The 115,343-nt window shown below is 35.0% G+C and carries 77 protein-coding genes and 2 tRNA genes (2 of these 79 cut by a window edge); 39 read left to right on the forward strand and 40 right to left on the reverse strand.

Annotation, left to right across the window (positions count from 1 at the left end):
* A protein-coding gene (locus BLR17_RS00485; RefSeq protein ID WP_066328615.1) for a BamG family beta-barrel-assembly machinery protein crosses the window boundary here: on the reverse strand, positions 1 to 47 show its 5' end (the start). Its footprint begins 1,204 nt before the window's first position; 47 of the gene's 1,251 nt are visible here — the first part of the coding sequence; the start codon lies at positions 45 to 47; its stop codon lies off the left edge, out of view.
* Positions 40 to 774: a type III pantothenate kinase gene (locus BLR17_RS00490; protein ID WP_066328614.1), complete on the reverse strand. Its 735-nt coding sequence runs from the start codon at positions 772 to 774 to the stop codon at positions 40 to 42. Before BLR17_RS00490 ends, BLR17_RS00485 begins: the two co-directional genes overlap by 8 nt.
* 99 nt (positions 775 to 873) lie before the next feature.
* Between BLR17_RS00490 and BLR17_RS00495 the strand changes: the two genes are divergently transcribed.
* Positions 874 to 946 (forward strand) — tRNA-Phe (locus BLR17_RS00495).
* Positions 947 to 1,084: 138 nt separating this feature from the next.
* Here the strand turns inward: BLR17_RS00495 and BLR17_RS00500 are convergent.
* From BLR17_RS00500 to BLR17_RS00525, 6 genes are all read right to left on the reverse strand, one after another.
* The gene (locus BLR17_RS00500) at positions 1,085 to 3,457 is read right to left on the reverse strand and encodes a glycoside hydrolase family 127 protein (RefSeq protein WP_066328612.1); all 2,373 of its coding nucleotides are present in this window, start codon (positions 3,455 to 3,457) and stop codon (positions 1,085 to 1,087) included.
* Between the two features lie 59 nt (positions 3,458 to 3,516).
* A complete protein-coding gene (locus tag BLR17_RS00505; protein ID WP_245683096.1) occupies positions 3,517 to 6,123 on the reverse strand; it encodes an alpha-L-arabinofuranosidase C-terminal domain-containing protein in 2,607 nt (868 codons plus the stop codon).
* Positions 6,124 to 6,267: 144 nt separating this feature from the next.
* Positions 6,268 to 7,953, reverse strand: a complete 1,686-nt coding sequence (locus BLR17_RS00510; RefSeq protein ID WP_066328608.1) for a RagB/SusD family nutrient uptake outer membrane protein — start codon at positions 7,951 to 7,953, stop codon at positions 6,268 to 6,270.
* A 27-nt stretch (positions 7,954 to 7,980) separates the two neighbouring features.
* Positions 7,981 to 11,265 carry a TonB-dependent receptor gene (locus BLR17_RS00515; protein ID WP_245683097.1) on the reverse strand — a complete coding sequence of 1,095 codons (3,285 nt, stop codon included), beginning with the start codon at positions 11,263 to 11,265 and terminating at the stop codon, positions 7,981 to 7,983.
* A 136-nt stretch (positions 11,266 to 11,401) separates the two neighbouring features.
* Positions 11,402 to 12,508 (reverse strand): FecR family protein, encoded by a 1,107-nt coding sequence (locus BLR17_RS00520; RefSeq protein WP_066328607.1) that lies wholly within the window; start codon positions 12,506 to 12,508, stop codon positions 11,402 to 11,404.
* 78 nt (positions 12,509 to 12,586) lie between these two features.
* On the reverse strand, positions 12,587 to 13,195 hold the full coding sequence (locus BLR17_RS00525; protein WP_139068379.1) for an RNA polymerase sigma factor: 609 nt from the start codon (positions 13,193 to 13,195) through the stop codon (positions 12,587 to 12,589).
* Between the two features lie 343 nt (positions 13,196 to 13,538).
* Between BLR17_RS00525 and BLR17_RS00530 the strand changes: the two genes are divergently transcribed.
* The 12 genes from BLR17_RS00530 to BLR17_RS00585 all read left to right on the forward strand — a co-directional run bounded on the left by BLR17_RS00530 (position 13,539) and on the right by BLR17_RS00585 (position 25,697).
* Positions 13,539 to 13,958, forward strand: a complete 420-nt coding sequence (locus BLR17_RS00530) for a transposase-like zinc-binding domain-containing protein (protein WP_066328602.1) — start codon at positions 13,539 to 13,541, stop codon at positions 13,956 to 13,958.
* Between the two features lie 105 nt (positions 13,959 to 14,063).
* The gene (locus tag BLR17_RS00535; RefSeq protein WP_066328601.1) at positions 14,064 to 14,624 is read left to right on the forward strand and encodes an acetate uptake transporter; all 561 of its coding nucleotides are present in this window, start codon (positions 14,064 to 14,066) and stop codon (positions 14,622 to 14,624) included.
* Between the two features lie 52 nt (positions 14,625 to 14,676).
* Positions 14,677 to 14,871 (forward strand): hypothetical protein, encoded by a 195-nt coding sequence (locus BLR17_RS00540; protein ID WP_074517099.1) that lies wholly within the window; start codon positions 14,677 to 14,679, stop codon positions 14,869 to 14,871.
* Complete coding sequence (locus tag BLR17_RS00545; protein ID WP_066328600.1) at positions 14,864 to 17,566, forward strand: ATP-binding protein; 2,703 nt, start codon at positions 14,864 to 14,866, stop codon at positions 17,564 to 17,566. Before BLR17_RS00540 ends, BLR17_RS00545 begins: the two co-directional genes overlap by 8 nt.
* Entirely contained in the window at positions 17,563 to 17,925 is a 363-nt protein-coding gene (locus tag BLR17_RS00550; protein ID WP_066328599.1) for a response regulator transcription factor, read from the forward strand. The genes BLR17_RS00545 and BLR17_RS00550 overlap by 4 nt, the downstream gene beginning before the upstream one ends.
* A gap of 24 nt (positions 17,926 to 17,949) precedes the next feature.
* A complete protein-coding gene (gene acs / locus BLR17_RS00555; protein ID WP_066328597.1) occupies positions 17,950 to 19,857 on the forward strand; it encodes an acetate--CoA ligase in 1,908 nt (635 codons plus the stop codon).
* Positions 19,858 to 20,080: 223 nt separating this feature from the next.
* The gene (locus BLR17_RS00560; protein ID WP_066328595.1) at positions 20,081 to 21,886 is read left to right on the forward strand and encodes a glycoside hydrolase family 13 protein; all 1,806 of its coding nucleotides are present in this window, start codon (positions 20,081 to 20,083) and stop codon (positions 21,884 to 21,886) included.
* 164 nt (positions 21,887 to 22,050) lie between these two features.
* On the forward strand, positions 22,051 to 22,743 hold the full coding sequence (locus BLR17_RS00565; protein WP_066328593.1) for a glycerophosphodiester phosphodiesterase: 693 nt from the start codon (positions 22,051 to 22,053) through the stop codon (positions 22,741 to 22,743).
* 30 nt (positions 22,744 to 22,773) lie between these two features.
* Entirely contained in the window at positions 22,774 to 23,181 is a 408-nt protein-coding gene (locus BLR17_RS00570; RefSeq protein WP_066328592.1) for a GxxExxY protein, read from the forward strand.
* Between the two features lie 118 nt (positions 23,182 to 23,299).
* Positions 23,300 to 24,514 (forward strand): BaiN/RdsA family NAD(P)/FAD-dependent oxidoreductase, encoded by a 1,215-nt coding sequence (locus BLR17_RS00575; RefSeq protein ID WP_066328591.1) that lies wholly within the window; start codon positions 23,300 to 23,302, stop codon positions 24,512 to 24,514.
* A gap of 75 nt (positions 24,515 to 24,589) precedes the next feature.
* Complete coding sequence (locus BLR17_RS00580; protein ID WP_066328590.1) at positions 24,590 to 25,336, forward strand: hypothetical protein; 747 nt, start codon at positions 24,590 to 24,592, stop codon at positions 25,334 to 25,336.
* A gap of 7 nt (positions 25,337 to 25,343) precedes the next feature.
* Complete coding sequence (locus tag BLR17_RS00585) at positions 25,344 to 25,697, forward strand: iron chaperone (RefSeq protein WP_066328589.1); 354 nt, start codon at positions 25,344 to 25,346, stop codon at positions 25,695 to 25,697.
* Positions 25,698 to 25,729: 32 nt separating this feature from the next.
* On the opposite strand, the gene BLR17_RS00590 is transcribed toward BLR17_RS00585, so the two are convergent.
* Positions 25,730 to 26,206, reverse strand: coding sequence for a TspO/MBR family protein (locus tag BLR17_RS00590; RefSeq protein WP_066328588.1), 477 nt, complete (start codon positions 26,204 to 26,206; stop codon positions 25,730 to 25,732).
* A gap of 103 nt (positions 26,207 to 26,309) precedes the next feature.
* Here BLR17_RS00590 and BLR17_RS00595 point away from each other — a divergent pair, with 103 nt between their 5' ends.
* From BLR17_RS00595 to BLR17_RS00610, 4 genes are all read left to right on the forward strand, one after another.
* Positions 26,310 to 27,395, forward strand: coding sequence for a diphosphomevalonate decarboxylase (locus BLR17_RS00595; protein ID WP_066328586.1), 1,086 nt, complete (start codon positions 26,310 to 26,312; stop codon positions 27,393 to 27,395).
* Between the two features lie 53 nt (positions 27,396 to 27,448).
* The gene (locus tag BLR17_RS00600) at positions 27,449 to 28,387 is read left to right on the forward strand and encodes a mevalonate kinase family protein (protein ID WP_066328584.1); all 939 of its coding nucleotides are present in this window, start codon (positions 27,449 to 27,451) and stop codon (positions 28,385 to 28,387) included.
* 37 nt (positions 28,388 to 28,424) lie between these two features.
* Entirely contained in the window at positions 28,425 to 29,381 is a 957-nt protein-coding gene (locus tag BLR17_RS00605) for a geranylgeranylglycerol-phosphate geranylgeranyltransferase (protein ID WP_066328583.1), read from the forward strand.
* 107 nt (positions 29,382 to 29,488) lie between these two features.
* Positions 29,489 to 30,397 carry a pseudouridine synthase gene (locus BLR17_RS00610; protein ID WP_066328582.1) on the forward strand — a complete coding sequence of 303 codons (909 nt, stop codon included), beginning with the start codon at positions 29,489 to 29,491 and terminating at the stop codon, positions 30,395 to 30,397.
* A gap of 136 nt (positions 30,398 to 30,533) precedes the next feature.
* Here BLR17_RS00610 and BLR17_RS00615 read toward each other — a convergent pair whose 3' ends face one another.
* Genes BLR17_RS00615 through BLR17_RS00645 form a run of 7 tightly spaced genes read right to left on the reverse strand, consistent with a single transcriptional unit; the run spans position 30,534 to position 45,781 of the window.
* On the reverse strand, positions 30,534 to 32,288 hold the full coding sequence (locus BLR17_RS00615; RefSeq protein WP_245683098.1) for a RagB/SusD family nutrient uptake outer membrane protein: 1,755 nt from the start codon (positions 32,286 to 32,288) through the stop codon (positions 30,534 to 30,536).
* Between the two features lie 28 nt (positions 32,289 to 32,316).
* Positions 32,317 to 35,502, reverse strand: coding sequence for a SusC/RagA family TonB-linked outer membrane protein (locus BLR17_RS00620; protein ID WP_066328581.1), 3,186 nt, complete (start codon positions 35,500 to 35,502; stop codon positions 32,317 to 32,319).
* 20 nt (positions 35,503 to 35,522) lie between these two features.
* Positions 35,523 to 36,989, reverse strand: coding sequence for a fasciclin domain-containing protein (locus tag BLR17_RS00625; protein ID WP_066328580.1), 1,467 nt, complete (start codon positions 36,987 to 36,989; stop codon positions 35,523 to 35,525).
* Positions 36,990 to 37,012: 23 nt separating this feature from the next.
* Positions 37,013 to 38,731, reverse strand: coding sequence for a fasciclin domain-containing protein (locus BLR17_RS00630; protein WP_066328579.1), 1,719 nt, complete (start codon positions 38,729 to 38,731; stop codon positions 37,013 to 37,015).
* A 15-nt stretch (positions 38,732 to 38,746) separates the two neighbouring features.
* Positions 38,747 to 40,252, reverse strand: a complete 1,506-nt coding sequence (locus BLR17_RS00635) for a RagB/SusD family nutrient uptake outer membrane protein (protein WP_066328578.1) — start codon at positions 40,250 to 40,252, stop codon at positions 38,747 to 38,749.
* Between the two features lie 17 nt (positions 40,253 to 40,269).
* On the reverse strand, positions 40,270 to 43,554 hold the full coding sequence (locus BLR17_RS00640) for a SusC/RagA family TonB-linked outer membrane protein (protein WP_066328576.1): 3,285 nt from the start codon (positions 43,552 to 43,554) through the stop codon (positions 40,270 to 40,272).
* Position 43,555: 1 nt separating this feature from the next.
* On the reverse strand, positions 43,556 to 45,781 hold the full coding sequence (locus BLR17_RS00645; protein WP_066328575.1) for a fasciclin domain-containing protein: 2,226 nt from the start codon (positions 45,779 to 45,781) through the stop codon (positions 43,556 to 43,558).
* 609 nt (positions 45,782 to 46,390) lie between these two features.
* Here BLR17_RS00645 and BLR17_RS00650 point away from each other — a divergent pair.
* The 12 genes from BLR17_RS00650 to BLR17_RS00705 all read left to right on the forward strand — a co-directional run bounded on the left by BLR17_RS00650 (position 46,391) and on the right by BLR17_RS00705 (position 65,290).
* Positions 46,391 to 47,128: an SDR family NAD(P)-dependent oxidoreductase gene (locus tag BLR17_RS00650; RefSeq protein WP_066328574.1), complete on the forward strand. Its 738-nt coding sequence runs from the start codon at positions 46,391 to 46,393 to the stop codon at positions 47,126 to 47,128.
* A 213-nt stretch (positions 47,129 to 47,341) separates the two neighbouring features.
* A complete protein-coding gene (locus tag BLR17_RS00655) occupies positions 47,342 to 48,340 on the forward strand; it encodes a GntR family transcriptional regulator (RefSeq protein WP_174544389.1) in 999 nt (332 codons plus the stop codon).
* Positions 48,341 to 48,612: 272 nt separating this feature from the next.
* A complete protein-coding gene (locus BLR17_RS00660; RefSeq protein WP_066328572.1) occupies positions 48,613 to 49,707 on the forward strand; it encodes a PKD domain-containing protein in 1,095 nt (364 codons plus the stop codon).
* A gap of 40 nt (positions 49,708 to 49,747) precedes the next feature.
* Positions 49,748 to 51,115 carry a glycoside hydrolase family 88/105 protein gene (locus BLR17_RS00665; protein ID WP_066328571.1) on the forward strand — a complete coding sequence of 456 codons (1,368 nt, stop codon included), beginning with the start codon at positions 49,748 to 49,750 and terminating at the stop codon, positions 51,113 to 51,115.
* Between the two features lie 22 nt (positions 51,116 to 51,137).
* Positions 51,138 to 52,496 carry a sulfatase family protein gene (locus BLR17_RS00670; RefSeq protein WP_066328570.1) on the forward strand — a complete coding sequence of 453 codons (1,359 nt, stop codon included), beginning with the start codon at positions 51,138 to 51,140 and terminating at the stop codon, positions 52,494 to 52,496.
* A gap of 153 nt (positions 52,497 to 52,649) precedes the next feature.
* On the forward strand, positions 52,650 to 54,116 hold the full coding sequence (locus BLR17_RS00675; protein ID WP_066328568.1) for a glycoside hydrolase family 28 protein: 1,467 nt from the start codon (positions 52,650 to 52,652) through the stop codon (positions 54,114 to 54,116).
* Between the two features lie 112 nt (positions 54,117 to 54,228).
* On the forward strand, positions 54,229 to 57,858 hold the full coding sequence (locus BLR17_RS00680; protein WP_066328567.1) for a DUF4450 domain-containing protein: 3,630 nt from the start codon (positions 54,229 to 54,231) through the stop codon (positions 57,856 to 57,858).
* 1 nt (position 57,859) lies between these two features.
* Entirely contained in the window at positions 57,860 to 58,939 is a 1,080-nt protein-coding gene (locus BLR17_RS00685) for a glycoside hydrolase family protein (protein WP_066328566.1), read from the forward strand.
* A gap of 4 nt (positions 58,940 to 58,943) precedes the next feature.
* Positions 58,944 to 61,073 (forward strand): hypothetical protein, encoded by a 2,130-nt coding sequence (locus BLR17_RS00690; protein ID WP_066328742.1) that lies wholly within the window; start codon positions 58,944 to 58,946, stop codon positions 61,071 to 61,073.
* A 343-nt stretch (positions 61,074 to 61,416) separates the two neighbouring features.
* Positions 61,417 to 63,276 (forward strand): rhamnogalacturonan lyase, encoded by a 1,860-nt coding sequence (locus BLR17_RS00695; protein ID WP_066328565.1) that lies wholly within the window; start codon positions 61,417 to 61,419, stop codon positions 63,274 to 63,276.
* Positions 63,277 to 63,491: 215 nt separating this feature from the next.
* Positions 63,492 to 64,472, forward strand: a complete 981-nt coding sequence (locus BLR17_RS00700) for a hypothetical protein (RefSeq protein WP_139068378.1) — start codon at positions 63,492 to 63,494, stop codon at positions 64,470 to 64,472.
* Positions 64,473 to 64,537: 65 nt separating this feature from the next.
* Positions 64,538 to 65,290, forward strand: coding sequence for a TRADD-N-associated membrane domain-containing protein (locus BLR17_RS00705; protein WP_066328563.1), 753 nt, complete (start codon positions 64,538 to 64,540; stop codon positions 65,288 to 65,290).
* Positions 65,291 to 65,539: 249 nt separating this feature from the next.
* Here the strand turns inward: BLR17_RS00705 and BLR17_RS00710 are convergent, their stop codons facing one another.
* Entirely contained in the window at positions 65,540 to 66,517 is a 978-nt protein-coding gene (locus tag BLR17_RS00710; protein WP_066328562.1) for a pectinesterase family protein, read from the reverse strand.
* 181 nt (positions 66,518 to 66,698) lie between these two features.
* Between BLR17_RS00710 and BLR17_RS00715 the strand changes: the two genes are divergently transcribed.
* Positions 66,699 to 69,155: a glycosyl hydrolase 115 family protein gene (locus BLR17_RS00715; protein WP_066328558.1), complete on the forward strand. Its 2,457-nt coding sequence runs from the start codon at positions 66,699 to 66,701 to the stop codon at positions 69,153 to 69,155.
* 174 nt (positions 69,156 to 69,329) lie between these two features.
* Here BLR17_RS00715 and BLR17_RS00720 read toward each other — a convergent pair whose 3' ends face one another.
* Genes BLR17_RS00720 through BLR17_RS00730 form a run of 3 tightly spaced genes read right to left on the reverse strand, consistent with a single transcriptional unit; the run spans position 69,330 to position 75,166 of the window.
* Positions 69,330 to 70,871: a rhamnogalacturonan acetylesterase gene (locus BLR17_RS00720; protein WP_083189463.1), complete on the reverse strand. Its 1,542-nt coding sequence runs from the start codon at positions 70,869 to 70,871 to the stop codon at positions 69,330 to 69,332.
* Between the two features lie 51 nt (positions 70,872 to 70,922).
* On the reverse strand, positions 70,923 to 73,787 hold the full coding sequence (locus BLR17_RS00725; protein WP_066328557.1) for a glycoside hydrolase family 2 TIM barrel-domain containing protein: 2,865 nt from the start codon (positions 73,785 to 73,787) through the stop codon (positions 70,923 to 70,925).
* A gap of 20 nt (positions 73,788 to 73,807) precedes the next feature.
* On the reverse strand, positions 73,808 to 75,166 hold the full coding sequence (locus BLR17_RS00730; protein ID WP_083189460.1) for a rhamnogalacturonan acetylesterase: 1,359 nt from the start codon (positions 75,164 to 75,166) through the stop codon (positions 73,808 to 73,810).
* Positions 75,167 to 75,710: 544 nt separating this feature from the next.
* Here BLR17_RS00730 and BLR17_RS00735 point away from each other — a divergent pair.
* Both BLR17_RS00735 and BLR17_RS00740 read left to right on the forward strand, forming a co-directional pair.
* Positions 75,711 to 78,794 carry a SusC/RagA family TonB-linked outer membrane protein gene (locus BLR17_RS00735; RefSeq protein ID WP_066328556.1) on the forward strand — a complete coding sequence of 1,028 codons (3,084 nt, stop codon included), beginning with the start codon at positions 75,711 to 75,713 and terminating at the stop codon, positions 78,792 to 78,794.
* Between the two features lie 20 nt (positions 78,795 to 78,814).
* Positions 78,815 to 80,761 (forward strand): RagB/SusD family nutrient uptake outer membrane protein, encoded by a 1,947-nt coding sequence (locus tag BLR17_RS00740; protein ID WP_066328554.1) that lies wholly within the window; start codon positions 78,815 to 78,817, stop codon positions 80,759 to 80,761.
* Between the two features lie 155 nt (positions 80,762 to 80,916).
* Here BLR17_RS00740 and BLR17_RS00745 read toward each other — a convergent pair whose 3' ends face one another.
* The 6 genes from BLR17_RS00745 to BLR17_RS00770 all read right to left on the reverse strand — a co-directional run bounded on the left by BLR17_RS00745 (position 80,917) and on the right by BLR17_RS00770 (position 91,593).
* Complete coding sequence (locus BLR17_RS00745) at positions 80,917 to 81,969, reverse strand: GntR family transcriptional regulator (RefSeq protein WP_066328738.1); 1,053 nt, start codon at positions 81,967 to 81,969, stop codon at positions 80,917 to 80,919.
* 276 nt (positions 81,970 to 82,245) lie between these two features.
* Entirely contained in the window at positions 82,246 to 82,938 is a 693-nt protein-coding gene (locus tag BLR17_RS00750; protein ID WP_066328552.1) for a glycoside hydrolase family 78 protein, read from the reverse strand.
* Positions 82,939 to 82,942: 4 nt separating this feature from the next.
* Positions 82,943 to 86,830, reverse strand: a complete 3,888-nt coding sequence (locus tag BLR17_RS00755) for a thrombospondin type 3 repeat-containing protein (RefSeq protein ID WP_074517101.1) — start codon at positions 86,828 to 86,830, stop codon at positions 82,943 to 82,945.
* A 337-nt stretch (positions 86,831 to 87,167) separates the two neighbouring features.
* The gene (locus BLR17_RS00760) at positions 87,168 to 88,919 is read right to left on the reverse strand and encodes a prolyl oligopeptidase family serine peptidase (protein WP_074517103.1); all 1,752 of its coding nucleotides are present in this window, start codon (positions 88,917 to 88,919) and stop codon (positions 87,168 to 87,170) included.
* 120 nt (positions 88,920 to 89,039) lie between these two features.
* Positions 89,040 to 90,371 (reverse strand): right-handed parallel beta-helix repeat-containing protein, encoded by a 1,332-nt coding sequence (locus BLR17_RS00765; RefSeq protein WP_066328549.1) that lies wholly within the window; start codon positions 90,369 to 90,371, stop codon positions 89,040 to 89,042.
* Positions 90,372 to 90,468: 97 nt separating this feature from the next.
* Positions 90,469 to 91,593, reverse strand: a complete 1,125-nt coding sequence (locus BLR17_RS00770; protein ID WP_066328465.1) for a glycoside hydrolase family 88/105 protein — start codon at positions 91,591 to 91,593, stop codon at positions 90,469 to 90,471.
* Between the two features lie 304 nt (positions 91,594 to 91,897).
* Between BLR17_RS00770 and BLR17_RS00775 the strand changes: the two genes are divergently transcribed.
* Positions 91,898 to 93,475: a glycoside hydrolase family 28 protein gene (locus BLR17_RS00775; RefSeq protein WP_066328548.1), complete on the forward strand. Its 1,578-nt coding sequence runs from the start codon at positions 91,898 to 91,900 to the stop codon at positions 93,473 to 93,475.
* Positions 93,476 to 93,561: 86 nt separating this feature from the next.
* Here the strand turns inward: BLR17_RS00775 and BLR17_RS00780 are convergent, their stop codons facing one another.
* Together BLR17_RS00780 and BLR17_RS00785 are read right to left on the reverse strand one after the other, a co-directional pair.
* Positions 93,562 to 96,300 carry a glycosyl hydrolase gene (locus BLR17_RS00780; protein WP_066328463.1) on the reverse strand — a complete coding sequence of 913 codons (2,739 nt, stop codon included), beginning with the start codon at positions 96,298 to 96,300 and terminating at the stop codon, positions 93,562 to 93,564.
* A gap of 279 nt (positions 96,301 to 96,579) precedes the next feature.
* Positions 96,580 to 96,661 (reverse strand) — tRNA-Leu (locus tag BLR17_RS00785).
* A 114-nt stretch (positions 96,662 to 96,775) separates the two neighbouring features.
* On the opposite strand from BLR17_RS00785, the gene BLR17_RS00790 reads away from it, so the two are divergent.
* The 3 genes from BLR17_RS00790 (at position 96,776) to BLR17_RS00800 (ending at position 100,251) form a co-directional block, all read left to right on the forward strand.
* On the forward strand, positions 96,776 to 98,164 hold the full coding sequence (locus BLR17_RS00790; protein ID WP_066328461.1) for a dipeptidase: 1,389 nt from the start codon (positions 96,776 to 96,778) through the stop codon (positions 98,162 to 98,164).
* Positions 98,165 to 98,389: 225 nt separating this feature from the next.
* Complete coding sequence (locus tag BLR17_RS00795) at positions 98,390 to 98,761, forward strand: BlaI/MecI/CopY family transcriptional regulator (RefSeq protein ID WP_066328460.1); 372 nt, start codon at positions 98,390 to 98,392, stop codon at positions 98,759 to 98,761.
* Positions 98,758 to 100,251 (forward strand): M56 family metallopeptidase, encoded by a 1,494-nt coding sequence (locus BLR17_RS00800; RefSeq protein WP_066328455.1) that lies wholly within the window; start codon positions 98,758 to 98,760, stop codon positions 100,249 to 100,251. Before BLR17_RS00795 ends, BLR17_RS00800 begins: the two co-directional genes overlap by 4 nt.
* Positions 100,252 to 100,318: 67 nt before the next feature.
* Here BLR17_RS00800 and BLR17_RS00805 read toward each other — a convergent pair whose 3' ends face one another.
* Positions 100,319 to 101,677 carry a saccharopine dehydrogenase family protein gene (locus BLR17_RS00805; RefSeq protein ID WP_066328453.1) on the reverse strand — a complete coding sequence of 453 codons (1,359 nt, stop codon included), beginning with the start codon at positions 101,675 to 101,677 and terminating at the stop codon, positions 100,319 to 100,321.
* Positions 101,678 to 102,016: 339 nt separating this feature from the next.
* On the opposite strand from BLR17_RS00805, the gene BLR17_RS00810 reads away from it, so the two are divergent.
* The 3 genes from BLR17_RS00810 (at position 102,017) to BLR17_RS00820 (ending at position 105,330) form a co-directional block, all read left to right on the forward strand.
* Complete coding sequence (locus tag BLR17_RS00810; RefSeq protein WP_066328451.1) at positions 102,017 to 102,409, forward strand: DUF423 domain-containing protein; 393 nt, start codon at positions 102,017 to 102,019, stop codon at positions 102,407 to 102,409.
* 75 nt (positions 102,410 to 102,484) lie between these two features.
* On the forward strand, positions 102,485 to 104,074 hold the full coding sequence (pckA, locus tag BLR17_RS00815; protein WP_066328449.1) for a phosphoenolpyruvate carboxykinase (ATP): 1,590 nt from the start codon (positions 102,485 to 102,487) through the stop codon (positions 104,072 to 104,074).
* 155 nt (positions 104,075 to 104,229) lie between these two features.
* On the forward strand, positions 104,230 to 105,330 hold the full coding sequence (locus BLR17_RS00820) for a DUF4407 domain-containing protein (protein ID WP_066328448.1): 1,101 nt from the start codon (positions 104,230 to 104,232) through the stop codon (positions 105,328 to 105,330).
* A 145-nt stretch (positions 105,331 to 105,475) separates the two neighbouring features.
* Here BLR17_RS00820 and BLR17_RS00825 read toward each other — a convergent pair whose 3' ends face one another.
* From BLR17_RS00825 to BLR17_RS00875, 11 genes are all read right to left on the reverse strand, one after another.
* On the reverse strand, positions 105,476 to 106,270 hold the full coding sequence (locus BLR17_RS00825) for a hypothetical protein (protein ID WP_066328447.1): 795 nt from the start codon (positions 106,268 to 106,270) through the stop codon (positions 105,476 to 105,478).
* Positions 106,271 to 106,582: 312 nt separating this feature from the next.
* Positions 106,583 to 107,260: a PH domain-containing protein gene (locus BLR17_RS00830; RefSeq protein WP_066328446.1), complete on the reverse strand. Its 678-nt coding sequence runs from the start codon at positions 107,258 to 107,260 to the stop codon at positions 106,583 to 106,585.
* Between the two features lie 182 nt (positions 107,261 to 107,442).
* On the reverse strand, positions 107,443 to 109,014 hold the full coding sequence (locus tag BLR17_RS00835) for a sodium:solute symporter family protein (RefSeq protein ID WP_066328445.1): 1,572 nt from the start codon (positions 109,012 to 109,014) through the stop codon (positions 107,443 to 107,445).
* Positions 109,015 to 109,025: 11 nt separating this feature from the next.
* Positions 109,026 to 110,177, reverse strand: coding sequence for a four-carbon acid sugar kinase family protein (locus BLR17_RS00840; protein WP_066328443.1), 1,152 nt, complete (start codon positions 110,175 to 110,177; stop codon positions 109,026 to 109,028).
* A gap of 9 nt (positions 110,178 to 110,186) precedes the next feature.
* Positions 110,187 to 111,227, reverse strand: coding sequence for a 4-hydroxythreonine-4-phosphate dehydrogenase PdxA (gene pdxA, locus BLR17_RS00845; protein WP_066328442.1), 1,041 nt, complete (start codon positions 111,225 to 111,227; stop codon positions 110,187 to 110,189).
* Entirely contained in the window at positions 111,227 to 112,156 is a 930-nt protein-coding gene (locus tag BLR17_RS00850) for a dihydrodipicolinate synthase family protein (RefSeq protein ID WP_066328440.1), read from the reverse strand. The genes pdxA and BLR17_RS00850 overlap by 1 nt, the downstream gene beginning before the upstream one ends.
* An 11-nt stretch (positions 112,157 to 112,167) precedes the next feature.
* On the reverse strand, positions 112,168 to 113,310 hold the full coding sequence (locus BLR17_RS00855) for an iron-containing alcohol dehydrogenase (protein ID WP_066328438.1): 1,143 nt from the start codon (positions 113,308 to 113,310) through the stop codon (positions 112,168 to 112,170).
* Positions 113,311 to 113,413: 103 nt separating this feature from the next.
* On the reverse strand, positions 113,414 to 114,421 hold the full coding sequence (locus BLR17_RS00860; protein ID WP_066328436.1) for a LacI family DNA-binding transcriptional regulator: 1,008 nt from the start codon (positions 114,419 to 114,421) through the stop codon (positions 113,414 to 113,416).
* Between the two features lie 135 nt (positions 114,422 to 114,556).
* Entirely contained in the window at positions 114,557 to 114,925 is a 369-nt protein-coding gene (locus BLR17_RS00865) for an MmcQ/YjbR family DNA-binding protein (RefSeq protein ID WP_066328434.1), read from the reverse strand.
* Positions 114,922 to 115,323: a GNAT family N-acetyltransferase gene (locus BLR17_RS00870; RefSeq protein ID WP_066328432.1), complete on the reverse strand. Its 402-nt coding sequence runs from the start codon at positions 115,321 to 115,323 to the stop codon at positions 114,922 to 114,924. Before BLR17_RS00870 ends, BLR17_RS00865 begins: the two co-directional genes overlap by 4 nt.
* A protein-coding gene (locus BLR17_RS00875; protein WP_066328546.1) for a cyclase family protein crosses the window boundary here: on the reverse strand, positions 115,320 to 115,343 show its end. Its footprint extends 726 nt past the window's final position; only the last 24 of its 750 coding nucleotides appear in the window; its start codon lies off the right edge, out of view; the stop codon is at positions 115,320 to 115,322. The genes BLR17_RS00870 and BLR17_RS00875 overlap by 4 nt, the downstream gene beginning before the upstream one ends.

A 115,343-nucleotide genomic window follows, 5' to 3' on the forward strand; every position in this document is an offset into this window, starting at 1 on the left:
ACTAACGAAAAAAGTAAACAAAGGCTTGATATAATTTTTCTAATCATTGTTGATTTTATATTGATAAGTTTGATTCAAACTCTCCAAAAGGAAATTTGAATTGGCAAATATGGTATTTTTTAATCGTTTAGCCAAAAAATCTGCATCGCCACCCGTTAAAATTATGATAATATTTTTACAAGCTGCCTTATATTCATCTATAAAACCGTCAATCTCATAGACCAATCCGTTAACCACTCCTGAATGAATCGACTGAACCGTTGATTTCCCCACATAAGATTCGGAACTTTCCAAAGTCAACAACGGAAGTTTAGCCGTAAACTGATGCAAGGATTCGTATCGCAATCGCAATCCGGGCGCAATGGCCCCTCCCTGATACACATTGTTTTCATCGACAAAATCATAGGTAACACAGGTTCCAGCATCAATTACCAATCGATTCTGATTAGGATACAACAAAGTCGCTCCCGCAGCAAGCACCATTCTGTCGATTCCTAAAGTTTTTGGAGTGCCATAATTATTGCTGAATGGAAAAATATCTTCATGAGAAACAAAATGCACTGTAACTTCTGTTTCGAATGCCAAAAAAGATTGCCTCTCAACATCTCCCACCGAAGAAACTACCAAATGGCTTATCGTTTCAAACTTTTCTAAAATATTTTCTATACATTTCCCAAGCTCTGTTTTATCAAAAACAAAGCCCTCTACACAGGTATCACCCTCAAAAACAGCAGCTTTAATTCGGGTATTCCCCACATCAACAGTTAATATCATATTTTAGCTTTTGGTTTAGCGAAGATACAAATAGATTTTTTCTTAAAATTGTTTTGCATATATTAAAAATGGTTCTATATTTGCACCCGCAACAAGCACGGTACCTTAGCTCAGATGGTAGAGCAATGGACTGAAAATCCATGTGTCCCTGGTTCGATCCCTGGAGGTACCACAAAACCCGAATAGTGATATTCGGGTTTTTTGTTTTTATAGGTTTTTGAAAAAAAAATACAATCACAAAAACAAAAAACCTCCCGTTTCCAGGAGGCTTCTTCACTACAAATTAAAAATTAAAAAAATTCATTTTAGATTACTTCATCAAACGTACTTCATAAATACCCGTAATTGATGAATTCGGTTTTGCCTGGAATTTTACTTCCAGCAATTTTGGATTTAACTTTAAAATTTCAGCAGGAATTGCAATCATTTTATCAATAAACTGATTGCCTTCTTTTCCATCCATTGCAATCGAAGCAACTAAAACAGCATTTACATAAACATCAAAATTTCTATTTTTATCCGAACCGAAATAAGTGATTCTTAAATTGCGCGTTTCCCCTTTTGGGTTTTTCAATTCGTAACTAAAAAATCCTGTTCCGTTTCGGTAATGACGCTCTTTATAAATTCCTGTATCGGTTTTCTCTCCTTTAAAGTTATGATCATTTTCCGGTTGCTGTTCGCCGGCAGTAATCATATCTACAGTCTGAGCTTCCAATTTCATTTTAGCATCTTCTCTTTCTTTTATTGCCGCCTGCAATTCAGGTAATTTCTCTTTTGTGGTATATGGCCAGTACAACATGTATCGGGCATCGTGGATTTCGAAAAAAGGAATCAGTTTCAAATTTTTAAACTTATCCTGATAAGTAATATCCGAAATGGAGTAACTAAAAGGCTGATTTTTCACTTCTTTTAGAGACTGTGCCAAATCAGTAGTATTTGAAACTAACATAGGTGCGTCTTCGATTGGATAAATAGGTCCGCTTGCAATATGTCCCATTCGGCTTCCATCGGCTTTCAATCCTGTTAAATCCGTTGTATCTGTAACGGCCGCTAAAACAATTGGCCCATGCAAAAATGAAACCCAAGCCGATTTATCCGGAAGTTGTTCCGCGGCATTATGCATTGGCAAAATAACCGAAATTACATCTCCTGATTTCCATTTTCGATTAATGGCAACATAAGAATTCGCATCTTTTTCAAATGCCACTTCCTGACCGTTCACCTTAATTTTTAATTCTCCATTCGTCACCCACGAAGGATATCTGAACTTAACTGCGAACTTTTGAGCTTTTTTCAAATCCAATGTAAAAACAGATTGTTCTTCGAAAGGGAACTTCGTATTTTGCGTTAGCTTCAATCCTTTTTCTTTCCATTCTAAAGTGGAAGGAATAAAAAGATTCACATACAAACTAGCCGCATCGTGAGCATAAATCATTTCGCCGTATTTCCCGTGATTTTCTAAACCGGACCCCACACAACACCAAAAAGATTCCTGCGGCTCTGAATACACACGGTAATGACGCGGACGAATTGGCGTAAAATACACAAATCCGCCATCAGGATGCTGCGATGACAAGATATGATTGTAAGTGGTGCGCTCGTAATAATCCATATATTTTGCATCCGGATGCGCCAAAAACAAATGCTTAGACAATTTAAGCATATTATAACTGTTGCAGGTTTCAGGTCCCTCTCTGGATTCCAGCATTGACGAAAAATCATTCGAAGGATTAAAATGTTCTCTAACACTATTCCCTCCAATAGAAATCGTTCTATGATCAACAACCGTATTCCAAAAAAAGTTAGCCGCATCTGCCCATTTTGCATCTCCGCCTACTTCCGCAACACGCATAAAACCGATTACTTTTGGAATTTGTGTATTGGCATGAATGCCATTTAATTTATCTTCGTTTTGCAACAACGGATTCAAAATAGTCTTGTGGGAGAACTTTTCGGCCAAAGCCAAATATTTTTTATCTCCCGTAATAGCAGCTACATCGGCAAAAACTTCATTCATTCCACCATGCTCACTTTTTAACATTGTTTGGATTTGCTCATCAGAAAGATTTGCTGTCAATTTCAAACACCAATCAGATAATTGGACCAGCATTCTTTTAGCCTTTTCATTTCCGGTTAATTTATAAGCATCTACAAGTCCGGCATAAATTTTATGGACATTATACCAAGGCACCCATTTTCCGTTTAATGAAAAACTCCCTGCATCGATCTTGCCTTTTGCAATATCAGCCCATAATGCTTTACTCCCGGGAACCCCACCTATATATCCGTCTCCATTTTTTAATTGGCATTTTTCTAAATTATCCAACATATAATCGAGACGCTTTTTTATTTGTTGGTTGCCCGTTGCGGCGTACATCTCCGACAAAGCCGAAAGATAATGTCCACCAATATGGCCATCTAAACCTGTATTTTCCCAATTGCCGTAATTCTCCTTTAATGGCTTGATTCCGGCTTCCTTTAAATAGGGAGCCAACAATCTGTCAGCATCCAGTGATAAAATGTATTTCATATCCGTTTGTTGCGCCTTTTGAAAAGGGCTATCCAACAAACGAACAGACGACAACGGAAAACTTTGTAATTGCCCCTGTTGCCCATAAGTAGCAGCACTCAGCGTAAGTAAAACAACCGACCACAGATTGTTTTTTACATTTTTTAATATCATAATTTTTTGTTTTTGGTTGGGTTAAAGAAAAACAAACTCCTCCTTGATTTGTTTCTAAATTATTTTTTGGTTTTTATTCGAATAAGCGAAAATGAATAAGCCGGTAATTCCGAAGAAAATGCCTCGCTTACAGCAATTGTATCCTTTTTTGGTAATGCTGCTTTACTGTCAGGTGCTCCGGTCAAAACAATACGACTTGCTTGTGAAGCAGTAACTCCTAAATTTTTCAAGTCTAATTGTGTATTTACTGCAACTGGAAGCATATTGACTAATTTCAAGATTAAATCATTGCTTTGGCTGTCGCGTACAACCGAAACCCCGATGCGTTTTCGAACCGATTCATTAGCGTCAGAAAGCTTAATTTCATTTGGCAAATAAACATCTCCTGCATTGTTTCCGTGCATTTTTTGAACCTGATAACCCACTGTAGGTTTCACTTCCGCATTATTGAAATAAATAATATCCGGATTCCATTGCGTGTGTCCTTCCTTAGCCAACATTGGTGCAATAGACGCCATACTTACCACATCGCCGTTGCGCTCAACAGATGTTAAATATAAGGCTTCCGCCAAAGCGGTTTCGATATTATTAGGACGTCCCGGTAAAAAAGCAGCGTATTCCCCGAGATATACTTTTGATTTGGAACGATCGTATTTATCATAAAAATCCTGATTATTGATGAACCAACCCACCGATTCATAATAATGTTCGTCCACCATTGGGATATTCAGCTTATCGGCAATTGCCCAGCCTTCATTATAATCGGTTCCTTCATAAAACGGGCCAACAGTTCCAATAACAGTAATTTCAGGATGTTTTTCTTTTACCGCATTAAAAATCATTGTAAAACGTTCTTCAAAAATATCGGTAATCAAATCCTCATTTCCTATGCCAATATATTTCAAATTAAATGGTTTTGGATGACCTGCTTCGGCTCTTTTCTTACCCCATTTGGTATTCACATCACCATTAGCATATTCGATTAAATCCAAAATATCCTGAACATATTCATCCATGTCAGACATTGGGATTCCGCCTTGTTGTCCTGCTCCGCCTGTTCCTGAATTCTGACAGGGAACTCCCGCAGAAACTACCGGCAAAGGTGCTGCCCCCATATCTTCACAAAACTGAAAATACTCAAAATACCCTAATCCCATCGACTGATGATAGCCCCAAAGATTGCGTTGGCCTTTTCTGGATTCCAATGGTCCGATGGTATTTTTCCAATGGTAAATATTTCCTAAACCATCTCCATGAGCCACGCAGCCACCCGGAAAACGCATGAATTTTGGCTTAATATCAGCAATAGTCTGAGCTAAATCGGCACGAAGACCATTTTTACGCCCTTTGAATGTTTTTTGCGGAAACAGCGAAATCATATCTAAAGCAACAGTTCCAACACTTTGAGGTATAATTTCTAATTTGGCATCACTTACTGTTTTTGCCGCCACTAAAACAGTCGTGTATTTTTTCCAATTGGCACTATTCGAATTGATAGTCGTTTCAGCATATTTTTCGCCATTTTTACCCGTTAAACGAATGAGTAGTTTTGTATTAGCTGCAGCCAAATTTCGAGCAAACAATGAAAAATCATATTTCTCTCCGGCTTTCAAAGCAATACCATCAAAACCTTCATTGCTGAGACCTTTTCCGATTTCAGTTGTTTTCAAAACCGCATAATGCTTATTGTTTTCGTGAATTGGCAAAAGCGAATCAATAGTAAATGTATTTTGGTTTCCTGCTACACTCCATGATTTCGTGCTATTCCATGATTTATCACGACCTTCTTTATCGCTCAAAGCGTATTCAAAATCACGATTCTGAATCAACTCGGCATACAATCCGCCATCGGCAGCATAATTAATGTCTTCAAAAAATACTCCGGTAAGCATATTGCTTATTTTTTTGCTTTGAGCAGCATTTACCGTAATCGAAGCATTAACATTTTTAAGATTCGCAAAACGGGTATTATCGGTTTTTGAAGTTTCTCCATTCAACTGGTTTTTATAACTCACCAATTGTTCGGCTTTGATTAAATTATTCACCAGCTCCCAGGACACCTGAAAAACGGTCCCTTTTTGAGCTATACCTTCAACAGCAATTGTTTCTCTCAAATCAGTACGCTCCGATTCCTGAATTGTTTTTGTAACCGAATAATTCACAAAATCACTTGTGGTTACGGCATGCAAACCGTTTTTAGAACTCATCCATGACACTGAAAAAACCCCATTATTTTGAGAAAGAATTGGCTTCAAGCAATTATTGTCCTTCATAACCGCAGGATACGATTGACGTCCCCAAGTGATTAAATCTTTAGAAGCGGCATGAGCAAAAGTGCCGTCTTTATCATTCAGACTCCATACACAATGCCACATTCCGTCAGCAGCTTTAAAAAGATAAGGCGCTATCATCTTTTTTTGCGAACCCCATCTTCCATAATCAGAAAGTAAAAAATTATAATTCTGCCCTATCGCATTCCAATTTTTCTTATCGACACTCCAGGCAAATTGCAATCCCGTTCTGCCCAATAAATTCTCGGGCGTATATGCAAATAAATATACTGAACCCGGATGGGCTGACTTGCTATTGTTTTTTGCATAAGTGGGTAAGACCATTACAAAACTCATCACAAATGCAACAATATGCAGTTTCATTCTATTCTTCATTGGTTTTATTCTTTATAAAATTTTGGTTGGAATTAACAAATGTAAAAAAAACATTTATTAATTCAGGTTATAAATAAAAAAACCTTCTTGAAACTTAAGTTCCAAGAAGGCATCTATTAAAAAATATATTATTTGATAGTCCTGTTAATTAGTATATCCAGGATTTTGTTCCAACACCGCATCTTTATTCAGTTGTATTTCACTTAGTGGAATTGGTAAAAGCATATGAAAACTTTGTAAACCATTAGTAGTCTCAATTGCCCCACCTGCAAGTGGCGCTGTTCCATTTAATGTAGTAGCACGGGCTAACAATGTACCTGTTCTAACTAGTGTCATTCTGCGATTCTCTTCCCCTAATAACTCTCTAACCCTTTCATCCAAAATAAAATTTAAAGTAATATCAGCAGCAGTTATAAGACTAGCATTAGCTCTTGCTCTAAGTTTATTTATATCGTTAGCTGCACCTAAAAGATTATTTCTTTTAAAACGTGCTTCAGCTCTTAACAAATAAGTTTCACCTAAACGCATAATAATAAAATCTTTCCATGTACCATAACCAAATTCATCCTTAGGATCTAAATAGCCCCACTTTGTAGTATAAGGAACATATTTATAAATAGTATCTGCCTTAAATATTTTTAACTGACTGTTATCTGCCAAAGTAAAAGTAATATCTTGCCCGTAAGGTACTGGTTTACCGTAAACAGTACTATATTTTGCATCAGGATTATTAAAGTAATGTTTACGATGAATTGAATATTTAGAATTACGTATATCCGTTCCTGTTCCTTTATAAAGATTATAAACAACCCAATTATTCAATCTAACTCTACCTATTCCTCGTCCTCCTAATGTATCAGCTACTTTCATACCCGGCAAATCATGATAAGAACCTTGCCATACTCTACGTTGTTGAGGATTTCCTGTACTTCCATTAGCTACAGCACTTGGATTTTCCTGTTCTAAAACCCAAATTGCCTCAGTATTCCCCTGTTTTCTTCTTTGATTTCCAGAAAAGAACATATCAGAAAAAGCATCTCCCGGAAGGGCTTTTTTTACCCCATATCTATTGGTAATCAAACTAAATTTCCCACTGTTAATTATAGCATCACATTGAGCTTCAGCCAAATCAGGTTTATTAACACGTAAATAATATTCAGCTAATAATTGCTGAGCCATTGCTTTGTTAGCTCTTGCTTTAAAAGTCAAAGCATCTATATCTTGAAGTTTATCAGCTGCAAAAAGTAAATCTTCTTCAATTAATTTATTAACATCATCTAAAGATGCTCTGACAAAATCTGTTTTTGCCCCCAATAATGGCTCTTTTACTAATGGCACTCCTCCATATAAAGTTGCTAACATATTATAGCAATAAGCTCTAAAAAAACGAGCTTCACCATTAAATCGATCTAACTCTAGTTGTGTCACCCCTACAGTAGCACCACTTTCAGCCGATTTAATAATAATATTAGCATTATTAATAATTTTATACAGAGAGGTCCATAATTTACTTGACGCCCCATCCGTCGATTTAAGTTGTGAATAATCAAAGTAAGGTCGAGCCATACCATTAGACCTTCCTGCAGGAGCCCAAAGAATGTCAGTTCCAAGCTGAAACATCCCTATAAAAGTTTGATCCTGATCAGTGGTATACAAAGTACTTAAACTATTGTACAATCCAATTTCTGATGCATCAAATCCAAGTTTATCATTTAAAGATTCTGGTGCAAAGGAATTCAAAACCTTTTCGTCCAAGAAAGAATCACTACATGCCGTAGTTAACATACACAAGCCAATGATACTTGTTAAAAATTTAATATATTTTTTCATCTTATTATATTTTAAATTAAACAGGAGTTAAAGTGATAAATTAATACCAAATGAAAATGTTCTTACGACTGGATAGTTATTAGTCCAATCTCCTGATCCTCTTGAAGAATAATTCATTTCAGGATCCCAACCATACCAATTTGTAAACGTATATAAATTTCTACCTGTAACATAAATTGTTAGACTCTCTAATCCTGCTTTATTAATTAATTCATGCGGAAATTGATAACTCAATCTTACATCTTTAATTCTTACATAACTATAATCTTCATAAAAATTAAAACCTCTGTAATTTTTATAAGCAGAAAGAGAAGGCCATTTATTATCCATATTTTCTGGAGTCCAATATTTGTATGTAGCCGGTAAATTTCTTCTTCCGGCCTCATCCGCATAAGTCAAATCTCTATTACTTCTTAAACCTCCTTGAGATGTTTCTAGAAAGATACTAAGATTAAAATTCTTATAACTAAACGTATTTATAAGACCTCCACTCCATTTAGGATCTGTTTGTCCAAGTATAACACGGTCATTACTGTCAATTTTACCGTCTCCATTTTGATCTTTAAATTTAATATCTCCAGGTTTTGCCAATGGATCAGAAGTCGAAGCATCTTCACCTGTTTGCCATATTCCTATTTTTTCATAATCGTAGGCTACATGAAGCGGCTTACCTATAAACCAATTATTACCCATATCATCTTTCCCATCACCATATAAATCCAAAATCTTATTCTTATATTTTGAGAAATTAACATCGGTTTTCCATGTAAAATCTTTAGTACGTATATTAACCGTATTTAACGATATCTCAAGACCTTTGTTCTCCATCGAACCCAAATTTGCCCATACATTAGTATATCCTGAAATAGCAGGAATACTTCTTCTTAGCAAAATATCTTTAGTCTTAGATTTATATACTTCAACTGTACCTCCTATTCTATTTTTTAATACAGAAAAATCCAGTCCTATATTGTTAGATGTTGTTTTCTCCCAATTTAAATTGGCATTTCCTAAATTATTGAATAAAACCCCTGTTAAAGCAGCTCCATCAAATGGATATTTTACAGCCGTTGCAGTAGTAGCTGTCTGATTCACACCAATAGCCTGATTACCAGTCTTACCGCTTGAAAATCTCAATTTCAGATTATCAACAACATTTACATCTTTTAAGAATGATTCATTTTTAATATTCCAGGCAAGCGCCAATGATGGAAAAACACCATATTTATTAGTGTTAGATCCAAATGCTGAATAACCATCTCTTCTGGCTGTAAGTGTCAACAAATAACGGCTATCAAAAGAATAATTAATCCTACCCATCTGAGAAGCTAAAGCAGAACCATAACCATTTGACCAGGTTGATTTAGTAGCACCCGCACTTAAATTATTATAAGACAATCCATCATTTAAAAAACCAACTGACTGAGCCTCTGACATAAAATAATCTTGCTTCTGTGCACTATATAATCCTGTAAAATCTACATGATGTTTTCCAAAGTCTTTATTATAATTCAAAATATTTTCTACAACCCAGTTTGAAGTTTCTGTATTTGAAGTATAAGCTGTTCCATTTTGATCATTAGCCGCTCTACCTGTATAACTTGCATAACGATCTAAATTGTATGTATAAGAAGCATTAAGGCGATAACTTAATCCTTGAATTATTTTCACCTCAGCATAACTTGACCCGGTTAAATTTCTACCTCTGCTCAATCTGTCAGTTGTAAGTCCTAAAAGCGGATTAGAATATAATAGCTCTGGAGCCATAGGATAAATTAAATAATTCCCATTTACATCTTTAGGAACAGAATATGGACTCATAGCCGTGGCAAAAAGAAAATTAGCACGACCTCCATCATAATTATTATCAGAAAAGAATGCCGAAGTTCCAATTTTTAAAAAATCATTTATTTGAGAATCAATATTAATTCTGAAATTAGTTTTTTGAAACTGATAGCCTTTCACAACTCCATCCTGTTTTAATTTAGAACCAGAAATAAAATACTGAAATTTATCAGTACCACTGGAAATACTCAAATTATGCTCATTAATTAAGCCTGATTGTGTGGCTTCTTTAAGCCAATTCGTAGTAATCCCAGCATCAAAATTCGCTACTTCCGATGAATTAGGCAGGACTGCTGTTTGAGGAAGATTATTTGCCTTTAAAAAATCAGCGTATTTTTGGACATAGGCATCTGGACTTGCAGGTTTTAAGGGACGCGAAATATCTTCAGCTGCTACATATCCACTGTATTTAATGACTGGTTTTCCATTTGAATTACCTCTTTTACTTGTAATTAAAATCACACCATTACTCCCTCGTGTTCCATAAATTGCAACAGCGGATGCATCTTTAAGCACCTCTATAGATTTTATATCATTGGGATTAATATCGTTAGTCGTTCCAAAAAAAGGAATTCCGTCTAAAACTATCAAAGGACTGGTATTCGCATTTATCGAATTGACACCTCTAACCTGTATAGAAGCTGTACTCCCAGGAACAGACGAACCTTGAGTAATTTTTAAACCAGCCGCTGTACCTTGTACTGCTTGTAACACGTTTGTTACAGGCAAATTTTCTAATCTATCTTTGGGAACTGAAACTACTGCCCCTGTTATATCTGACCTTTTTTGAGTTCCATACCCAACTACCACTACCTCATTAAGAGCTTGAGATGATTCCTTTAAAGTGATTTTAAAATCAGTTTTGTTTCCAATTGGGACTTCAACTGAATCAAAACCTATATAAGAAACCACTAAAACTGTGGCTGTATTATCTACTCTAATACTAAACTTTCCATCCATATCTGTTGAAGCACTTATAGTAGTACCCTTTACAAGGACACTTGCCCCAGGAAGAGCAACCCCCTTATTATCAACAATTACCCCTGTAAGTGTTTTTTGTTGTTGCTCGCTTATAGAAATAGCAGTAGCTTCTTCTGATTTTGGATTCTCTTTTTGCAAAATAATCTGGTTACTAACTAGCGAGTAAGTGATATTAAGAGGTTTTAACACTCTTGAAAGTACTGCTGACAAAACTTCATTAGTAGCCTGAACACTTACTTTCTGACCCAAAGGAACCATTCTCGAATTATAGGAAAACTTCACATCGGCCGATTTACCCAATTCGTTTAAAGCCTTATTTAGGCCCATATCAGTTATGGAAATAGTTACTTTGGTATCTAGTTTTCCCTGACCATTTATGCTATTTGCCAGGGTCACACTTGAAAAAACTAAAGCTAATACAAATTGGTACAATGTCATCTTCATGAGTCGGATTAGTAATCGTTGTTTTACTACGGTTTTTTTCATAATTTTGGTTTGTTTTTGATTAATACTATTTTGAGGGTATTTAAGAAACACTTCAAAACCACTTTGCAGAGTGAGATTGAAATATTTAGGCGTCGACAATGTTGCAGCATTGCGACGCTTTTTTTATTTTATGGCATTATTGATAATTACATCCTTTGGAGCTAATGATTATTTGATTTCCATTCATCGTATAAGCAGTATTATCACCAATAGATTTGCAAATAATTTTAAGCTTTTCGGGCAAAGGTTGATCACTTAAAGAAGTGGTCAAATAACATTTTTCTAATGTCTTAACCGGAAAATCAACCTCAACCGAATACGCCTGCTCAATGGTTTTAAATATCTGAGCTACGGGTATATCCGTAAACTCAAAGCTAAGCTGTTCAATACTTTTCACAGAACTACTTATAGATTTATCCAAAGTAATATCAGTAATCTTATCAAAAGTTTGATTTTTACGAACAAAACGAAGTGCCTGATTAGGCAGTAAAACAATTTTTTTCTGATTTGCTTTTTCTGAATTGACTTCCACCTTGCCTGTTCGAACCAAAACCTCAACATCCGATTGATTTTGATATGCTTTTATTCTAAAACTAGTTCCAACTACCTTAGTGACAATTTCATTAGCATGAACAAAAAATGGTTTTTTGGGGTTTTTACTAATTTCGAAAAAAGCTTCTCCTGACAAATACACATTTCTTTCATTTCCGGTAAAAACTTTGGGATAACTTAACTTACTCTTAGGCTGTAACAACACCGAACTACCGTCGGATAAAGTCACTATTTGTGGTTTATTGGAATTGTTAATTTGCTCTAACAAACCATCCGCATCAGGATTACTAACTATTTCATCATAAACAGAATAATGTTTTTCAGCAAAAAAATTATTATATGCATACAATGACAACAAGCCAAAAACTAAGATTACAGCAACTCTTCTAACCCAGCTAGTATTCCAAAGTTGAATTACTTTTTGCTCCATTTTATTACCCTGTTCTTTTTGCTCGATTTTCATCCAGGTAGCCTGCAATGCTGTATTAATTTGCTCCTGAGACAAATTATCTTCCGGCACATTCATTGCTAACAGCCACAAACGGGCTTCTTCAACTAATTTGGCTCTTTTAGGATGTTCCAAAGTCCATTCTTCCCAGCCATCCAAATCTTTTTGGGTCTTCATCCACAATCGGAATGATTCGTCTGCCAAAAAATCTTCTACTTCTTTATATTGATTACGTGCTTTCATTTTTTAAAGTGTTTATGCATTCATAAAGGACAACCAATATGTTACATACTCATTATTTTTCCTGTTTTTTTTCAAAGATTAAATCCAATTCATCAATAACATCATGAGTAATGTTAAATCTCCTTTCCATTCTTTACGAATATTCAATAAGCCACGATGCAACAAATTGTTTGCCGATTGATAATTCACATTTAAAATCACAGCAATTTCATCCACACTTAAACTATTGTGATATCTTAAATACAAAGCCTCTTTTTGTCTGGAAGGCAATACATTTAAAACTTTATTTAACTGCATTACCTTTCCGGCAGTTAACTCATCAGAAACCAACCGATGTTCCACTGAAAAATCAAATAAAAACTCAATTGCATCTACCGACTTTGATTTATTAAAAACCCTGTCGCGTTGTTGCAAACGAACAATACGTTTACGAACAGATGACAGCAAATAAGCCTTTACCACTACTGTACTACTAAGGCTATTTCTATATACCCAGATATCTGTAAAAACATCCTGAACACAGTCCTGAACTTTTTCAGAAAACGGTAAAAAAGTATTTCCATATTGCAGCAAACAACCATAATACCTTTTAAACAGAATTGAAAATGCCTGTTCATCACCTGCCTTCAATTCGGCCCAAAGCTCATTATCATCAAGAATATCTTTATTTAAAATTTGATTTTTCAAATTCATATATTTTAATTCACATTACTTATTTAAGGATATTACCTTCTCAATCTTTTAAAAAGAAGAGTTGTTATATAAAATAACAACTCCTACATACCAAACTAACATGACTAACCAAATCACATTTACGAAAAGTTATTTTACACATAAAGGACCGTTTTTTTATTACATACTCATTAAATTATACTTTTTTTTTCACTTTGAATAAAAAAACAAAATCACAATCTGTTTTACTCATTTTCAAAAGCAATTATCTTACTCATTTAATTCTCAAAAAAAGATTTTCCAAAAATAAGCCAATACATATTTGCTAATTTAATATATTTATGCAAAATTTATATACATGGAAGACACTAACTGCCCTAAATGTCAAAATAATAAAATAGTTAAAAGCGGTATAATAAATAACAAACAAAGGTATTTATGTAAAAACTGCAATTACTTTTTTACAGTAAATAAAATTGGAAAAAAAATTGACGACTACTATGTCACTAAGGCTCTTCAACTTTATCTTGAAGGATTGAGCTATAGAGAAATTGAACGTATTATTGGTGTTTCGCACGTAAGCATTAGCAATTGGATAAAATCTTTCAACATCAAAAAACCAACCAATTCTAATTACCATCCTACTTATAAAATATTAAACCACTTAGAACTAATAGAATACATACGAAACAAAGAAACACTTTCAGGTGCCGGAATGATTATAACAGAACTTGGCGACAAATTTATGGCTATTAAATGGGAACGGTTTAAAAAATAACTATACTATTTACAACTATATATAACTTATTTTTTTTTCCAAATAAAAAAACTGAATTTGGCATTCTATTAAACCAAAATCAACCTTAAATTTATTTAAACCTTTATGGAACAATTATTAAAAGACACTACTGCCAACCCGGCTCCTTTGGGACTTTTTGGCTTTGGTATGACAACTATGCTATTAAACATCCACAATGCAGGATTCTTCGAATTGAATGCCATGATTATGGGAATGGGAATATTTTTCGGAGGAACACAACAAGTTATTGCCGGAATTATGGAATGGAAAAAAGGAAATGGGTTTGCCATGGCAGCTTTTACTTCATATGGCTTCTTTTGGATATCACTTGTTACATTATGGCTGCTTCCTTTAATTGGAGTTACAAAACCTGACGCTGCTTCAATGGGATGTTATTTAGGAATATGGGGATTATTTACCCTTGCTTTTTTTATAGGGACATTAAACGGTAACACTATTGGAAAACTTATCTTTGGTTCACTGGTAATTTTGTTTGCGCTATTATCAGTTGCCAGTTTTACAGGAAGCGAACAAATTCACACCATTGCAGGTTACGAAGGAATTCTATGTGGATTTTTTGCTTTTTACGAAGCAGCCGCAATTGTAATCAATGAAAAATTAGGTAGACAAGTTTTACCTTTATAAAAACAACATGCAATAGCCTTATTAATTTAAGGCTATTGTATTTTTTATTTCAATGAAAAAGAGACATGAACAAAAGTTGATTATCCTTTCAATGCTGATGATTTTAGCATTGAACTTGCCTCTTATTCTCTTATTCGATAGTTCGAAACCCTTATTTGGTTTTCCTGTCACCTACATCTACATCTTTTCAGCCTGGTTATTTTCAATTGCCACAACCTACTTAATTGTAAAAAAATATTATGAGTAGTCTGGGGCTGTTATTAATTTTAGCCATCTATGTGGTAATGCTTTTTTACATTGCCCATTGGTCAGAAAAAAGAAGCCATTCTAAATGGACTAACAACCCTTATATTTATTCCTTTTCGCTGGCTGTTTATTGTACTGCCTGGACTTATTACGGAAGTATCGGTTTAGCTGCTCAAACAGGTTTGGATTATTTACCTATCTATCTGGGGCCAATAATCATCATTCCTACCTGGATTATTATTCTTAAAAGAATTATTCGAATTTCCAGAATCAACAAGATAACCAGTATTGCCGATTTTATTTCGTTGCGTTATGGAAACAGCCGGTCACTGGGAGCCTTAGTTACTTTGATTGCTATTTTCGGGATTGTACCCTACATTGCCTTACAACTAAAATCCATATCCGATACTTTTCACGTTGTAACCAAAACCCATGCAACTTCTAACATTTTTACTGATAACACCACTTATATCTGTATTGCCTTAGCCTTATTTGCTTCTTATTACGGTAATAAATATGTGGATGCTTCCGAAAAAAGACGCGGAATTGTAACTGCTATCGCCATTGAATCGATTCTAAAATTAGTATTCTTTTTAATCATTGGGATCTACGTAACTTATTTTGTTTTTGATGGTTTTGAAGACATTTACACCAAAGCATCGGTCTTAGAAAATTTTGATAAAAAAAACACCATTGGCGGTTTACCTAACGGACTCAACTGGTTTTTTCTGTGTCTCATTTCTATGTGCGCCATCTTTATTTTACCAAGACAGTTTCACACAGCCATTGTCGAAAACAATCAGGAAAAACACGTTCGGACTGCCATTTGGTTGCTCCCACTCTATTTATTACTTTTTAACATTTTTGTTTTTCCCATAGCCTGGGGAGGAAACATTCTTTTTGAAAATAGAGGACTTAATTCCGACACTTACTCGCTATTGATTCCGCAGCATTTCGACAATAACTTCATTACTACAATTGTATTTCTTGGAGGATTTTCGGCAGCCATTTCTATGATTATCGTTTCCTCAATCACATTGGCAACCATGCTCAGCAACAACCTTTTAATTCCTTATGGTTTTATTGGTTCATTAAAAAACACCTCACAGGAAAAAAACATTAAACGTATTGTTCTGAGTCGAAAAATTGGGATTTTCTCTTTAATTATTTTAGCCTATATCATCTACCGAATTTTTGTTTTAGACTACACTTTAGTTTCCATCGGATTAGTTTCTTTTGTAATCATCGCTCAATTAGCTCCTGCTTTTTTCGGAGGTTTATTCTGGCGAAGAGGCTCTAAAAAAGGAGCTATAACAGGAATTATAGCCGGATTTTTAGTTTGTTTTTATACTTTATTGATTCCTTACGCACTTGGAACTACTAACTCCGCAAGTACTTTTGTACAGGAAGGACCTTGGGGCATAGCACTGCTGAAACCTTTCCAACTTTTTGGATTAGATTATTTAGAACCAATTCCGCAGGCAGTTTTTTGGAGCCTGTTAGTCAATCTACTCAGCTATATGGCAGTTTCGGTAAGTTTTAGCGGAAACTACAGAGAACGCAATTATGCCGAAATGTTTGTCGATATAGACAAATACATCACCAATCACGAGAATGCTTATGTATGGAAAGGGACGGCGAATATTTCGGACATTCAAAAAATATTAGAGCGTTTTCTGGGGATTGAAAGAACCCAACGCGCCATGACCATTTTTAAGCTGAAATACAATATCGATAAAGACAACGAGATTGCCGATGCGCGTTTTATCAAATTTGCCGAAAACTTACTGACAGGACATATTGGTACGGCTTCCGCCAAAATAGTTATTTCCAGTGTAGCCAAAGAAGACAAAATAAGCCTTCCTGAAGTTTTGCGAATTCTGGAAGAATCCAAAGAAAACATCATTATCAATAAAAAACTGACGGAAAGTTCGAATGAATTAAAAACCTTATCCGAACAACTTCAACTGGCCAATCAGGAACTCATTAACAAAGACATTCAAAAAGACGAATTTCTGGACACGGTAACCCATGAATTAAGAACACCCATAACAGCAATACGGGCCGCTACCGAAATCCTGCATGACGACGAAAATATTCCTGCCGAAGTACGCCAAAAATTTCTGCAAAATATCATGTCCGAATCTGACCGTTTGAACCGTTTGATTGACAAACTTTTAGATTTAGAAAAATTCGAAACAGGAAAGCAAAAAATTTACCTTTCCAGAAACAACATTTGTCAAACTATAAACAATACCTTAGAATCCTTACAGCAATTAATCATCAATAAAAAAATCCATCTCGAATACAACGATCAACTACTCGAAATTAAAGCATTTTATGATGAAGAACGCATTATTCAGGTATTGCATAATTTATTTTCAAATGCAATTAAATTCTGTCCGGATACTGATGGCAAAATTAAAATCAACATAAATGAAAACACTAATTTCATCGCTGTAAGTATTCACAACAATGGAAAAGAAATTAACCCGGAAGATCTGGAAGCTGTTTTTGACAAATTCTATCAATCCCGAAATCAAAACATAAAAAAACCCATAGGAAGTGGCTTAGGACTAGCTATTTGCAAAAAAATAATCGAACACCATAAAGGAAAAATATGGGCAGAAAGTTCAAAAAGTAATGGAACAACCATTACTTTTACATTGCCCAATTACAATACATCTGAAAAATGAAAAAAATATTAATTGTAGATGACGAACCCAATATTGTAATGTCGCTGGAATACACTTTCAAAAAAAACAATTTTGAAGTATTCATAGCCCGCGATGGGCAGGAAGCATTAGACACTTTACAAAAACAGCACCCGGATATCATCATACTTGATGTCATGATGCCTATGGTAGATGGCTACAGCACCTTGGAACAAATCAAGAAAAACCCGGAATTAGAAAATTGTAAAGTTGTTTTTCTTTCAGCAAAAAACAAAGAACAAGATATTGAAAAAGGAATTGCATTAGGAGCCAACCTTTATATAACCAAACCATTTTCGTTGAAAAAATTAGTCGAACAAGTACAAGAATTAATAAACTAACAAAACTAAATATAAACAAAAATCATGAGTCGTTACAAGATAAGTAATTTCGAAGAGTACTTCAAAGAATACAAAAAATCGATTAAAGACCCTAAGAAATTTTGGGACAAAATTGCCTCTGAAAATTTTACCTGGTATCAGGAATGGGACAAAGTTGTTGATTTTAATATGGCTGAAGCTGAAATCAAATGGTTTGTAGATGCTAAAGTTAACATCACAAAAAACTGTATTGATCGTCATTTGGCTAAAAAGGGAGATAAAACAGCCATCATTTTCGAACCAAACAATCCGGACGAAGCTTCACAATCATTCACTTACAACGAATTGCACCAAAAAGTAAGTAAAATGGCAAATGTGTTATTAAGCCAGGGTATCCAAAAAGGTGACCGTGTTTGTATTTATTTACCAATGATTCCTGAACTGGCCATTGCAACACTTGCCTGCGCCCGCATTGGAGCCATTCACTCAGTGGTTTTTGCCGGGTTTTCAGCATCAGCAGTTGCAGCCCGAATCAACGATAGCGAATGTAAAATGGTTATCACATCTGACGGAGGTTACCGCGGAAATAAAACAATTGACTTAAAAGGAATTGTTGACGAAGCATTAGTAAACTGTCCATCGGTAGAAAAAGTATTAGTTGCTAAAAGAACCAATACGGATGTTCAAATGAAAGAAGGACGTGACCAATGGCTGGCTCCTCTTGTAGAAAAAGCTTCCGACAACAATGCTGCAGAAATTATGGATGCCGAAGATCCATTGTTCATCCTTTACACTTCGGGGTCAACAGGAAAACCTAAAGGAATGGTACACACCACAGCAGGTTATATGGTTTATACCGCTTATACTTTCCAAAACGTATTTAACTACGAAGAAAATGATGTTTTTTGGTGTACTGCCGATATTGGTTGGATTACCGGACATTCTTATATTTTATACGGACCATTATTAAACGGAGCAACTACAGTTATTTTCGAGGGCGTTCCTTCTTATCCTGATTTCAGTCGTTTTTGGGAAGTAATAGAAAAACATAAAGTAAACCAATTCTATACCGCACCTACAGCCATCAGAGCTTTAGCTAAAGAAAGTTTAGATTATGTTCAAAAATATCCTTTGAGTTCTTTGAAAGTAATTGGTTCAGTAGGAGAACCTATCAACGAAGAAGCTTGGCACTGGTATAACGACCACGTAGGCGGAAAACGTTGTCCTGTTGTGGATACCTGGTGGCAAACCGAAACGGGAGGAATTCTTATTTCGCCAATTCCTTTTATTACACCAACAAAACCAACTTATGCCACCTTACCGCTTCCGGGAATTCAGGCTGTATTGATGGATGAAAAACGAAACGAGATTGAAGACAATCAGGTAGTAGGAAGTTTGTGTATTAAATTCCCTTGGCCTGGAATTGCCAGAACCATTTGGGGCGATCACAAACGCTATAAAGAAACGTATTTCTCTACTTTCCCAGGAAAATATTTCAGTGGAGACGGTGCTTTGCGTGATGAAGTAGGTTATTACAGAATTACAGGTCGTGTGGATGATGTAATTATTGTTTCTGGACATAATTTAGGAACAGCTCCTATTGAAGATGCCATCAACGAACATCCGGCAGTTGCTGAAAGTGCCATTGTAGGTTTCCCTCATGACATCAAAGGAAATGCTTTGTATGGTTTTGTAATCCTGAAAGAAACTGGGGAAAAACGCGACAAAGCAAACCTTGCAAAAGAAATCAACCAACATATTGCAGATCACATTGGACCTATTGCCAAATTAGATAAGATTCAATTTGTATCCGGATTACCAAAAACACGCTCCGGAAAAATCATGCGTCGTATACTTCGTAAGATTGCCGAAGGCGATTTTTCAAATTTTGGTGACACCACAACCCTGTTAAACCCGGAAATTGTGGACGAAATTAAAAATGGAAAAATCTAATTTCAGAATAAAAATTTCGGAATAAAAACAAAAGCTGCTCTTTTCAACGGAGCAGCTTTTATTTTTTAAACCACTATTCTAAACCTTATTTCCTTTCAAAATAGTTATTTTTGCTACATTAGTTAGTAAAACATTTACACAGATAATCCAATTATTCGTGAAATAGCAAATTCATTTACAACCTAAATCCGGGTTTTCACACAACTGTTTAATTATCTATTTTATGAAAAATGAATTGAATCCGTTAATACAAAGAATAGAACCTCCTTTTTGGTATTCAGGAATGCACAATCCCGAACTTCAAATTCTTTTTTATGGAAAAAACATTGGAGAATATGAAATTACAATTGAAAACAGTACTGCTATAACCAATATAAAACGAACTGAAAACCCCAATTTTATCTTTGTAACCATTGACACTCAAAACATAAATACAAACGAAATTGATTTTACGTTCCAACAAAAAAACAAAAAACCTTTTACCCAAAAATACGAACTCAGAAAACGACGTAAAGATTCGGCTTTACGCAAAAGTTTTGACGCCTCTGATTGTATTTACCTCTTAATGCCTGATCGTTTTGCCAATGGAAATCCAAACAACCAAAACGACAGCAACACCTCCGAAAAATACAACCGGGATTTACCCGGAGGACGTCATGGCGGGGACATTGAAGGCATCATACAAAATCTGGATTATATAAAATCTCTTGGTGTTACAGCCATTTGGAGTACTCCGCTTTGCGAAGACAACGAAACAGAATTCTCTTACCATGGCTACGCCCAATCGGATGTGTACAAAATTGATCCTCGTTTTGGAACCAATGAAGATTATATTCGTCTGGTTGAAAAAGCACACCAACTCGGACTTAAAATCATTATGGATTATGTAACGAATCATTGGGGAATTGAACATTGGATGGTAAAAGATTCACCAACAAACGACTGGATTCATCGCTTTGAAAATTACACCGAAACGAACCACAAAAGAAGCACAGTTAGTGATATCAATGCTTCAAAAATTGACAGAACCATTTGTCTCAACGGTTGGTTTGTTCCCACAATGCCTGACTTAAACATTAGCAATCCTCTAGTTTTTAACTATCTTCGTCAAAATGCCATTTGGTGGATAGAATATGCTAATCTGGACGGTTTTAGAGTAGACACTTACAACTACTCCGAACCGGAATACATTGCTAAATGGACAAAAGCTATTACTGACGAATACCCGAATTTCAACCTTGTTGGCGAAATTACTATGCGTAACCAAAGCTTACTTTCGTATTGGCAAAAAGACAGTGCCATCGCTAAAATCCAAAACTTCAATTCTAATTTACCTAGCGTAATGGATTTTGCTTTATCAGATGCTTTACAAATGGTTTTTAACGAAGACGATGACACTTGGGATCAGGGAATAACCAAAATTTACGATTTACTTTCTAAAGATTTTCTGTTTCCAAACATCAACAACTTATTAATTTTTGGAGAAAATCACGACACCCGACGATTGAATCACATTTACAATAACGACATTAGAAAATACAAAATGGCAATGATTATGCTGGCTACTTTGCGTGGAATTCCACAATTGTATTATGGTTCTGAAATTGGTATGGCGGGAGATCAAAACTTAGGCGATGCCGATATCCGAAGGGATTTTCCAGGTGGCTGGGAAAATGACGAAAATAATGCGTTCCATCCTGAAACCCGCTCTGAATGTCAAAAAGTCTATTTTGATTTTACTTCCAAATTATTCCACTGGCGAAAAACAAACGAAGCGGTACATTTTGGCAAAACCACTCATTACATTCCAGAAAACAATGTCTATGTTTATTTTAGGTACAATTCAAATAAAAGTGTCATGGTAATTATTAATAACAATCCTGAAAATCAAAATATCGACACGAAACGATTTCAGGAAAACATCAAGAATTATACAACCGGGAAGGAAGTTATAACAAACACAAAGTTTGATTTATCAAAAACTATTTCTATCGAAGGAAAATCAGGATTGATTTTAGAATTAGAATAGACTTTTCAACACAAAGTTTTTCAATTTTACCGCAAAATTCGCAAAGTTTTACACAAGGAGTGCTGAGCTTCTTAGAAAAAACTTTGTGTTTCTCTGCGTAACTTTGCGAGTCTTTGTGAGAATAAAACCCAAAACTTTGCGAACTTTGTAGTTAAAAAAACTCCATGCTCAAAATAGGTCATCGTGGCGCCAGAGGATACGCAGCAGAAAACACCCTGAGTAGTTTCGAAAAAGCAATCGATTTAAAAGTTGACGGCATTGAACTTGATGTACATTTAAGTGCCGATGGCGAACTCATGGTTATTCACGATGAAACTATTGACAGAACCACCAATGGCAAAGGTTTAGTAAACTCTTTTACAAAAGCTGAATTGCAGAATTTCAGTATTGAAGACAATAATAAAATCCCGACTCTTTCATCAGTTTTTGATTTGGTTGATCGTCGTTGTTTTATAAATATTGAGCTTAAAAGTTTTGAAACTGCCGCTAAAGTAGTTGCTTTAATCGAAAAATATATCCGTGAAAAACATTGGAAATACACTGATTTCATCGTTTCCAGTTTCGATTGGGATGCCTTAGAAGAAGTTAATTTTGTCAATCCTGAAATTCCAATTGCAGTATTGACCGAAACAGATTTAGATAAGGCATTGGCTTTCGCCAAAATAATTCAGGCAAAAGCTATCAATCCCGATTTTCAATTACTAAACATTGAAAACACTAAAAAACTACAGGAAAACGGTTTTGAAGTTTATCCATGGACTGTCAACGAAACTGCCGACATAAAAAAAATGCAATCCTTTAACGTAAACGGAATCATCTCCGATTTTCCAGATAAAATTTCCTTTTCAAACCATTAAGAACATTAAGTTCATTAAAAAATTCCATTTATGACTAAAAAAGAAATAACTCAGTTATCTTATGAAATTATTGGATATGCTATAAAAGTACATAAGAAACTAGGCCCTGGTTTATTGGAAAAAATATATGAGGAATGCTTAAAATATGAACTGGAAAAAAACGGACACAATGTGAAACAGCAAATTAATGTAGAAATCGATTATTATGATTTAGAATTATCAAATCCACTACGATTGGATTTATTAGTAAATGATTGTATTATAGTCGAATTAAAAACAGTTGAAAAGTTTCACCCAATAGACGAAGCCAAACTGTTAACCTATATGAAACTACTAAGTGTCCCACAAGGATTGCTCATTAATTTTAACACCACCAACATAACAAAATCTTACAAACCATTAATAAATGAATATTTTTCTAAACTCGCAGACGACTAAAAATATTCTTAATGTTTTAAAACAATATTCAAATAGAGCTTAATTTTCTTAACTCTCTTAATGGTTTAAACAAAAAAAGTAAACAACTAATATTTCTTAACTCCCTTAATGGTTTAAAATGAATCAAAATTTTGACATAATAATTGTTGGCGGTGGCGCAGCAGGATTTTTCACAGCCATTAACATTGTCGAAAAAAATCCGAAACTTAAAGTAGCTATCCTGGAACGCGGTGCCGAAGTTTTACAAAAAGTTCGTATTTCAGGTGGTGGGCGCTGCAATGTTACTCATGCCTGTTTTGAACCTAACGAACTGGTTAAATTTTATCCTCGTGGTGAAAAAGAATTACGAGGTCCTTTTCATCAGTTTTGTTCCGGTGATACGATAGAATGGTTTGAAAAACACGGAGTAGAATTGAAAATCGAAGAAGATGGGCGCATGTTTCCTGTTTCGAATTCTTCGCAAACCATTATTGATTGTTTCCTGAAAGCCACTCAAAAACTAGGGATTACAGTCCTGACCGGACAAAGTGTACAATCTATTTTCAAAAGAGATAATTTGTGGAAAGTGGAAACTCAAAATGAGAATTACCTTGTCGAAAAACTAATTCTTGCCACGGGCAGCAACCCTAAAATATGGGAAATGCTCCAACAACAGGGACACGCTATTGTAAGTCCCGTACCTTCGCTGTTTACTTTCAATATCAAAGATTCCAGGATTAAGGAATTACCAGGTGTTTCAGCTTTAGCTACGGTAAAAGTAAAAGATACCAAACTGACTTCAAGTGGTCCTTTATTGATTACGCACTGGGGAATGAGCGGTCCGGCAATTTTGAAATTATCAGCTTGGGGAGCGCGCATTTTACATGATAAAAATTATCAGTTCAGCATTTTTGTCAATTGGCTCAATGACATTGACACTAATGATGCCGCACAACTATTGAAAGAGCTGAAACAGGAACACGCAAAAAAAACAGTTTCTAAAAAATCACCTTTCGAATTAACAAACCGACTTTGGGAAAGCTTAGTTTTAGCCTCCGGTATTACTGCCGAAACCAAATGGGCGGATTTATCCAAAACACAACTGCAAAATTTAGCCAGCCAGTTGACAAACGCCAGTTTTCAGGTCAATGGTAAAAGCACTTTTAAAGAAGAATTTGTCACCGCCGGCGGCATCGATTTAAAAGAAATCAATTTCAAAACCATGGAAAGCAAACTGCATGAAAACCTTTTTTTCGCAGGAGAAATTGTAAATATCGATGCAATTACCGGAGGTTTTAATTTTCAAAATGCCTGGACAAGCGGATTTATTGTAGCAAATGCTATTTCACATTAATTAACATAATTTTACCTTTAAGCTTAAAGTACCTAAAGAAAAAATACTCTAGCTTTACTTACAAATTCCACCTCCATGAAATCGAAACTCCCGTTGCTTTTGTTAACTTGTATCACACAGTTTACTTATTCTCAAACGCATAAATTATTAAGAGGAAAAGTAATGTCGGAGCATTTTTTATTACAAAATGTGGATGTGATTAATAAAAACACTGAAACGGCTACCAAAACCAATGAAAAAGGAGAATTTATCCTTGCGGCAAATGTAAATGACAGTATTCTTTTTTACGACAAAGATTATCCTTTAAAAGGAATCAAACTAAGTTCAGAAGATTTAGAAACGAATAACATTATCATTTCTATTGACAAAAAACCAGAAGAGCTAAAAGAAGTTGTCATTCGCAAAGTAAATATCGATTGGAAATTTGATAAAAAATGGGAGCAAATAAAAAGAGATGAAGCTGCCGTTTACAGACAATCCAAACAATTGAAAAATCCCGGAGTTTATGACGGTACAATTACAAACGGAATAGATTTTGTCAAAATAGGAAAAATGCTTTTTGGAGATCTTTTCAAAGGAAAAAAAATAAAAGCCGACAATCCTGAAGCATTCAAAGAAATGATAACTACCAATTTTGATGAAAATTTCTTTACTGAAACCTTACAATTAAAGAAAACAGAAATCGATTCTTTTCTCACGTTTTGCAATTTCGACCCTGAGTCTAAAAAAATCCTGCAGGATAAAAATTCCAACTCGCTTATTTTAATGAATTATTTGTATGAAAAAAGCATAGAATTCAAGAAAATTAACCCCTCAGAATAAAGCTGTAATGAAAAATGTAAATCAATATATCGATACACTTCCGGTTGAAATTCAAAAAATTGCTCAGGAAATAAGACGTATCATTAAAAATGAAGCCCCCGATTGTATCGAGAGTATCTCTTATGGAATGCCTGCCTATAAAACATTTGGGAAACCGTTAGTTTACTTTGCTGTTTATAAAAATCATATTGGTTTGTATGCTACCCCTTCCGGGCATGAGCAATTTTCGAATGAACTATCAAAATACAAACAAGGTAAAGGTTCTGTTCAATTTCCTCTGCACTCCCCTATTCCTTTCGACTTAATTCAAAAAATAGTAGCTTTTAGAGTAAAAGAAAACAACGATAAATTCAAAAAATAAGAATTCGTTTTTTTTGAGATTGTTATTGATTTTTATCTGTTCAGCCACCAAACACTTGCATTTAAAACAGCTGCGAAAGCTACCCAAATCAAATAAGGCATCAATAAATATCCTGTTACTTTATTAATTTTAGTAAACTGAAAATAGGTTTCGTAAATCATCAGCCACAAAAGAATAATCTCTAAACCAGCCAACATCGGATTGTGTAAACCAAAAAACAAATAGGACCAAATTGCATTCAAGACCAATTGAATCACAAAAAACACCAAGGCTTTTTTAACAGCTCCTTTATCAAAACTAAAACGATCCCAAACCAAGCCTGCTGCCACTCCCATCATGATGTACAATAGGGTCCAAACAGGAGCAAAAACCCAATTAGGTGGATTAAAACTTGGCTTCACCAATGTTGGATACCAATCTAAAATAGCAGATCGAGTTTCTATTCCTGAAAAATAGCCCACAGCCAGACATATAGCAACTGTAACAATTATTTTAGTAATCTTATTCATAATTATATTTTTTTTCAAAAATAATAAACTTTACACCGATTCGACAAATAAAGCGATCAACCTATAATCCAAAAAAAGTATCTTTGCGCAAATTTTATCATTCATGTTTACAGCAAACGATTTTATTCCAAGCCAATATTCTCAAACAATAGAAAACGGTCACTTTCAATGGAGCGTGCCCAGCAATATCGCTTTGGTGAAATATTGGGGAAAAAAAGACAATCAGATTCCGGCTAATCCTTCGGTGAGTTTTACGCTAAATAACTGTAAAACAATTACCAAACTGTCTTTCGATAAAAAACAGAATACTGGAAATTTTTCATTCGACTTGCTTTTTGAAGGAAAACCAAAAGAAGATTTCAAGCCAAAAATCCAGAAATTCTTTGAGCGAATTGAAATCTATTTGCCTTTTCTGAAAGAGTATCATTTTACAATTGATACCGAGAATACTTTTCCGCACAGCTCCGGAATTGCTTCTTCTGCCTCAGGAATGGCGGCATTGGCAATGAACCTGATGAGTTTGGAAAAAGCCTTAAATCCTGTAATGTCTGAGGATTATTTTTATCAAAAAGCATCACTTTTAGCCCGATTAGGTTCAGGAAGTGCTTGCCGAAGCGTAAAAGGTCAAATGGTAGTTTGGGGCAACCAGACAAATATTAAAGGAAGTTCGGATTTATTTGGTGTGGAATTTCCGTATGCTGTTCACGAAAATTTCAAAAATTATCAGGATACAATTTTGCTAGTTGACAAAGGCGAAAAACAGGTTTCGAGTACTGTAGGACATGATTTAATGCACAACCATCCTTTTGCCGAAAGGCGATTTGCACAAGCACACGAAAATCTGGACGAACTAATTAGCATTTTCGAAAACGGAAATTTGGAAGAATTCATTAAAATAGTCGAAAGCGAAGCCTTGACTCTGCATGCCATGATGATGACATCCATGCCGTATTATATACTAATGAAACCAAACACTTTGGAAATTATAAATACCATTTGGAAATTCAGAAATGAGACTCAAATCCCTGTTTGTTTCACACTTGATGCCGGTGCAAATGTGCATGTTTTATATCCAAATAAAGACAAAGAAAAAATATTGCAATTTATTAAAGACGAATTAGTTGACTTTTGTCAAAATGGGCAGTACCTTTGTGACGAAATTGGAAACGGAGCTATTCAAATAAAATAATTAGTATTATATTTACTTAACGTATCTATTTCATTCTAAACTCTTAATTACAAATGAAAGGACCTTTATTTTACTCAAAAATATTACTCTTTGGAGAATACGGAATTATCCGTGATTCTAAAGGTTTATCTATTCCTTATAATTTCTATAACGGAGCTTTGAAAAAAAGCGAAAGTCCTTCATCCGAAGCCATAGCTTCTAATGCGAGTTTGAAACGTTTTGCTGATTATTTGCAAACTTTAGAAAACGAAAAAACAAACTTGGTTTCTTTTGATTTACAATCTCTAAAAAACGATATTGAAACCGGAATGTATTTTGATTCCAGCATTCCGCAAGGTTATGGTGTAGGAAGCAGTGGTGCACTAGTTGCTGCCATCTACGATAAATATGCTCAAAACAAAATCACTGTTTTAGAAAATTTAACCCGTGAAAAACTATTAGAGTTAAAAAATATATTTTCTCAAATGGAAAGCTTTTTCCACGGAAAAAGTTCAGGACTGGATCCATTAAACAGTTATTTGAGTATTCCAATTCTGATTAATTCCAAAGACCACATTGAGGCTACAGGAATCCCATCACAAAGTTTTGACGGAAAAGCTGCTGTTTTTCTTTTAGATTCGGGAATTATTGGGGAAACTGCACCGATGATTAATATTTTCATGGAAAACCTTAAAGACAAAGGTTTCCGTGCCATGTTAAAAAATCAGTTTGTAAAATACACTGATGCATGCGTAGAAAATTTCCTTGGTGGCGATATGAAATCTTTATTTTCAAACACCAAAAAACTTTCCCGAGTAGTTCTAAATCATTTCAAACCAATGATTCCAGAACAGTTTCATGAAATTTGGCAAAAAGGAATTGAAACTAACGATTACTATTTAAAACTTTGCGGATCAGGTGGTGGCGGTTACATTTTGGGCTTCACTGAAGATTTAGAACGTGCTAAAACTTCGTTAAAAGACTACAAACTGGAAGTAGTTTACCAATTTTAAAGCTATATTTATTGGGCAACCATTATAACTGTCTAAAATGTTTAGTAGAAAACACAAACTTTTAGCGTTAAAAATCATCAGTTTGTTCTCTGTAGTTAGAGGTTATAACATTCCTATAATTATTTTAGCGCAATATTTATCGGCTATATTTATATTGGCACCTGAGATTAGAGCTTTAGATATTTTATTAGATTCACATCTCTTTTTAATAGTTTTTGCCTCTTCTCTAAGCATTGCTTCGGGCTATATTATTAATAATTTTTACGACAGTAAAAAGGATTTAATCAATCGCCCTACTAAATCCATGCTGGATCGTCTGGTGAGCCAAAGCACTAAACTTAAAGTTTATTTCACCTTAAACTTCATAGCAACAATTATTGCCTGGTTTATTTCCTGGCGTGCTTTATTATTTTTTTCCGTTTATATTTTTCTGATTTGGTATTACTCCCATAAAATTAAAAGATATCCACTGATAGGAAATCTAATGGCTTCTTTAATGGCTGTACTTCCTTTTTTTGCAATATTATTGTATTACTACACCAAGTTACCCTTATACGAAATAGAGAACTATAAAAGTCAATTTATGGTCATTTTTGCGCACGCCACATTTCTATTTTTATTATTACTTATCAGAGAAATGATTAAAGATTTAGAAAACATAAAAGGAGACATTGCCGACAATTACCAAACCATTCCTGTTCTTTATGGAGAAAAGACTTCTAAAAAAATAATTAGCATCCTAACTTGTCTAACGCTGTTCCCCATTTATATATTAATCGAAATTTACGATGTGGGGTATATGGATATTTATTTTTATTCCAGCCTTATTATTCTTATTTTCTGCACGATGTATTTATGGAAATCAAATACTAAAACCCAATTTCTTTTACTCCATAATGTGCTGAAATTTTTAATAGTATCGGGTGTCTTTTGCATTATACTAATAGACCCAAGTGTTTTATGGCATGGTAAAAAATTACTGTTTACATTTTAAAATCAAATCACAAAAGGCAATTATCTAAAACTACTTAATTGATAATAATTCGCTTTTATCAATTAGCAATCATATAAATACTATCTTTGCACAAATTATTAAATATTATGAATAATAAGGAAGGCAATAACAAAAGAGGCAGTTCAAGACCTAACAGATCAAGACCAAACTCTAACAAGCCAAAAGCTGCTTTGCCAAAAAGAGCACAAGGACCTAAAAAATCAAAATTTAGTACTAATAACACTGATGAAGCTGCTCAAAAAACAGGAAAAAAACCAAATCCGGTTGCTAAAAGACCTAAAGCAAAAGACGAAATCCGTTTAAACAAATACATCTCAAATTCAGGTGTTTGCTCACGTCGAGACGCTGATATCTACATCCAGTCAGGAAATGTAAAAGTCAATGGTGTTGCTGTAACCGAGATGGGATACTTAGTAAAACCAGGAGATACAGTAAACTTTGACGGAGTAACATTAACTCCTGAGAAAAAAGTATATATCTTATTGAACAAACCTAAAAACTTCACTACTGCACTAGATGAAGGACAGGAATATCGTAATGTATTAGAATTAGTCAAAGGTTCTACTACAGCTAAGATTGCCCCTGTGGGACGTATGGATAAAAACACCACCGGACTTTTATTGTTCACTAATGATACCGATATGATTAGAAAATTCACACTTCCTAATCAGAAATCATCTAAAATCTATCAGGTTTCTTTAGATAAAAACTTAAAATTCGAAGATCTGGAAAAAATAAACAAAGGCTTAGTCATTGATGGTCATCGTGTTTATGTGGAAGAAGTAAGTTATATAGAAGGAGAGGCAAAAAGTGAAGTAGGACTTAAATTAAAAACAGCCAACGTTAAGGTAGTTCGTTCTGTTTTTGAACATTTTGATTACGATGTTTTAAAAATTGACCGTGTTGCTTTTGCAGGATTAACCAAAAAGAATTTACCGCGAGGTAACTGGCGATTACTTACTGAACAGGAAATCATCAATTTAAAAAACGCTTAGTTTTAAAAGACAATCAAATACTAAAAGCCGCTTCAGAAATTCAATCCCTGAAGCGGCTCTTTTTTGTCCAAAAAAAAGCCGTTCCAAAAAACTAGAACGACTTTTTTAACTACAAAAACTATTATTACTATAGGAATTACCAATTAAAAGGCAAATACCAGTTATTTGGATTTAATAATTTAGCACGAACTTCCGTTGCATGAGGATTACCTTCTTTGCTCAACTTATCATAAATTTTATTAGCTAAGAAAGAAGGATCATTTCTGCGTCTGGCAATACGCACTAAATCTTCCCAACGGTTTCCTTCGTAAGCTAATTCCAGAGCAGCTTCATCAATTAAACTATTTTCAATAGAAATCAAACTATCAGAGGCAGCAATATTTGTTATAGGTCTTAGCCTTGCTCTTCCACGAATTCCTGTATTACGATGCCATGGTGCTCTAAAGTTTGGATGATCTCCCTGGCGGGCATCAAAATCATAAGGAAAAGGTAGTTTAGTTTGCATTGCATTAGTCACATCATCTGTACTTACATTTAAGCCTCCTCTATTATATTCAGTCTGAATACCATTATTTAAAAGTGCAATGGCAATACGGTGTTTATTATCCCTATTTGCAGCTTCAGCATAACGTAAATGCAATTTAGTTGCACGATATAAAAACCAATCTCCATCTGTTTTAAACTGATTTCCGGCTGCCTCATATTTATAAATATATTTCATAATAACAGGATCACCTCCAACTATGTTATAAGTAAATTTTGGACCACGTGCATCATATGGATAACCAAATGTTTGTGTATTAGAGTTCCAACGATCAATTGCACTTTGTGATGGTTTAGCCAAATAACTACCTGAAGTTTTTGAGAAAAAGCTAATAAAAGGATTAGCCGGAGCAAAATCACTATCAAAAGGTAATGACCAAATCCATTCAGAATCCCATAATACATCTCGATCTCTTCCAAAAATAGAACGCCAACCTTTGGTATTACTATTTACTAAAGTAGTTGCATCTTGCTCAAAATTTCTTAAATACCCAACTGCTAGGTCATCATTTGTAATAACTTCAGCATATTTAACTTTATAATAATTTAAAGCATCACCTCCAGGGGTGGGTGTAGTTTCCATTACATTTTTATAATGAGAAGCGGCCGACAAATAATTCCCTTTCCATAATTCTAAATCCCCTAACAAACATTCTTTATTGATAAAGAATTTCAAAGTACTGTATCCGTCTACAGTAATTCTTAGACTACTTTGAGAATCATACAAATCTTTATAAGTCAAGCCTTCCGTAAATGTTACTAATTTATCCAAAAGTTGATCAAAAGGCAATCGAGGATATTTATTAATATTTTTCACATCTTCAAGAGTTTCAATAGGACCAGTGATGTATGGAACAGTCCCGTATTGAATTCCTAACTGCAAGTAAATCCAAGTACGAATACAAGCTATATCTGCATAACGCTGATCGTATTCTGATTGTTTGAATCGCTTTTTAGCCAACATAATATCAAAATTAGCCAAAGCGTTATTACAATTTTGAATCACCTCATAAAACTCTTTAGGATTAATATACGGGTTTTCAGCAGACACGTTTTGTTCCGAAAGCTGTTGTAAATAAGGATCCGAATTACGAGTCGTTGTCATCAAATCGGCACGCATCTCATTAAGAATCACATACTTTTTAGCAAGTCCCATAAATTTACCATAAACCCCTATAACAGCAGCATCAGCATCATAAACATTGCGATACATTTGCTCTCCTGTAAGTTTATCTTCTGGCTGCACATCCAGATAGTCCTGACATGAACCAAGACTTAGTACCAAAACCATTCCTGTTACAATGGAAAGAATACTTTTTGTTGTTTTTGTTTTTATTGTTGTTATCATCTGTATATTATTTCTGTAGTGTAAACAATTAAAGTCCTAAACGCAATCCTAACTGAAAAGTCTTGAACTGTGGAGCCAAACCAATATCAGTTCCCTGACCAAATATTGATGAAGTCGCACTAAATTCAGGATCATAACCAAGATATTTAGTAAACGTAAACAAGTTATTAGCACTTGCATAAAGCTTAATATACTTGATATAATTTATATCATTTACTTTAAAATCATAGCCTAAAACAACTGTTTTTAATCTTAAATAAGAACCGTCTTCAATCCATCTACTTGAAAACTCAGCATTCCCCATTGGATCACCCCAAACTGCTTTTGGAATATCTGTTTGTTGTCCTTCAGCTATCCAACGATTAGCTACTGCAGCACTTTGATTTTCGTAACCGCTCATTTTTTCTAAGTTGTAACGCAATCCATTATAAATATCATTCCCTATTGAGAAATTGAACAACCCTTGAAGACTAAAACGTTTGTAAGTAAAATTTGCTGAAAAACTACCCACTACATCAGGATTTGGATTTCCAATTACAACACGGTCACTATTATCAATCACATGATCATTGTTGGTATCTACATATCTCATATCTCCAGCTGTAAAAGGAATTAAATCCCCATTTGTTAAGCGTCTATTCAATCCGGCTGTAGTTGCTTCGGCAGTTGTACTAAAAACTCCATTAGCTTTTAAACCATAAAATAAATTAGCCTCTTTTCCAACTGAAGTTAAATAAGTTGCCCCGGCAAATTGAGTATAAATATCCCCATTCGGTAAGCCTTGCACTTCATTTTTATAACGACTCAAATTTAAACCTAAATCAAAGGTAAAATCATTAGAATTAACAACACGGGCTTTTAAAGCCAATTCTGCTCCCAAAGTTCTCATAGCTCCACTATTAGAAGCTACATAATCAAATCCCGTTAAATTACTGATTGACTCATAAACAATCATATTTCTGGTTCTATTATTATAAAAATCAACAGAAGCACTAACACGCTCGTTAAATAAACCTAAATCAGCACCTACATTAAATTTCTTAACAGTTTCCCATTGCAAATTAGGATTACCGATGTTGCCGGTAACCAAACCTTGCATCCCTAATAAATTTTGAGAAATATAATATTTCTGAGCCGTAAAATTACCTATATCGTCATTCCCACTATATCCATAAGTAGCTCTAAGCTTTAAATAATCAACATTTTTAAGGTTTTTCATAAAACCTTCAGAAGAAACTAACCATGCTCCCGTTAAAGAACTCATTAATGCATATTTATTAGAACCATCTAATTTGTCTCCAAATCTACTTGATCCATCTACTGCATAACTTGTAGTTAAGAAATATTTATTTCTATAATTATAATCGGCATTTGCATAGATATTTAACCAATTCCATTCTCCTAAAGCACCACCTACCTGACGCAATAAGTTAGATCCGGCTCCCACACTTGTAAAATCATCTGTAGAAGAATTATAACCTAAACCTAAGTCGCTTTCTGACTTATTACTTTGAGTTCTTAAACCAAAACGAACATCAACATTATGATCATTATTCAAATGCTTAGTGTAGTTAGCATAGGTATCCGTAAATATACTATTATAAATTTGTACCTCACTACCTGAACGGTTTTTCGCAATTGCTGTAGGTAGCACAAGATCTGCAACTCCCATATCCGGGATAAAGAATGTCTCTCTTTCTTTATTTAATGTTAATCCTAAGATTGTGTTTAAATCCCAGGATTTACTTAATGCATAATTAAATTTTAAATTCCCGAAGAAACGGTAGTTTTTATTTAACCCGAAACCATTATCTAAAATCGCATTAGGGTTACTTACATTGAAATAATCGACATCTGCTAAGTTAGGAGATACTTCGCCTGCATCATTAACATCATGACTGGTAAGGAATGGAGCTTTAGTTAGTGCTAAATAAAGAGGACTTGTTTTATAAGCATAACCCTGATCCCATTGTGAGTCAACATTATTAATAAAAGATAAATTAGCATCTACAGATAGTTTCTCTGTTAATCTTAAAGCGGCATTTAAACGTGTACTGTATCTCTTTGTTTGAGTTTGATCCACTATACCTTTACTATCTAAATAACCAACAGACAAACCAAATTTAGCGATATCATCACCTCCTCTAACTTTAAGAAAATAATTTTGATTCACACTTGATTTAAATATCTGATCCTGCCAATTGGTATTATTATGATATTTGTAATAACCTGAAACATCAGGATTATCATTCATGTAAGGTAGAGCCGCAATTTGTGATTGTGTTAAACCACGAGAAGCCTCTAATTGAGATAAATGTGTACGATAAGCATCAGAACCTAATAAAGGTAATTGATCAGGAGCCTGATTTACACCCCCATACATTGTAAAATCAATCTTTGTAGATAATTCTGTTGGACGGATAGTAGTAATTTTAATTACACCATTAGCACCTTTAGTTCCATAAAGCGACGTACCATCTTTGATAACAGTTACATCTTCGATATCTTTAACATCTATATTACTTAATGGAGATGAAACATTGTTTTGAACAATACCCGAACCATAATCTTCATCATCATAAATCATCCCATCAACTATAATCAATGGCTTATTAGTAGCATATAACGAGTTAAATCCACGCAAAGTTAAATAGGTACCGGAAGAAGGAGTCCCGGAATTTCTAATTGCCGTCAAACCAGCTACTCTTCCCTGAAGAAAACTTCCTACAGATTGATTAACAGGATTAGACCATTGATCTTTACCAAAATTTACAACAGTGGAGGCGTTAGTATTGTCATATTGCATTTTATCCCCTGCAGCCATGTCTGCAATTTCATAATTTTGAGAATAATTAGCCTCATTTAAGAAAATTTCTATACCTGAATCTTTCTTTTTTACTGCATATACCTTTGTTTGAAAATCCTGACCACTTATTTTAAGTACCGCATCTAAATGAGGTACTTTAATTTTAAAAGAACCATCATCATTAGTAATAGCTGCAGAAAAACCATCAACAGTAACATTTATACCAGAAAGAGGTTTTTTTGTTTGTGCACTCTTAACAACTCCTTGAACAGATATTGAGTTTTTCTTTATTGTAGTTACAATTGTTTTTTTGGTTGCATCATGAGCCTCCTGAGCAAATAATGGCATATATAATTCCCCGGCAAAGAATATACTCACAACACAGGTTAGTTTTATAATTTTTAGCATAACTAATTTTTTATAGAATATTATGGTTTAACTTGAGGGACAAATTTCAAATAGTCAAGTGTTAGTTCACTAGTACTCGTTGTACCAGCAATAAGAGAAATCAAATCGATATTTCCCGAATTTGTCAATGTAACATCTCCAAGATATATTTCATCAAAAACATTAGGTTGTACATTTACATAACCAAAATCTTTTATGACATTAACCAAAACACCACTAGTATTATAATTCCCCCCTACTCGTAATTTTTGAGAAATAGCAGCACTTCTGTTATTATAAGCCCTCCAATACACCTTAAAAGTTGTACTAAACATATCTTTTGCATTATAATTTAAGGTAAAAAGAGTTACCCCTGGACTTGAAACAAACACATCATTAAAAAACACTCCTGCAGGATCTATCCTATCTCTGTACAAAATATAGGTTCTCCTATCTGAAGGTAAGAAGCTGCTTAGTTTCTCTCCTTCAATTTTTGTAGTAACCAAACGTTTTTGAAGTGGCACATCCACTTTTTTCATGATATATACAATTCCATTACTTAGATGGATTGGTTGTCCCACTATTTGTGTTTTATCTACGGGAACTTCAACACCAAATCGGGACGTTAAAGTAGCAGGCAATTCATCAATTTCATATTTTTTAGGAAAAGCCATATCTCTTGCTGTAAAATAACTTGAATAGATTGCTGTTGAATCTACAGTAACACTATTCGATGGTTTAATCAAATAAGGTTTTACTTTAGTTACCTCACTATTATAACCCGCATCTTCCATTAAAAACAAAGTATAAGAATTCTTTTCATTGTTTAAATTATATACATTTTTCAAATAAGAATTGGTCAACGAATCTGCCAGATAGCCAGCCCCAATAGATTCTGATAAAGTTTTCCCTGCTACATCAGAAGTATAAATACTAAAAGCTTTTAAACTTAACAAATAATGACTCATAGCAGAATTCCCATCTTGAGATTTCACATATTCCCAAATATTTAACTTTGGCGTTAATGCTTTGTCAATAATATGAAAAACACCATTTTTAGCATAATGATCAGCACTCACAATAGTTGCATCATCAATCATAGTACTACCCTTAAAAGTTAAGTACTTTGTACCAAACATTCTTATTTGTGTATTCTCTTCTTTTCTTATTGAAGAAAATGTAGTTAATGTAATATGATTTCGGATGAATTTATTTAAAGCATCTGAATCATTCAAAATTTCAGCACTCACCTGTGCCATAGCCTCATTTGTAGGAACAAAAACAGTGTATGATTTAGAATCAGCCAAAACTTTGTCATAACCTGCCTGCACTAATAATTGAGCAAACTGAGATACTTCAGGAGTATTTGCGATAGCTTCTGACAGATTTACTTTAAGATTAGCATCTCCATTGTCTATACGATCATCCCAAGGATTAGAACAAGAGATTATTGCCAGTATTAAAACACTAGCAAATAATCTTTTATATTTATTTTTTAATGATATCATTTGTTGTTAATTAAGTTTCTATTTTATTGATAAACTAAAGTCCCTCTACCCGCAGTAAATTTTGGCCATAATTGGTTCATTTCTACAGGACGAAACTCTGCAATATCAAACCAAGATTGTGCTCCAAAATTCCCTTGACTTTGTAAAGTTAGGGTATGTCTGGCTGTAGTTGGAACATCTACAACCCCTACCAAACGACAGTTTACCCTGTTTGACCATGGAGTAGCATAACGTTTGTAACCTTGCGATTCTAAAACTGTTTCCGGTGTTCCGGCAGTATCTGTATTACCACCTTCCATTAAATTAATTTGTCTAGGCAACTCTACACCGTCAAAAAATACCTTAACGTTACCAAGTTTAGTTCCTTGTTGTCTATAAGAAATCCAAATTTTATATTTTCCTTTAATAATAACCGGAGTGGTAAACTTAACATTCTGAGCATTTGCATCTCTAAAACGGAAAATTTCACAAACATCAGCGTTCCAACAGCCCGCAATACCACTAGTAATAGAGGTTCCATCAGCTGCTTTATTATAAGCTAAATAAGCACTTGCATCACTTGCTTTAGCATCCCAAGTTACATCAATACCTGCATCACCAATAAAAAGGGTTTGGTATCCTCCCGCAGGTTTTCTCCAAATAGAAGTTAATCTTCTAAATTCAGCTATATCAGTAAACTCAAAATAAACTGGTGCAGGCAAACGTTTTTTAATAGCAAAATTACCATCAACATAATGCAATACTCCATTTGAAGCAGTAATATCACTTGAGCCTCTGTTTACTTCAACCCCTTTCTCCAATATCCCATTAAATGTATCTTCATTTAACAAAATTTTCTCACCATCAAGTTTTGTACTAATTACTTCAAGAGGAGCCTTAGTTACCAATGCAGGGCTTACTGAAATATCAGCCAAATATTGTAATCTAGGTAAAATACGATAAGCAACAAATAAATTTAAACTGTCTTTTGGATCCAAAGGATTATGTAAATGACTATAACGCGCTTTTAATTGATCCAGATTATCAAATCCTGCTTTATGAAATACATCGTTAGTTTGAGCAAGTACCGTCAAATAATCATTAATATTTGTTGAGTTTGCCGGTATTGGCTGATTTAATATAGAAAACCATCCTGTCGCTTTTAAAGTCTCAGTAAATAATGAAAGGTTAGGATTAGCTTCTATAGTTTGAGCTAAAGTTTTATCGGCTATGCGTAATACTTTAGAAATAACATGAATAACTCCGTTACCTACTTCAAGATTAGAAGCTACAATACTGGCTGTTTTATTAACAGTTACACTTGAAACACCATCAACATTTGTAGCACCAGTAATTAAATATTGTCCATACATACTTGGAGTAGCAATTTTCCCATCAGTAAAAGAAGTCGTTTCAATTTTCTGATCCAGAATATGCAATTTGGCAATATTTTGTAAATCTGCCAGAGGTACTTGATTTAATGAAGTAGCTCCAATATCATTTAAATATTCTTTTACTGCATCATTAGTTGGAACAAAAATAGTATACGTTCCATAGGTATTCATAAAAGAAGCATAATTCGTAATATCAAGGATTTCTACAAACATTGAATAATCTGGATTTGCTCTTAGATAATCCGTAATATTCAATGTTTCATCTGTTGTTTCTTTTATTTTTTGTTGAGAACAATTTTGAAACACTAAAGTTATCAAAAACAATAAAGTAAGTCTCAACAGGGCCGGCAATCTTAGTAATCTTTTCATGACTTATATTTTTTATTATTTATAAAATGGGTTTTGTACTAAAGCTTTATTAGTATAAAGCACAAAAGTGTTAATAGGTAAATAGTGACTATTTGGATCTTTTAATTTGGCTTTGATAGATTGCTGTTGCTGTGGTGGAGCAGATGTAATAGCCGCATCTAATAAGATATCCAATCTTTCATAATTATTTCTTCGGGCAATACGAAGAATATCAAACCATCGTTTGCCCTCAAATGCAAATTCTCTACCGCGTTCTCTTAAAATATAACTAATAATTCCGGCAGTATCCTCAGAACCAACGTCTTCAACAGTAAGAGAAATTGCTTTTCTAGCAAGTCTTATTTCTTTAATAATATCAATTGCAGCTTGTCCTTGTTGCAACAATGCTGAAGCTTCTGCCTTCATCAATAATACATCTGCATAACGATAAACAAACCAGTGCGTATCTGAACTCTGTAAAGCTTTAATACTAGTATTATCAAAACCTACAAACTTATGAATCAGGTTCGTACCTGTAATAATTGAAGCCTGTTCACCACGTATATCTCTATTTGAAGGATTGGCTGTATCAACACCGAAGAAATCTTCCAATGCATCAGAAGATGCTATAAATTGAGGTCTTTGGTAAAATATACTATAAAATGGAGGCAGATTTTCAGTAGTATATTGAAATTCAAAAATACTTTCTGAAGAATTCCCTTTAGCATAAACAGTATTAAACCATGAATTACCTGACACATTAGAAATTAAACCAAATCTTCCAGAATCGATAATTTTATTAGTACAATCAAGAGCTTCCTGATATTTATCTGTCCACAAATAAACATCAGCTAACATGGCATTAATAGCATACGTGGTAATACGACCTTTATTAGATGCATTATTCCCATAATCTTCTACACTGTATTCCTCGGCTAATTTTAAATCTTTAATTACCTGTGCAAAAATTTCAGATTGAGTACTGGTAGGAATTTGAAAATTATCCTTATCACTTAATGTTGCTGTCAATTTTAAAGGAACATCTTTAAAAGTTCTTGCTAATGTAAAATACAAATAAGCTCTGATAGCCAATGCTTCCGAAAGGTAATTATTTAACTGTGTTTGAGTCAAAGTCGGATCAAGTCCTTTAACTGCTGGAGCCAAATCAATCACCGTGTTACAGTAATTAATTGTTCTGTAAAATGCTGACCAGTCAGTTATTCCGTTAGCAGCAATGATATTAGTATTCATAATATCTCTTTGCTCATCAGTAACATTTCCTCCTGCACCTAACATATCACCTCTCAATTCACCATACATAAATAAATATTCTGTCATATTAAAATCATCAGAAACACCTGGAGGCGAATTTAACATCGATGAATAAATCCCTATCACCGCCGCTTGAATATCTTCTTTGGTTTTCCAGAATTCAGCACGTACAATTCCGTCTTGTGGTTTTAAATCTAAATAATTATCGCACGAACTTGCCGAAACAAAAAGTATAAAGATTGCTAATATTGTTTTTATTTTAGTTTGCATAAATCAAATATTTTTTATTAAAAACGGGTTGAAAGACCAAATGTAAAACGCTTCGTAGGAGGTGTAGCAGCATTATCTATTGCTATACCAAAAGGACCGGAACTCATATTAACCTCTGGATCTTGTCCTCTATACTTTGTGAAAGTATATAAATTATCAGCTGTAACATACATTCTAACATCTTCTAAATTTAATTTCTTCAATAAATTTTTCCCAAGGTTGTAACTAAAAGTTACTGAACGAAGACGTAAGAAAGATGCATCTTCAACATAACGATCAGAACCCAACCAGTTATAACCAGCGCCATAAATAGCTCTCGGCATATTAGTAACATCACCAGGATTGCGCCATCTTGCTAAAACTGCTGTACTTTGATTATTATAATTATACATATTAGTTGTATTCATATCTGTACCGTTAATAATGTCATAGTTCAAACGGTAGTTAAAAAACAATAAGATTTTGTATTGGTTATTAAATGTTATTGTTGGTCCAAAACCTCCGGTTAATTTAGGATTAGAGTTACCTAAGTAAACTACGTCTCGCTTATCAATATTTCCGTCATGGTTAATATCTTCATAAATAGCATCTCCAGGCTGGAAAGTATAATCTGTAACAGGGTAATTGAAACGCATAAATACTTCCTGACCGTTTGGACCAATAATCACATTACCCGCAGCATCTCTTGCCTTTGTAGCTTCAAGATCTGTATAAACTCCTTTAAAACGGTACCCGTAGAATGAACCAAATGGATTATCCGCCTGTAAGAAACGTTTGAATTGTCCGTTTTTATCCGTATTACCAAATTCACTTGGATAGTATTCTGAAATTTCTTTAATCATATTTTGATTTGAGGCAATATTTAAATTGAATTCTACTCTCCATTTTTTTGATTTATATGGTGTAGTATAAAGTCCAATCTCCCAACCTTGGTTTTGCATCGTTCCAACATTTTGATCAGAAATAGTTGAGTAACCCGAAACAGAACTTATATCAAGATTTGGAAAAAGTAAATCCTTTGTTGTATTACGGTAAATCTCTGCATCTAACATTACACGTTTATTAAACATTTGCAGGTTGAAACCTAAATTAGTTCCAACTAAAGTCTCCCAACGTAAATTAGCCAACTCCATATTAGATGGAAAAACCCCATTAAGTCCCAGATATTGAGTACTAAAGTTACTATAAATATTAAAATAACGATAATCATAACGTGGAGCTCTTCCTGATTGACCATAACTCAATCTAATACTCAAATCATCAATAAAATCTGCTTCTTTCATAAATGGTTCTCCAGAAACTCTCCAACGTGTAGAGATTGAAGGGAATAACCCGTATCTATTATTAGCTGCGAACTTTGAATTACCGTCACCTCGTAAACCAACATTGATAATATAACGATCTAACAAGCTATATTGAGCACTTAATAAGGCACCAACACTTCTTGACTGTGTATTACTAGTATATAAAGCCAATTCCGAATTTTGTGTTCTGGATGGATTAGATGGATCCGTAAACAAAGACGAAGCTGTGTTTGAAGTCATAGCTTGATGAGAAGTATAACGAGAATCATTTGATTGTAATGATAAAAGCACTTGTAAATCCTGATCTTTACCAATTTTTGGTGTGTAAATAAAATTGGTTTTAGAAATAATACTTGATGCATCAACATCAGAATCTCCAGCTCTATTAACAACTGTTTCTGTAAATGGACGTCCTGTAGCGCTTTGTGGTAAGAAAGACTTTGCTTTAGTACTATTATAGTCAAATTGTAAATCAAAAGTAGAAATTAATTTATTTGGAATTATATCTACTTTTAAGTTAAAGTGCGGAACAATACGGTCACCGGTTTGATCATTCATAGCATATTCTGCCATGGCAACAGGGTTATAAGTTCCAGAATATGTTCCTTGAATATTTGTTATTGGTGTAAAATAATTTGGTGTTAAATTACCCATTTCATCATATTCATAAATACTCATATTTGGCATTTTGGTATAAGCCACTCCTCTTAAACGATCGTAGCTATCACTAGTACCATTTACATAATTACGCTGAGTATTAGTGTGCGTATACGAAATATCTGTCTTGAAACGGATACGATTAGATACAACATAATCTAAATTTAATCTCGCATTTAACCTATCTAAACCAGTTCCAACGGTAACCCCTCTTTGTTTATAATAACCTACAGAACTAAAATATCTCGCTTTTTCACCCCCTCCTTGTAAAGAAAGGTTATGATCACCGGTCAAACCTACTTGTGTAATTGCGTCTACCCAATTAGTGTTTTGACCATAATTTTTATAATAATATACTTCTTGAGGGTCATATTGAAATTCCTTTACAGTCAAAGTATTCAAAGGAATTCCATTTCTGTTCATAACTTCTTCTGGAATCAATTGTGAATATTGGTCTCCACTTAACATAGGAATAGTTGGAGGTAATTTAGAATAAGTACCTTTGAATGTATAAGTAATTTTTGGAGCACCTACAGTACCACGTTTAGTAGTAATTAACAATACACCACTTGCCGCACGTGAACCCCAAACAGCAGTTGCAGCAGCATCTTTCAAAATTGTAATCGTTTCAATATCTGAAGGTGCAATATTTAATAAGGCTGCATAACCCTGAGTATCAGCAGAACCAAAATTAAAATCTTCAGGAATTGAAGTCTCATATGGCATACCATCTACTACTACTAACGGATCTGATGAACCAGAAATAGACGAAGTACCACGAATACGAATTTGCATTCCTGCTCCCGGGTCTCCACTGCTTGCTGTAATATCAACTCCAGGTAAACGACCTTGCAAAGCTTCGTCAATTGAAGCAGCCTGTGTATTTTCAAGTTCAGCAGCATTAATAGAAACCGCACTAGTAGTTCGGTTACGGTCTGCAATGTTCATCAAACCGTTGTCAGACATTTTTTGCGACTTAACCTCGACTACATTTAAGGATTCAACAGTAGAAACTATAGCAATTTTTAAACTTTGTTTTCCATTAATAGGTACAACTTTAGTTTTATAACCAATTGTTGAAATAACTAATTTATTATTTGGGTTTTTGACACGAATTGCAAAATTCCCATCAAAATCGGTCACTACTCCACCTACAGTACGATTTTCTGAATCCTGTTCTGCAACAGTTGCACCAGGAACAGTTTGATTATCAGCCGCATCAATTACCTGCCCTCGAACTAATGTTGTAGTATTAGACTGTTGTGCCAAAACAGGTAAAGCTACCAGTACAATTAAGGCAAAAGTAAAACTGCGAAATATTTTTATAATTTGTTGTCTCATTTTATTGCTGCGTAAATTTTAGATAATTATCTACTAAATGGATTAAGGATCGATCTGCCAGGTTATTACTCTGAGCTTTAATATAGTTAGCCGTTCTATAATTAAGATCTTTAAAAGACAATGTTCCTGGAGTACTCTCTACAGTTATATACGTTTTTTCACCAAAACTGTCCTTTCTCAGCGTTTCAAATTGCCCTGTTGTTAAACCATCATCAGAAGCTGTTTTATTTACCAAAATATGGAAAGCAATAAAATCTTTAACTTTTTCAATGTCTGATTCTAATGTAGGAGCAGTTGACGCTGGCAAAATACCATCAGTAACCGCCTGTGCCATAGCAGTATTATTAGGAACAATAAAAGTATAAGAAGTTCCTAAAACAACACCTTGAATTTCTCCAGTTGCAGCATTATATATTCTTGAATTTTTTAAATAATTATAGAAAGTAGAAAATTGAGAACCTACAGCCTCGCCTAAAGCTTTAATTTTATAACCTTGTGGCTGCGGAGAATACAGTAGTAAATTATCCACATAATAAGTTGTTCCATTTTGTTGAACATCCTTACCTGTTATATTAACAGCATTACCATAATATTCATTTCCTGCAGCATAAACCTTATTATTACTCCATTTAATATATTCACCTGGTAAATCATAATCACCAGAACGAATTATACCTGAAGTAGTTGCTATATTATCTAACTCTCCATGAGGAGTATAAACAATACTATTATAAAGTATACGATACAAAGCACTTCTGGCAGGCCCACCACTTACAGTCACATTAGTAACAGGATTAGTATAAACCCATTGTGTATAATTGGCATCATATCTAAAACCCATTGACAATATTAAATTATCCGAAGGCAAGAACAACACATACTTATTTTTTATATTGCTTATCATTTCTTTAATACCAGAACCATCATTAAACAATCTTGTTGCTAATGAATAATTTGGATCTAAATAAGCGGAAGTATAAACACTATAGAACAAATTAGATTTCTGCACTTTGTTTACACCATAAAAGAAACCATTACTTAATACTTTCTTCTCAATTACGTCTGTATTGAAATCAAATCTTAAATCTTCACCTAAAGCATTATCAAAACTTGATGCTTTTGAAGGCCAAACTGCATTTTTAACCATATGAGCATTTACAAGATCTTGAAATACATATTTTGGAAGTTTGTCTATCGATGCATAATGTTTTAGTAAAACATCACGTTTAAATTCATCAAATTTGGTATTTTCCGGAACAAGTAAAGTATAAGCGTCCGATTGTCCGTCATTGTCTGTTTCTTTTAAATAATTTTCATTATTAGGAGCAAAAGATAAACCAGAATCATAAGTCTTTACATAAACATTATCTGACTTACCAGTATAATTAAAATAAGTATTTGTAGCAGCTTGATTAAAATTATAACTAACCAAATTATTTTCCACAACATTACGGAAACTACTATACTTACTTCCAGTCCCTTTAGCGCTATCTTCTTCTAAATACTGATCAATATTAACTAAAGGCACGTTTACTTTATCTACTTCATGTATAATTCCATTTTCAGCAATGATATCAGCTTCCGTTACTTTAGAATCTAAAATATTAAAATCTGAATACGTAGCATTTGGGTAGAAATAATTAAAATCGAAAGAACTTAAACCTTTAGCTTCAAAATATTCTTTAGTAAAATAACTTATATACTTATTATTATTGTCTCCTGAAATATAATTATTGGCTCCATTTCTGTTAGAGCCTACAATTACTTTTGGCTGTCCATTGATTGTTTTATTTAAAAAACCATCATAATAAGCAGTTCTTCTACGAAATGCATTATCTACTTCCCATCCTTTTGAACCTTGATAATCCGAAAGCTGATCTTCTCTAAAAGCATTGTAAACTAAAGCGTATCTTACAATTTTAGCAGCCGTAGCATCATCAATCTTACTCACATCAGATATTGAATTGTCTTGAAAATATTTTTCAAATGCAGCATCATTAGGAGCAAACATAGTCCAGTATCCTGCTTTACTCAAAATATCTTTGTATCCTGCCTTTTGGATTAAAGCAGTGAAATTTTTAAAATTTCCCCTTGCATCCAACTGTTGGTAAATTGGATCTTCTAGGTAATCCGGACGTCCGTAATATTCATCAAACACGTCTCGACTACAACTGGCAAATAAGGCCAGAAGAGGCAGAAGTAATAAATAGTTAAATTTTCTCTTCATTATTTGGTTAGCTTATAAAGTGGTGAATAAATTATTTGTGTTTTTTTTAACTCTTTTTTGTCAATATTTAACTTTTCAAATTTATATGTTCAACCTAAGACATCTATCCTGCACTATCCTGTTTTTTATATATACATTAAAAAAATAGAAATTAAATACACATATTACAATCTATTAACAACTATTTTAAACTTAAAAAAATTACTGTATTTATTAGGAATGACTACTTTATTCTATCCTTTTAAAAAAAGGACACATACATATATATTAAATTAACACATATTTTAAAGCCGTAAAGAAAAAACACCTTAAGTAGTAGAATTGTAACACTTTAAACCCCAAATACAAATCCTAAAAGACTCTTATTAAGAATTTAATTACTAATTAAATGGTATATTTTATTAATCAGAAAGACAAAAACCGATTCAAATAAAAAAAACGTATTAAATTTACATTTTTTTTACAACAAATTTTAAAATCAGAACTTAAAACAGCTTTTATAATAAAATCCAATTACAACCATCTGTTTAAGAAAAACTACCAAGAAACACATATACTCACTACTTATATAAAATTATTTTTTCAATCATATCTCCTCAAAAAATTATCATGAATATTAAAACAGCAATAGTAACAGGCGGAAACTCAGGTTTAGGTTTTGCAACAGCAAAAAAATTATGCGACAACGGTATTAAAACCTATATTATAGGAAGAACTAAGGATAAAACAGAAGCCGCCTGCAAAGAAATTGGCCCTTATGCCATTCCTGTTATTTTTGACTTAAATAATCTGGAAGAAATTCCGGCTATGATTTCTGAACTTACTAAAGAAACATCAATCGATATTTTAGTGAATAACGCCGGAATCAATTTAAAAAAGGAATTCACTGATGTGACTGATGAAGATTTCCTGTCAATCATTCACACCAATCTTTTAAGTGTTTTTGCAATAAGCAGAGAAGTTGTAAAAAACATGAAAACAAACAAAGGAGGAAGTATTATCAATATTAGTTCAATGGCCTCTCAATATGGAATCCCAAAAGTTATTGCATATTCTTCCAGTAAAGGCGCTATCGAAGCCATGACACGCGCAATGGCTGTTGAACTAGCCTCGTTTGGAATTCGTGTAAACTGCATTGCTCCCGGTTTCATTAAAACTAAAATGTCTTCAGCAGCATTAGACAATGATCCTGAAAGAAAAAACAAAGTACTGGGTAGAACTCCGATGGGGTTTTTAGGTGAACCGGATGATATCGCTGATGCAGCCTACTTCTTTGCAACTGCCGATTCAAAATATGTCACCGGAACTGTTCTTGCTGTTGACGGAGGAAACAGCATCGGATTTTAAAAAATCATTACTAAATTCGGAAAATAAAAAACAAAATATCCTATTTATAATAGGGTCAAAAACTCAAAATTGACTTAAAACTCCATTTAACTAATATTAAAAGGTCTCAATTTCTACATGAAAATTGAGACCTTATTATTTAGGCTATAAAAAATCTGTTTATTCATAAATAAAATAAAATCCTATATTTACATCAAGGAACAGATTTTAAAGATGGAAAACAAATTTACCTTCAACATCAATCACGAAAGTGACATCCCAAAATACCAACAATTAATTAATTCGATAAACAATGCTATATCTGAAAACATTTTAGCTAAAGGCGAGCAATTACCTTCCGTAAACAGCATTTGTAAAGACTACCAACTTTCAAGAGATACTGTATTTAAAGCTTATTCGTTATTAAAAGAACAAAAACTAATCGATTCTGTTCCTAATAAAGGGTATTTTGTTTTGGGAGAAACCAGAAAAGTACTTTTAGTTTTAGACACTTTCAAAGCCTACAAAGAAGTTCTCTATCACTCATTTGTAAATAACATTTCAGACAATATTATTGTTGATGTTCAATTTCACCATTACAACATTGACAACTTCAAAACAATTATAAACAATAGTGTTGGAAAATATTTCAAATACATTGTAATGACTTTTGACAATAAAGAGGTTTCCCCTTGCCTGTCGATAATTTCAAACGAAAAATTATTATTGATAGATTGGAATATACATTCAAAAACCAAAAACAATTATGTTTTTCAGGATTTTGGAAAGTCATTCTACGAGGCAATGAAAGAAGGCATAAGTCTTTTTAATAAATACAAAGAAATTAATTTCATATACCCAACATTTACCAATCACCCGAAAGAAACACTTACTTATTTTAAAAAATTCTGCACCGATTTTAATTTAAATCATAAGATAATCACTAATCCAAAAGAATTTACAATTAAAAAAAACATTGCTTACGTTAGCGTCAGTGACAGGATTTTGGGAAATTTTTTGGAACAATGCCGGGAAAAAAATTTAGAACCAGGTAAAGATGTCGGTTTCTTATCTTACAATGAAACTCCGATGAAAAAATTCATCTATAAAGGGATTTCAGTTATTACTACGGACTTTGAAGAATTAGGCAAAAAAGCCGCTGAATTCATCATTAAAGACGAACCTATGCAATATTACATCCCTACAAAATTAATACTAAGAGATTCTCTTTAACTACTTAATCAATTTTTCTATAAAAACAGGATAGTACAGGATTCTAATATCAAATTAAAACTTTAATATTGGAGTATTAATAACATTAAAATTAATTCAACTTATTTAAATTAAGTTGTATTTTTCAAAAAACAAGAAATTTAATCCATTATTAGGATACAATTATAATTTAGTTTTTAGTTTAGTTTTAAAGTGAGTTTTTAGTTTTAAGCCCTAACCTTCTGTTGGGGCTTTTTTAACTTAGCACATTAAAAACCAAAAACCTTTATCCAATGCTTTTCAAAATCAGATCCTTTTTCAAACATAAATTATCTTTAGTATTAATAGTATTTATTGCTTCTCAAACTAATGCGCAGGACAATAGAAGCTTTCAGGTTTTTCAATTTCCTGCCAATAAAATCCCTACGATTGACGGAAATAGTGAAGATTGGAAAATGGTTCCTAAAAATTATGTGATAGGAATGGATCAATTGTGGGACGACAGCGGAAAACAACCCAAAGCCGATCCAAAAAATCTGGATATTAGTATAAAAGTAGGCTGGGTTAAAGGACTCAATCGTTTGTATTTTCTTTATGAAGCTTATGATGACTATTGGGATTTTTCATTGCCCGGATTACATAATGACACCTTCGAATTGATTGTCGATGCGGACCAATCCGGCGGCCCGTTTATTGACCGTTTTCATCCCAATCCAAATCTGACAAACACAATGGAAGCTTATTTCTCCTATCACGGAGTACATGCTCAAAACTATCATATTTTTACTCCCGCTCTGGAAAAAGACTGGACTATGGTTTGGGGTAGTCAGCCTTGGATTAAAAATCTGCCTTATGCCAATGCTTCTTATCATTATGATTTTAAACCGGGACAAGGCGGAAAATTGACGTTGGAATTCTGGATTACTCCTTTTGATTATGCAGGAAACGATCCTTCAAGAGCAGTAGAATCCATCTTGGAAGAAAACAAAAACATTGGCCTTTGCTGGGCAATAATCGATTATGATGATGTTAATAAAACCGAAAACAACGGCTTTTGGAATCTTTCAAAAGAACACAAAATGTATGGGAATGCTTCTTATGCTTTACCTTTCAAACTGATGCCTTTAGAAAAAGAATTCAAAAAAGACATCGACACCAAATGGTCTTTTAAAGTTGTAAATATGGTAAAAAGAGAAGTCGCTTTTATTGATGAATCTGAAGGCGAAATTACCTCCTGGAATTGGGATTTTGGTGATGGAACAACCTCAACCGAGCAAAATCCAGTTCATCAATACAAAGAAGCTGGCAAATATGTTGTAATTTTAAAAATTCAAGGACCAAAAGGCTCCTCTCAACTTTCAAAAGTTTGGGATGTTGCCGTAAAATAAAAAACATACTAACAAACCATTAATATAATACCTAACCAAAATGAAAACCAACGTATTCAAAACCGGAATTAAAATCGGAGTTGCAGCAACCATAATGGCAATCCCAACTCTTGTAAACGCTCAGCAACCTGCTAACGATGTTACCGCGCCTTTACACCTTTTACAACCCGATTACCCTACACCTTATGGAGCTAAATCAGCTCAGGACATCAAAGCAACCATAGATAAAATATATGCTTTTCTTGAAAAAACAACTCCTGCAGGCCTGATAGACAATAAAACTAAACAGGAAGTTACTGATCTTAAAAAACTGGACGAAAACACCATTTTTGCTCCCGGAACTTTTAGATTAACCAGCTACGAATGGGGAGTAACTTATGCCGGAATGCTTCTGGCTACCGAAGCTACCGGAGATCAAAAATATGCTGATTATACTAACAAACGTTTAAAACTAATCGCTGATATTGCTCCTTATTACAAAAAAGAGCTTGCTAAAAACAGTAAATTTCCTTCTCCGGTACACGGCTTTTTAATGCCACACGCACTGGATGATGGTGGTGCCGTTACCGCCTCGATGATTAAAGCACAAAGAGCCGGATCAAAAACCGATCTGAGACCATTGATTGATGATTTCATGAATTACATCAGCACTAAAGAATTTCGCCTAACTGATGGAACTTTGGCCAGAAACAGACCTCAGCCCAACACTTTATGGTTAGATGATATGTTTATGGCAGTTCCAGCTTTGGCACAAATGGGAAAACTAACCGGTGATGTTAAATACTATGACGACGCTGTAAAACAAGTCAAACAATTCTCTGAGCGTATGTTTAACAGCCAAAAAGGCTTGTACATGCACGGTTGGGTACAATCTATGGAAGAGCACCCACAATTTCATTGGGCTCGCGCCAATGGCTGGGCAGTAATGACTATGGTGGAATTATTAGAAGTTTTACCCAAAGACCATCCGGGATACAATATGGTTTTAAATCAATTAAGAGCACATATCAAAGGTCTGGTTGCTTATCAGGATGGTACCGGTTTTTGGCATCAGTTGATTGACCGTAACGACACCTATTTAGAAACATCGGCAACTGCCATCTATGCTTATTCTATCACCCGTGCCATCAACAGAGGCTATATCGACAAAGCAGCTTATGCTCCTGCTGCATTATTAGCATGGAATGCCGTTGCTACAAAAGTAAACGACAAAGGAGAAGTAGAAGGTACTTGTGTAGGAACCGGAATGGGATTTGATCCTGCTTTTTACTACTACCGTCCAATAAATGTTTTTGCAGCACATGGCTATGGCCCTGTAATTTTAGCCGGTTCAGAAATCATTTTAATGCTTAAAAATAACCAATTTGAAATCAACGACAGCTCGTTACAATTAAAAGCATCTAAATAATTTTAAAAATCTTACCTCATTCATGAACAGCCACTTCATCAGCAGCATAGCCGTATTATTTTTATGGGTTGCAACTTTTGGTCAATCAACTCAAAAACCTATTACACCAAATTTTGTGGTTATTGTCGCTGATGATGCTGGTTGGAATGATGTGAGCTATAATGGCTCAGAAATTCATACCCCAAATATTGATTGGCTTGCCAAAAATGGAGCCCAACTCAACCGCTTGTACGCTGCTCCTACCTGCTCGCCATCCAGAGCCAGTTTCTTTACCGGAAGACCTTCCAGCCGCATGGGGATTGTAGCGCCTATAAGCGACAAAAGCAATTTGAGTCTTCCCAGCGATGTCACTACTTTGCCACAAGCCTTACACCAACAAAAGTACCAAACGGCTTTGTTTGGAAAATGGCATTTGGGATTAAATCCTTCCAGTGGCCCTAAAGTTTACGGATTTGATTACTCCTATGGTTTTTTACACGGACAAATAGACCAATACAGTCACGAATACAAAAACGGAGATCCAAGTTGGCACAGAAACGGTCAGTTTATTACCGAAAAAGGACACGCAACCGACCTAATTGAAAACGAAGCAATTTCTTGGCTAAAAACCAAAAGAGATCCTTCTAAAAAATTCTACATCCAATTGAGTTACAGCGCTCCGCATTTTCCTTTGCAGGAAGAAGACAAGTGGAAAAAACCCTATTTAAAAACAATTAAAAACAATTCCAGAAGAGATTATGCCGCTGCGATGTCGCATTTAGATTATAGCATTGGACAGATATTAAAAACCTTAAAAAAACAGCATTTAGACAAAAATACTGTTGTTATTTTCATGAGCGACAATGGCGCTATGGACAAATGGATTCCGGGTAATCAATACCAGGGAAGACATGCTGCAAACGATGTTTTAGGAAGTAATTTTCCATTGCGGGACTGGAAAACCACTAATTACGAAGGAGCTATAAGAGTGCCTGGCATCATCTATTGGAAAAACAAAATCAACGCTTCTTTAAATAAAAACTACATCTCCGTAACCGATTTAATGCCAACTATTTTAACATTGGCCGGAGCCAAATCTATTCCTCCAACAGTGGAAGGAAAAAACATCTGGAATTCCATTGTTTCTAACGATTCTATCCCAAATCAGGAAATTTACATCCGAGGACATTTACAGGAAAGCATTACTGAAAAACCTTGGAAATTAATCCGAACAAGACACAAAAATTCAGCAACGGTTTTTGAACTTTTCAATCTCGAAAAAGATCCTGAAGAAAAGCAAAACCTGATTCTGGAACATGAAACTTTAGCCAATAAACTAAAAAATAAGCTGGAGGAGCAATTCCAAAAAGATGCAAAAGAAGTAAACTTAGGCGGCGAATAAGCAAAAACAGCTATAACTTGTTCGAAAATCAAAACTAAATTATCCAAAACTATCCCGTTTTTATCAATTTACAGAATTTCAACTTAAAATCAGGCAAGTACAGGATACCTTTATGATATGAAATAATGATTTTCGGAGATAAAATCAATCATAATGAAACAATCCTTAATCTTTTTTAGTGCCTTATTCTTTTTGCTTTTTTCCTGTAAAGAAACAGCTCAAATAGCAAGTCATTCGGCTAATTTTGAACCCGAGTGGATTAACAAAGTAGGTGCCAAGGAAAACGTTTTTAAATCTAAAATTTATTACGCGAACGATTTTGGAGCGATAAATGATGGCAAAACACTTTCGACTAAAAACATTCAAAAAGCCATAGACGAATGCAGTAAAAATGGTGGTGGAACGCTTACTTTCAAACCCGGGAATTACTTAACGGGTTCCTTATTCATCAAAGAAGGCGTTCATTTTAATGTCCCAAAAGGAGTAACTATTTCAGGCAGTGAAAACATTACCGACTACCCGGAAATTGACACTCGTGTAGCGGGAATCGAAATGAAATGGCCGGCGGCTTTAATCAATGTTTTAGATCAAAAAAATGTAAGCCTTGATGGCGAAGGAACCATCGATGGTCAGGGAAAAGTGCACTGGGATTACTATTGGAATTTACGCAAAGAATACGAAGCCAAAGACTTGCGTTGGATTGTAGATTATGATGCTAAACGCCCAAGAACCATCTTAATCACCAATTCTAAAAATGTATTTCTTAAAGATTTAAATATTCAAAGAGCGGGATTTTGGACGGTTCAGGTATTGTACTCGGAACACATTACCGTTGACGGCATCAAAATAAGAAACAACATTGGCGGACATGGTCCAAGTACCGATGGAGTGGATATCGATTCGTCAAAATGGATATTGGTTCAAAACTGCGATATTGATTGCAATGATGATAATTTCTGTCTGAAAGCAGGACGCGACTGGGACGGATTGAGAGTCAATCGCCCGACTGAATATGTTGTGGTACGCAATTGTATTGCCCGTCAAGGTGCTGGTTTGTTCACTTTAGGCAGCGAAACTTCGGGCAGTATTCGACACGTATATGTTTCCAATATTCAAGGGTATGGTACTAAAAATGGACTAAACATAAAATCGGCTACTAACCGAGGGGGAACAGTAGAAGATGTTTATATGGAAAATATAAAAATGGAAAGTGTAGGTACTTTTATCTCAATTTCGATGAACTGGAATCCGGCTTACAGCTATTCCAAACTTCCTGCCGGTTACACTGAGGAAACTTTACCTCCACACTGGAAAAAAATGCTGACTAAGGTAGAACCTGAATCAAAAGGAATTCCTAATTTTAGAAATATTCATTTAAAAAATATCGATATCAAAGGAGCTAAAAAAGCCATTTCGGTAGCGGGATTAAAGGAGTCTATTGTCGAAAACATCACTCTTAAAAATGTCCATATTACAGCCGAAACTGCAGGAAATATCAATTACAGCAGCAATTGGATTTTAGACAATGTAACTATAAATGCTTTAGACCATTCGACTTTAAAAATTGAAAATTCTAAGAATGTAGATTTTTCAAATGCTGTAACCAATACTAAAAAGTAACACGTAAAATAGAGACACGAATTCACTAATTTAATTATTGAGGTTTATCTTTTATTATTTCACTAATTAAAATAAAATTCGTGAATTCGTGGCAAAAAACAATCGTTCGATAATGAAATCCAAAACCGCTATTTCCCTGCTACTGCTTTCTTTTTCTCTATCTAATTTGACGGCTCAAAGTCAAAATTTATGGCATGGAGAAAAACGAAAAATCCATTATACACCCGAAGGCAAAAGTTTTGTTTTACAAAACGGAACCCGAAAATTCAACCGTGCCTTATATGGAAGCAACACCGCTTTCAGGGTTGAAGCCGGCGATTTACCTGAATTTGCTATGTACATGCCGGGAATGGGTGGGAATTTAAAACTAGGCTTAGCCAACGGAAAAAACAGCAAATGGATTACCGAAGCCGATAAAATAAATACCAAATACACTCCCGGAACGGTTGAATATGCAATAAAAGATGCTTTACTTGCCAATGCGACTTTAACCATTCAAATTGTTGCTCTGGCGGATAGTGATGGTTTTATCCTAAAAGTCATTGGAAATAACATTCCAAAAAACACTTCGCTAATTTGGGCTTATGGTGGTGCCAGCGGTAAAAAATTCTCCCGAAACGGCGATATTGGCGGAGACCCGGAATCGGTGTTTTATTTACAACCGGAATATTGCATCAACAATCAATACCAGATTAACAAAAACAGCTTTAGTGTTTTCTATGGTTCTGCGAGCAGTAAAAAAGCAACTGAAAACAATCAGTTAATCAACGCTGTTTTTCCGGATTCGAAAGTACATTTGGCTAGTGCCAATTTCCTAAAAACACCTTTAGAAAATTATAATTCGAAAGCAGATTCGGTTCCAATGATTGTTGGACAACTGAACCAATTTTCGAAAGAAGGAAATTATTGGTTGTTCGAAAACACTGCTAAAATTGAAAATACCAGCGAACAAGCAGTAGCTGAAAAATTCAAAAAAGCACTCGCTCAAAGCGAAATTTTAGCAAACCGCATAAAAATAAACACACCCGATCCTTACATCAACACTTTGGGTGGTGCATTAGCGATGGCTGCCGATGCCATCTGGGAAAATCCGGCTTATTTGCATGGAGCTGTAGCCTGGCGTATGTACTTAAACGCCTGGCGCGGCGCTTATGTTGCCGATCCGTTGGGCTGGCATGACAGAGCCAAAACACATTTTGAAAGTTATGGAAACTCACAGGTAATCGAACCTGAATCTGGTCCTATCGTTCCTGATACTACCAGAAATTATGCGCGCCAACTGGAAAAAATGGGTACTTCGATGTTCAGCAGTGGTTATATAAGCCGTAATCCTAACAACAACAAAGTAGCACATCATTATGACATGAATTTGGTTTTTATAGACCAGTTAATCCGTCATTTTAAATGGACGGGAGATGTTGATTTTCTGAAAAAAATATGGCCGGTTATCAAAAGGCATCTGGCCTGGGAAAAAAGAAATTACGATGTAGACGGCGACGGACTCTATGATGCCTATGCTGCCATATGGGCCAGTGATGCCCTTCAATACAGCGGTGGCGGTGTGACTCATACATCGGCTTATAATTATTATGCCAATAAAATGGCGGCGGAATTAGCCCAAATTGTAGGCGAAGACAGCACTCCTTACACCAAAGAAACCGCTCACATTCATCAGGCAATTCAGGAAAAATTATGGAAAAACAACAAAGGCACTTTTGCAGAATATAAAGACCTTTTGGGCAACAAACTCACCCATGACACTCCTGCAATCTGGACTATTTATCACGCGTTAGACAGCGAAATTGCGAATCCGTTTCAAGCTTACCAAGCCCTGCGCTATGTAGATACTGAAATTCCTCATATCCCGGTTGCTGCCGAAGGTTTAGACAAAAACAATCTGGAACTGATATCCACAACCAACTGGCAGCCTTACACCTGGTCACTAAACAATGTAGCTCTGGCGGAAATTTTGCACACATCCTTAGCGTACTGGCAGGGAGGACAATCGGAAAAAGCATATAAACTTTGGAAAAGTGGCTTAATCGAAAGCATGTATCTGGGGGCTTCGCCGGGTGGATTTGAACAATTATTGTTTCAGGATGCGATTCGTGGCGAATTGTATCGCGACTTTGCCGACCCGGTGGGAATGGCTGGAAGAACTTTAGTAGAAGGGCTTTTCGGAGTTCAACCTGATGCACTTAAAAATACTTTAACTATTCAGCCCGGATTGCCTAAATCATGGAATCATGCTTCGCTTGAAATTCCTGATGTTTCTTTTGCTTTTGAAAGAACAAAGAACACCGACATTTACCAAATCACACCTCATTTTGCAACAAAAATGAATCTGCAATTATTGGTCAATGCCACTCACGAAAACATCAGTAAAATTATCGTTAACGGAAAAGAAGTTCAATATAAAATAATTGAGGCGAATATTGGAAGTCCAAAAATCAGTATCGAAAGTCCTTATGCCAATTCGTATAAGGTTGAAATCGTTTGGAGCAATGAACTTTTAGAACAGCCAACTGCGGTTTCCTCCATTTGCGAAGGCGAAAACATCAAAATCACAACTAATAAAGCTACAATTTTAGAAATAAAAGATACCCAAAACGCATTGGTAAACGCTGTTGTAAGCAATAACGAAATCAATTCTGTGGCGAATGGTATTGGCAACAAATCTTTCTTTGTAAAACTGAAACAAAAAGAAATGATTTGGTGGCAGGCGATTGACCTTAAAATCACTCCAAAATTAGAAATTGTTTCCAATTCAATAAAAGGAGAAAATGCGGTTGTGACAATCAAAAACAACTTGTCAAAAACGGTAAATGGATTAATTATTTCGAATCAAAAAGCAAACAGCACAAAAATTAGTTTAAAAGCCAATTCAGAAAACAATATTGAAATTCCTTTAGACCAACTGGTTTCGGGAACAAATGCCGTTGAAATAACTGCTGAAGATGGTTCCAAAACAAAATTAAATTTCACTAACTGGGACATTCAAGCCAATTCAAAAACAAACTGGGAGACTGTAAAACTGGACGGAATTTTCAATGATAAAATCACGAATATTTTTGAAAACAAATACCTCAGCCCAAGAGCGCAATCGCCAAGCCTTCAAATCCCTACTCAGGGCATTGGCAACTGGTGTTATCCTCTGGTAAAACCTATAATTGATGATGCAGGACTCAGAACTAAGGCAGGAACAAATAATCAATTAATCAGCCCGCAGGGAGTTCCGTTTGCAACACCTTCAAGCGCTGACAAGAAAAACATTGCTTTTATTTCACAATGGGATAATTTCCCTAAATCAGTTGCAATTCCCCTTTCGGGAAAAGCCTCTCACGCTTATCTGATAATGGCAGGAACGACTAATCCGATGCAAAGCCGATTTACCAATGGTGAAATTGTAGTAACTTACAGCGATGGAAGCAGCGAAAAACTGGAACTGAAAAATCCGGAAAATTGGTGGCCTATCGAACAAGATTATTATACCGACGGCTATGCTTTTACCACCAATGCTCAAAAACCGCCAAGAGTCTATCTAAAAACGGGAACGATTAGCAGAGACTTTAAGGATTTTAAATCGATTAAAGGTTTTAGTGATTTTGGTGTAGAAGGCGGTGCTGGAACAATTATTGATGTACCGCTGAACAAAAATAAAAACTTAAAAAGCTTAGAAATAAAAGCCATTGCCAATGAAGTTGTCATAGGTATCATGAGTTTAACGTTGAACCGCGAATAAGATGAATAGAAAAGAATTTATCAGCACCACATTTCTGGCTTCATTAGGCGCATTTCTTCCTATGCAGGCTCATCCTTTTTCTGATTCTGATGAACAACCCAAGCTTTCAGACTTCGAAAAAAGCCTGAGTCCCGTCGGTCGCGCTTTGGAATTTGAAGGTTATTATGTTTGGTGCAACAGTCCAATTGAAGGACCGGACGGAAAAATTCATGTATTTTTTTCGCGTTGGTCAAAAGCCAAAGGCATGGGTGGCTGGATTAACAGTTCCGAAATTGCACATGCCGTTGGCGATAAACCCGAAGGTCCTTACGAATATGTAAGCACCGTACTTTCTCCAAGAGGCACCGGATATTGGGATGCAACTACCTGTCATAATCCAAGTATTCATTTTGTAGATGGAAAATATGCGTTGTTCTTTTTAGGTAATTCGAATGGGAAAATGGATACAAAACGCATCGGATTAGCAACTGCTGATTCCCTTTACGGTCCCTGGAAAAGACCGGACGAACCTTTACTGCTTCCGGGAAAAGAGGGAGAATGGGACGATTTATTGACCACGAACCCATCCTTTATAAAACATAATGGCGAATATTGGCTGTACTACAAATCATTGGATACCGAAGAATATGTACACCCGAAATTTGAGATTAAAGGGAATCGAAAATATGGTTTGGCTATAGCCAAATCATTAGAAGGACCTTATATCAAATACGAAGGCAATCCGGTTGTTGATTTTCATAATATGGGAAACAATCAACAATGCGAAGACGCCTACGTTTGGTACGAAGACAGAAAATTCAAAATGCTAGCCCGGGACATGGGTGTTTTCGGAATTGACAAAGGATTGTATATGGAATCCAAAGACGGCAAACATTGGTCAAAACCACAAATTGGCTATCAGGAACTCAGTAAATATATTACACAACCATCTGCCCCAAAACATTTAAACCGTTACGGCAGAGTGGAACGTCCACAATTATTATTTCAAAAAGGGAAACCGACCTATCTTTTTACTGCCTCGCAGGGCGGAAAGTATGAAACGGCTTCGGCCTTTATTTTTAAAATCAATCAAAAATTATAATTTTATGAAGAAAGTATTCATCGCAGTCTCATTGTGTTTGCTTTTAACCACAGCAAAAGCACAGGAAAAAATAGACCGAAAAGCATTGGTAACAAGGCACAATGTCAATATCACAAAAATTGACACTTTGGGTTCTTTATCTGTTGGAAACGGAACTTTCGCCTTCACCGTTGACGCTACAGGTTTACAAACTTTTCCCGATTATTATCAGGCGGGAGTACCACTGGGAACCCAGTCGGAATGGGGATGGGACGCTGTTCCAAATACTGAAAATTATAAATTTGAAGAAAGCTTAAAAAATTTTCAGCAAAACGGAAGACAGGTTTCTTATTCTGTTCAACAAAAATCCACAGAACAGGTTAAAAATGCTGTAGAATATTTTCGTGCCAATGCCCATCGATTGCAACTGGGGAATTTAGGATTTGAATTGTACAAAAAAAATGGTGCTTTAGCCCAGCCATCCGATATTAAAAACATCAAACAAAAACTTAATGTCTGGACCGGAGAGATTGAAAGTTCCTTTACTTTTGAAGGAAGTCCGGTAAAAGTATGGACGGCTTCGCATCAGGAAAAAGATGCTATTGGAGTTAAGGTGGTTTCGGATTTAATTAAAAAAGGACAATTGAAAATCCGTCTGCGCATTCCTTTTCCAACAATGAAATGGGGCGACAACGGAAACTTGTGGAAAGCCGATTTAGCTCATACCAGCACACTTTCGAATAACGAAAAAAACGAAGCCATTATCAAGCACAAAATGGATTCGATTACCTATAACATTGGTCTAAAATGGAAAGGAAACGCTACTATTGCTCAAAAAGAAGCGCATTATTATCTTGTTACTCCAAAAGACAACCAATTTGAATTCAGCTGCGAATTTGCTCCGGCATACAAAGGCAAAATGCAAACTCCTGATGTGGCGGCAATACAATCAAGCAGCGCTACTGGATGGGAAAAATTCTGGAAAAGCGGAGCTGCCGTTGACTTTTCAAAATGTACCGACAGCCGTGCTTTCGAATTGGAACGCAGAGTCATTTTATCTCAATATCTAACTAAACTACAATGCGCAGGAAACGAACCACCACAGGAAACCGGTTTAACTTACAACAGCTGGTACGGCAAACCGCATCTGGAAATGCACTGGTGGCATGGGGTTCATTATCCGCTTTGGGGAAGAGCTGCACTTTTAGAAAAAAGTCTGCCTTGGTACAACAAAGTTTATGATAATGCTAAAAAAATTGCCGTAAGACAGGGATATGATGGAGTAAGATGGCAAAAAATGACCGACCCGGATGGTAATGAAGCGCCTTCTTCAATTGGAGCCTTGTTAATTTGGCAACAGCCACATTTCATTACTTATGCCGAATTGATGTATCGCGATCATAAAGACAAAGCGACTTTGGATTTATACAAAAAACGCGTTTTTGCTACTGCCGATTTTATGGCTTCTTTTGCTTATTACGACAATGAGAAAAAAAGATACATTCTGGGTCCGGGGGTAATTCCGGCGCAGGAACGTTTTAAAGCCGACGAAACTTTTAATCCTACTTATGAGTTGGCTTATTGGAATTGGGCGCTAAACACCGCTTTAGAATGGAAAAAACGTTTAGGCGAACCGGAAGTTGCCAAATGGAAAGACGTGGTAGCTCAGTTATCAAAATTGCCTGTTCAGGACAATGTGTATTTAGCTACCGAAAGTGCAACTGATTCTTACACCAATCCGGAATACAAAACCGACCATCCTTCGGTTTTTGGAACTTATGGAATGTTGCCGGAAACCACTTTATTGGATAAAACCATCATGAAAAATACTTTCGATTTGATTTGGAAAACCTGGTCATGGAAAGATACATGGGGCTGGGATTTCCCAATGACTGCTATGACCGCGGCTCGTTTAGGAATGCCTGATAAAGCTGTTGATGCCTTGTTCATGAATGTACAAACCAATACGTATTTGGTTAACGGACACAATTATCAGGAAGGTCGTTTGCCTATTTATCTACCCGGAAATGGTGGAGTGCTTACAGCTGTAGCGATGATGTGTGCGGGATGGGATGGTACAACCGAAAAAAATCCGGGTTTCCCGAAAGATGGAAAATGGGATGTAAAATGGGAAGGTCTTGAAAAAATGTTTTAATATGCTAAATCCTGAGAATTAAAAACTCTCAGGATTTTTTGTTTAAAATTTCTTTTTTGCTTGATCAAAAAAGAAACAAAAAAATCAAGTCTTACGCTTCCTCGTCGGTCAAATTAGTTTTCGAATACTGAAAGAAAAGAACTCGCTACGCTCAAACAGCTTTTCTTTCTACGTATTCTTCAAACATTTGACACTCGACTGCGAAAGCTAAGGACATTGGAATCTGAAAAAACTTTTTTTAACAAAAAAGCCACTAACACGTTAAACATCTTCACTTTTTTACAGTCTAATGGTATAAAAATTGATAAGTAAAGCTTTTCTATAACCCAACCAACCCTCAACCATGAAAAACACCTGGAATAAAAAACTTCTAATACTACTGACTTTTCAACTATCCGGTTCTTTATTATTCGCCCAAAGGCAAATGGAATCTCTTGACAGAGGATTGATTGCAGTAAAAGAAAAAGGTCATTTTTATATTAGCTGGCGCGTTTTAGGCACCGATGCTGATAATTTAGCTTTTAATTTATATCGGAAAAGCGGAAACAACAAAGCCGTTTTGGTCAACGACAAACCCATCACCGGAGCTACCAATCTGATAGATGAAAAAGCCAATCCAAGCGAAGAAAATACCTGGTTTGTAAAAACCGTTTTAAACGGTGTTGAAAAAGAAGCCAAAGGCAGTTTTACAATCCTGGCCAATAGTCCCGATAAAAATTATTTATCCATTCCGATAAAAGCAAAACAAGGCTACACGCCAAATGATGCTTCGACAGCAGATTTGGATGGTGATGGCCGTTATGACTTGGTCGTTCACATGACTGGAAAAGGAGCCGACAATTCATTTAAAGGATTAACCGATCCGCCCGTTTTTCAGGCTTATACCTTAGACGGAAAATTTTTATGGGAAATCAATTTGGGTAGAAATATCCGTGAAGGTGCCCATTACACCCAATTTATGGTTTACGATTTGGATGGCGACGGCATAGCAGAATTTGTTTGTAAAACTGCCGATGGAACAACTGACAGCTCGAATACTGTTGTTGGCGATGCTTCAAGAGACTGGAGAGATTTGAATCCAAAATCACCTACTTTTGGAAAAATACTGCAAGGACCTGAATACCTAACGGTTTTTGATGGTAAAACAGGGAAAATAGTGACTACTGTACCATATATCCCTGAAAGAGGTGATATTGGAAAATGGGGCGGAAAAGGAGGCAACGGGAAGAATGACAACACCGGAAACAGAGTCGACCGTTTTACAGCCTGCGTTGCCTATTTGGATGGAATACATCCAAGTGTGGTAATGTGTCGTGGCTATTATGGCCGAATTGTGATGGCTGCCTGGGATTTTAAAAACAAACAGCTGACTTCTAAATGGGTTTTCGACAGTAAAGATGGGAACAATCCGTTTTCGGGAATGGGGAATCACGGACTCTCAGTTGCCGACGTGGATAATGACGGAAAAGACGAGATTATTTATGGCTCAATGGTTGTCGATGACAACGGAAAAGGACTGTACACTACAGGTTTCAGACATGGCGATGCCCTACATGTAAGCGATTTAGACCCTGAAATTCCGGGTCAGGAGGTTTTTGGCGTGCACGAAATCGAAGAAGGAACCAAAGGTCCGGGTGTAACGTTATTTTCGGCTGCTAATGGAAAAGTATTATTCACCGCCATGGATGATGAAGATGTAGGAAGAGGTGTTGCCGATAATATTGATGCCAGCAGAGTGGGCGCTCAAATGTGGTGGTCCGGTTCTAAAAGTTTATACGATATCAAAGGAAATGCAATTGGCGAAGCACCGCGGGCAGCTAACTTTGTCATTTACTGGGATGGCGATGCTTCAAGGGAAATCCTGAACTCCAATTATATCGACAAATACGGAAAAGGCCGATTATTTACCGCCGAAGGCGCACGTTCGAATAATGGAACCAAATCCACTCCTGCCCTTTCTGCCGACATTTTAGGCGACTGGAGAGAAGAGCTTATTTTAAGAAGTGAAGACAATAGCGAACTGCGTATTTATTCCACTACGATTCCAACTGCAATCAGGCAATATACCCTAATGCACGATTCGCAATACCGTCTGGCAATTGCCTGGCAAAACGTAGGCTACAACCAGCCGCCACACACCAGTTTTTATATGGGGACAGGAATGAAACCGGCTCCAAAACCGAATATTAAATTGGTTCCTTAAAACGGTTATCTTAAATATATTTTTTAAAAAGCACAGTGTAAGCTGTGCTTTTTAATTTTGTAAGAAAAATTATTTTTATTTACTTTAGCGAAATAACACAAAAAAATATAGTGTCAATCTACCTAATTTTGGATGACACTCTACTTTGCAACAATTATATATAAGTTAGCAGTAATGCTAAAAAAATCCTAACTAAAAAAAATCAAATAAATAACATGCAAAACCTTATATACTTTCCAACATTCGAGCCACCAAATTCAACGTGGTTAAAATTTGCATTGCTATATATTGAAAATTTTAATCCAATAATTCCACGAAGTGGAAGGCAACATGTATCTGAAGATTACCATAGGATTATTAATGATACAGATTTAATAACACCATATGAGCCATCTTACGATCAAGGAGATAGAGCATCAATAAAAGCTATAGAGTATTTTGAAAATATTGATAGAAATCCACATCGATTTGCTAACCTTTTTAACAGACCTAATCTTGCAAGACTTGCGCGAGAAAATCAAAAAGATTTTAAAATTTTTGAAGAAAAATTTTCGATGTCATGGGAAAACTTTTGCATATATAATGGTTTAGCGGAGAGAACACATGGAGGAATAAATGTAACTGAAGAATTAGCTTTTATTTTTATGTCTTTTTTAGCACAAGAAATTGCCTTTGAAGAAGGCAAATCAATTATAACGGATAATCACAAATTTGATAATTTTTTAAACCATCAACGAGTTATAGCAAGAAATGTAATTACACGGGGAAGTTTTGCTCAAGGAGTTTTGGGCTTAATAGTTCCTCGAAATATTTCAGAAATTCCATTTCAAACTTTAATAGAATTTCGTAATAGAAATCGACATAAAATTAGAGCATTTAATGTCGAATTAAACAATTCTTTGAATAATATTCAAAATGGTGTCACAGAACGAGAATTTATAGAAAGATTTAATAATATCTATTCAGAATTAACATCAGAAATTTTGACTCAAAGCTTAAGTATTACTTCAATTCCACTTGCAACATATATTTTGATGCAAAATACAGGAACAATGAGTGCTGAATATATTAATGAAATTATTGGAGGAATAGGAATAGTTCTGACATCTAAAGTTGCAATTGGAACGAAATGGAAAGACATTTCAAATCGTCATAACTGCAAAAGATATATGACTAATTTAGAAAGACTAAGATAAAAAACACTACAGCTAACACTTGCTACAAGAGAACATTGTGAGCAATACTTAAAACTAAGACCAGAATGACAGATATTTTTGAAATAGCAAATAGTATTGTTAGAGAAACTATTATAGGATTGCGTAAAAATAAGAAAGTTAGAAAAATCTTCATTATCGTTTTCTCCACTATACTTTTATGCTCAATTGGAATATTAATATTTTTAAGCGAAGATTTGGATTCAAATTTTCTTGAATTTATTACGTTTCTTACAGTTTTCTCTAGCATAATGTTCCTGATAACTTTAATATCTTACACGGACATTAAGATTGATAATAAAGGGTTGACAGTAGAACTGAATAAAATTAAAAGAGATAGAGAAAAAATAATTGAACAAATCACACAGCAAGAGAATAATGTTTTTAATACTATTCAATTAAGCTTAAATCAGATAACGGAGTATTATACAATTAACTTAAATCAAGCACGAAGTAGTTATCGTTGGAGTATTACAGCAATTATAATAGGATTGATAACTTTGATTTCTGGAGCGTGGTTGCTCTTTTTCCAAACAACACCAAATATAACTGTTGGAATAATTACAGGTATATCAGGTATAATAATCGAATTTATTGGAGCATCAAATATTTACATTTACAACAAAAGTCTCGTACAATTAAATTTGTATTTTAAAGAACTTTTAAATATTCAAGATACAATGCTTGCAATAGAATTATGCGAAAAAATAGAGGATTCGAATCCAAAAAAACTTGAAATAACAGAAAGAATTATTATTAGTTTAATGACGAGGAGTTCGACAAAAAATACTGAAAATTAGTATTGTTCACAATTGAGTAGACCGCTCGAATCAATCTGGTGCTCGTTTACAACGAGTACCTACTTACTTTAAGAACTAAACAAAGCGTTTATAACGCGGTTCTTAGAAATCCTTTCGCGTTCGAAATATTCAATTTTCACGCAGATTTTGCAGATTTCCGCAGATTACTAAATGATTTTTCTACTCAAATCTGCAAAATCTGCGTGCCTTTTTAGCTCTTGTAAAGAGGAAATAAATCACAATAAATTGCTATTTCCCACTAACAGTTTTCCAAAAATCATCTTTAGGAAAAATATTTTTCAGGGTGTATTTAACTGCTTCTTCTTTAGTTAATTGATGCGACCAAGCCACTCTTTTATTGTTTTTAGCTCCTTTTCCCTTATTGTTGTATTCGGCATAAAAAGCTGTTTTCGTTTTATCAGCAAAGCGCTCGTCTTTCCATGGATTCCAGCCTTCGGGTAAAATATGGCTTCCTAAATTACAATTCATAAAAACCGTTTTAGCATAAGGACGCCACGGACGCCCTAAGAAAACCTTAGTTGCATTGGCATCGGCAATCAATTTACAATTAAAGAACACATAACCAAACTCCTGATTTTCGGGTGTTGAAGCCGCCGTGATATACGAATTGATCTTGCTCTTAATGATGCAATTTTGGAAAACCGCAACAGCCGGACCAAAAATAAAATCCGTCGTTCCTTCGATATAGCAATTTTCGTAGTATTGATAATATCCATCACCATCCGTAAGCAAAGTGTCCTGACAGCCTAAAATTCTCGAATTTTTAATTATAAAACGTTCCCCTTTTGCACATAAGGAAACCGCCTGCCCTTTTTCGCACCAGGAATTCTCGATGGTTATATTTTCAATTCGAACATCATCGGCACGAACTAAAAGCGTGTAAGAATCAGAAGTTCCAAAATTTCGTTTTGAATTTGGATTGGGCTTGCCCGAATAATCATCATTAGTTATAATGGTTTTATCCTTGTCTTCACCTATCAATTGCAATCCTTTTTTGGATAAAGGAATAACTAATTTCTCTTTGTAAATCCCTTTTTTAATATAAATCAAAACAGCTCCTTTTTCAGTATTGGCAGCATCAATCGCTGTCTGGACCGTTTTAAAATCGCCACTGCCATCCAGAGCTACTGTTATCTTTTTATCTGTTTGTGAATGGATATTATTATTCAAAAGAATAAAAAACAAAAACACTAAAATTTTCCTCATTATAACCAATTTAAAATTGTAAATCTAACACTAATAAACTTCAAAAATAAAGAAAAAAAGCCAGCTTTCAGTAATCGATTACATCTTGTAAAAAACACGAAATCACTTCTTATTTTGAGCTTATTATCTTATTTTAGACGGCTATTAAAAAGCTTAAAAACCTCATCCAAATAATTATTAAATGAAAAACCAAATTCAGAATTCATTGCTATTATTACTGCTGTTGACAACGCAACTTTTTTGGAGTCAACAAAACCAAAATTCTTTTCTTATTGCCGATAAAAATGAAGTAACACCGATTTATATTGACCCAAAATCGGATGAACTCGTTGTATGGGCGGTAAACGAACTGGCAAACGATATTCAGGAAATTACCGGCAAAAAACCTCAGATTGTTGTTGCAAAAAAAACAGAGAATGCAAAAGGAATTTACATTGGTCAAATTAATGAAAACCTTTTTAAAGACTATAAAAAATCAAACTTAAAAGGCGGATGGGAAAAATTCAGTATCAGCAATGATAAAAACAACTTATACATTGTAGGAAGTGATGTGCGCGGAACAGTATTTGGAATCTTTGAAACAGCCGAAAGACTGGGTGTTTCCCCTTGGAAATGGTGGGCTGATGTCAATAACATTAAAAAAGAAAAACTGGTTTTGAACCTGCCCGATAACGGAATTACCGAAAGTCCTTCGGTGCAATTTCGTGGAATTTTCCTGAACGACGAAGACTGGGGATTACAGCCTTGGGCGGCCAAAACTTTCGAAAAAGAAACAGCCGATATCGGCCCTAAAACCTACGAAAAAATATTCCAATTGCTTTTACGCTTAAAAGCCAACACCATCTGGCCGGCAATGCACGATTCTACAAAGGCTTTTTTCAGCATTAAAGGCAATAAAGAAATGGCTCAGAAATACCATATCCTGCTGGGAACTTCTCATGCCGAACCGATGATGCGAAACAATGTGGACGAATGGAAAAAAGAAACCATGGGGGCTTTTAATTATTTTTCCAATAGCGAAAACATCAATAAATACTGGCAAGACCGATTAAATGAAATTCGCGACAGCAAAGCCGAAGCAGTCTTTACACTTGGTATGCGTGGTGTTCATGACAGCCAGATGGAAGGCGCTAAAAACGCTGAGGAAGCCAAAAACATGGTTGAAAAAATCATTGTAAAACAACGAGAAATGCTGGCTTCCACTTTTAAAAAACCGATTACATCTATCCCGCAAGTAATGATTCCTTACAAAGAAGTATTAGAACAATACAACAAAGGAATGAAAATCCCGGAAGATGTTATGCTGATGTGGACTGATGACAACTACGGCTATATCAGACGAATTAGTGACGAAAAAGAACAAAAAAGAATTGGCGGAGGCGGTATTTATTATCACTTAAGCTATTGGGGAAGACCTCATGATTATTTGTGGTTATCTACTATGCAACCGGGTTTAATTTGGTCTGAAATGGCTAAGGCTTACGCTAACGGAGACAAAAAAATGTGGATTGTGAATGTAGGTGACATCAAACCTGCCGAATACGATTTTGAATTTTTCATGGATATGGCCTGGGATATTAACTCCATAAAACCAGATGGAATTAATGACCATTTGAAAGACTGGGCAGCAAGAGAATTTAACGATGCCGTTGCTAATGACGTAAGCAATGTAATGAGCGAGTATTACCGATTAGCCATGCTGAGAAAACCGGAATTCATGGGCTGGAGCCAAACGGAGCCTACTACTCCTATTAAACCTTCTGAATTTACAACTGCCGAAGCCAAACGAAGAATCCAATTGTACGATCAATTGGTCGAAAAAGTAAATACATTATCTCCATCTATTCCTAATGAGCGAAAAGATGCCTGGTTTCAACTAGTAGTTTATCCTGTAAAAGGGGCGGCTTACATCAATCATAAATTTCTATATTGGAAACTGTCTTTAGAAAGTAAAGACCAAGCAGAAAAGGAAAAATTCCAAAATTTATCGAAAGAAGGTTACCAGCAAATAGAAAAACTAACTCAGTACTACAATACTGAAATGAGCAATGGAAAATGGGCTAATATGATGAGTAGGACTCCAAGAAAATTGCCTGTTTTTGATGCTATAAATTATGATAATGTACCAAAAATGGAAGAAAGCAAAGTAGATTCTACCACCGAGTCTATTGCTATTCAGGCAAAAGATTTTACGGCAAGTCAAGGTGCTAAAAACTACCAATGGAAACCAATAGAAGGATTTGGATACAGCAATGCTGCCATTACTTTATTTCCGTTAAAAACAAGCTCTTTTGGAACCGAAAAACCTTCAGTTACTTACACTTTCGAAAGCGATAAAACAGGAGAATACGAAATTGAAGTTCGTTTTATCCCAACACATGCTAACAATTCGGATCATCAGGCAACCATTACATTCGATTCAAATACCGGCAAAACTTTCAAGTTGAACAGCTATGACAGAGACGCAGCATGGAAAGCAAATGTATTGCGAAATGCGTCTGTTTTCACCCTTCCTGTAAAAATAGAAGACACAGGAAAACACACTATTAAATTAGAAGTAAATCAAACCGGAATTGTAATCGACCAATTAGCGATTTATCCTAAAGGGCAAAAAAAATATGAGATACCATTTAAATAACGGTATCTCATATCTATAAAAACAGTCCGCAAGCGGACTAATTTAGCACACAGATAACACGGATTGAGCTGATAAAAACGGATTTTCCGTAACTAAGAAAAAATTCAACCTGTGATAATCTGCTAAAATCCGTTTCATCTGTGTGCCATTTTTTTATACTGACAGAAAACTAAATTATTTATTTAACTGAACCGGAGGTAGATCATCTACCTCTTTTTTAGTTAAAACCAAATCCCGAATTTTACTTCCTTTAAGATTTCTTAACTCTTCAGCGGCGGTTTCAGCAACTGCATTAGCTCCTGCTCTGCCGGTATGTGTGTGATCTTTTGGATAAAACTCTTTTACTTTTTCCTGTCCTAAAGCTTCATATTTCTGAGCTACTTTTTGACTTAAGTTGATATAATCTGTTTTTTCAGCTGCAGCAGCTTCCTGTGCCCATTTAACATAGGTTTGATCTCTTTGTTCTACTTTTCCATTTGGCCATTCGTTTCTTGGCGTCAAACTCATCACAATTGGAGTTGCTCCTTTTTCTTTGGTTTCACGAATGAATTTCTTCAAATACCAACCATAAGTATGAACGGTTTCCGTCAAACTGTCTGCACGATTCACTACTTGAGTTTCGTCACCAATTCCATTAATGGAACCTCTAAATTTTTCACCATCAATTTTACCGGCATCGTTATGTCCAAATTGAAGAATAACAAAATCATTAGGTTGAATTTCTTTCTTTGCTTTATCCCAAAGTCCTTCAAAATCAAAAGTACGTGTACTTCTTCCTCCTCTTGCTTTGTTCACAATATTCACTCTGGTAGTGTCAAAATAACGAGGCACCATAACACCCCAACCTACCGCATTTTCATTTTTATTATCAGCCATAGTCGAATCGCCTATTAAAAAAACATTGATTTTTCTAGGCAATTTAATTACCGGATTTTCCAAAATGTAATTCTTCAGTGGGCTTTTAGACACCTTCAAACCTTCAATAATTGAAGTGGCTGCCATCACAGCCCCTTTAGCAGAAGGATGCGTATGATCTTTTTTATAAAAATAAGTTCCTGTTACTTTTGCTTCGCCAAATTGTTCTAATTTACTAGCCATTCTATCATTCAAATCAATGAAAGTAACCTGCTCCTGATCGGCAATTTGTTTCGCCCATAATCCATAAGAAGTATTGTTTCTAGGCAATTTTCCATCTTTCCAGGTATTTCTGGGAATTGGCGACATAACAATCGGAATAGCTCCTTTTTCTTTAGCTTCTTTGACTACTTTTCGAATGTACCAGCCATAAGTATGCACGGTTTCGTGCTTTTTGGTAATCAAATTATCGATTTCCTCTGTCTTATCAGAAATCCCTTTTATCGTTCCTCTGGCTCTAATAGTATCATTAAGAGGTCCATCGTCATTATGCCCCCATTGGATTAAAACATAATCTCCTTTTTTCAGTTTTTTATACACCGCGTCCCATAATCCTAAATTTTGATAGGATCTTGAACTTGTTCCTCCCAAAGCATGATTTTCAACTGTAATTTTGTTAGAATCTAAAAACTGCCCGATGTAATCACCCCAGCCCCAAAGTCCACCGGTTCCATCACCTTTACCATTTTTCACAGTAGAATCCCCAACGGTATATACTGTTATTTTTTGCTGTGCTTCAGCCTTGAATTGCGCTAAAAAAAGAGCTAAAAAGGCAAAAAGTATTAATTTGTTAATTCTCATTTTTACAATTATTATTTATTATTCTTATTATTGAATTTGATATTGATATTGTTATTTCTCAACTCTAAAATCGAACCATAAGTTCATCTGAATCCCTTCATCACCACTTTTAATTCGAATACTCGAAGGCTGACTGTGTGGTCCATGGTGCTCTAACGGTTTAAAATCACGCATGGCCGGGATCTCATACATAAACGAAATATTTCCTTCTGGGAATGCCGGTTGCGGATACGTTCCTTCAAAAGCATTTTTAGGTAAATCAGGTGTGAACAATCTTAAAAACACATTCTCAGAAGCAGCAAACATTTTGAAACTATTATTGTCTTTTGCTTTCAAAGCAGCTGCATATAAATTAGCGTGATAACCTTTAAACTCCGGCAAAACCATATTCTCAAAACTTTCTCCTGGAATGGTTTGGTTATAATCTTTCTCCCAAACACCAAAAGTCGTTCCTTTGATTCTGTTTTTCCAAACGTGGTAAGGTCCTTTTCCAAACCATTTCATGCTTTCAACCCCTTGCTCAGGAAAATCAAAAGTAATACCAAAAGCATCTACTTTATCCTGAAAGAAAGCACCATCAAACCCATTGTTAGCACCTGCATCTTTAAGCGCCAACATTTCCATTTTCAGACGACCATCAGCAGTCATTGTCCATTTGATTTTTTTGATTCCTCCAATATAATTTACAGTACAAACGGCAGCATTATTTTCGATAGCCGTTTGTACATCCTTTACCTGAGCTATCATCCCAATTGGTGTTGGCCCATTTGTCAAAGGAACAATTCCGTTTTTATTGTTAACCGAAATAATTTTTCCGGTTTTCTTATCAAATGAAACCTGAACCTCTTTGCTAATCAATGAAACAGAAGCTGCTTCATCTTTTATACTCACTTTTGCTTTAGTTTCTTTTTTCAACAAAAATTTCTCAGCAAAATAATCTCCTTTATGAACCCTCCAAGTCCAGGTATAGATTTCTCTGCCATGTTGGTCTTTAGCTGTAATTTCGACCCAATCTCCTTCGAAAAAGTTCGCAGCAACAGGAATTTTTATTTTCGCTGTTTCACCCGGTTCTATACTTGGAACTTCTATTTTTCCTTTATCTAAAATCGAATTTTCATTCTTAGCATACAACACATCCTTATTAGCCTTAACCACTTTGTACTCCATGGCACAAGTATTCAGGTTACTGAAAATATAATCGTTGCTGATAAAAAATGTTCCGTCAAATTTAGAAGTAATGCTCACAGGAGCAAATTGGATAGGAGCCCAAATTTCCTTAATAGCATAAAAACTTCCTTCTTTTTCGCGGTGTGGCCCCAAAATTCCATCGGCAGCTAATGAACCTTTAGAATCAAGTACTTTATCTTTCAAATCGACTCTCTTAACTGCTTCATCACAAAAAACCCAAATAAATCCACCTGCAAACAGCGGACTTTCTTTAAAGTGACTCCAAAAATCTTCCAGTCCTGCTCCGCCTCCATTATCATAAGTAGCGTGCATAAATTCGGTTGGAAAGAAAACATTCTCACCATTTACAAATCGATGGATTCCGGTTTGATACGCCGGATAATGGTGTGCATCCCAACCATTAAAATCTGACCATGGGTGAATAACAATACGTTTTTGAGGGTCTAAATCGCCAAAAATACTATCCAATTTATAATTCCAGCCGCCTTCGTTTCCGTTATCCCAAATAATGATTGACGGATGATTCACATCGCGGCTAACCATTTCTTTGACTAATTTACTTCCTGTCTCAGTATCATAGGAATTTTGCCAGCCCGCTAATTCGTCCAAAACAAAAATCCCTAACGAATCGCAAACTTGTAGAAAATGACTATCGGCAGGATAATGACCACGCACGGCATTCATATTCATATCTTTCAACAGATTCACATCCATGATACTTAGGCGCTTGCTGGTACTTCTGCCCGATTCCGGCCAAATTTCATGACGGTTTACCCCTTTCATGATAATCTTCTTTCCGTTTACATAGATTCCGTCTTTTTTGATGAATTCTAAAGTTCTGAAACCAATGAGTTCGGTTTTTTCATGAATGGTTTTCCCGTTTTGTACCAATTCTAATTTTAAATTATACAAATTAGGCGTTTCCGGACTCCAGAGTTTGATTCCCTGAAATTTCATGCTGATGGATTTTTTAGCTTCTTTAGCATTCACATCAAATGAATATGAACCAATAACCTTATCGCTTCCGACAGCAGTCAATGAAGCAACAATAGTACTTTTAGCAGATAGATTTTGAAGTTCTAATTGTGCATTCAAAGTTCCGTCCATTTTAGCATCCACAGCTACATGGGCAATATTTTCATTTGCCATTATTTCTAACCAAACCGGACGATAAATTCCACCAAAAAGCCACCAATCAGCTCTTCTTTCAGCAGCATTTACCGAATTATTAGCCGAATGTTTGGAAACATGGGCTTCCAGAACATTCGTTCCCCCATAATTCAATAAAGACGAAATGTCATATTTGAATTCGTAAAAACCACCCTGATGAATTGGTCCTGCCGATTTTCCATTGATTTTAACTTCAGTATCCGTCATGGCTGCGCCAAAAACAATATAGATTTTTTTCCCTTTATCGGAAGCTGCAATTTGGAATTCGTGTTTGTAGAAACCTTCTTCTTTACTTGGTTCTTTCTGGTTTAATTCTTTGTACCAACGTCCATAAGTATATTCGCCAAAACCTTCCAATTCCCAGTTAGAAGGCACATTGATTTTAGACCATTGCTTGCTGTTATTTCCGCCGGTACACATAAAATCCCATTTTACGGGATGTTCAAAATCCGTTCCCGAAAGGAAAACTTTAGTGGTTTGCTGTGCATTTCCATTAATAACACATAAAAAAGGTAGCAATAAAGCAGCTGCACTTTGTAATGATTTTTTAAAAAACATAAAATTTTGATTAATAAGAATTAGTTTCCGTCCGGTTTCACAATTTCAAAACGATTACTCATTGGTAAAGTCCATTTTGCGAAAGCATTCGGTTGGTTTGGATTGTATTGCGGCAAATCTTTTATCAAATATTTTGCCAAAGGGTTATTTAAATCACGAAGCCCTTTCATTATGCAAAGCGCAATTTCATTGGCACCAAAAGAATTAAAATGGGTATTATCTTCTAATTTTTCTTTTTGCCCCGAAAAAGTATTGGCAGGATATTGAACAAAAGCTTTTCGGGATGGTTCATCGCCCCAGCTTTCGTATAAGGTAGTAGTCAATTTTGTAATGTCTACCAAAGGAACATTCATTTCCTGAGCTACTTTTCGCATCGCATCAGGATAATCTCCATGAGTTGATTTTAAAGTTCCATCAGTATTAAACGCACGACGCTGCACCGGAGTAATCAAAATCGGATTTGCGCCTTTGTCTCTGGCTGCCTGAACAAATTCGCGAATTGAAGCCGAATAAGAATCCCAAGGTCCGATACCTTCGCCTTTTTCTTTCTCATCATTATGAGCAAATTCTACAATCAAATAATCTCCCGGTTTGATAATAGACAAGACTTTTTTCAAACGCAAACTCGACTTGAACGAACGCAAAGTAGCTCCTGAAACCGCATAATTAGACACCACTACATTTTGATCAAAATAATTAGTGATAAACTGCCCCCAGGAAGCCCAAGGTTCCAAATCCTGATCGGTAACTGTAGAATCTCCTGCTAAATAAACATTTACAACATTATCAATAGGTGTAATACTGATACTTTTTACTTCAACTGTCCCTAAAAATTCCAAAGTCAGTTTTTCATCCCAATTCAATTGTCCCAAGTCTCTGTCTTTCAACTGAATTTGGGTTTTATCATCAATTTTGGGAGTTCTCACATTTATATTAAAGGTTTTGGTAACAATTTGCCCTTTTTTTAATGGCTGTTGATCAAGCATTAATCTTCTGGATTCGGCTTTAATGGTAGTATTGGTATTTTGTATTTTACTGCCAAAAGTTACTGAAACCTGATAATTTCCTTCAGGAAGTTTTACAGAAAAATAGGTTGGTGCGGTATTGCTAAACGAATCTGAATTCAATTTCACATTCGTTGCGGTATTAAAATCAAAACCATATCCCGTAGCTGAATCATAACTTAATGGTTTGTTAAGCACTATAGCCTCTTTGGATTTTTTTATTTTTTCACCAAAGTAAAAAACCTGCTTTCCTGTTGCCTTTGGAGTTGAGACATTAACTCTGTTCGAAACTAAATCTTTAGCTACAGCATCAACTGAAAAATTGAAACTGCATATATAAAACAGCAAACAAATCATCTTGTTTTTTTGAACCATAAAATATCAAATTTATTTTTTAAAATAATTCACTAAAGTATTGTTTTCAATATAAATCAGTATCCTGCACTGTTAGGCAGAAACCCCAGAAATCGAACATTTCACAAAAAAGGACTAAAAAAAGAGTTTTCCCTGCCAGAAAAAACATTCTGAAAACTTTAAAGTTCGTTCAAAATAAATTTAACAAAAACAGCTTTTGTAATCGATTACTTATTGGGTTTTGTCAAATTAGAAACAAAAAAGCTAACAGTTTTTTCTTATAAATAAATACATCACTAAAGTATTCACAAAACAAAAAACTACATTTATCTGATAAACAGTGATTTAAGATTTAAATGTTAAAAAAACATTTAAAAACTATAAAAAAAATAATTTAACACAATAAACAGCGCGGTACAGGATACGTTAACAATAAGTTAATTTTATTTTTATGCCGTAAAAATTTGGACTTATTTTTTTTGATAATATAAAAAAAATAGCTTTATTTTACTAAACACACAAACCACAACAAAAATCAAATTAATTAATCAAAACCAACTATTGTATGAAAAATTCATTAGCAAAGTATCTGGTTTTCTTTAGCATCATGTTAACCACCATGACTGCTTTAGCCCAAACCAGTACAATTACAGGAACTATCAAAGACAACACTGGCATGCCTATTCCGGGAGCCAATGTATTAATCAAAAACACAACAACCGGTATTCAAACCGATTTTGATGGTAAATTCGCCATCAAAGCAAAACCTGAAGACATTCTTGTAGTTTCTTTCATTGGAATGAAAACGACTGAAATTAAAGTAGGCAGCCAAAAAACTATTAATATAAAACTGGAAGAAGAGGGTGCTAAACTGGAAGAAGTTGTTGTTGTAGGGTACGGAACAAGAAAGAAAAAAGACCTTACAGGATCAATCGTTAGTGTAGGTGCCGAAGAAATTGCTTCCAGACCAGTTCAAAACGCAGTACAAGCCATGCAGGGAAAAGCTGCCGGGGTTGACATTAGCTCTAACGAACGCCCAGGAACAGTAGGAAGTATCAACATTCGTGGTTCACGTTCAATCTCAGCCTCTAACTCACCTTTATATGTAGTAGACGGAATCCCATTAAACTCAGGCGGTATTGACTTTATTAACCCAAATGATATCGAATCAATCGATGTATTAAAAGACGCATCTGCGACAGCCATCTATGGTTCCAGAGGAGCTAATGGTGTAATTATCGTATCCACTAAGAAAGGTAAAAACGGAAAATACACTTTAAATTACGATACTGCTGTAAGCACAGATAAAATTCACGAATTCGCCCCATTAATGAATGCTGGTGAATACATTGAATTACGTCGTTGGGCGAAATATTATTCTAATCCATCTGGATTTCCTGCAGGAAATGCACCAACTATTGCCAATGACAAGGATATCTTTCTAGCTACAGCAGATCCGGCAGCCTGGGCTAATATTGAAAAAGGATGGTCTAAAGACTCAACTGGAAAAGATGTTTGGGATGGTTCAAAAGTAAGCACAACCAACTGGACCAAATTTGTAACACAAACCGGAGTTACAAAACAACACACCCTAAGTGTAAGTGGTGGTACCGAAACAATGAAAGCTTACGGATCTTTTGGATACCTGGACAATACCGGAACCTTAAAAGGACAAAGCTACAAACGTTACAATGGTATTGCTAATGTTGATATTACCCCAACAAAATGGTTTCAAATGGGAATTAACCTTAACGCAAGTTATGGATTAAATGAATACGGTTTATCCAATGTAGGGCGATCTGCAGTTGCAAGTTCTGATGGTATTTATATCACAGCAAGACAAAATCTTCCATACGCAGTACCACTTGATGCGAATGGACAAAGAATACAAAATCCCGGAGGTGATTCCACTATCAGAAACGTTTACCAAGAATACAAATACTCTCAAGACCAACGTTTAACACTTAAAATTTTCGGAAGTATTTATAGCCAGTTAGATTTTGGAGGATTCTCAAAAGCCTTAGAAGGTTTAAAATACCGTATCAATTTTGGACCTGATTTGACTTCCTATAGAAATGGGGTGTATTTAGATGGATTATCATCAGCACGTTCTGGAACTAGTTTTGCATCATTGGCCAAAAACCAAACCATATCCTACACTTTAGACAATTTGATTTTGTACAACAAAACGATTGGCAAACATGATTTTGGTGTAACCTTATTACAAAGTCAGACACAATACCATAACGAAGAAAGCGCAATGTCTGCACAAAACATAAAAAACCCAGATAACAAATGGAATGCGCTAACAACTGCAAATGTAACTTTAGCCGGATATTCTTCAGGTCTTACTGAAAGTGGACTATACTCTTATATGGGTAGAGTAACCTATAGTTATGATGATAAATACCTTATTACCGCTTCAGGACGTTCAGATGCCGCTTCACAATTAGCACCAGGACACAAATGGTCTTTTTTCCCAAGTGCCTCTTTGGCATGGCGTATAGATAGAGAGGATTTCCTTCAAAACATTAACTGGCTTAACGCATTAAAACTAAGAGCTGGTTATGGTGTAACTGCAAATGCCTCAGTAAGTCCTTACCAAACTCAACCACCATTGGATCAAGTTTTATACTCAACCTCTTCAGGTGTTGTAAATAGCACACAATTAGGAAACGTTGAATTAGGCTGGGAAAGAACAACCCAATACAACTACGGTATCGATTTTGGATTATTTAACAACAGGATTTCAGGAAGTTTAGAATATTACACTTCTAAAACTGATGATTTATTATTCAACAGAAGTATCCCTCCTGTTACCGGCTTCTCTTCTACGCTACAAAACATAGGTAAAACAAAAGGAAATGGTGTTGAACTTACCTTAAATACTACTAACGTAAAAGCAAAAGATTTCGAATGGAGCTCTAGCCTAAGTGCTTCCTATCAAAAAAGCACACTTGTTGAATTACAAAATGGAAAATTTGACGACATTAATAACACATTATTCATAGGACAAACAAGAGGTGTTATTTACGGTTTTGAAAATAATGGAGTTTGGAGACCTGAAGACGCAGTAGAAATGGCTAAATTTAACGCTGCTGCGGGAAGTACTATTTTTACATTCGGAAATGCACGTCCGGTTGACCAAAACGGAGATTATAAAATTGATGCAAATAATGACCGTGTTGTCATTGGAAGTACAGAGCCAAAATACATTGCCGGTTTAACAAATACTTTTAATTACAAAAACATCGAATTATCCATTTTTGTTATCGGTCGTTTTGGTTATTTATACAATGTAGGAGGGGAAAACCTTAGTGGAAAAACAAGTCAAAGAAAACTGGATTATTACACAGACGACAATACAGATGCTGAATACCAAAAACCGATATTTTCAGCGGGTACAGGTGATTTATACAATACAATCTTTGGCTACAAAAACGGTTCTTTCTTAAAAATCAGAAACATTTCATTAGGATATAACTTTGACAAAGATTTCGTAGAAAAAATCGGATTATCTAGATTAAGAATCTATGCGCAAGCAGCTAATCCTGGTATGATTTTCTCAAAAGTAAAATGGACAGATCTGGACACAAGAACAACATATTCTAACAGAGGTATGACATTAGGACTAAATGTTCAATTCTAAAGATTTTAAACAAAAAAATTATGAAAAATTATAAAACATTATATATTAACTTAATGCTAGTAGCTTCACTAGGATTAAGCACTTCTTGCACTAAAGATTTCCTGGAAGAAAAAGTAACCACTGCCTATAGTAAAGATTATTACAATACAGAAGCAGGAATCCAATCCCTATCTGTGGGTACTTATTACCAAACCTTCGCTTTAGATATGAATCGCGAAGTCCCTCTTACAGCTAATCAATCAGGTACGGATGAATTTCACGTAGGTGGTGACCCTTCAAATGGATTATGGAACTCATATGCTTCCGGATTCGGTTCCTTTGTGACAGTTTCCAACTCCAATACTGTTGCAGCCAATACCAATTGGGACAATTTATACATTGCTATTGGAAATGCTAATCAATTAATTGAATCAGCAACAAATATTGCATCAACCAATGATGCTATCAAAAAAACAGCACTAGGAGAAGGATACTTCATGAGAGCTTACAATTATTTAAAATTAGTGAGACAATATGGTGGTGTACCTCTAAAACTTAATGTAAGTACTACAGTTGAATTAGAATTCACAAGAGCAACTGCTCAGGAAGTTCTAAATCAGATTATAGCTGATTTTACTCAAGCTTACAACTTATTAGGAAATACTGGCGCCCCAATCAAAATCACTAAAGATGCAGCTGCACATTATTTAGCAAAAGCTTATTTAACTCGTGCCAGCGAAATCAATGATGCCTGGAACTCATCTACTAAAACTGCCGATTTACAACAAGTTGTTACCTTATGCGATGATGTAATCACCCGTCATGCTTTAGCACCAAACTACGTGAATCTATGGGATTTCAAGGCTGCTGATGGTGCCAATGAAAAATTAGCTGAATTAATCTTATCTGCAGATTTCAATTCGAATCAATTAACTACAGGAGGAAATCAACAACATTTGTATTTCATTTCAACTTATGATCAATTACCACAAATGATTCGTAACACTTCTGGAGGAAGACCGTTTAGCCGTTTAGCGCCTACTTACTTTACCTACGACATTTACGACAAAGTAAACGATTCTCGTTTTTGGAAAAGTTTCCAAACTAAAAGTATGGTTAACAATAAATCCGGTTCTTATTACGTAAATGGAGATTTAGGAATAATGTATGTTATCAATACTCCTGATGATACCCGATTTGCGAAAACCAAAAATGTGGACTACGCATATCCAGGAAAAGCCAAAACAATCCCAAGTGTATATGTGGCCTATGCTGCAGACAATTTCGGGTTAATGAAAGATGTTCGTTTCCCATCATTAAGTAAATACATGGACGGTTCCAGATTAGATTTTAATGCTACAAAAGGAAGCCGCGATATCATATTAGCTCGTTCAGCAGAAACCTATTTAATGGCTGCAGAAGCTAAAATTCGTTTGGCCAAATTAGGAACCGGTTCTTATAGTGATGCATTAAGCTATATCAATACCGTTAGAAATCGTGCTACTTATAAATCTGGTGAAGACCGAAAACTTTATACAGATGGATCAGCAGCTTGGTCTACCGCTGTACAAGGAGGGAGAGCAGTATCGTTCATGACTGAAAACTCATATTATGAATCTAACAATATTACAACACCTACAACAGCAGCAACCGATTTAACAATTTCCAGTATTAGTTCTTTACCAGCACAAGATCAAGCTGTAATTACCAAATTAGGTTATACCACAGATTACGACCGTATGCTTTGTTTAGTATTAAACGAACGCACCAGAGAACTTTGCGGAGAATTTCATCGTTGGGAAGACTTGAGCAGAACCAAAACATTGGTAGCAAGAGCCATAGCATACAACCCTGAAGCAGCTCCAAACATCAAAGATTACCATACATTAAGACCTATTCCACAAACTTTCTTAGATGGAATCTTTAAAAATGGAAAACCATTAACAGCAGCTGAAAAACTAGCAATGCAAAACCCTGGATACAATTAATAAATCCATGACAAAAAAAGAGGAGATTAAAATCTCCTCTTTTTTTATTGTCCTGAAAAGCATTACATAAATTTTATAGTTACAGAAAAACTACTCTAAAAAAAAGCCTTGTAAATCTAAAAGACTTACAAGGCTTTTTTAAGTTTAAAGAAACTTTAAATCGAATTCCTGTCTATAAAATTAAATGGATTTTTAATCTTTCCTGTTTCCTTATTCAAAATCATATTAGCTGCAGTTACACCCATTGCCCTGAAATCGGTTGAAACGACTGTAATACCCAATAATTCTTTTAAAGGAGTATCATTATAAGAAATAACCCCTATTTCCTTTCCAAGTTCAAAATCCTTATCTCTGATTTGCTTCACTAAATTCACTAAATCTGACTCTTCAATGGTAATGAATAAATCCCCTTTTTTCAAAACGATATCATCATAAACCTCTCTTAAAACCTCATATTCAAGACCTGAATCTAAACAAAAGCGTTTAAAACCATTTAAGATTCGTCTTGGATATGGATAGACAGAGTTTTCAGGATAAATCAAGACTAACTTATTATATCTTGAAATTTTATCTATACCTTGTTTCAGCGCCCCGTAAATATCATTTTCATAATCCTGACAAACTTCAATTAAAGAATCATCAATACCTTTATTATTATCAAGAATTACCAATTTATCTTTAGGAATCTTTTTTATAGCCTGTATTACGCTTTCTCCGGAACTAAAATGTGTGAGATTATCCGTTTTAAAATGCGGCATTATAACATAATAGTCATAAGCGCCTAAATATTTATCAATTAGGTTAAGAAACAAAGTTTGGTCACAATGATAAATATGCAAATCGGTTTGAGAATTACCTCCAATAGTATTAATGAATGAATTGTAAATTCTCATTTTATAAGAACTCAATTTATTGATTAAAAAAAGTACGTTAACTTTTGAAATCAATTTAGTACGAGTAACATAATAACCTTTCCCTCGAATAGGAGTTATTATTTTTCTTTTCTTTAAAATATTATAGGCTTTTTCTACAGTATCTCTGGAAAGATAGAATTCCTCACTAAGCATATTGATAGAAGGCAACTTTTGATCCATCTGCAATTTCCCTGTCGCAATGCCATCAATAATTGAATCAACAATCTGTTTGTATTTTGGTATCCTTGAGTTTTCACTTAAACTCATTGAAAATGAAACTCCTTCATCTACCATCACTTTAGTCAAAAACTTTTCCATCTCCATGTAAATTTAATTTCTAGTCTTTCTGTTCATCAAACATTACACAATAAAAATAGGCAATCTTTTTAAACAAAAAAAATGTAATCGATTACCAAATATATAAATAATTTCATAATGAAAAATTAAAAGTCTTAAATAAAACAAAAAACTCTAAATTTTATCAAAAAAAATACCATAAACACAAAACCCCTATTAATCAAAATTAACTAAAAGGGATTTGAGAATTTAAAATACTTATAAAATCATCTGTTAATTTTTAATAAATCGCCATACTTGTCCTTTCGAAATCCCTCCTTTATTGTCTTTTACATCCACACTCCAATAATAAGTCCCTGACGAACTTAAACTTTGGGTATGGGTTTTCAAACTTTGTGCCGAAGAAACTTTTGCAGTTGGCGGATTTGTAGTTCCAAAATAAACATCATAAGTAAGCACATCATTAACATCTACATCAGAAGCATTCCATTCTAAAACAACCGAATTAACATTTACAACGGAAGACAAATCCGGTTTTACAAGTACAGGAGCAAAAGGCAAATGATTTGTAAGTCCAAGTCCTTCGGTATAAAACTGAAATACCGATGAATAATTACCCGACAAATTTTTAGAATCAATTGCTTTTACTCTCCAATAATAGCGCACTCCCTTTTCCAACGAAACAGATTTGTCCGGAGTTGTACTTGAATTGGTGTAAACAATTTGTGTAAAGAGATTATCTTTTGAAATTTCAATTTGATAACTAACAGCATCCGAATCTGGATCTGAAGAAACATTCCATTGAAAAGAAACAGCATTATCTATACACAATAAATTATTTGCAGGCGCAACCAACACAGGAGCCGAAGGTGCTTTGTTAGCAGCAACAGGATCCGAAACATCACCACCTCCTCCACAAGAAATAAACAACAAACCAAAAACCAAATTCAGTATATATTTTTTCATTTTTTTATTCTTTGATAATTTTTAAAATCACTACCTCATCTAAATAAACCTTTACAAAATATACCCCAACAGCTCGAGACTCAAGATTCATTTGTATCTTTCCATTATTAACCTTATAAATACCAGATGAAATCAATTGTGATTTTGCATCTAATAATTCTACTTTTACAGTATCTAAAATAACTGGAACTTGAATATCAAATACTCCTTTAGTTGGATTTGGATAAGCAATTACCGGTTCTAAATCAATTTTCGAATTAATTGTTCCTTCGCAAGCTACAGCTGTTTGAACCTGAACTAAATCTCCCGGATTTACATCTATTGAAAAAGAAGCCGCGGCAGTTTCTAAAACATTTTTCCCATTTACTGAAACGGTATATGGAGCAGTTCCCTGATCAATATCTACCGAAAGTTTATCCGAAATCACCACTGTTTTACCTGAAATATTTGTTCCACTTTGCACCACAGCATTAAAACACTGATTATAGGAATCAGAAGCAACAGCAATACAAAAATTGTAAACTCCAGGTGCTAAATTTTCAACAGTTTTAGATGTTGTAAAATCATATAGTACACCATTTATAGTCGAAGTATAATTCAATGCTTTTTTAGCCGAAATTATTATTTTTCCATTTTTTTTCCCCACACAACTTTCACCTACAACTTCAATTGTAAAATTATCTGAAGACAAAATAAAACAACCATTAGCATCAACTGTAGCACCCAAGGCAGTATTTGGACATAAATCCAAATTATTTTTTACACCATCATTATCATCATCCAATTGACTCTGAACACATCCTGAAGCATTTACTGTTTGCCCTGTAGGTGTATTTGAACATAAATCTAAATTGTTTTTAACACCGTCATTATCATCATCCAATTGACTCTGAGCACATCCTGAAGCATTTACTGTTTGACCTGCCGGTGTATTTGGACATAAATCCAAACTATTTTTCACACCATCATTATCATCATCCAATTGACTCTGGGCACATCCTGAAGCATTTACTGTTTGACCTGTTGGAGTATTTGGACATAAATCCAAACTATTTTTCACACCGTCATTATCATCATCCAATTGACTCTGAGCACATCCTGAAGCATTTACTGTTTGACCTGCCGGTGTATTTGGACATAAATCTAAATTGTTTTTCACACCGTCATTATCATCATCTAATTGACTTGATGAACAACCCGAAGCATTTACAACTTCACCAATTGGTGTATTTGGACATAAATCTTTGGCATCTTCAACACCATCTTTATCTGTATCAATCATATTAAAAGTAGAGGTCAAATCACCTTCCAAACTAATGTAATCATACATAATATGTGTAACAGTAGTAACCTGAGAAGTAAGTATTTTAAACGCTATAACATTATTACCTAACTTTAACTTACTATATGGAATCGTGAAAGTAGCCAAACCATATTTAGCATGATTCGATTGTCTCAAAAAGGTATTTCCTCCTTGATTTGGTGGATAATAAGGACTTGGCGTAATTCGAGATCCATTCACTTCAATAAGATTTTGTGCATAATCCGAACTGGCATAAGCAACAGTTAATCGTGCATTTCCAGTTGTTGGAATCGTCCCTGACAATTTGAAATTCACATTCCAAACATAAGACCCACTAATACTCATATCAGGAAGAAAATAGGCTGACTGTACATAAGGAAGCGCGGTCTTCCAATTTCTATCATCAACATTATATTCAATGGTTTGATTTTGAAAATCAGTAGGGAATTTATTCTGAACATAACCTTCACAATAATCAAAATCCCCGTACTTAAATTCTTCTGAAGTTCTGTTAGGAACTCCCACTTCAAAGACAATCTTTCCATTATCTCGCGGAATTCCCCAATTGACACTACCCAAATTAGTATCTGCTCCGGCAGTTACCACTACTGTTTCCTGACGATATTCTCCAGTAGTTCCATTTTTATAAGCAAACAGTGTGTAAGTTCCCGGACGCACATTTTTAATATTAAAATTACCTGAAGCATCGGTCTTTACCCAATACTGATAATTTTTTTCTTCAAATTGCCAATTACCATTTGAATCCGGACTTAATTGAGTCACCCCTATCCATGCATTCCCTCCATTTACCTCAGCTTTTAAAGGATCAGTAATGGAAAATTTGCCCACAATATTTCCTCTTCCTGCCGCTAAAGGATATTCAGGAGTATTCGTCAACCAGGTAAAAGGCCATTCGCTCGCATCTTGGGCTGCTCTGGCTTTAGCCTCATCCCAATTGGCAACCGCAGTGGATTTTTGATTGGCAAAAATTAAATAGGGTCCATATATTTTAGACCAGGCTTCCCCTTGAGGAACCGTAAAACCTTTATCATTATAATGCACCCCATTCATACAAACATGGATAATTCCGGAGGCAGCATTTAAATCGTGGTGCATTGGTCCTCCATTAAAATATTCATGATTACCCATAACGGCCCATATCCCTATATTATTCTTATCAGACGAATGGCCATAAGCTTTTAAGTCAATTAAATTTTCTGAAAACTCATATTTTCCATCATAATGCCCAGCACGAACTCCTGAAGTAATTTTAATAATCTCAGCAATTCCAGTTGCTTCCCATGTATCGCCTGGCTGCGGCATATTCCAAGTTTTTAAGTCGGTTACACAAATTTTATCCGTAACCGTATTATTGATCCACATAACTTGTCTCCAAGACCCCAAATCAAAACTCGGATACTCCGCTTTATGTCTTAAAACAGAATAGGTATATAAACCCACATCGTCTTTTTTAAGCACATAATGAATCTCTACATCAACTGGCGTAACACCTGCCGAACCATAAGGACGACTAAAACTAACATCTATATAATTAGCAGTTTCTTCTTTGATTGAAAAAGCACATCCAAATATCGTTTCAAAACCTTGTGAAGTTACAAAATCATAATAAGTACCTACACGAGTAGGATTAGCAGTATTGGTCTGAAGCAGAGTTTCAACTCCGTTAATTTTTAATGATTGAATATTACTACTTCCTTTCCAGATTTTAGCCTCTATTTTGCCATTTTTCAGAATGATATAATCTGAAAATTCCTGAATCATTCGATTTGGATCTTGAGAAACAGTAACAGTAGTTCTTGAACCATTATAAGCAACAGCTAAAGATTGTCCGCTTGGGCAAATTAATTTACCACTAGAAATATAAGATTCCAAAGCTGTTTTTTTATCTCCCGTTACAACAAGCTGCCCTAAACCACTAATATAAATTTGACCATTGGTTCCAATATTTACAGCACTTGCTACATCAACAGTTCCTCCAGTAATATTTAAATTCCCTATTGGATTCCCAGTTCCGGTACCTACTTCTAAATTAAATCCTGTTGAACCAGCATACAATGTTCCTCCATTTACATTGACTGTACCGTTACCCCCTGCATCCTTACCTACAAAAAAAGTATATTTACTTGAGACTTTACCCGAATTGATATTCATTACTGCTGTAGCAGCTTTTCCTATATATACATAATTTCGATTGTTAAAATCAGCCGATCCATTTACAGTAACAATTCCATTCATTGTAGACACTCCGTTAGGATAGAATGTTCCTGTTACAATCACATTAGCACCAGAATTAGTAGTAAAAGTGGAAGGCCTTTTTGCTGAAACATCTGCTCCTGAATGCCCAATATTTGTCGGATTATTAGGGTTTCCAACTCCAATTACAATATTTGCCGCATTCAAACTAGCAAAATTAATTGTGTTATTATCCCAGTTATTCACATCATAAAAATCACTACTTACCCCTCCTACCCAATTGTAAGTTTGGGCAAAGGAAAAATGAGTCAATAAAAAAAATGAAACTGCAAAAAAAGCAAATCTCATTTTAGTAAAAGTAAAAGTTGTTTTCATTGGTTAGTTTTTTGGTCATTAATACTGAAGCTATTTAGCGTGTTTTCAAAAACTCCTTATCTTTATTATTCCTGAATACATCTCCCTTATACCCAATAGAATTATAAAATATCTGTGTCCTATCCAATTGTTATTTTATTGATTTCTAAAAACAAAACCTACAAATGTAACAACAACACTTATAACTTCAGGTCGCAATTAATAACAAAAAGTTAACACCACTATCCTGCCGTAACCTGCAAAATTTGAAAATAAAAAAAAGCCTCAGCAAAACCATTGATTTCACTGAGGCTGAATAAGATAGACCTATATTAATTTAGCAAATATAGTTCCTAATCTATTCTTTCATAAGCTGTAAAAATATCGATTTTGGCACTTCAAAAACACTTCCATGACGAATTCCTGATGGAAAAATCATTTTTTCAGAAACATCTTCCCATCCTTTATCCGTTTGCTTTATAGCTCCATACTTATGATCACGGTATTTATCAAAATACACCATCCATTTTCCATCGATTTTGATAGCTGTTGGTCCTTCTGCCCAATAATTTCCTGTAATTGGATCAGATGCTTTGGAATATGGCCCTGTTAATTTATCACTATAAGCCACTTTTAGATTTTTTTGAGCAGGAAGCTTTGTCTCATCTTTTAAAAACATAACATAGCCTTTTTCATCTTTTAAAATTGAAGAATCGATCACATTAAAACCCGGGTCATAAAGCAACTTAGTAGGCGCATAGGTTTTAAAATCTTTAGTTGTAGTATAATAAATTCTGTGATTGTAGCCACTGTCTTCAGCCGATTGAGTTTCAGGAAATTTCCCCACTATGGTACTCGCCCAATAAATCATATATTCTTTATTCACCTCATCATAAGTAATTTCAGGAGCCCAGGTATTTCGGGTTTCATTTTCATGAGCCATCACAGGTAAAAATTCCTGTTTAGACCAATGAATCAAATCTTTAGAAGATGCATATCCAATGCCTTTATCAGTCCAGCTTACAGTCCAAACCATATGATACAATCCATCACCTCCTTTAATGATACAGGGATCACGCATCAGTTTGTCTTTCCCAACTTCTGGAGTCAAAAAAGAAGCATCTCTTTTTAAAGATTGCCATTTGTAACCATCTTCACTATAAGCCAAATGCAATCCATCTTCTCCATTTCCTTTAAAATAAGAGAAAAGATAAACGGATTTTTCAGCTAAAATTTTATTGGCGACCAACCAATGTTCACAAGCCGTTGGCCAATCTGTATTTGTTCCTTTATTACCCAATCCAAAACCATGTCCTCCATTTTGATACAAATGCATCTCAGCAGCAACTTTATTCTTTTTCAAAGCCAAATAATAATTAATACTATTTTCAACCGGAACCGCCTGATCATCGGTAGCATGAATTAAAAAAGTAGGTGGTGTATTTTCATTAACCGCATTCTGATTGGAATATTTAGCAATCAATTCGGCTGATGCCGTTTTTCCAAGAAGACTTTCTTTTGAGCCGTTATGCGTAATTCCTTTTTCCATAGAAATTACAGGATAAATCAGCATTGAAAAATCAGGTCGGGCACTAATTTCTCCCTGACCATCATACACCTTATCCAAATAATGAGTCGAAACAGTAGAAGCTAAATGTCCTCCGGCCGAGAATCCCATAATACCAATTTTATTAGCATCCAGATTCCATTTTTCAGCATTTTTACGTAAGGTTCGAATAGCCTCCTGTGCATCTTGTAAGGGTCCAATCGTTTTATCCTCCATAATTTCATCTGATGGTAAACGGTACTTAAGCACAAAAGCAGAAACTCCGATAGAATTAAACCATTTAGCCACCTCTATTCCTTCCCTATCAACTGACAAAAGAGCATATCCCCCACCAGGACAGATAATAACCGCCGGATTTTTAGCCTCCTTATTTTCCACCAAAAAAGGAATTAAAGTTGGCACAGAAACTTTCCTGACTCCTGTTCGATTTCCTTGCGTATCTAATCGAAGCGTTTCGGTATAATCTGCTTTTTTTATTGCTCCCGGAATTTTGTCCCAAAGTGAAAATGCTGCACTTTCCTGTGAAAAAACATTTGTACTCATACCTAGAAAAAGAATTACCCTTAAAAGTAGTGTTTTGTTAATTCTAACCATCTCTTTATATCTAATTTATTTAATTACAATCATTTTATCTACCTAAAAACAGGTCTAATTTAAACTTATTTATTCTTTCTCGAAACAGCCTAAATCAGGTGCTTTCCCTTTAAATGGAAAACCAATATTAACTCCGGCATCAATTAAATCACTTGCATGAGCCAATTTTAAAAAATCAGTATTAGGCAAACTACCATCAGCCTGTCTTGGAGCTATCAATAATTTTTCATCAAGACTTAAAAAATCAGCTTTGGTGACTGAAACTTTTAAATCAAAATAGTTATTTTTCAATACACAACGCGATTTATCAATATCGGTTAATTCTGCCGAAGTAGCCTCAAAACCTAAATTATTAACCATTTCGTGATTCCATCCTGGCCCATCAGTACCAAAATCTGTCGGGTTTAACGCCAGGCAATTCACCATATTATAATTTCTTTTATTTAAATATGCCGTGTTGTTGTACCAATAATTCCCTTCTAAATGATGATTCGCATAAAATCCGCTCTGTTTGTTTTTGACAGCCAGACAAAAACGAATGGTATTTCGCGGAATGGGCGTATAATTTCCCAGGATATCATTATAAGGTCTATTCCCTTTCCCATATCCTCCAGCCTTAAATCCATTTCCATCAGCACGACCTATAAATCCAGACGAATATCCATTGTAAAAAGCCCAACAATTCTCAATTACTACTGGCTCGGCATTACTAATCAAATCAAAACCATCATCGCTATTAAACCAGGCACGACAGCCTCTCAGAACATTATTAATACTTCCTTTTTGCAAATGACATCCAAAACCATCAGTATTTCCGCCTTTTCCACCTTCAGAAACCGAATCCCAGTTATTGTAAGCATCACAATTTAAAATCAGATTATTGGAACCACTTAACATATAAACGCCAATAGCCATATTGTCATGCATTTTTAATTGTTCCAATGTATTATTGCTACCGCGCACTTCAAAGCATTCCGATTGAGTATGTTTTTGTATCGTAACCTGAACTCCCACAACTTCGATACCTTTGATATGAATTTTATCGCCTTGAATCATAAAAGCAATAACACGACAATCCTTAGGCTTAATATTTTTATAATCAAAAACAGGAATTTCATTTTGATAAGCCAAATACGAAATTCCGCTTTTATCTAATTTAGTAACATAAGCCCAAATGCCTTTCTTTTGTGCAATTTGCTCTTCTTTCATGGTATAATGCCCACCTCTTATATAAACCACATCACCTGAACTGGCTAATTCCTGTGCTCTTTTTATAGTTTCAAGCGGTTTTGCCAAAGTTCCATCATTAGCATCGTTACCTTGTGGAGCAACATAAAATTCTTTAGCCGACAAAAGAAAGCTATTTAAAAAAATGAAGACGAGTAAAATTCTATATTTCATAATCATACGAATTAATAACATGGAGATTATTTTTCATTAAAAAGGGAAGCTTGTTCGACTTCCCTTTTAATCCTATTTTCAATTCAAGAAAACAGTTTTATTTCATTTTATAAATTTCAGATCCTGCCAACAAGAAACATCCCAATCCATAATCTTCAAAGTCAGGGATTTTATCATAAGTAAGCGGTTGCCCATCTTTTGGTTCTTTCCCTGTAGATTGTAAAAATCCTAAAAATCCATCTTTATGTAAACTCTCTGCAGTCAATGCTTTCCAGGCCTTTTCAACAACTGGTAAATACGTTTTTTTATCTAAAATTCCGCTGTTAATTCCATAAGCAATTCCATAAACAAACAACGAAGTTCCCGATGCTTCTTTCTCTCCAAAGTTAGTTGGATCATGTAAACTCACATTCCAGAAACCGTCGGCTCTTTGAATAGGCACTAAAGCCTTAGCCATAGCTTTTAAATCTTTCACATATTGCTCTCTATGCGGTGCATTTTCAGGGATAATAGTCAATACTTTTGCCAAAGCAGCAATTACCCAACCATTTCCACGGCTCCAGTAACAATCTTCTCCATTTGGCTCTTTGTAAGGAGGATCAAAATCAGCATCACGCCACCATAATCCGTCTTTTGGATTAAACAATCCGTGGTCACCATGTTGATTTCGAGAAAACATGTACATATCGTACATTTTCTCGAAGTAACGATTGTCTTTCTCTAAAACACCCATTTTTGCAAAAACAGGCATCCCCATCTGAATTGCGTCAATCCAAGACCAGTCGTTATTTTGTGGTGTATTTAGCAACATATTAATGTTAGCTTTTGTATTTTTTAATTTGTTGGCATCAGGAGCTAAATTATACAAGTCAATATAGGTTTGTGCTGCACAGTAATTATCGGCATTACGAGTCGTGTTTCCTCCATTAAATCCCCATTTATGGAATTCTGACCAATCGTAAGCATATTTATAATAAGCTTCTTTTGGATAAATTTCGTGCAAAGCCATTAATCCTTCATAATATACACCACGGGTCCAAATGTTACTTGGACGCTCTTTATTGGTAACAATCGTTTTACCTGTGTCCGGCCACTTGTCCATAAAATATTTATTAGCCAATTCCATTTGGGCCAACACCTGCTTTTTATCAAAAGCGCCTTGTGCGTTCAAAACAGAATTGGATAACAACACAGATGTAAAAATTAAAAGCAATTTTTTCATTATATCCTCTTTTTATATTAACAATAATTCTTCAGTTTATATCTAAAATAAAAACAATCTGGTAAAAATAGCGTTGAAAACACTACTTTCCATCCTGTTGCATCCTGCTAAATTAAAATTAATAATTAGTTTTTAAAGCCAAAGCACAACATTATTAAAAACTTTAATTAAATAGCCAACAACAAAACACCGCTGTAAATCAAATATTTGAACAATTAGCTAATAAAATAGTACTTTTACAATTCACAAACTAGCATGCTTTTTGTGGAACAAAAACCACATAAAAAGAGTCAAATTCAACAAAATGAAATTAAAAACGATAACAACAATTAGCTTAGCAATTCTAACATTATGGAGTTGTAAAACCAATAAAAATGTAAACCCAACACTCAAAGTTGCTATCCCTACTGCAAACGAAGTAGGAGTAAAAATGCTTCCTGACGAAATCAAAAAAGTAAAAGCTCCTTTTAAAACCATCCATTTTGTAAAACCTACATTCCCTTCTGAAAAAGTCACACTAACATTATCCGCAACCGAATTAAACACTACTGTAATTCAAAAAGCTATTGACGAATTAACAGTAAAAGGCGGCGGAACCATTGTTGTACCAAATGGAAAATGGATAACCGGAAGAATCCAACTAAAAAGCAACATTAATTTTCATTTGGAAAATGATGCTCAGTTAGTTTTTAGTGGCGAAATAAAAGATTTCCTTCCTGTGGTTTTTACCCGTATCGAAGGAATCGAAGTAATGTCATTAGGAGCCTGTATTTATGCTAATAGTGCCACAAACATTGCCATAACCGGAAACGGAAAATTAGTAGGCCCTCAAAAAGGTTCCATCCGTGATAACATTTTAACAAAAGATGTGATTGACAATGTTATTAATCCCAATACTCCTGTAGCCGAACGCATTGTTGACGGAAAGCAACAAAACTGGATTTTTCCTCCTATGTTTATTTCGCCTATCAATTGTAAAAAAGTGTACATCGAAGGAGTTTCATTAGAAAATTCGGCTTTTTGGAATATTGTTCCTATTTATTGCGACAATGTAATTATCCGCGGAATAACAGTGAATTCGGTAAACACGCAACGCGGAGATGGAATCGATATAGATTCCAGCAAAAATGTATTGATTGAATATTGTAATTTAAGCACCGGAGATGATTGTTTTACAATGAAAGCAGGAAGAGGTGAAGATGGCATCAGAGTTAACAAAGCTACCGAAAACGTTGTGGTTCGTTATTGTCTGGCTCTAAAAGGACATGGAGGAATTACCTGCGGTAGTGAAACTGCGGGAATGATTCGTAATCTTTACGTTCATGACTGTGTATTTAACGATTCAGGTGTTGGTATCCGATTCAAAACCCGAAGATCTCGCGGTGGTGGCGGAGAAAACCTAATTTACGAGCGCATCAGAATGAATCTTGACCAAACAGCCATTAAATGGGACATGCTGGGTTCTTCAGGCAGTGTAGGTGACCTTGCCGATCGTTTACCTGCCAGAGCTATCAATAAACTGACACCAAAATTCAGCAACATTAGCATCAAAGATATTATTATCGAAAACTGCACGACTTTCGTAAAAGTTTTAGGAATTCCTGAAACCCCGGTAACTAATTTAACTATTGAAAACGCTACTGTAAATTGCAGCGAATTATTTAATGCTCAGGATCTTCAAAATGCCACTTTCAAAAACATCGATATTACTGCGAAAGATGCTACTTTGTATTTCCTGGATGCGCGAAACATTGTTTTCGACCAAATCAATTTCAAAACAAAAACCGCTCCGCAACTGGACGTTAAAGGCGACTTATCTAATTCCATTATTGTTCGTTCGAGCAAAAACATGAAAGACACAAAATGGTTTAAAAAAGACTAATATTTTATAAAAGAAAAACTTCCTAAGCGACTCCATTCACAAGAGTACTTAGGAAGTTTTTTATTGTAAAAAAATCAAAAGATTACTTAATTCTTTTCGTTCTTTAACGGTGTAATCGTAACCGGACCTTTTAATCCCGAAGGCATCGGGGCCCATTTTGTAGCATCAAATTTATTATAATCTTTATCTACCATATTGATTTCATAGAATATTTTCCATTCTTTTCCGTGCATTTCCATATCACGGACTCTGTTAGCCGAAAGATTCGTCACCTGAATTTTCAATTCGTTCTTTCTTCTTTTCAATTTCCCTAATTCAATTGAAAAAGGCACTGACCACGCCGGACCAATATATTTTCCATTCAACCATATTTTAGCACTTTCTCTCACATCACCTAAATTTAGTTGCCAGTTTTTAGCAGCTACTTTTGGCTTATCAAATTGCAAAGTATAAGTTGCCGTTCCCGAAAAAACTTCGGCTTCCGGACTAATTTTAGTCCAGGAATCTAACTTACTTACTTTTGCCGGAGCCGGTAAAGTAGGCCCTCCTTTTTCAAAAGTTAAATTCCACTCTCCTGTTAAAGCAATTGGTTCCAATTGTGCTTTATAATAGTTCCAAGGTTTTTCAGAAGCGGTATTTTCTGTCTTAAGAAATAACGATTTCCCGGACTCAATTTTCACTTTAACCATTGTAATAGCTTCCTGTTTTTGAACAATCGCATTCCCCGTTTTTCTGGTCAACGGATCTAAAACCAACACTTCTTTATTGGCTACAGTCAAAGGAATAAAACCTTCAATAGTTTTAGCAGTATGATTTACCAAATAGTAAATTTTCTCTCCGTTTAGATCCCTCTTAATGAATTTCAAACCTGTATTTACTAATGTTTCCGGCATTTCATTAGCTTCCGCTAAAGCTTTAAACACATCACTTACCGGCTCAACCATCATTTTATTAGACGCAATTAAGTTGGCTAATTTTTGGTTTTGAGCTTCATAATCATTTAATCCCGGAACCGATTTTGGTAAACCTTCAAAAATCACTTTAGCACCTGCTTTCTTCAAAGCAATTAATTTTTCTAAAGTAGCCAAAGGCATTTTATCACAATTAGGAACCACTAAGGTTTTATAGCTGTTCCCCGGCAAAACAATCAAACCGTCCTTAACAGTAGCCTGAGCAATAAAGCTGTCGGAAATAAAATCCAAACCATAGCCTTTTTCCATCAGCTTTTCTGTTGTTTCATAAAACGGCGTTCCGTGTAACCATTCTTTTAGGGAATGAATTTTAAACTGGAAAAATAAATTCCCCTCTAAACTTTTCCCCCAGGTATCATAAATTGGATAATACAACAATGTTCCATTATCCGGTTTTCCGGCTTGTAATAAAGATTGACAATTAGCTATATAAGAGAATAAGCCCGGAGCATCTTCCCAAATCGAATTATTCGCATTAAAATTTACCGAAGCATAGAATTTCCATCCTGGCCATTCGGCTTTTTTAGGAGAATAAGTTGAACCGTGTAGAAAAATATGATTGATTCCGTTCAATAACAAATCTTCTGCTTCCGGTTTGCATTGCGACAAGGCCGTTTTAAAGTGATCTCGCAACCAGGTAAAAGTTTCTGATGAAGTCAACGGCTTTCCTGAAATATGAGCCGCCGAAGAAGAGAATTTCAACATCACCGGATCAGCATCACCATCTCGAATATCCTCTATTTCACGTCTAAATCCCGGGATATCATAAGGCATGGAGCCAAAAGTTTCGCACTCAGGAATATCCGCCGAAGCATACAAATCAATCAGATTCCCAGGCGAACCATGAGCCTGTAACTTGGTTTTAAAATTTTTAGCATTCGCCCATTTGGTCCAAGGAACGTCAAATTTATTCAACAATAAATCAGAAATTGTTTCTCTGTAATCGCTTTTTACTCTGTTACCAATCTCAGAATCTTCTTTACTCAACAACTGTGGCAGGTATTTTTTCAAATCATAACCACGGCGTTTCTCAAATTCCTGCAAAAATAAAGGGGTAAAATCGGTACCATACACTTCAAAACTATCATTAAAAATAGCTCGTAACTTTCCTTCAAATCCCGTCAAGGCTTTATCAAAAGGAACCACATAAGCATTAAGTGCTTCCTCTGAATAATGGTCTAAAGTATAACCTTTCCCTCCCGGTGCCGCACGTTTTACCTGCTGCCCTGTTTTTCCGGCAAAAACAGCATACAAAGTGTAAGATGTATTTAAAGCTTTCCAATTCAGCATATTTCCATTTAACTGTTTTGTTAGGTCAACATAAGAACCATCAGCTCCATAAGCAGCAACAGCTAATAATTGTGCCGGTATTTTCTCTTTTTCAGGATTGGCTATTATTTCTTTATTAAAAACTTCGTCTTTTTTAACTTCATATTTTTCCACAACCAATTTAGTTGCAGCATAAGGAAGTGTCACCTGCGGACCTCCATAAGGCCAGCCTGTACCGAGAACCATATCTACCTGTAATCCTAAACTATCGGCTGTTTTAATCGTATAGTTTAACATATCCATGTACTTAGGCGACAGATAATCAATAAAATTATTCTCTTCTCCTTTTACACCATAAATAGGTGTAATTTCTACTCCTCCAATACCCACTTTTTGAAAATCAATCAAACTGGATTTTAAATTCGGTTTGTCTACCGCATTTCCCATCCACCACCATCTTGCCCATGGTTTATTTACATTTTTGATTTCCGGCCAGGGAGAACTAACCTGCTTTGATTGTGCAGTAGTATTTAAAGAAAATAGAACTCCGATAAAAAACGGAAAATAATGACTTTTAATCTTCATTGATTAATTTGTTAAATGATATAATTCTAAAATTTATTTGGAAATAAATTACAGCAATTCGTTTTAAACTTAGTTTAGCTTATAAAATTATTAAACAAGACTGTCTCAAGTATCCTGCCCCATCCTGTTAACAATTATCTCATCGCTTGCTTACGAGATGTATTTACTAAGCACAAACCAAGAAATTATTAGCAACCAAAAGAGACAAAACGGTCAAAATCAACCTAAAACCTGAAATATAAAGATATAAAAAAAGCCTCTCGATTGAGAGGCTTTCTGTGCGGATAATAGGACTCGAACCTACACGCCTTGCGGCACCAGATCCTAAGTCTGGCACGTCTACCAATTTCGCCATATCCGCGCGCTATTGTGGGTGCAAATATAAGGATACTTTCCAATATTCAAAGCAAAAAATTAAAAAAAATTATTATTCTGTTTTTTGTATTTTTGAAAGTATCAAAACACTTCCAAATCGATGAAAGACATTAAAAACTATATACAACAAAACAAAGACCGCTTTATCAACGAATTAGTCGAATTGCTCAAAATCCCATCGGTAAGTGCCGACTCGGCTTACTCTCAGGATGTCATTGATACCTCAGAAGCCGTAAAACAAAGCCTTACAAAAGCCGGCTGTGACAAAGTCGAAATATGTGAAACCGACGGCTACCCTATTGTATATGGAGAAAAAATAATTGATCCCAATTCACCAACAGTCTTAGTCTATGGCCATTACGATGTGCAACCACCCGATCCAATGGAACTTTGGACTTCGCCTCCATTTGAACCCGTTATTAAAAAAACCGACATTCATCCTGAAGGAGCCATTTTTGCCCGTGGCGCCTGTGATGATAAAGGCCAAATGTTCATGCATGTCAAGGCTGTAGAATACATGATTTCTAATAATTGTCTGCCTTGCAATGTGAAATTCATGATTGAAGGCGAGGAAGAAGTAGGCAGCGTGAACCTGAAAAACTTTGTCGAAAACAACGCAGCAAAACTTAAAAACGATGTTATCCTGATTTCCGATACCGGAATGATTTCTAACCAACAGCCTTCTATCACCACTGGTTTGCGTGGTTTAAGTTATGTTGAAGTGGAAGTCAAAGGTCCAAACCGAGATTTGCATTCAGGATTGTATGGTGGCGCAGTTGCCAATCCTATCAATATTTTGAGCAAAATGATTGCTTCCTTACACGACGAAAACAACCGCATCACTATTCCGGGATTTTATGATAAAGTAGAAGAATTATCTCTGGAAGAAAGAACTGAAATGGCCAAAGCCCCTTTTGATATTGAAGATTATAAAAAAGCACTGGATTTAAAAGATGTTTATGGCGAAGCAGGCTATGTGACCAATGAAAGAAACGCCATCCGCCCTACGCTGGACGTCAACGGAATCTGGGGAGGTTACACCGGTGAGGGCGCTAAAACTGTAATTCCATCTAAGGCTTTCGCCAAAATTTCGATGCGACTGGTTCCGAATCAGGACTGGGAAGAAATCACCGAATTGTTCACTAAGCATTTTACCAATATTGCTCCCGCAGCAGTTACCGTAAAAGTAACTCCGCATCACGGTGGTCAGGGTTATGTTACGCCAATTGACAGCATTGGTTACAAAGCCGCCAATATGGCTTACACCGAAACCTTTGGAATCCCTGCAATTCCCGTTCGCTCCGGCGGAAGTATTCCTATTGTTTCTTTATTCGAAAAAGAATTAAAAAGCAAAACCATCCTGATGGGATTTGGTCTCGACAGCGACGCCATTCATTCGCCAAATGAACATTTTGGGATTTTTAATTACCTAAAAGGAATAGAAACCATTCCTTTATTTTATAAGTATTTTGTAGAACTTTCGAAGTGATTTAACCGCAGAGTCAGCTAAGCTTTTCGCAAAGTTCTCTAAGCTAAAAGAAACAAAATCCGTTTATCTTTTTTTAAGACTAAACGGATTTTTTTGTTAAAAAACTTCCTGAAAACAAAATAATTATAAACCTAAAGATCTAAAAATCAAATTAATTATAAAAAAACTTGCTCATTTAAAAAATTAACTCTACGTTTGTAGAGTTAATTCTAAAAACATAGAGCTATGTCGTTATCCAATTCAGAAGAACAATTAATGGAACACCTTTGGCAACTGGAAAAAGCCTTCATGAAAGACTTACTGGAAGCCCATCCGGAACCAAAACCAAAGACAACCACAGTGGCTACTTTATTAAAAAGAATGATTGATAAAAAATTTGTAGCTTATACTGAATTTGGGAATTCGAGACAATATTATCCATTGGTAAAAAAATCAGATTATTTCTCCAAACATGTCAATGGATTGATTAGTAATTTCTTTAATAACTCGGCATCACAATTTGCTTCTTTCTTTACCAAAGAAACTAATTTATCAGAAATGGAACTGGAAGAATTAAAAAAAATCATCGACGTTGAACTTCAAAAAAAGAAAAAATGACCGACTTTCTAATCAAATCAACCCTTTCCTTAGCTGTCTTATTAGCAGTGTATTTTTTTATCTTGGAAAAAGAAAAAATGCATCAGTTCAACCGGTTTTACTTGTTGTTTAGTTTGCTGTTTTCATTCGTTATTCCTTTTATAACTATCGAAATTATTCAGGAAATACCTCATCAAGAAACTACTCCTAGTATTATTCCAATGACAGGAGGAACTAGCATGCCTATTATAGAAAATTCGATTAATTATTGGGTCATTGCCACTTGGGGTTTATATGGACTAATCACTTTAGCATTATTGATTCGGTTTGTAGTAAACATTTGGAAATTGAACGCTAGAACCAAATCCAATTCTATAATTAATTATAAAAATGCAAAACTGGTTTTATTACAAGAAAAAACACTTCCCTATACCTTCTTGAACTACATTTTTATCAATGAAACAGATTATCATAATCGAAAAATTGAAGCCGAATTATACACGCACGAACTAATTCATGTTAGCCAAAAACACACCTTAGATATTCTATTGATCGAAACACTGAAAGTGATTTTTTGGTTCAATCCCATTTTTATTTTATACAAAAAAGCAATCCAACTCAACCACGAATTTCTCGCCGATGAGAAAGTCGTGAAATCGCATAACAATGTTCTGTTTTACCAAAATTTACTTTTATCCAAGGCAAATGCGAACCCAACCTATTACTTGGCCAGTAATTTGAATTATTCAGTAACCAAAAAAAGATTAATTATGATGACTAAAACCACCTCAAAAAGTATTTCATTTTTGAAACAAATAGCTCTAATTCCTTTATTTACAGGAATTACTTTTTTTCTGTGCATTGAAACTATAGCACAAAACAAAACAACTACAGCAACAGCCCAAAAAAAACAAAATTCAGAAATTATAAAAGATCAAAACAGAGACCGTTATTATGCTGGCGTAAGAGTAATAGTCAAAGACTACACAAGAAATATTATGATTAACAAAGTTTATGAAAAACTAAGCATAGAAGAAAAAAGAAGGTATCTTGGACCGCCATACCCTATAAAACAACAATTATTACCTTCAACAAATTTTGAATCCTACAAAGATCCAAATAAATACGCTATTTGGATTGACGGAATACATGTACCAAATAATAAACTTAAAAATTACAAATCATCTGATTTTGCTCACTATAGCTCCTCTTATGTTTATAAAAACGCCAGAAGTAAAAGATTTCCTCAAAACTATCAATGCTCATTATACACCAAAAAATATTTTGAAGAAAACCTAAAAAACAGTCATTTAAAATTCAAAAACAAAAGCATAACTATAATTTTTAAAAAGCCTGAAAAATTATCTACTCAAGATTCTATAAAACTACAAAAAGCAATCCAGGAAAATTTACTTGATGTAAAAAAAGATTTGCTTCAAAACCAGAATAAGTCAAAACTTAATACCACCCTGAAAAAACAAAAAAACACTATCATTCAAACACAAAAATAGAAAGTAAAAAGTACAATCCCTGAAAATTAAATTTTCAGGGATTGTTTAATTATATACAAAAATAAAACTACATATCCTTATACCCCAAATACGGCATAGGTTTTTCTTTGAAATGAATACCATATTGTTCCAATTCCTTCAATACAGGTATATAGACTTCTTTGTGAATAGGAATTTGAACGCCTGTAGTTTTTATTTTTCCGTTCAGGATTAACAAAGTAGCCATTGCAACTGGTAAGCCAACCGTTTTAGCCATTGCTGTATAGGTTTGATCCTGTCCTATACAAACCATTTGGGAATCCATTTGGACTTTTTTGCCGTTGAGTTCGTAGCCAAATTTATGGTACATCACAATCATATCTTTGTCATCGGGCTCAAGTGTCCAACTATCGCTGAGAATTTTTTCTAAAATATGGGCCGGAGTGGCATCTTTCAATCCTACGATTTTGTTATCATTGAATAAATCCAATTCCAATAATTTGTCCCACATAATATCATCCTGATCGATTTTGAGCAGTAAACGGGTTTTAATTTCCACCGAATCCGTGGGATGATAAGGCAAAAAGGAATTCATAAACTGTCGATAACTCATATTTTCGGAATCTTCCATAACATAAGAATCATCAGTCATACCCAGTTGCACAAACATATTCCAAGCTTTAGAAAAACCCACTCTTCGAATCGTACCACGATAGAGCGTGAGAATATCTTCCAGTCCATAAATGCTTCGGTATTTTAAAGAATCCCTATTAGAATAAGCTTCAAATTTGCCATAACCTTCTACTTCAAGAAATTCGGTACGGCGAAACAAACTGGTATACGGAATGTATTTATAAGTTCCTTCCTGAATAAATTTGGCCACACCGCCCTGACCCGCCAAAACCACATTTCGCGGCGCCCAGGTAAATTTGTAATTCCAAAGATTAGTATCCGATTCGGGAGCAACAAGTCCGCCACAAAAAGACTCAAACAACAACATTTTTCCGCCTTTCTCCCTGATTTCGTCAATCACTTTCATTGCACTCATGTGGTCGATACCGGGATCCAATCCCACTTCGTTCATGAAAATCAAATTGTTCTTTTTAACCTCAACATCAAGCGCCTGCATTGCATCGCTTATGTAAGAAGCAGTGACTAGGTTTTTCTTAAACAAAAGACAATCTTTGGCAATTTCTATATGCAAATGGGCAGGCAACATCGAAATGACGATAGCTGCTTTTTCAATGACTGCTCTTCGCTCCTTTTCATTAAAAATATCCAGGGCAATTGCAGTAGCATTAGGATGATTATTGGTTTTCTTTTGTGCCAGTTCTAAGGATAAATCGGCAATTACAAGATGCAGTTGTTCTTCCTCAGATTTATTCAAAAGATACTGTATCAGCGAAGAAGCTGACCGACCTGCACCAATAATTAAAACGGCTCTCATGACTTGAAAATATAACTCAAAAATAGGGAAATGTTTGCGCTATCACAAATGAGAATGATTAATTAACCATCTAATAAAAATAACCGCAGATTCGCAGATTTTTTTTAACCCCTTAATTTTTAAATTCTAAGCAAACTCATTTTTACTAATTTCGCTGAAAACAGTTTGTTAACAATTACAATCTTTATTAAAATCTGCGAATCTGCGGTAAAAAATCAATCTTCTTTTCGAATAAAAATTCACAAAACTTTAGCACAATAACCGCTAAACTATCCCCTGAAAAACTTTCGGTTTCCTTTGATTTCGAATACTTTTGTGTAAAACCTAAACAGAACAAAAATGGATAAAAAAACAATTTCAACAGCGGCTTTACTTGGAATGATTACAATAATTTTAGGTGCTTTTGGCGCTCATGCATTAAAAAAAGTATTGAGTGTAGAACAATTAGCAACCTTTGAAACGGGAGTGCGCTACCAAATGTATCACGCTTTATTTTTAGTATTCATTGGACTCATTCCTGTTTTAACTTCGAAAACAAAAAAAATCATTTATAATCTGGTGCTTTTTGGTGTATTATTATTTTCAGGTTCCATCTATTTATTAGCAACAAACGGTTTAACCCCAATTGACTTTAGAGTAATTGGCTTTGTAACACCTATTGGCGGCTTTTTACTAATTAGTGCCTGGGCTGTTTTGTTCTATAATATCACAAAAAAGTCAGATAAAAATTAGGTATTCAAAAGTGGAACTAAAATATATGTTTTATCTTTAATGTAGAAACCTAAGAACTACTAAACAAGCTGCCTTATGATTGTCAAAAATTTGTTTTCACTTGAAAATATCGGAATTAAAGACGCTAAAATACATTACCAGCTAACTCCTGATGAGTTGCATCAACTGACCTTAAATCGTGGTGAAGGAATAGAAACTGCTACCGGAGCCTTAGCCATCAACACCGGAAAATTTTCGGGTCGTTCGCCACAGGATCGTTTTATTGTAAAAGACAGCATTACCGAAAATGAAGTTTGGTGGGGAGACATTAATATTCCTTTTGAACCTGCAAAATTTGATGCATTATATACTAAGATCACCGATTATTTATCCAATAAAGAAATCTTTGTCAGAGATGCTTATGTATGTGCCGACCCAAATTACCGATTAAATGTTCGCGTGATTACCGAAACACCTTGGGAAAATTTATTTGCCTACAATATGTTTCTCAGACCAAATGAAAAAGAACTGGATGGTTTTGTTGCAGACTGGACATTGATATGTGTACCAAGTTTCCAAGCCAATCCTAAAACCGATGGAACCCGTCAGGAAAATTTTGCGATATTAAATTTCAGCCGAAAAACTATCATCATTGGAGGAACTGCCTATACGGGCGAAATGAAAAAAGGGGTTTTCTCAGCTTTAAACTTTATGTTGCCCGTTTTTAAAAACACCTTACCAATGCATTGTAGTGCCAATGTGGGCGAAGATGGAGCAACCGCTATTTTCTTTGGATTGTCAGGCACCGGGAAAACGACCCTTTCTGCCGACCCCAACCGAAAATTAATTGGCGATGATGAACACGGATGGACCAGTGAAAATACCGTTTTTAATTTTGAAGGCGGTTGTTATGCCAAAGTTGTTAACTTAAGCGAAGAAAACGAACCTGATATTTTTAATGCGATAAAAAGAGGTGCATTATTAGAAAATATTGTTTTTAAAAAAGGCACTAATGAAGTGGATTATACTGATATTTCCGTTACTCCGAACACTAGAGTAAGCTATCCTATTGACCACATTCATAACATTCAACCGGGCTCTATTGGCTGCAATCCCAAAAACATCTTTTTCCTTACTGCTGATTCGTTTGGAATCCTGCCTCCCATTGCACGCTTAACTCCGGGTCAGGCTGCTTATCATTTTATTTCAGGCTACACCGCAAAAATCGCAGGAACTGAAGCCGGAATCAACGAGCCTCAGCCTAATTTTTCGGCTTGTTTTGGAGCACCATTCATGCCTTTGCACCCCACAAGATATGCCGAGATGCTGAGCCAAAAAATGAAAGATGCCAATGTAAAAGTTTGGCTTATCAATACTGGCTGGACCGGAGGTGCTTATGGCACCGGAAGCCGTATGAAACTAAAATATACCCGTGCCATGATTACAGCCGCTTTGAATGGTGAATTAGACAACGTAAACTTTCACAATCATGCCATTTTTAAAATGGCAATTCCTGAGAACTGTCCTAATGTTCCCGACGAAATTTTAAATCCCAGAAATACCTGGGAGAACAAAGATTTATACGATACAAAAGCCCGTGAACTGGCTCAAAAATTCAAAGCTAATTTTATAAAATTTGAATCGTTTGCCAATGACGAAATTTTAGCTGGAGCTCCGGAAGTATAAAATATTTTTTCTTCAAAAACACAAAAGCTATTCCAAAAGGAGTAGCTTTTTGTGTTTTAAAAAATCATAATCAAATATAAATCAGCTTTTTAGAATATTATTGATTTTTTGGCGCTAAATTTGTAATCAATCATCATCACTCAATCAAATCGATCATGTTAAAATCATTTTTTATCCTCTGTTCCGGAGCCGACAAAAACCTTCTCGAAGGCTGCTCTGAAGGGGAGCAAACAAAATATGTGGGTATTGGTGCTACGGTTTTCTTTACCGCAATCATGGCTTTTTTAGCCAGTGCTTATGCCCTTTTTACAGTCTTTGACAGTATTTATCCGGCTATTGCTTTTGGTATCGTTTGGGCGTTACTGATTTTCAATCTGGATCGTTTTATTGTATCTACCATTCGAAAAAGAGACCATTTCACAAGTGAATTACTCCAAGCGAGCCCACGATTTCTTTTGGCCATTATTATTGCTGTTGTTATTTCGAAACCTCTAGAAATTAAAATTTTCGAAAAAGAAATCAACACCGTTTTATTGAAAGAGAAAAACCAAATGGAACTGGCCAATAAAAATCAAATCAGCACTTATTTCAAATCGGATTTAGAAAAAAACAAGGCAGAAATTGACAGTCTTAAATCGGAAATTACCAAAAAAGAAAAAGAAGTCAATGCTTTATACGAAACTTATATTGCCGAAGCCGAAGGTACCAAAGGCACGATGAAACTGGGAAAGGGCCCTGTTTTTAAAGAAAAAATTGCCAAACACAATTTGGCTTCAGCCGAACTGGACACTATCAGGAAAACCAACCTGGCAAAAATTGCCGAAAAAGAAAACAAATCCAAATTATTACAGGCCGATTTAGAAAAGAAAGTCACAGAAACCAAACCCATCATTGATGGTTTTGACGGACTGATGGCCCGAATCAATGCTTTAAGTAAACTCCCTTTCTTACCTTCTTTTTTTATCATGCTGCTGTTTTTAGCCGTTGAGACCTCTCCTATTATTGCCAAACTATTATCACCTAAAGGCGAGTATGATTTTAAACTGGAAGATTTGGAAACTGCCTTAAAAACAACATTAAGTCAGGATAAATACCAACGTGAATTATTAGTAAAAACCAGTGCCGCCATGCACGATAAAGTATACGCTGATATTGCAGAAGACCAAAAGCTTTATGATTTACAACGAAAAAACGCAACGAATTTACTGGAACTGCAATCCAATAATTTTTTAGAGAAACAGAAGAAAACTTTATAAAACACAAAACCCGAGAACTAGAAAGTTTCGGGTTCTTGTTTTTTAGCTGAATACTTTCTCTCATCCTAAAAAAAGTTTACATGTTTTACAGGCACAAGCGGGACGCTTCAGCGAGCAGGAGAACTATAGTCGTTCTTGTATAAAGTTATTTATTTCCAAAATTAAAATTGTCCGCTATATGCTTAACATACAAATAACCAGTATAAGACAATTCATAAAATGTTTTCATATCGATTCTTAACCTTTCACCGATATCATAGGTTTTATTTTCATTTAAGTGAGAAAATTGAATTTCTTCTCCTTTGTTGAGTGAAAACCCAGTTTTATCAATCATTTGCATTTCTCCATTTCTTAATACAGTTAATCGAGTACCAATCCACTTGATTTTCAATTTTTTATTGTTTTCAATCTCAATATTTGTGTCAATTTCAGTTACTATTCCATTTCTATGCTCTAAACATTTTCTACAATTATTTATTGATAATATTTCGTCAGTCAAAATTAATGGCTTACTAACAATTTCTGAAGTAAGAGAAATTAGGGTCGGTAAATCTTTTTTCAGAAATTTTTTATTTATTCTTTTTTCGAAATCAACATATTCCCCGTACAACATTGTTTTCCCTTCAAGTTTTGTCATATCCAATAAATAATTTGCACGAGCCATACTCAAATTTAAACCTTTAATGATATCATTGATTCCATGATTAAACAACCACATATCAAGGTATATTTTCTTGTCTCCTACATAATTGATTTTATTGAATTCAAAATAACCTAAAACTGGTGGCGACGGGATTTCATCAAAAGGTATGTTCTTAAGATTTGAAGTTATAAAAGCTAACATATTACAAGAATTTTGAACAATTTCAACGTAGTCATTGATAATTGTCTCAGCTTCAAGTCTAATATCTACTCTTGTTATTTTTTTCTCTTCAGGCATTGTTTAAAATTGTAAAAAACTAGTTTATAAGCGTATAAAACAGACTCGTTTTATTTTAAAATAGCATATTATACATAAGTTTTGGCTTGTATTCTCTATTTTCTCAAATATATAAATAAATCTTACAAAAATTAAAGTTTTTTCAATAGCGTCTGGCTTTAGCCAGATGACAAGCATTTATAAAACAAAAAGGGCTTTAGCCCAATCTTAATACAGATTTCGGCTAAAGCCTTTCTAAATTTTAATTTTAAAACGGGTTAAAACCCGTTTCTATTGATATTTGCGATAACCAAATAATCAAACGAAGAAAAATTACATCAAACTCAAAATCTCTTTCTTGAAAGCATCATATTCGCCTTGTAAAATCAATCCGTTATCCAGTAGTTTTTTATAGTTCTGTAATTTCTCAAACAATTCGTCCTGAGTCAAACCTTTTAAATCATTATCTTTTGAAACCTCAGGAGATGAAAATACAGGAGGATTTGCCGGTAAAATTTCGGCAAAATCATTTACCTCTTCTGTTTCCATTTCTTCAATTTCATCGTCGATAATTGGAGCTGCTTCAATAACATTAGTTGTATTTGCGGCAGCAGTATTTTTCAATTGATCCAATTGTTCTTTAGCAAAAGTATAAATCTTTCTGGCCTGGATTTTTGGAATATAATCAATAGAAACGGTCAAATCAGTTTTGGTCGAAAATGAAAATTCAGAACCTAAAATATTTTCTTTCACAAAAGTTCCTTCAATCTGATCCCAGGTATAATCAGTAAAATCCATCGAAAGTCCTAAATTTTTAGGCTGGCAAATGATAATTCTTTTATTGGTCAAAACAATACTATCGGGAAAAACCGTAAGTGCCGGTTTTTTTTGAACCCCTATATATCCAATTTCCTCATTTTTCATCAATAAATCACTAAGCTTCGAAGTAATTTTCTCAATGGCTTTAGGATCTTGTTCCTCGTTTAAAAATTTCTTAATCTGATCTTTCATTATGTGGCTGAATTTATTTTATATTGGTTAAACAGTCTTTTTTAGACATTACAAAATTAAAGTCTAATTTCTTAAATAGGAGTTAATTATCCTAGTTTTATTAGTACTTTATTTTCTATAACTAAAAAAGCCTTAGTTGCTTTGTAGAAAACAACTAAGGCTTTTTTTTGAATTTCGTTATATTAAAAAACGCCACTTCTCTTTTTTTCTAAATAACCATAATAAGTAAGATTAGCAGGCACTTCTACTTTTGGAAAGAAGTAACTGGCTATCCAACCCACAAAAAACAATACAAAATGGCTATAAACTCCTAACATATATCGATGGTGCGTATAATTGTAATCTCCAAAATCTAAAATAAGATGTCTTTGATCTCCGGTTCCCGTTGCTGTAGAAGTCAGTAAAGCATATCCTGTGAATAAAATACAAGCTACAATTCCTACACTCAAACCTTTTTTATTAGCGCGATTTACAAACAAGCCTAACAAGAGCATCCCCGCTATTCCACCTGAAAAAATTGCATAAAGCATAAAAACTGTCGACAAAATCCCATCACTTTCACCGGCATAAACATAAAAACTAGCTATCAATATAGAAGCTAAACCGGCCACCATAACTAAAATTTTCCCCATTCGAAGTTGTTGTGCTCCGGAACTTTTAGGATACAAACGTTTGTAATAGTCATCTACCCCTACAGCTGCCAGACAGTTCAAATCGGCATCCAAACTGGAAATTGCTGCAGCTATCAATGCCGATAAAATCAAACCTATTAAACCCGGTGGCAATTGGGTAGTAATAAAATGAGGGAAAACCGCATCTGATTTGATTCCTTCAGGCAATGCTATATCAGAATGTAAACCATAAAAAGAAAACAATGCCGTACCTATAAACATAAAAGCAATCCAAACAGGTACAGTAATCCCAATCCCTAAAATCGATGCTTTTATAGCATCTTTATCTGATTTTGCAGTAAGATAACGTTGCACAATCGTTTGGTCGGCACCGTATTTTTGAATAGCATAAAAAATACCGTTGATAGTCATCACCCAAAACGTAAGGTTAACAAAGTCGAAATTATAAGGACCAAAACCTATTTTATCATGATCTACAGCATAATTTACAATAGCTCCAAGTCCTCCGTCAGTCTTTAAAAGAATAACAGCAATAGCAACGATACCTCCTAAAATCAGTAAGAATCCCTGAATAACATCCAACCAAATTACTGCTTCCATTCCTCCAAAAAGCGTAATGAAAACAATTGCAATCCCTATTATCCAGATTATCGTTAACGTATCAACTCCGGTCATTGAAGACAAAGCCAAAGCCAACAGAAATAATACCGAACCCATTTTAGAAAAATGAGCAAAAATAAATCCTAATGAGCCATAGACTCTGGCAAGATATCCAAACCTTTTTTCGAAATATTCATAAGCACTTAAACCGATTACATTACGATACAAAGGCACTATAAACCGAATAGAAAAAAACAATACTACCGGAACCATAAAACCCTGAATAAGAAGAATCCAATTGGATTTATAGCCTTCTCCCGGATAAGCTAAAAATGTTACACTACTGATTAAGGTTGCAAATATTGACATTCCAACTGCCCAGGCCGGGATATTCCCTCCTGCTGCAAAATATTGATCTGTACTAGTATTTTTTTTGGAGTACCTAACCCCAAACCAAAAGGTAATGATAAGTGATAAAACAATAATTAAATAATCAATAAAATGTAATGATGATTCATTCATAGCTTAAAAGATTAAAATTTCCAGACAGAATCAGTCCATTGATAACTTCCTGGCTTTAGGGTTAAATACATTTCTTTTTGTTGCTCTATTCTCATTCTAATTACCCCTTGCGCTAATTCCTGCTCAGGGTAAAACTTTTTATAGTCTAAATATTCGATTATAGAATAAGCTGTTGCCCCACCTTCTATCAATAATTCTTCTAAATGTACTTTTTCAAGCACTTTTTTTACAACTTTGGCAAATGTTTCTCTTATTCTGTCTGAAATTACTTCAATGTTTTTACATTCCAGCGTATCAACAGCAATTATTACCTTATCATTCTTTTCAATTGCATTACTAATCTGTACTGACCATTGTTCTATAAGCTGCTCCGCACTTTCCTCACAAAGGATAGCTTTGGGCATATATAAAACACTTCCGCCGGCTTCTTTTACTTTCTTTACTACCTCCCTGCTTGGTGCATGATTGCTTCCACACACATACAAGGCTTTTTTACCAAAGGTGAAAGTAGTTTTCATTGGACTAACATCCTTTTTAATCTTCGCTAATATAGCATTAAAAAATCCGGCACCACCGGCAGGCAACATCGTTTCGTCAACTACATTAGCCCAGCCTGTGAGTTCTTCATTTGTTGGAGTATTTCCAATGATGAAACCTTCACAAGGCATTTCCTGCCCCAATGAAACAGAAACCGATTGGTTTTTATACTCTTTCCCAATCAAATCAATAACATTAGAAGTACAGCCCTGATCAAATTCATCCTCAAAAAGACCAGACTCCATCAAAGGAATTTTATTGATATAATAAACCCCGTCAACTATGGTTCTGTTTAGCGATGGATTAGCAGGAACCAACAATACTTTTTTCTTGCCCGATACATGCAACTGTATTTCCAATTCATCGCCTACCCTTCCGCGAAGCAAAGAATCGGTTTTCTTATAAATAAAATCGGGACGTAATTTAAGTAATTCTTCTGTAATCTTCTTAATTTCTTTTTGGGCTTCTGTTTTACACAAAGACCTCGTATTTGTTGCAATTACCAAAATATCACAGTCATAATGTGTGTTTACGCCAGTATCTATAGTAACCGTAAAACCGTTACGAAGACCTATTCCGCCTATTTCGGCAGCACCTGTAAAATCATCTGATATAACTGCTATCATCTTTACTATTTATTGTCCCTGTTTATTTCTATGTAATTTAGCTGCATATTCTATAGCAAGTACCATTGCATCCGGACTGGCGATGCCTTTACCGGCAATTTCCATAGCGGTACCGTGATCAACAGAAGTTCTGATAATTGGTAATCCCAATGTTATATTCACTCCTCTTACACTTTTCATTTGTCCTTTGGACTGATCCCAGTTGAAACCTACCGTTTTAAAAGGAATATGTCCCTGATCGTGGTACATAGCCACACAACCATCATAAACACCACCAATGGCTTTTGGAAACAAAGTATCGGCAGGAATTGGTCCCTCAACATTAAAGCCTCTTTTTAAGGCTTCCTGAACTGCAGGAAGAATTTCCTGTTCTTCTTCCCAACCAAATAACCCTCCGTCACTAGCATGCGGATTTAATCCTGCCACGCCTATTTTAGGATTAGCAACTCCCAGTTTTTTACAGGCATCATCTATAAGATAAATAGTATCCAGAATTCGGTCTTTTTTAACCAAATCACAGGCTTGTCTTAAAGAAACGTGTGTTGAAACATGGACTACTCTTAAATTTTCTTCCACTAATAACATTCCGTACTTTTTAGTATCGGTATAATGCGCATAGATTTCAGTATGACCTGCAAAAACGTGTCCTGCCTTTTGGATAGACTCTTTATTGATTGGACCAGTAACGGTACCGTCAATTTCTCCGGCTAAGGCCAATTCTATATTTCTAACTACGGTTCTAAAAGATACATCACCCGCTTCGGCTGTGATTTCGCCCATCTTTAAATCGGCGATATTCATATAATTCAAATCAAAAACATCGGCTGTGCCTTTTTCAAATTTAGCGTCGGCAATTTTTGAAATTCGGTTTACTTTTAAATCCAGTCCGCAAAACGCTATCGCCTGCTCAAACACATCGGCTTCACCCACTAAAACCGGTCGGCTTACCTCATAGACTTTGGAATCTAATAATGCTTTTACGGCCACTTCCGGTCCTATACTTGCGGGATCTCCCATTGTTATCCCTAAGATTGGCTTATTATTCTCCATTATGCAATACTGTTTAAGCTTTTTAAATCGTTTCCGTAGTTATTTATTTTTTCTAATGCAATCTTCTCATCGGCAGCACCTACGGCAATCATAGGCAGTAAAACCGCTTTTGAACAAAGTTTATGATGAGCCAATAAAACCTTTAAAATCGGAATAGCATTAACCAAAATTTGGTTTTCCTGATAAATCTTCGAAATAGCATCACTTTTTTCCTGAGCCGCTTTTGCTGAAGCATCATCACCAGAAAGCACCGCATTGTAAATAGTACTATACAATTCAGGAGTTAAATTTCCTGTACTTGGCACCAATCCGTCAGCTCCTAATTTCATACCTTCATAAGATTTAGCCGCCCAACCTAACAGATAAGAGAAATCAGCTCTGTCTTTCCAAAGTCCGATAGCTTTTGCCATACGTTCTTCTCCTCTTTCCGATTCTTTGTAACCCACAATGTTTGGGTGTTTACTCAATTCATCGGCAGTTTCTAAATCAATAGACATATTAGTTGTCATTGGCATATTATAAACAATAAGCGGCAATGCAACTGCTGACGCTAATTGTTGGAAATAATTCAAAATATGATTTTGATTTAAAGGGTAATAGTATGGAACGTGAGCCACTAGAACATCAACACCTAAATCAGTATAAATCTTAGCCTGATCTAGAGATTCCTGAAAACAATTCCCCGAAATTCCGGCATAAACAGTTGCTTTTCCTTTAGCTACTTCAACGGTTTTTTTAACCAAAGCCACTTTACTTTCGAAAGAAATAGAACTCGATTCTCCGGTAGTTCCCAGTACAAAAGGATGACATCCTCCATCAATTAAATGATTGACTAACACAGCTACTGCCTCTAAATCGATACCCGAGTCAGCACGCAATGGAGTTACCATTGGCACTACTACACCATTATATTTTTTTAAATTTTTCATTTTTGTTTTAACTAAAAAGCCGATTGATAAATAGCTACCGCATCCTCTACGGCAATTTCTCTTATATTATTTTTCAACAAACGTTGCACTTTGATAGCACCTTCTGCTAATTTAGTAATCGATTCTTCTTTCACACCTGCATGAGCTAAAGAAGTTGGCAAACCACAGTCGGCAATTAGTTGTTTCATGATTTTCACTCCTTCTAAAGCGGTTTCTCTCGACGTATTTTTCTTTTCTGCACCTAAAACTTCGGCAATTCGTTCATATTTACTGGCATCTTCTTCAATATTATATTCCATCACATAAGGCAATAATAAAGCATTAGATAAACCATGCGGTATATGGTATTCTACTCCCAAAGGATAAGACAACGCATGTACTGCGGCAGTATTTACCGGCCCAAGACACATTCCTCCATACATACTACCCAAAGCAACCTGAGTTCTGGCTTCTATATCGGTTCCATCATCACAGGCTCTTTTTAAATATTTAGCAATAAGACGAACTCCTTCTAAAGCATATAAATCCACAAAAGGATGTGCAAATTTATTAGTATAAGCCTCTAAACAATGTGTTAACGCATCGATTCCTGTGGCAGCTGTCACACTTTTAGGCAATAACACAGTCAAAACAGGGTCGATATAAGCCGCATCAGGAACTAAATATGGACTTATAACCCCTACTTTTTCCCCTAAATTATTAACAAATATAGCATTTGGCGACACCTCACTTCCGGTTCCTGAAGTGGTTGGAATACAAGCCACATAAGTTTGTCTTTCTTTTAAATTCCCTATACCTTTAATTTCGTCTAATGATTGTGTATTTTTCAATTGGGCAGCAACTAATTTTGCTACATCCAATACACTTCCTCCTCCAACACCCACAACACTATCAGCATTAAAAGCAATGGCTTTTTCTAAAACTTCATTAAAATCATCAAATGTAGGCTCTCCTTTTATCGACTCATCTACAAAAACAGCAACTCCATTTTCTTTTAATTTTTCTATATAAGGAACCAAAGTGTTAGCTAATTCAGAAATACCAATCAAAAACATGCGTTTTAAACCACTTGCTACAAAATCATCAACAAAACGCTGCATACTTCCCTCTCCAAAAACAACTCGATTAGGATTTAAAATTACAATTTCTTTCATTTTTTATATTTTAACACAAATCACTTAAAAACGAACCCTTAAGATTAAAAACAGCATTATTTCCAAAAATGTAAACGTTTACATTTTTGGAAATAAAAAAAGTCTAGACAATAGGAGCTGTAGACTTTCTTAACATTAACTCCGTTTTCAATATAACATTTTCTTTTTCCCTGGTTGGATTTACAATCCTTTCATACAACATCTCTGCTGCTTTTCTTCCCATATCAAATCCCGGTTGACGGACAGCAGACAATGGGGGATTTAACGAAATAGACCAAGGCATATCATCAAAACCAACTATAGAAATATCTTCAGGAATTTTGATACTTTTAGCATGAATAGCTTCAAGCGCCCCCAAAGTCAACAAATTATTCCCTGAAAATATAGCCGTTGGACGGTTATCTAATTCTAAAATTTTGTTCGCAATTTCAAATCCACTTTTGTAGTCGGTATCTCTGGCAAAAACCAAACTCTCATCAAAAGCAACTCCATATTCACTCAAGGCTTTTTTATAACCGCTCAAACGCTCAATGTAAGTAGGAATTTTAAAATTACCCGAAATAAACGCTATCCGTTTATGACCTATACTCAGCAAATGACTAATTGCACTAAAAGCCCCCTGTTCATTATTTACTTTAACAACATCAACATCAACATCAGTCAATCCCCTGTCAATACAAACAACAGGAATATTCTTTTTTACCAAATTTTCCACTCCTTTATCCTTCCCATGAATAGGAGCCACGATTAAACCGTCGATATTTTCAGACTGAAGAATGTCTAAGTATAATTTTTCCTTTTTTTCGTCCTGACCAAAGTTACCAATCATAACGGCAAAGTTATTCTGATAGGCATAATCTTCAACACCTCTAACTACATCAACGAAAAATGGATTTTGAATATCAGGGATAACCAGACCTAATAATTTAGTTTTCTTACTGGTACTTCTTAGTCGTTGCGCTACACGATTCGGTTTGTATTCTAAAGCAGCTATTGAAGCCTGAACTTTAAGCATAGTAGCTTTACTTACCTTAGGATCATTATTTATCACCCTAGATACTGTGGCTATAGAAACCTTCGAATGTTCTGCTACTGCTTTTAAATTTGACAATTTTGAATAATGTAAACGTTTACATCGCAAATATGAAGAATTAAAATCAAAAAAACAAATTTAGCCCACTTTTATCGTATAATTTCCCAAAACATAGCCAAAATCTTAGAAAGAAAACAAATAAGCATTCAAAATCTATTCTAAAGCTAAAATTTCGTTTTGAATCTTTTTAGTTAAACTACTAAAAACCAAATCATAAGAATGATCTATCATTTCTTTCAAAAATAAATCTGAAATTTCCGAATTTATGGAAACGGTATTCCAATGCACTTTACTCATGTGATATCCGGCTTGAATACTATCGTACTGCGCTCTTAGCTCAAGAGCCCAATCGGGTTTGCATTTTAAATTAACTGACGGCTCCCCGGCCTCCCATTGCTTTAATGACGAAAGTGCAAACATTTTCTCTCCCACCTTAAAAACTAAAGTATCCTGATCAAAAGGAAAATGTTCGGTCACTCCTTTTTTAGAAATACAATATTCATAAAACTCTTCTAAATTCATAACAAAACTTTTTCCATTAATTTCTCAGGAGTTGCCAATGCTTTAAAACCGAATTTTTCATATAAAAAATGCGCATCGGTAGTAGCCAATCTCCAGATTTTAACTGATTGCAATTTCGGTTCTTTCATCATTGCATCAATCAGTAAAGACGAATAACCATTACCACGATATTTTTCAGCAATAAAAACATCCATTAAATAAGCAAAAACCACATAATCGGTAATCACACGCGCAAAACCTATTTGTTTATCATCCAAATAAATTCCAAAACAAAAAGAGTTGGCAATACAAACCTCCACTTCTTCAATCGTTCTGGGCGCCGCCCAATAAATATCTTTTGTGAAATTATGAATAAAAGAAATATCTAATTTACTTTTATCAGTAGAAATGCTAATCATATTTTATACAAAATGGGTTT

It is taken from the genome of Flavobacterium glycines (assembly GCF_900100165.1).
In the GTDB taxonomy this organism is placed as follows: domain Bacteria; phylum Bacteroidota; class Bacteroidia; order Flavobacteriales; family Flavobacteriaceae; genus Flavobacterium; species Flavobacterium glycines.

What these genes read in the sequence shown, in the direction of transcription:
- BLR17_RS00490 (WP_066328614.1), bottom strand. Translation starts at nt 774, where the DNA reads ATGATATTAACTGTTGATGTGGGGAATACCCGAATTAAAGCTGCTGTT.
- BLR17_RS00500 (WP_066328612.1), bottom strand. Translation starts at nt 3,457, where the DNA reads ATGATATTAAAAAATGTAAAAAACAATCTGTGGTCGGTTGTTTTACTT.
- BLR17_RS00505 (WP_245683096.1), bottom strand. Translation starts at nt 6,123, where the DNA reads ATGAAGAATAGAATGAAACTGCATATTGTTGCATTTGTGATGAGTTTT.
- BLR17_RS00510 (WP_066328608.1), bottom strand. Translation starts at nt 7,953, where the DNA reads ATGAAAAAATATATTAAATTTTTAACAAGTATCATTGGCTTGTGTATG.
- BLR17_RS00515 (WP_245683097.1), bottom strand. Translation starts at nt 11,265, where the DNA reads ATGAAAAAAACCGTAGTAAAACAACGATTACTAATCCGACTCATGAAG.
- BLR17_RS00520 (WP_066328607.1), bottom strand. Translation starts at nt 12,508, where the DNA reads ATGAAAGCACGTAATCAATATAAAGAAGTAGAAGATTTTTTGGCAGAC.
- BLR17_RS00530 (WP_066328602.1), top strand. Translation starts at nt 13,539, where the DNA reads ATGGAAGACACTAACTGCCCTAAATGTCAAAATAATAAAATAGTTAAA.
- BLR17_RS00535 (WP_066328601.1), top strand. Translation starts at nt 14,064, where the DNA reads ATGGAACAATTATTAAAAGACACTACTGCCAACCCGGCTCCTTTGGGA.
- BLR17_RS00540 (WP_074517099.1), top strand. Translation starts at nt 14,677, where the DNA reads ATGAAAAAGAGACATGAACAAAAGTTGATTATCCTTTCAATGCTGATG.
- BLR17_RS00545 (WP_066328600.1), top strand. Translation starts at nt 14,864, where the DNA reads ATGAGTAGTCTGGGGCTGTTATTAATTTTAGCCATCTATGTGGTAATG.
- BLR17_RS00550 (WP_066328599.1), top strand. Translation starts at nt 17,563, where the DNA reads ATGAAAAAAATATTAATTGTAGATGACGAACCCAATATTGTAATGTCG.
- acs (WP_066328597.1), top strand. Translation starts at nt 17,950, where the DNA reads ATGAGTCGTTACAAGATAAGTAATTTCGAAGAGTACTTCAAAGAATAC.
- BLR17_RS00560 (WP_066328595.1), top strand. Translation starts at nt 20,081, where the DNA reads ATGAAAAATGAATTGAATCCGTTAATACAAAGAATAGAACCTCCTTTT.
- BLR17_RS00565 (WP_066328593.1), top strand. Translation starts at nt 22,051, where the DNA reads ATGCTCAAAATAGGTCATCGTGGCGCCAGAGGATACGCAGCAGAAAAC.
- BLR17_RS00570 (WP_066328592.1), top strand. Translation starts at nt 22,774, where the DNA reads ATGACTAAAAAAGAAATAACTCAGTTATCTTATGAAATTATTGGATAT.
- BLR17_RS00575 (WP_066328591.1), top strand. Translation starts at nt 23,300, where the DNA reads ATGAATCAAAATTTTGACATAATAATTGTTGGCGGTGGCGCAGCAGGA.
- BLR17_RS00580 (WP_066328590.1), top strand. Translation starts at nt 24,590, where the DNA reads ATGAAATCGAAACTCCCGTTGCTTTTGTTAACTTGTATCACACAGTTT.
- BLR17_RS00585 (WP_066328589.1), top strand. Translation starts at nt 25,344, where the DNA reads ATGAAAAATGTAAATCAATATATCGATACACTTCCGGTTGAAATTCAA.
- BLR17_RS00590 (WP_066328588.1), bottom strand. Translation starts at nt 26,206, where the DNA reads ATGAATAAGATTACTAAAATAATTGTTACAGTTGCTATATGTCTGGCT.
- BLR17_RS00595 (WP_066328586.1), top strand. Translation starts at nt 26,310, where the DNA reads ATGTTTACAGCAAACGATTTTATTCCAAGCCAATATTCTCAAACAATA.
- BLR17_RS00600 (WP_066328584.1), top strand. Translation starts at nt 27,449, where the DNA reads ATGAAAGGACCTTTATTTTACTCAAAAATATTACTCTTTGGAGAATAC.
- BLR17_RS00605 (WP_066328583.1), top strand. Translation starts at nt 28,425, where the DNA reads ATGTTTAGTAGAAAACACAAACTTTTAGCGTTAAAAATCATCAGTTTG.
- BLR17_RS00610 (WP_066328582.1), top strand. Translation starts at nt 29,489, where the DNA reads ATGAATAATAAGGAAGGCAATAACAAAAGAGGCAGTTCAAGACCTAAC.
- BLR17_RS00615 (WP_245683098.1), bottom strand. Translation starts at nt 32,288, where the DNA reads ATGATAACAACAATAAAAACAAAAACAACAAAAAGTATTCTTTCCATT.
- BLR17_RS00620 (WP_066328581.1), bottom strand. Translation starts at nt 35,502, where the DNA reads ATGCTAAAAATTATAAAACTAACCTGTGTTGTGAGTATATTCTTTGCC.
- BLR17_RS00625 (WP_066328580.1), bottom strand. Translation starts at nt 36,989, where the DNA reads ATGATATCATTAAAAAATAAATATAAAAGATTATTTGCTAGTGTTTTA.
- BLR17_RS00630 (WP_066328579.1), bottom strand. Translation starts at nt 38,731, where the DNA reads ATGAAAAGATTACTAAGATTGCCGGCCCTGTTGAGACTTACTTTATTG.
- BLR17_RS00635 (WP_066328578.1), bottom strand. Translation starts at nt 40,252, where the DNA reads ATGCAAACTAAAATAAAAACAATATTAGCAATCTTTATACTTTTTGTT.
- BLR17_RS00640 (WP_066328576.1), bottom strand. Translation starts at nt 43,554, where the DNA reads ATGAGACAACAAATTATAAAAATATTTCGCAGTTTTACTTTTGCCTTA.
- BLR17_RS00645 (WP_066328575.1), bottom strand. Translation starts at nt 45,781, where the DNA reads ATGAAGAGAAAATTTAACTATTTATTACTTCTGCCTCTTCTGGCCTTA.
- BLR17_RS00650 (WP_066328574.1), top strand. Translation starts at nt 46,391, where the DNA reads ATGAATATTAAAACAGCAATAGTAACAGGCGGAAACTCAGGTTTAGGT.
- BLR17_RS00655 (WP_174544389.1), top strand. Translation starts at nt 47,342, where the DNA reads ATGGAAAACAAATTTACCTTCAACATCAATCACGAAAGTGACATCCCA.
- BLR17_RS00660 (WP_066328572.1), top strand. Translation starts at nt 48,613, where the DNA reads ATGCTTTTCAAAATCAGATCCTTTTTCAAACATAAATTATCTTTAGTA.
- BLR17_RS00665 (WP_066328571.1), top strand. Translation starts at nt 49,748, where the DNA reads ATGAAAACCAACGTATTCAAAACCGGAATTAAAATCGGAGTTGCAGCA.
- BLR17_RS00670 (WP_066328570.1), top strand. Translation starts at nt 51,138, where the DNA reads ATGAACAGCCACTTCATCAGCAGCATAGCCGTATTATTTTTATGGGTT.
- BLR17_RS00675 (WP_066328568.1), top strand. Translation starts at nt 52,650, where the DNA reads ATGAAACAATCCTTAATCTTTTTTAGTGCCTTATTCTTTTTGCTTTTT.
- BLR17_RS00680 (WP_066328567.1), top strand. Translation starts at nt 54,229, where the DNA reads ATGAAATCCAAAACCGCTATTTCCCTGCTACTGCTTTCTTTTTCTCTA.
- BLR17_RS00685 (WP_066328566.1), top strand. Translation starts at nt 57,860, where the DNA reads ATGAATAGAAAAGAATTTATCAGCACCACATTTCTGGCTTCATTAGGC.
- BLR17_RS00690 (WP_066328742.1), top strand. Translation starts at nt 58,944, where the DNA reads ATGAAGAAAGTATTCATCGCAGTCTCATTGTGTTTGCTTTTAACCACA.
- BLR17_RS00695 (WP_066328565.1), top strand. Translation starts at nt 61,417, where the DNA reads ATGAAAAACACCTGGAATAAAAAACTTCTAATACTACTGACTTTTCAA.
- BLR17_RS00700 (WP_139068378.1), top strand. Translation starts at nt 63,492, where the DNA reads ATGCAAAACCTTATATACTTTCCAACATTCGAGCCACCAAATTCAACG.
- BLR17_RS00705 (WP_066328563.1), top strand. Translation starts at nt 64,538, where the DNA reads ATGACAGATATTTTTGAAATAGCAAATAGTATTGTTAGAGAAACTATT.
- BLR17_RS00710 (WP_066328562.1), bottom strand. Translation starts at nt 66,517, where the DNA reads ATGAGGAAAATTTTAGTGTTTTTGTTTTTTATTCTTTTGAATAATAAT.
- BLR17_RS00715 (WP_066328558.1), top strand. Translation starts at nt 66,699, where the DNA reads ATGAAAAACCAAATTCAGAATTCATTGCTATTATTACTGCTGTTGACA.
- BLR17_RS00720 (WP_083189463.1), bottom strand. Translation starts at nt 70,871, where the DNA reads ATGAGAATTAACAAATTAATACTTTTTGCCTTTTTAGCTCTTTTTTTA.
- BLR17_RS00725 (WP_066328557.1), bottom strand. Translation starts at nt 73,787, where the DNA reads ATGTTTTTTAAAAAATCATTACAAAGTGCAGCTGCTTTATTGCTACCT.
- BLR17_RS00730 (WP_083189460.1), bottom strand. Translation starts at nt 75,166, where the DNA reads ATGGTTCAAAAAAACAAGATGATTTGTTTGCTGTTTTATATATGCAGT.
- BLR17_RS00735 (WP_066328556.1), top strand. Translation starts at nt 75,711, where the DNA reads ATGAAAAATTCATTAGCAAAGTATCTGGTTTTCTTTAGCATCATGTTA.
- BLR17_RS00740 (WP_066328554.1), top strand. Translation starts at nt 78,815, where the DNA reads ATGAAAAATTATAAAACATTATATATTAACTTAATGCTAGTAGCTTCA.
- BLR17_RS00745 (WP_066328738.1), bottom strand. Translation starts at nt 81,969, where the DNA reads ATGGTAGATGAAGGAGTTTCATTTTCAATGAGTTTAAGTGAAAACTCA.
- BLR17_RS00750 (WP_066328552.1), bottom strand. Translation starts at nt 82,938, where the DNA reads ATGAAAAAATATATACTGAATTTGGTTTTTGGTTTGTTGTTTATTTCT.
- BLR17_RS00755 (WP_074517101.1), bottom strand. Translation starts at nt 86,830, where the DNA reads ATGAAAACAACTTTTACTTTTACTAAAATGAGATTTGCTTTTTTTGCA.
- BLR17_RS00760 (WP_074517103.1), bottom strand. Translation starts at nt 88,919, where the DNA reads ATGAGTACAAATGTTTTTTCACAGGAAAGTGCAGCATTTTCACTTTGG.
- BLR17_RS00765 (WP_066328549.1), bottom strand. Translation starts at nt 90,371, where the DNA reads ATGAAATATAGAATTTTACTCGTCTTCATTTTTTTAAATAGCTTTCTT.
- BLR17_RS00770 (WP_066328465.1), bottom strand. Translation starts at nt 91,593, where the DNA reads ATGAAAAAATTGCTTTTAATTTTTACATCTGTGTTGTTATCCAATTCT.
- BLR17_RS00775 (WP_066328548.1), top strand. Translation starts at nt 91,898, where the DNA reads ATGAAATTAAAAACGATAACAACAATTAGCTTAGCAATTCTAACATTA.
- BLR17_RS00780 (WP_066328463.1), bottom strand. Translation starts at nt 96,300, where the DNA reads ATGAAGATTAAAAGTCATTATTTTCCGTTTTTTATCGGAGTTCTATTT.
- BLR17_RS00790 (WP_066328461.1), top strand. Translation starts at nt 96,776, where the DNA reads ATGAAAGACATTAAAAACTATATACAACAAAACAAAGACCGCTTTATC.
- BLR17_RS00795 (WP_066328460.1), top strand. Translation starts at nt 98,390, where the DNA reads ATGTCGTTATCCAATTCAGAAGAACAATTAATGGAACACCTTTGGCAA.
- BLR17_RS00800 (WP_066328455.1), top strand. Translation starts at nt 98,758, where the DNA reads ATGACCGACTTTCTAATCAAATCAACCCTTTCCTTAGCTGTCTTATTA.
- BLR17_RS00805 (WP_066328453.1), bottom strand. Translation starts at nt 101,677, where the DNA reads ATGAGAGCCGTTTTAATTATTGGTGCAGGTCGGTCAGCTTCTTCGCTG.
- BLR17_RS00810 (WP_066328451.1), top strand. Translation starts at nt 102,017, where the DNA reads ATGGATAAAAAAACAATTTCAACAGCGGCTTTACTTGGAATGATTACA.
- pckA (WP_066328449.1), top strand. Translation starts at nt 102,485, where the DNA reads ATGATTGTCAAAAATTTGTTTTCACTTGAAAATATCGGAATTAAAGAC.
- BLR17_RS00820 (WP_066328448.1), top strand. Translation starts at nt 104,230, where the DNA reads ATGTTAAAATCATTTTTTATCCTCTGTTCCGGAGCCGACAAAAACCTT.
- BLR17_RS00825 (WP_066328447.1), bottom strand. Translation starts at nt 106,270, where the DNA reads ATGCCTGAAGAGAAAAAAATAACAAGAGTAGATATTAGACTTGAAGCT.
- BLR17_RS00830 (WP_066328446.1), bottom strand. Translation starts at nt 107,260, where the DNA reads ATGAAAGATCAGATTAAGAAATTTTTAAACGAGGAACAAGATCCTAAA.
- BLR17_RS00835 (WP_066328445.1), bottom strand. Translation starts at nt 109,014, where the DNA reads ATGAATGAATCATCATTACATTTTATTGATTATTTAATTATTGTTTTA.
- BLR17_RS00840 (WP_066328443.1), bottom strand. Translation starts at nt 110,177, where the DNA reads ATGATAGCAGTTATATCAGATGATTTTACAGGTGCTGCCGAAATAGGC.
- pdxA (WP_066328442.1), bottom strand. Translation starts at nt 111,227, where the DNA reads ATGGAGAATAATAAGCCAATCTTAGGGATAACAATGGGAGATCCCGCA.
- BLR17_RS00850 (WP_066328440.1), bottom strand. Translation starts at nt 112,156, where the DNA reads ATGAAAAATTTAAAAAAATATAATGGTGTAGTAGTGCCAATGGTAACT.
- BLR17_RS00855 (WP_066328438.1), bottom strand. Translation starts at nt 113,310, where the DNA reads ATGAAAGAAATTGTAATTTTAAATCCTAATCGAGTTGTTTTTGGAGAG.
- BLR17_RS00865 (WP_066328434.1), bottom strand. Translation starts at nt 114,925, where the DNA reads ATGAATTTAGAAGAGTTTTATGAATATTGTATTTCTAAAAAAGGAGTG.
- BLR17_RS00870 (WP_066328432.1), bottom strand. Translation starts at nt 115,323, where the DNA reads ATGATTAGCATTTCTACTGATAAAAGTAAATTAGATATTTCTTTTATT.